Source organism: Mucilaginibacter frigoritolerans, from assembly GCF_007830615.1.
In the GTDB taxonomy this organism is placed as follows: domain Bacteria; phylum Bacteroidota; class Bacteroidia; order Sphingobacteriales; family Sphingobacteriaceae; genus Mucilaginibacter; species Mucilaginibacter frigoritolerans.
The window spans coordinates 288,357-388,843 of record NZ_VLLI01000004.1 but is presented as its reverse complement, the minus strand read 5'-3'; the positions used below and the strand labels follow the sequence as shown (position 1 = coordinate 388,843).

The following is a 100,487-nucleotide window of genomic DNA, read 5'->3' as shown; positions in this document are numbered from 1 at the left end:
AACTGGTAACGCAGGACAGGCAGCGGTGACAAGGTCCCACGCTCTATCTCTTCAAACTGTAGTATCCTGCTGTAATTGCGGCCTTTAAGCAACTGGCTGTTATGGGCTTCCAGGGCCTGCCAGATCGCTGTATTGAGTTCTGTTAAAGAATGGTAGATATGCTTGTTTAAAGGGGCGTATACCTTGGTATAAATGATCTTAACCGCACCTTCTACCAATGCCTTGTCGCGTGGGCGGTACGCCCGCGCCGGTAATATGGTAGTGCCATAATGATCGGCAAAGTCTTCAAATGTTTCGTTCAGGGTAGGTTCATAGCGACTGCTTTTGGTTACCGCCGCCTTCAGGTTATCCGGCACAATGGCGGCAGGAACGCCCCCGATGAAGTGCAGGGTATTCTCACAGGCCGCGATAAAGTCTTCCTTTTGCTGGCTCATAACAGCCTCTACATAGGTGAGCTGGCTGGCACCAAGGATTGCTACAAAGACCTCTACTTCAATGACTTCACCGGTTTCCTTGTCCGTATAGCTCATCTTTTCACCCGCAAAATCGACGTACAGTTTGTCTCCGGCCTTATGATCCATGTGCATGGTCGGATTGACCTTGGTCTTCCACTGGTTGTAATACGTGCAAAACTGAGTATACTTATAGCCCTCGGGGAACTCCTTGATATAGGCTTCCCACAAGATCTGCCGGTTCATACCAGTCTTTTTAAGCTCTTTATCGACGTGGGGGAAGCAGCGCAGCATGGATTGCATACGGCTGCTTGGCTGGTTGTTTTCCCTGGTCTTGCCGAAAAGGTCTTCCAGTTCCTTATCATTCAGGTTATTAACTTCGTCAAAAGTAAAGCCGCTCTTCTTAAGGACGGCCAGGTACTTTCTTACGGTATTCCGGGATGAATCAATCTGGGCAGCTATAAATCGCGTGCTGCGACCCTGGCTGTTCATCCTTAAAATCTTTCTAATCTTACTCATGCTGATTGTCAAATTGGCCATCTTAGAACGGGTCTTTTGCCCTCAAAAGATGGTTGCTTCTACAGAATTTGCTACGCGTTTTGGTGGGTCAGTTTGCCCCGAAATGCCCTGGTCAGTTTGCCCCGAAACAGTGGGTCAGCTTGCGCCGAAATGGTGTGGTCTCATTCATCATAATCTCCACTCATTGTTCTTGTTCTGTGCCAAGTCTTGTGCAACTTCATTGTGCGAATTATTAAGCACTTTTTTAAATGATACTGTTCAAACACCTTTAGTAGAGGTGTTTTTTTTGTAAAAGTTTTTATGAAGGTACATGGAATCGCCCAGTTATTTACAAATTAACAAATGCGTAAAAATACGTTTGCATTATTGTGGACCGTACAATATCTTAGCAAAAAATCCTAATAACTATTTATTAAATCCGTTATCACAAGAAATGAGAATCTTACATACGTTTCCCCACGCTTATTATATTGACTTTCAACTGGTTCTCAAATTTCCACTATGCCTCTAGCAAATAGCATACAGTTACCTGAACTTTTTCAAATAGATTTATGATGCTAACAATTGTCAAATATATTTTGAATAAATAGACATCACCTGAAATCTCTATTGATGGAAATGAAAGCCCAATGTTTTACTCTCTCCTCCTGAAAAAATATAGCTATCAATTGTCATTACTTGGAGAGCATGATGTTAAATCAATCTGAAGAAAAGAATCATAAAAATAACCCCATTTTCTATAACACTAATATCTTATCAACCACTTAAATAAATCATTGTGAAAAAATTACTACTCATCATTACAAGCATTATGGCTTTATTACAGGTTTCTTATGGTCAGAATATCCTACCCGATACGGGATTTGTCGGCCTGGGTACGACATCTCCAGTAAGTTTATTACATATTTCTTCTACAGCAGCCTTCCCTTTAACTATTAGTACCACTGCAACCACCAATCCTACTGTGGGATTTAATTTCATGAATGGAAATTCTATGCCTATGGCAAGCATTAAGGCCTATTATGCTAACGGTGTTGGTAGCGGCAGTAGTTCAAACCAGATCCTTTCATTGGCAGTTCCCTATACCAATGCATCCGTTAACATTGGTAATGGATCCGTGGGGATCAATACGGCGGTACCAATAAGTACCCTAAGTAATATTCCTAATACTTATAGCGGTAGTTTGGGGGATGCAAATGGTCTGGGTATTGGTAATAGCTCTTTTACTTGGTTAAATAACAGCGGAGGCTATGCAGCCATATTTACCAATAGTCAAACCGGCGCGTATACCGGAGGTTTGTTGGTAAAGACCAATTCAATCGATCCAGCATCTTATATCACCAGGTTAGAAAGTGGAGGATTTGCTCGGTTGGCAGTCCGTTCAGATGGTTATGTAGGAATAGGAACTGCTAGCCCTCAGGCCAATTTGCATCTTATGGGTACATTATTGAGTTCGGGCCCTTACGGCAATCTAGATCCGAACAATCCGGCAAATACATTGGCCTTTTTATCCAATAGTGGTCAAATGCTGATCGGATGGAACCGGTCGTCAGGCGTTGGCGAAACTGATTTTATTGCCAATCCGGGAGCCGGCACTACTGGCGGTTTTGCATTTTATAATCATCCTAACACGGGTCCTGAAACACAACTTATGTATATCATGGGCAGTGGCAATGTACTTATTGGTAAAAACACCCAAGGTAATTCTTCTTATTTACTGGATGTTAACGGCACTATAAGAGGTAATGGAGTAGTGGTCAATACCACAGGCGCCGATTTTGTGTTTGAACCTTCGTATCACCTACATTCGTTAACCTACCTCGCAAAATATGTCGGTAAAAATCATCACCTGCCGGAAGTTGAATCTGCCAAACAAATGCAAACAGATGGTTTGAATGTAGGTGAGAATCAAACAAAACTATTACAAAAAGTAGAGGAATTGACGCTATATCTGATAGAAAAAGACAACGAAATAAAAAAAGAGCAGCAGGTTAATCAGGCACAACAAGCGCAAATAAACCAGCTCAGGGAACAGCTAAATGCCATTGCTAAATCATTAAATAAATCGAAGTAGTGCAAAACAAGGCACAATAATCGAGTCATAAAAGTGATTGCATATTATTAATTCACATACATTACACATGGAATTGTACATTCATAAAAGGTATATATACCTATTATTTCTAATACCTTTTTTTACGATACTGGTTGATAAAAGTTTTGCCCAAAATACAACCGACGCGAATGCAAACTATATCGAATTTGATATCAAGAAAACGGTTCCAACCTCACCGGAAGCAGCAATGTTAGGTAGGTTTGGAGATATTCCCATTGGCTACTATACGGGCACTGCTAATATTTCGGTCCCATTGTATACAATCAAAGAAGGTGATTTAACTATTCCAATCAATTTAAGCTACCATGGTTCAGGAATTAAGGTGGAAGATGAGGCGACATGGGTGGGCTTGGGCTGGAGTATGGAACCAGAGGGAGCGATAATAAAAATAATAAATGGTAAGGATGACAATATAACAGCAGATAATTTACCATTTATTGACGCTACCGGCTATCAATACTTATTTTCTAGAAATGATACTACTACTGTTCCTGGAACAATCTATTCGCAGACAATGGAAGTAGGTACTTCCATGTGGGTTTGTGACGGTAGTGGCACAGTATTCTCCGGTCCTAATGATTCGGCTCCAATATTAGGGGCGATAATTGCCGGGCAAGGTCAGCCTGATATTTATCAATATAGTCTCCCTGGTGGTACTTCAGGTAAATTTTACATCAATCCCAAAACCGGGTTGCCTGTTTTGATCGATAAAAAAGATAGTCTAGTTGTTGAAACGCCAGCTTCAACCAACCAGGGCGGATGGATAATAAAAACATTAAATGGCGACAAATATCTATTTGCATCTCAGGAGACATCATATACCGATAATTTTACAAATTATGGTGGAGAGACCTGGAAACTTACCCAAATTACATTAAGTAACGGTAAAATAATCAATTTCTCGTATGCTGTTGGGGGATATTCGTCAATTTCCTATAATGAGACTTATCACGATCCCTATTCATATCAGCCAATAGCAATTAATGATTATGGTGTGGTAAAGCATTTTGCTTTCCCTGAAAACACGACTCAGATATTAACGCAAATTAAAACTGATAATGTAACTGTTAATTTTAACCTTGGTAGCAGACAGGATATCAGTTCAGGGGGTAATCCAGGCGGACCACAATATAGTCAGAAACAAGTAAATTCGGTAGATATTGTCAGTACTGTGACAGGGCAGACGATAAAGTCTTTCGATTTTAACTATAGCTATTTTAACAGTTCTGCTGATACGTCGTACACCTATCTTAATTATTCATCAACTTCGGCATCTCTTCCTGTAACGTCTACAGCACGTTTAAAACTTGACTCGGTTAAAGAAGTCGGGTATACATCGGCAGGTTTACCTGTTTATAATCCCCCCTATGTATTTACTTATAACACATCAGTGGCATTTCCCTCTAAAGCATCCTTTTCAAGAGATTTCTGGGGTTACTATAATGGGGTTATAAATAATAAGCTACTTCCTAATTTAAATTATTTTTATTATTCCAATTTTAACAATTATAAAAGTGTACCTCCTGCAACATTAAACGCTTTTGTGGGGGCAAACCGAACCGTAGATACCAATTTTATGAAGGTCGGTATTTTAACCTCCGTCAAATATCCAACAGGAGGCTATACTACATTCAAGTATCAAGCCAATGATTTCTCAAACTACAGCTATCCTGATGTAAATGCTATAACAAATAATTCAACAACTATCCGGGTTTCAGATCAGAATAACAGCACGGATGTCAAATCCGCAACATTTACGCTGGCTACCAATCAAACAGTACAATTTAATAATTATGTAGAAGGAGGGCCAACACCGACAGCACCTTCATTTTCTGCAATTCAACCCTCAACTATAACGTTATCCAGTACGGTAAATGGTGTAACCAGTATAGTAAAACAGTGGACGGTAACCACAAATGCCAACGAGCAGGCTTATGATGCAGGCAATGACGTAATTTCATGGCTGAATGACCCTGTTAACTTAGTTGCAAATACACCTTATACCATTTCCGTTGAGTTACCAGACGCTTTAGGACCCCAAAACACTGCAAGTGCCCAGGCAGTAGTGTTGTCTACTTTTAGTTATTACTCTCCAGCCACAAACGCTCCGCAATTATCATATGGCGGAGGTTTACGTGTATCGACAATAACGGATTATGATAACACAGGGGCTTTAATAAATAATAAGGTACTTAAATATATTAATACAGATGGGACATCTTCTGGAAAACTTATGTCGAATCTGAATTTTTTATATGCAAGAAATATTTTAAGTTCGCTCCAAACCGGAGATCTGCAAACCGGTGATGGGTCTTCATTCCAAGCTTTTGCTGCCTTGCAAACTGTTTGGTATGTCAGTTCTCAGAGTGCTATTCCTTATTCTAACAGTGCTGGCGGTAACCCTGTAGGATATTCAAGGGTTGAAGAAATTAATACAGGTCCAAACAATACCACCAATGGCAAACATGTTTATTATTATTTTAATACGCCAGATCAAACAAAGGTTAATAATCCCAATGTCCCCGATTTAAGAAATGGTTTAGTTGCCGAAGAGGATATTCTAAAAGCCAACGGTGACACCCTGAAAAAAATAACCAGCTTTTATAGTGATAACAATCTATTAATAAATCCCAAGGGCAATAGTTTTACAGGAGTCAAGATATTTAATAATTTCATTGGTCCGGATCCTTGTTACAAATTTGAAGAACCAATAAATGGGGAATATAATTATGACCCCACTACCATGCCCAATAAATATGAGATTGATTTCTACCCGATCAAATCTTCCTGGAATTTATTAAACAGTAAACAAACCAAAGATTATAATAGCAACGGCATTATCACTACAACAGAAGGCTATGTTTATAATAATATAGGACAACTAGTAAGAGATAGCATAACCAATAGCAGAGGTGAAATTTTAACTACTTACAACAAATTTCCCAATGATGCAGATACCATTAATAATCTTACTAATAAACAGTTGGTTGATTCAAGTTTTTATGATCATATTCTGGAGCAACACAAGCTCAATAATGAGGTCGAAACCTCACAGGTTAAGATTAATTATGCAATTATTAATAATCAATTGGTAAGAAGCGAATTAGATCGTTCTTATAATGGAAATCCATTATTTACTGATGTTATTTTTAATCAATACGGGCCAAATAAGAATATTCAGCAGGTATCTGATCGGGGTATGAAGCCTTCTTCGATTATATGGGATTATACCAATACCTACGTAATAGCAGAAGTGAATAATGCTAATATTGTTGATATTGCCTATAGCAGTTTTGAACCCAACCAGTCTGGAAACTGGCTTATAGATCCATCTGCTAAAGCAAATCCTGTAGGTATTACTGGAAGTTACTCATGTACCTTAGCAGGTGGTACAATAAGCAAATCAGGGCTAACAGCCTCTAAAACCTATGTTGTTTCATATTGGACAAATACTGGCACGCCTTTAACTATCGCGGGAACCGTTTCTGGGTATCCAAAAATGGGCCTCACCTTAAATGGATGGACCTATTATGAATATCTGGTTACCGGGCAAACTACTATTACCTTAAGTGGGGGCGGCACCATTGATGAATTGCGTTTGTATCCTTTGGGAACAGAAATGACATCATATACCTATAATCCACCAATTGGTATAACCAGTATGATTAATGCTAAAAGCCAGATTAATTATTACGAGTACGATAGTTTTTTACGCTTGATGAATATCAAAGATCAATACGGCAATATTATTAAACATACCGATTACCACTACCAGGGACAATAAACATCAACCTTAAAACCTATCATCAATGTTTATTAAAAAAATAAATTTACCAAAGCGGTTAAAGTTTTTAAGTGCATCTTTAATTGTGATAATATATTATGCAGGCAATTTGCAGGCACAGACCCTAGTGACTGCACCTATGACAGGTACGCCAGCAGCAGGGACATATTACAGCGGCAGCAGTATCGTACTAAACCCTAATTTTAGTTTTATCGCTTCCTCAGGTCAGAGTTTAAAATTGTATATACAGACCGGTGGCTGTTTCCCGCTGAATACCAATTTTAGCGCTAACCAAAACTACATTCTCACCACCACACCAAGAGTGAGTGGTTACCTAAATGCCAGCAGCCTTTCGGGCCAGGGTACTTGCCAGCTTATGCAAACTGTTCAATACATCGACGGGCTTGGGCGTCCCATCCAAACCGTACAGGTAAAAGGGTCACCAGCGGGCAACGATATTGTTCAGCCAATTGCTTATGACCAATTTGGCAGAGAGTCTATCAAATATTTGCCCTATGTCTTAACCGGCGCCATGATAAGCGATGGAAGTTATAAAGCGACAGCCTTAACGGATCAACCTTCTTTTTATACCGCTCCGCCAACTGGCGTGAGCACAATTACAACCCCACAGTCGGTGACTGCGTTTGAACCATCTCCATTAAATCGAACAATAGAACAAGGAGCACCTGGTGACGCTTGGCAACTGACAGGCACAGTAGTGACCACGCCGAATACAATTTCCGGCCATACAGAAAAAATTATTTATGCCAGCAATGACAGCATTAATTATTGGGCGAAGCTTTACACAGTGAACATAGATGCCAACGGTAATCGAATCCTGTTATGTCCGGGGTCTTACGGTAAAAATCAATTGTATGTGACCGTGTCTCAGAATGAGAATTGGATGAGTACGCAGACTGCTCCTAATACAATAAACGATCCGCGATTAAATACCACAGAGGAGTATAAAGACAAAGAAGGTCACGTCGTTTTAAAACGGACCTATAACTACGCAGGCAGTATTCAAATCCTAAGTACCTACTACGTCTACGATAATTTGGGCGACCTTGCTTTTGTGCTGCCGCCGGGTGCGAACCCCGATGCGGGTTTAACCAGTGCCGGTAACCAGGCAACGCTGAATAATTTATGCTATCAATATGGTTATGATGGACGAAATAGGTTAATAACCAAACAATTACCTGGAAAGGGTGCGGAGGAAATGGTATATGATCAAATTGACCAATTGTTATATAAGCGAGATGCCAACCAGAAAAATCTTGGTCAATGGGGATTTACAAAGTATGACGGGCAAGGACGGGTAATAATGACAGGTATTACGATAGATACAAGTTCGAGGGTTCCCTTACAGAACTATGTGACCAATATGATCACCCTGACAGATACAGTTAGCCAATGGGAGGTACCCGCTACCACTAATGGTATACAAGGTTATACCGATACGGCATTTCCATGGGGAAACAATCAAATTCCTCTCGTGGTAAACTATTACGACGACTATACTTTTCAGGGACAGCCAACAACTGTTGTAACTCCTGCGGGGGCCAGTACTATGACCAGGGGGTTGTTGACAGCTGCAAAGACAGCAGTACTAAATACAGTAAGCAATCCGGCAAGCCCTCCTGATATGCTGTGGACGGTTCATTATTATGATGACCTGGGGAGGACTACGCAAACCTATGCGCAACATTATCTCGGAGGCGTTTTGAGCCCATATAATTACGATGTTGTTACCAACACGTACGATTTTACCAATGAAGTAGTTGGTACTACCCGGCAGCATAATGCTGTTAACGCCAATAATACAGGCTCAACCATTAATGCCACCATCGTTAACAGCTATGTGTATGACCATATGGGGCGAAAAACGCAAACATTTGAAAGCATCAACGGAGGGACTAATGTATTGCTTTCCCAAATTGACTATAATGAAATAGGTCAGATAATGACCAAGCACCTGCATAGTACGAATAATGGAGCGAGCTTTTTGCAGGCTATTGCTTACACCTATAACGAAAGGGGCTGGCTCATTGGTAACACGGCACCACTATTTTCGATGCAATTGCAGTATAATACGAACCCCAATAATATTTCGGGTTTTACGGCTCAATACAATGGTAATATTGCCAATCAAATTTATACTTCCTATAATCAACCCGCTAAAAGTTTTAACTACTTATATGATAACCTAAACAGGCTGACAAGCGGCACGTCCAGCGATAATTATAACGAGAGCGGGATCAGTTATGACTATGAAGGTAATATTATGAGCCTGCAGCGTACTTATAACAGTACGACGCCGATTGATAATTTGATATATAATTATGTTAATAGCAGCGGAAATACTACCAACCAGATACAGGGTGTCAATGATTTGGCCACGGATAACAGTGCGCACGGTTACAGGCCAGGAAATTATACGGGATATCAATATGACGCGAATGGGAATATGACGGTTATGCCTACTCCGCCTGACGGCACTCCTGCAGCGAATATTAATATTCAGTATAACCTGCTTAACCTGCCGCAAAACATTACAGGCGGCAGAACCATTACCTATACCTATGATGCTGCAGGCAATAAATTGCGAAGGATAAGTGCCAATACCGGAAGTACTGACTATATCAGCGGTATTGAATATGACCAGCCAAGCGGTGCAAGTAGTTCAACCCTTAGCTTTATCCAAACAGAAGTGGGCAAGGCTGTACCTATCAGTTCCGGCGGGTATGATTATTACTACTACATGGGTGACAATCTGGGGAATACTAGGGTAACTTTCGATACCAAAACAGGTACAGCAGCGGTGTTACAGCAGGATGATTATTTACCATTTGGATATGAAATATCAAGAGGTACAGTAACCAGTCCTAAAAATGAATATCTTTACAACAAGAAAGAGTTACAGGAGGAGTTAGGGCAATATGATTATGGCGCGCGGTTCTATGATCCTGTAATCGCACGATGGTCTGTAATTGATCCTTTGGCCGAGAAGGATAGGCGACTTTCCGGTTACAACTATGCATTCGACAATCCAATGCGTTTTACCGACCCTGATGGGATGTGGCCAGATTTCGGTGCAATAAAGAAAAAACTAAAAGACTCATATAATAAGGCGGTTGCAGCCACAGAAAAATATGTAAGTCAACATTCCTTTTCAGTAGAAGGAAAACTAACCCTTGGAGTGCAAATAGGTGTTAAAACACCAATGGTTTCAGCTGACGCTTCCGCGTTATCTGTAAATTTAGTTACATCTAAAGAATCTCTAACAAAAGGGAAATATCAAGGGTCCGCAAAGGTCGGCTCAATGGAATATCAAAGCAAAGATAAAAAGTGGACAAATTCAGGTTTTATGCAGATGGAAAATAAAATAGGTGTTAGCTCGGGACCACTGGCATTGGAGGCGGGAGCAGTTAGTAATGTTACAGCAGGTAGCGAAATTAATGTAACGAGTACTACTGGTTATACAAAATTTGGGGCGACTTTACCGGGCGATGGCACAGCGACTACAACTAGAGAGTATAAAAACGAAAACAGTCCTAATCATACAACTACAGACAAAACCGAATATATCTTTGGTGCGAAATTGTTTCTCGGAATTGAAATTACTGTTAAAGCGCAATAAATGAAAAGGCTTCTTGTTGAATTAATACCGTTAGGTATATTTATTGTAGCAGTACTGTTAAAATTAATAAATATTCCTTATCAATCATGGATAATTTTCTTTGATGGCTTCTTACTGATGATAATGTATATGTTGCTTTCATTTTGGCTTTTCGAAGATTCCGCAATACGGATAATATATAAAGTCTTGATAGGCTTCGTCTATATGTTTACAATTTTGGTCTTTATGTTCTTGTTGTTTAACCTATATGGAGTTTTATTAATCGTAGGGGCAGGTTATACAATTTTATTATGTCATTTACTGAATTGTTTATTTAAAATTAAGACACCATTCTATAAGCAGCATTTCTATAGAAGTATGCTTTTCTTGATAATGCTAACCCTAATTTACATTCGCCATTATTATTATTAAAACTAGTAACCTCCTATGAAATTGACTAATATTTTAGTTCGAGTTAAAGATTATCAATTGTTTTTGATATTCCTTGTTTCTGCTTTGTTAGCGTCCGGTTCAGTCCTAGGGAGAATTGTAGGGTGTTTGTCCTTTTGTGTGTATATAGTTTGGATTTATTCTATTGGAAGCTTGATGAGAGAATTAATTCCAAATAAATTGAGACCGAAAATTACCTATTTTAGGATGAGCTGCCTAGTTCTTATTGTTGGCACTATAGTAATACTGATGATATTTGGCGGATATTCAATTAATCAGGACAACTATAAGAATTATGGAAAGTTGTTTTGGGTGTTTTTATTTATACAGCTATTTTTAATGTGGAGTTTGATCTACATAGTTTATTTTGCTGCAAAAATGTTGATGTCAATAGTGGAAGGAGAAATAGTAGATTTCAATAAAAGTTACAAATTTTTTTTTGCTATTTGGATTTACCCTGTAGGATTATGGATTGTTCAACCTGCAGTTCAAAGGATATTGTCACAATCAGCAGGCCAACGGAAAAAAATGACTATTGCAAACGATAGTGAAGAGGAGCCTAATCCTTTACTTTAACTGGTCAAGGGGTGCAATTATTAGTGCCTGGTAAATAGTAAAGAGAGAAGGAAGCATTTTAAGTTTTCCTGATATTGGTAGTTTTAAGTTGCCACACAAAAAACACCAATGAATAAAAGTACTTTTTTATGGGACAGCCAATATCCGCTTAGTTATTTCGATTTATATGCCTAGCTGGTCAAGGTTTGCAAATCTTAACCTAAAATGCTTAAGGTTGTATTTAACACTATTGTAAAGTCTGGCCCAGCGCCAGACTTTACTTTTTATAAACCAACCTAGTTTTAGGGCCGTATTAAGCCATCAATAGAGTAAAGAATGCCTTCTCTGCTTTTTTTAGGCAATTGTTGAATGCCTAATACCTTTTCAAAGAGTATTGATCCACATTAAGGCCTGACGCTTACCTTTTAGATTTTCCTTGATGCGATTTTATTTTCCAAAATTCCATCTAAAATTAGTTTATTTGGGGATATGGTTTTTAAAAAAGAGCTGCACACACTTTGGAATAAATTAACTTCGGACATCACAGAAATTCCTGAAATTTTAAAACCTTCCTATTTCCCCGGCTTAGATGGGCTAAGTGGATAAAACAGGTGAAAGTGCCCCCGGTTCGCCACCTCAAAAAGGCCCCCTTTGCCGCGTCAAGTAAGTGCATTTTATTTGTTTGTTGTTTTTGTTTTAGCTATATAGCTAATGGACAAGAGCTTAGTGAAAAAAATCGGGCTCTTATTTCAGAGAATATAATTGCTTACCGTTTTAGATATGGACAAAATTGGGAGCTAAAATTACTAAACAAACAAGTTCTGACAAAAAATACCATGTTCTTTAGAGATTTATGGACAAGCGAAAAAACTGCACTGCATATTGAGGTATCAAATGTGAAAATCGATTACCCGAATAATAAATTTCATTTTTTTTACATAGTGTTGCGAAATTTATCTTTTCCTGATGATACCTTAAGAGATCAGTATCATTTCCTTTTTTTATCTGGTCAAGATTACTTAGTTGGTATAAATAATATAACTGATACACCGATTTTCTTAAGTGGTGATTTCTTTTTATCTTCTTATGCTTCTGATTTTCAATTAGACAAAAGTAAACCGAAATCTTTTTATGATTATTTATATATAAGGTATTTTAACATGTCGATAACTAATATTAAATTCTATAAAATAAAAAACAAACACATTTTATTTTATGCGGATTTTAATCTCCAAAACGAAAATCGGAGGATTATTATTTCAGTTAATGAAGATAATTATGACGAGGTAGAATATAAGTTCAAAGATAAGTTTAAGATTACAATGTAGGGATCTAATTATACTTAATCACCAATAGAACACAAGGTTGCAAACTTGATTCTATTGGTGATTAAGCTTATAGTCAACATTGTAGCAGAACTGGGCCCACGGTTAGTTTTTTTGTTGTTCAGATGCCCTTACTTCTTATAAGCCAACCTTGTTTTAGCATGTTGAATGAGGTCATCAATGAGTACAAGATATACTCACGATCAGGAAGTTGTTGAATGCTAACACCTTTTCATTCATAAATTTATTCGCCTTTTTGTTCTTATTTGCATTGGGACTGAATCAATTTTGATTGAAGTCGCGATTTCACATGGTGGTATACAATGAATAGCCCATTTAATGCCAGCGAAGACCGTAATTTAAAAACTGCGGATAGCGGGCATGTCGCAACTATCTTCATTCAAGTGTCGATATTTGAATAAGAGAGAGTGTGTCAATGGTGGTAAAACATTTTGTATTTAGCAGATAAACCAGGTTTTTGCCACTCATCTTTCTATGATATTGTTATAATTCTTTTATTTTTGTCGGCTGTTGCCGGGTACTCTTTAGCCGACCTTATTTAATGAATGACAAAATAAAATTTGTAAAAAGCGCTTTCTACATATCATTATTGCTCTTTATATTGGACTATGGTATCGGAAAAACGTTAAATTATTTATACTTTAGACAAGTAGGAATTGATGATCGCACTACCACATATGTAGCAGATCATTGCAATCAGGATTTACTCATATTTGGCTCATCTCGGGCTTGTCAACACTATATTTCTAATGATATTGCAAAAAAAACCAATTTAAGCTGTTTTAATGCCGGATTAGCGGGATATAATATTTTTTACTCCTATGGACTGTTGAAATGTGTTTTGGCTCGCTACACTCCAAAAGTAGTCATTTTGGATCTCCTTCCAGAGGAATTTGATGTTAATGAAGTTTATCACGACAGGATAGCTGCTCTGTTGCCTTACTATCAAAACCATAAAGAAATAAGGGATGTTATTAAATTAAAGTCGCGATTTGAAAATATAAAATTGTTATCAAAAATTTATCCTTTCAATAACCTTGTTTTGGAAACAATAAGCAAAAACCTTCACAGGTATAGTCCCAATGAAATTACAAAAAGGGATCAAAATGGTTTTGAAGCTAACGATGGAGTCGTTGATGAAAAAGGAGATAAATTCGTTAATACTGATTTTGATAGTTCTCCATTGGACAGTGATGCCGTGAATACCTACAAATCATTTATTAATGACTGTTTAAGCCGCCATATAAAACTTTATATATTTGTTTCCCCTATATTAGTGGATTTTAAACTAAAGCGGCCGTCAACAAAGCTAGCGGCAAAAATTGCGGCCATTAATAAGGTTCCTTTTTTTGATTATTCCGATTCCGTTCGATTTAAAAACAAAAAGTATTTTTATAACCTTGGTCATTTAAATGTAACCGGAGCTAAAATCTACACATCTACAGTCGAAAATATTCTTGTTAAATACTAAATTCCGATGATAATCATTACATCGATGATTTTAAATTCAATTAATTAGGTATAAATGTTTTTATTTGATGACTTTAATCAGCTAAAAAAAAAATTAAAGCGCGACTTTTCCAGCTTTAAAAAGATCAAGGTTGCTTTGTTAGGTGATACAGCAACGCAATTCTTGTCAATGGCCTTACGTGCCACCGGATTTGATTTAAAACTTGATCTAGATATTTGGGAGGCTGATTTTAATCAAATTGAAAGTCAAGTGTTTGACCCATGTTCGGCATTATATGCACATAATCCAGAGGTGGTGATCATCTATAAGTCATCCCATAAGCTACTCGAAAAATATAATAAACTTTCTGTTGAACACTACCAAAACTTGGCCGATGAAGAGCTGGATGTAATTAAGAGTCTGGTTGTGCAACTTAATCACGAAAATAACATTAAAATCGTTTTTTATAATTATGCCGAAATAGACGATGCTGTGTTTGGTAATTATGCCTCAAAGACTCCATCGTCATTTTTATATCAACTAAGAAAACTGAATTATGAATTGATGAAATATGCTTCTAACAATGCAGCATTTCATCTTGTTGATTTATCAACACTTCAAAATCAATACGGTAAAGAGATTTTTTTTAATGCCCAGTTTTATATCAACTCTGAAATGGTTTTGAGCTTTAATATTTTACCCCACGTTGCTGCCCGGACACTTGACTTGCTTAGCGCTTTGGAAGGTAAATTTAAAAAATGCCTGATATTAGATTTGGATAACACACTATGGGGCGGTGTAATAGGCGATGATGGCGTTGAAAATATACAACTTGGGGCCTTAGGAATTGGAAAAGCTTTTACCGCTTTTCAGTATTGGGTTAAAAAGTTAAAAAATAGGGGTGTAATTATTGCGGTTTGCAGTAAAAATACCGAATCTGTAGCCAAAGAGCCGTTTGAAAAACATAGTGATATGGTGCTCCACCTAGAAGATATTGCTGTATTTGTTGCTAATTGGGAAAACAAGGCCGACAATATCCGTTATATTCAAAATGTTTTAAATATTAGTTTTGATTCGATGGTGTTTTTGGATGATAATGCGTTTGAACGAAATATTGTAAAACAAAATATCCCTGAGTTAACTGTTCCTGAATTACCCGAAGATCCAAGTAAATATTTAGAGTATTTGTACTCGCTTAACTTGTTTGAAACCGTGTCTTCCTCTCATGAAGATGTCCAACGTACCAAACTGTACCAAACGGAAGCTAAACGGGCAGCTATTCAGCATCAGTATACTAATATTGATGATTTTTTTAAAAAATTGGAAATGTACTCCCTTGTTGAACCGTTAAATAAATTCAACATTCCCAGGGTTGCACAACTATCGCAACGTTCAAATCAGTTTAACTTACGGACAATTAGATACGACGAATCAGAATTATCCACACTATCCGAATCTGAAGGAATATTTTCCTTTATATTCGGCCTGGAAGATAAATTTGGTGACAACGGATTGATAAGTATCGTTATCCTTAAGAAAGAAACGAACGACACTGTTTTTATCGATACTTGGTTGATGAGTTGTCGGGTATTAAAACGGGGCATGGAAAGTTTTGTGATGAATACCATTGTTGAAGCAGCCAAAAAGAATGGCTTTAAACATATAAAAGGAGAGTACATCCCAACTGCAAAAAACGCAATGGTGAAAAATCATTATGCAGATTTGGGGTTTACGACCAACGGTGATTATTGGATGCTTAGCATTGCGGGGTATCAAAAAAAGAGATGTTTTATCGACAAAAAATAAATTAATGAGCGATGGAAAAAGATGAAATACTAAAAAAGTTAAACGGGATTTTTATAAATATTCTTGATGATGAAGATATTGTTTTAAAAAACGATACCACCGCAAAAGATATAGATGATTGGGACTCACTGAACCATATGCAATTGGTTTATGCTATTGAAAAAAGCTTTAAAATTAACTTTAGCGCGAGCGAAATTTTAAATTGGAAAAATGTGGGAGATATGATTGACAGTATCCATAAAAAGCTTTAATTTTTAAAAGTGACTAGTAAGCTCTCCCTGGTGCTTTTTACTAAACGTAATTTATCATGTTATTTAATTCATTTGACTTCCTGATTTTTTTTCCGGTTGTTACGCTTATCTATTTCTTAATTCCCCATAAAGTGCGGTGGGTTCATCTGCTATTAGCGAGCTGTGTTTTCTACTGTTTCTTTATTCCAGCTTATATTTTAATTCTGTTAGTCACTATTCTGATTGACTACTTCGCAGGGATAAACATCGAAAAAAGTGAAGGAAGGGGCAAAAAGGCTTGGTTGATTTTTAGTATTTTATCTACTTGTTTTGTTCTGTTTATTTTTAAATATTTCAATTTCTTTAGTGGCAATATAACTGAAATTGCGGGTTTCTTTAATTTAACTTATGCGTTGCCGCTGCTTAAAATTATTTTACCGATAGGTTTATCATTCCACACCTTTCAAAGTTTAAGTTATGTAATTGAAGTTTACAGAGGGCATCAAAAAGCTGAAAGACACTTTGGTATTTATAGTTTGTACGTTATGTTTTATCCTCAACTGGTAGCAGGTCCTATTGAACGGCCACAGAATCTGTTGCACCAGTTTTACGAGAAACACGATTTTAATTACGATGATGCGGTTACTGGCATTAAAAAAATGGTGTGTGGGCTGTTTAAAAAAGTTGTTATTGCTGATAGGCTTTCATTGTATGTTAGTGCTGTTTACTCCAACCACGATAAGCACAATGGCACATCGCTACTGGTGGCAACTGTATTTTTTGCATTTCAGATTTATTGCGATTTCTCCGGTTATTCGGACATTGCAATTGGTGCTGCCCGGGTAATGGGTTTTAAGTTGATGACTAATTTTAATGCTCCCTTTTTTAGTAAAAACATTACTGAGTTTTGGCGCAGATGGCACATTTCACTGTCTACCTGGTTTTATGATTACCTGTTTAACCCCATTATTTTCGCTAAACGGAGCTGGGGTCAATACTCTGTTGTTTTTGCCATAATAGTTACATTTACTGTAAGTGGGTTATGGCATGGCGCCAACTGGACTTATATAATATGGGGTGTTTTAAACGCTGTTGGATTGGTTTATGAATTTTTCACCAAAAAAATACGGAAAAAGCTGTCGAAACTAATTCCAAGGGCTATTTACCAACCGGCGAGCATTTTATTGACCTTTTGTTACGCCTGTTTTACCTGGATATTCTTTAGGGCTCCTACTTTAAAAGATGCTGCTGCTATTCTTTATAAAATAATATGGGTGCATGGTCCGCTTTTTATAAGTGACAAACGCGATCTCATTTTATCCAGCTCACTTATAGTAATGTTGGTTATAATCGAGGCAATAAATGAATATAAACTCTTCAATGGATTTACTTTGTTTTATAATCAAAATATTTTTATCAGACGGTTATCTTATGTATTGACAATTTTATTAATACTGATGTTTGGCGTATTTGATAATAGCCAATTTATTTATTTTCAGTTTTAAAGGGTAGTGTATCAATCATGTTGTTAATCAATTAACAACATGATAATCAAGGCAACTAAGATTCCGTACACTAAAAACAATTAAAAAGAATGGTACTAAAATGCCATCCTTTTTAATTTAGGCGATTATTTGGAGCTTAATTGCTAGCAAACTAACAGATGTATCGAAGCTGTTAGTAATTTAAGCGAAGCAAACCGCAATGAGATTATTAAAGCATTTCATAGCTACTTTAAAACAAAAAAGTATTCCTGATATTTGTGCTTTAAAAGAACTATACATTCAGCCTTGGATCAGATACCTGCTCATCAAAATAAGTCTCTCATCGACATTCCCTGAGAAGAATGGAAAGACATCCCCGGTTTTGAAGGATACTACCAGGCTTCAACAAAGGGAAGGATAAAGTCTCTTGACCGTATCATTCCGCATCCACGTTTGTATCAGCAATTCGTTACAGGACGCATATTAAGTCAGAAGGTCAATAAAAACAGGAATGTGAAGACCGGAGAACCCACCATTGACTTAGGGGTAACCCTGACTTTAGAAAACAACAATACTATGCCAATACCCGCAGGCTCATTTATAAAACGTTTATCGACCCGCATCTTGATTACAAGAAAAATGGATTGTATGTAATAAATAGTGACGGTGACGGCTATAACAACAGGCCTGAAAACTTGGCCTTAGTGACTAAAAGTGAAAAGCAATTACGAGCTATTGCACAGGGACGGGTACTGCCATCAATCCTAAAAACGGCTGACCGTTCCAATTGGAAAAAGAATTTTTCCACTAAATATGATCTGCATGGCAACTTTATCAAGCAATATCCAAGCATTAAAGAAGCGTCCCGGCAAAATAAGATTGATGATAAGGCCATTATCCAGGTAGCAAAAGGAATTTACCAACAATGGAATGGCTTCGTGTGGAAGTATTGCAAACGATAAGTTGTGACTATTTCTAATAAGGGATATGCGCAGCAGCAATTACAAAACTGAAGCTTCGAGCTTTTATTATCATTAATCCGTACCTCAGCCTCCCTATTTTGCCGTCTGACAAGAGAATATAATGGATGGAAATAAAGTCCATTAAGTTCTTTTTGTATGCCAGTCAGAAATCGTAGATATGAAAATATCCTGCAACTCATCTTTGGTGCAGGATTATGCGTAGTAATACTCGATGTGCTTTATAAGGCTTTAGTTCGATTGATTGCCCATTTAATCCACTACTTCAAGTAACAAACCCAATACCATTGATAGACCCGATAGTGCATTATTAGATTATAACAAAGCAATTCAATTAGATTCAACAGAGTCGACATATTACCTCAATAGAGGTATGGCTGAATATTTTTAAAAAACTTATAAAAATGCTTGTACTGATTGGAGAAAAGCTGCAAAAATGAACAATCAAGACGCTGCTCAATATTTGGCTAAATATTGTTCGGGCAATTAGACTGGGGTGATTCCTTTTTGACACTTTTTTAGTAGATGAATAACTATTAATAAATTGAGTTTAATAAAACTCAGATGGCTTGTTTATACGTTGGTAATAATTGGCTGTCTAACTAATAAGTCGAAGAGAAATATTGTATTTCTCTTCGACTTATTAATAGTAAAACGGTCAATGTCTAACTAAATATTGAAATATAATTTAAGAATTTAATTGTAGTCATTTTTAGAACCACTTGCCGTAAATAATTACACATGCAATTACCAATAATAAAAGTGCGGCATAGAAATAAGAAACTCTGTGTGCGAAATTAAATGTATACCAAGTAGTTCTACTATCATTTCTGACTCTGCAAATTGCTCTTGGATCATTTGGATTAAAGTAAAATATCCCCCATTTTGTATAGTTCGGGTCATTAATATCAAACTCATTCATGACTGTAAAGATACAATAAATGATTGTATTGAATAAAAAGTGCGGGTTGATATTTGGGGACATTCACCAATCGATTTTGTGCCTCTGAGTACTATTTTGTATAGACACATAGGAAAAACAACAATTATTAATCAATAGATTGATATGGATAAAGTGTTGTAGAATTACATGTTCGTTATTCTGCAATTAGGCAATCAATTGCAGAAAGAGAAATTCATGCAACACTATATTGATCTCTTGAAATGTAATATGCAAAAACAAGGGAGTTAAATTGAAATATAAAAAATACCGCTCAATCTTGGCGGTATTGTGTTTTTTGCGATTTCGAAAGTTCAAGCCACATCTTGTGGATTATTGATTTAATAGCCACTGTTCTTATTGGACGACCAGCTTCATAACGCTTAACGGTATCTATATCAATTCCCAATAGCTGTGCACATTTTGCAATGTTTAACCCAGTACAATACCGAACTTGTCTCAACTTTCCGGCCATGCTTTCTGTCTCGTGCGTAAACGGATAGTATCCAAGAAAAGAAATAATAGCAGGATAATATTGTATCTGAGGAACGAACCTGCCATTTTCCCAATAGGTGATAGTGTCTTCGGATACGTTAATAATTTCTGCAACCTCCTTTTGTAATAAGCCTTTGTCCATCCGAACTTTTTTGATATGTTCACCTAACGTTTGCGGAATAATTGGATAACCCTTTTTGTATGGCTTTAAGACTGTTTTTCGGTATTGGTAAAAAGGCAACGCAGGGATGCCGGTGTGTGGACCATAGGCTACGGATCCATCCGCTATCACGATGGCAAACAAGTAAAACCTGGCGACCAATTAGCTAGCGAAGTACAGGCCGACGCACTTTTCCGCAACACCATGGGTCAATATGAAGATGCCGTAAACCAAGCAGTAAAAGTTCCGCTAACACAAAACCAGTTCGATGCTTTGGTTTCATTCACCTACAATGAAGGTACCGGCGCATTGCAGGGTTCAACTTTATTGGTAAAGCTCAACGAAAAAAATTATACCGAAGCAGCGGCACATTTTTTAGCCTGGGATAAAATCACCGATCCCAAAACCGGCAACAAAATAATTTGCGATACACTGGTTCAACGCCGTCGTGAGGAAAGCCAGTTATTCTTAGCTGCTTAAAGGCAAAGCAGCCGGCTGCAGCTGTATCTTTTCCTTTGTTATTCTTTTTGCAATTTGAATGGAAGGCTTTTCAACAAAATGCCATGATAGCACTGCCAATAAAACAGTTAAAGGCACGGTTAAAAGCAAGCTCTTATAAGGCGATATTTCCGGGATATAATTGGCTACCAATTGTTGTACTAAAAAAGCATAAATATAAATGCCGTAAGAGTAATCACCGGGTAGTTTAATTTTCTTAAAAATAGCAGATGATCCTAAAACAAGCACCGAGTATATCAGCAGGATATATAAAAGGATCAGCTTAAAGAAAACAGCATAAATAACTATCAATGCAATCCAAATGCGGTAATCCACAGGGATATATTTTCTGAACATATAAAACAGACTACCTGCAACAAAAAAAGGAAAAGGAATCTTCAAATAATCACGCATTGAATGGAAATTGATAATATACAATGCAATCACCAGCGAGTAGATCAATATAGTAGCTATTTTACTTTTATAAGCCTGGCTTATCCCTATCAGCAATACCATTAAATAGCATAATATTTCAAGCGGCAATGTCCAGATAGACCCGTTAACAGCAGAGGGGTAATAGTTAGCATCAAATACACCCGGTAGCGTATACTTAACCCGGTAAAGCAAAATATCATGAATCAAATAATTCCAGGTATCTTTTGAGGTAAAGTAGGCGTTTATTGAATATTTTGATACTAGGGGGCCGGCAGCAAAAACGGTAAACACAATACACACAATTAATGCCGGCCAAATTCTGAATATCCGCATTATAACAAATGCATAACTATTTTTCAGGTTGATATAGCTGGAGGTAATAAACATCCCGCTTAAAAAAAAAAATATATAAACGGCCAAACCGCCAATTGAATCGCCTTTTAGCAAAGATGAGCCGTGGTCATAATGGCTGCTATCTTTAAACAAGTAAAAGGTGTGAAAATAAACCACCATTAAAGCAGCAATAAGGCGTATCAGGTCAAAATTATTATTATCTCTTTTTAGTATACCTTCTAATACTTTCATATCGCCTTTAGCTTTTGGATATTGAATACGCTCCATTCTGCATTACCCTTTGCAATAATATAAAAAATAACAGATCAGTCACTGTTAAAATTAACACCAACAACATGACAACTATTGAACACCGGGAACTAAAAGGCATAACGGTAAAAAATCTGGTGGTTACCATTATGAGCACGGCAAGTATTGTAGCATCGGTAATGACAACCTATTTTGGACTGAAAGATGATATACATGCCATCAAGAATAGCCAGGAAACAGAATCAAGGATTAATAATATCCGCATAAAGGTTCTGGAGGATGAAGTATCGCTATTGCAGAAACAAGTAGATGAGATTAAAATCTGTACTGCAAATACATCACCGAACAAAAACCCATCTGCATTAAAAACAACAGGCACTGTACTATTAAGTGCGGTTGCTGCTAAATAATAAAATCTAAATCATAAAATTTAAAAACACAAATGAGTTTAAAAACCTTTATCGAAAAAATATGGGCCGATGTTAAAACCCTATTTGAAAACATCCCAACAGAATTAAAAACCGCCATTCACATTGGTGTGCTGATAACAGAAAATATTAAAGCCTTTGTTGACTCGCCAGCTGCGGATGTGCTTACCGCAATTATCCCCGGCGATATTGACGACGACATAAAAAACTGGCTGAGAGCCAAACTGCCAACTGTATTAACCGAACTTAAACTGGCCGACAGCTGTAGCAGCCTAACAGATCCGCAACAAATTACTGCCTGCGCCATACAGGTATTGCAAGGATTGGATGGTGATGTTAAGAGTGCATTTTTGCACAATCTATCCATATTTATTGCACAGGTTGCCTCAAACGGCAAATTAACCTGGGCCGATGGCGTGTCCATTTTAGAATGGTACTATCAAAATGACTACAAAACTGCTGCTTAATTAAACAAGGAGAGATGTGCCCAGGAGCGGATTCGAACCGCCACATCCTTACGAATGCCACCCCCTCAAGATGGTGCGTCTACCAATTTCGCCACCTGGGCTTTAAAGAGAAGTGAGATATTAGATTTGAGACATGAAATCAATTTAACTTTAATCTCACACCTAATATCTCATTTCCCAAATCTAAAATGGATGTGCCCGAAGAGAGACTCGAACTCTCAAGAGACAATTCTCAACGGCTTCTGAGACCGCAACGTTTACCAATTTCGCCATCCGGGCATTGTTGCACAAATTGTTCTTTAGCAGATTAATTTATAACAAGGTTGCAAATATAATCGTTTCGGGGAAAATGGCGGGCAATAAATTAAATTTCGGTACAGAACTTTGTAAAAATCGATATAAAGGGTAAATTCACAAACCAATTATCTGATTATGTTAAAGAAATTAAGCATCACCCTGCTAATGGCAATATCATTTTGCCTTGCGGCATCGGCACAAAAGGCTGATAATATTTTAGGGAAATGGATCAACCCGAGTGGCGAAGGTCAGGTTTTGATTTACAAAAAGGATAACAAGTTTTATGGCAAACTGGTTTGGCTGAAAATTCCGGACCGCGACGGCAAACCTAAAACAGATATCAAAAACCCTGATAAAGCCTTACAATCGCGCCCGGAACTGGGACTGGAACTTTTGCAGGATTTTACCTTTAACGGGGAGGATGTTTACGAGGATGGTACCATTTACGATCCTAAAAGCGGAAAAACCTATAGTTGTAAAATGACGCTCGAAGGTGAGTCGCTAAAAATACGCGGTTACGTAGGCATCTCGCTATTTGGCCGCACAGAAGTTTGGAAACGTGTAAAATAATGATCAATAAATTAAAAACTACTCTTCTCCTATCAGGCATCTTGCTTGTTGCAAATTTTTTAAGTGCACAAACCATTGTTAATATTCAGCAGGGCAAACAACCGTCCAGCATTCGAGGCATGTCTGTTATTAACGATAGCCTTGCCTGGATAAGCGGCAGTAAAGGCACTGTAGTCATTACCCATAACGGCGGAAAAAGCTGGGATTGGCAGCAGGTAAAAGGCTTTGAAAAAGCTGACTTCAGAGCAATTGAAGCATTTTCAGATAAAGAGGCCATTATAATGAGTTCGGGTACGCCCGCATTGGTATTAAAAACTACTGATGGTGGGGCTAACTGGCAGGTAAAATACAAAAACGCCGATACCAGTTATTTTTTTGATGCGATGGGTTTTGCTGATCACTTACACGGCTACATACTTGGAGATCCTATAGACGGCAAATTCCTTATAATGGAAACTAAAGATGGTGGCGAAACCTGGAACTTATTCAAAAACCGACCGGATGCTTTACCAGGTGAAGCTGCTTTTGCGGCAAGCGGCACATGTTTAAGAGTTAGCAAAGATAAACTGACAATAGCCAGTGGAGGATTTGCAAGTTCCGAATTAACTTTAATAACAAAAGGCAGTTCAGCAGATAGCTGGCAGAAAAAAAAGCTACCTTTTCCACATCAAAAAGCAAGTCAGGGAGCATTTTCTGTTGCGATGAATGGTTCAACTGAAGTTTTTGTTGGTGGTGATTATGCAAACGATAAACGCTCAGACTCAGTGGCTTGTTACACTTTAAATAATAGCAGCAAATTTATTTCCCCTAAGCAAAGCCCGGCTAGTTTTCAATCATGTGTGGAACATGTAGGAGTAGCTATTTTTATCTCGACAGGTACTGCCGGCAGCAATATTACAATGGATGGAGGTAAAACATGGCTAAAAATTGATGATACAAGTTTTAACGTTTGTGGCAAAGCCAAACACGGAAAATTGGTTCTTTTAGCTGGGAATGGCGGAAAAACAGGCATATTAAAACTGTAGTTTACTGGCAATGAAGCGCTTAAAATCCCTTAAAAATAAATTAAAATAAAGTTTGCACACAATACATAATAGTCCTATATTTGCACCACTTTAAACAAAAGGGATAAAGTACGATTCCGTAGCTCAGCTGGTAGAGCATAACACTTTTAATGTTGGGGTCCTGGGTTCGAATCCCAGCGGGATCACAGAGAGGTCACCAAACCATCTCAAAAGAACTAAAGCCACTTGAAAAAGTGGCTTTTTTCGTTTAAATCCACTGTTCAAAACCTAATACAGATCAGTGCAAATATTTATCAATTGAAATAATATTGATACTCAATAAAAAACAAAATATCATTACATTTACGTTAAAGCACTCGCACTAAACAGCTGTTTAAGCGCCTGTTACCATTAAGCACAGGAATAAAATCTAAAAGAGTTTAAATTTATTTACAACAAAAAAAGCAAAGATTATGAACAACACGAAACGTTGGGGAATAGCTGCGGCAGGGGTACTGCTGCAAATTGCACTTGGAGCTGTGTACGCCTGGAGTGTTTTCAGGACTCCGCTCGCCAAACAGTTCCACTGGTCCATTGCACAGGTTACCTTAACTTTTACCATCGCGATACTGGCTTTAGGATTTGCCGCATTTTTTGGCGGGATATGGCTAAAGAAAGTCGGCCCGCGAACAGTTGCCATGACCGGTGGGTTTCTTTATGGCGCGGGCGTGTTCCTGGCAAGTTTTTCGAGTAACGGATTATGGTGGCTTTACATGAGCTATGGGCTTATAGGGGGCATTGGTCTTGGCTTTTCTTATATCGTTCCCATCGCTGTACTGGTAAAATGGTTTCCTGATCACCGCGGGCTGATGACCGGTATAGCGGTTGGCGGTTTCGGAGCCGGGGCCTTGATAACGGCACCTGTGGCTACCCGGCTAATCCAGCAAATCGGCGTACTGCAAACTTTTGCCTATTTGGGAATAGCCTATATGGTTGTTTCGGTTATTGCCGGTTATTTTATGCAAAACCCTCCTGAAGGGTGGTTGCCTGATGGGTGGCTCCCGGTAGATAAAAAACAAACGATAAAAACTGCTGCCGATTTTACCTTGGGCGATGCCTTAAAAACATGGCAGCTTTGGGTATTATGGCTGCTGTTGTTTTTAAATACATCCGCCGGTATTTCAGTTATATCGCAGGAAGCGCCGATGTTTCAGGAATTTGCAGGAATTTCAGCAATAATTGCAGCCGGAATGGTGGGTATCGTCAGCATTGGAAATGCGTTTGGCCGTGTATTCTGGGCCTGGGCATCTGACTTCATTGGCAGAAGGGCGACATTTGCAGCAATGTTTATTGTGCAGATTGTGTTGTTTTGGATACTGCCCAATTTTCATTCCGTAACCGCTATTACAATAATTGCATTCTTTATATTAATGTGTTATGGAGGAGGCTTTGGCACAATGCCGGCATTTGTGGCGGATTATTTTGGCGCTGTTAATGTGGGGTCGATATATGGATTGATACTTACAGCCTGGGGATTTGCCAGTGCTTTTGGTCCGTTATTAATTGCCCATTTGCGCCAGTCGAGCGGAAATTTCAGCAGCGGATTACATATCATCGCGGTGATTATGGCGGTATCTGTGATCGTGCCCTTATTAATCAAAGCCCCGGCGCAACGGTAAAATCTGCTCTTACACGATTTTTTTTCACAAAAGCGGGAATATCATATTGATGATACTCCCGCTTTTATATTGCGAACGGAGAATGAAATTTATTCTCTTAAAATACACTCGCTTTATTTACAGTTCAGTGTTATTTAGCTGCACTAAAAACCATTTTATTGTAAAGCATTTTCATAAAGTAGCCGCCAACAACACTCCTGGCCTGGAAACCGACTTGCTTACCATCCGTAGTTTCATGCCAGTCGCTTAGCGGTACGCGCGATGGTGTTTCAAGGGCATATTTATAAACCGGGTTAATCAGTTTTTCAAAATCATTTTGGTTACCCGCAAGCGTTGCTGTCCACATTATCCAGTCTGATTTGGTGTAGGTTTTGCGGCTATCCAAAGGCAGGCCATATTGATGCTGTTGCGTTAAATAGAATTTAACTTCCTGATCATAAACAGATTTTGGAAACAGGTTTAACCCTAACACTTTATCCCAAACCAGGTTATATTTTTGGCTCCAGGTGCCTTTATTTTCAAAAGTTAATGTGTAATGATCGCCATCTCCTGCCAGCTGCATCCACCTTGGCACCATAGCCTGGGCAATCTTCCTGTATTTAGCGGCAGTTTGGCTGTAGCCAAGTTGCTGGGCAAGCTGTGCATAACAACCTATACCAACAATAGCTTTTACTGATAAGTTAGCATTGCGGGCCAAATGCCCTGCAAAATCATCAGTACATAATTGTGTTTGCGGATCAAAGCCCTCATTAACTAAATAATTGACCCATTTACTGAGTGATTTCCAATGCAGGCGTGCAAAATGCGCATTGCCTTCTGCCTTTGCTATTGCTGCCGTAAGAATGATCATGTTACCAGATTCTTCTACTGGCATACCCTCGCCATAAGTTTGGCCGTTTGCATGTGGATAAGAGCCCAAATCATGCGCCGCAAAATCTTTATTAAATTTGCCGCTTTCACTAAAATAATAAATGCCGTTTAGCATCCCCTCCATTAATTGGGGATTATAGATTAAATACAATGGGGCCGATGGATAGGTTACATCAACCGTATTTATAAAACCGCCGCTAAAATTTTCTTTTGAGAACCAAAGCAGTTCACCTTGCGGGCTTTTTACCAACTGATGTGCAGCAATACTTTGGCGATAGGCCAGCACACACAAATCAGCATAGGTTTGACCACCCGCTTTTACAGCTGTTGCATACATTTGTTTATTAAAGCTTTCGCATTTTTTGATGATAGATGGATATTGTTCGGCCGCCAAAGTGAGCTCGCCTGTTATGCTTTTTTTGCCCGAAGCATTCCACCAGGGTCTTAAGTTTTGGCCAAAGTATTGAATGGCGTAAATATCATCATACCCAATTTCAACAAACTTTGATACTGCCTGTATACCTACCTTACCAAACGGGATAACCGTATTTAATGCCAGGTGCTGGCCCAACATTTTGTTTGAAGTGATTCCACCCGTGCCAAAAGCATTTACAGCATCCTTTTCGCTTGTTATAAACTGGGTGGCATTTGATGATTTAGGGACAGCAACATACATATATCCCCAATCAATCCGCACATCATCACCTGTTTTTTGAAGTACAGGCTGTTCTGTTGTTCCTGCTTTTAAGCATGATAACAGGGGTGTATTATCAGTTTCGGCCATAACTTGCTGCGTTGGTTTGTTAACAGCCAATGCAGATGACGCGCTTAAATATACTTTTACCTTGTGCGTTTTATGATCGGTTGCTTTTACCGTGTAAGTAATGTATGATACCGGCCTCGATAATAAGTTAAGGTCATTAAGCAGCAGCGGGGAGGTAAAAACGAGATTTAAATCAACTTTGTCACAGGTAAAAACATAGCTGGTTTGCGTTGCATTGATATTAACGCTTTGCTGTTTAGCGATGCTTATTGCTAAAGAAGAAGGATTCTCCTCTTCATCAACAAAACCAATATCAAATCTTGCTCCTCCACCAGTGTTTACGGCATGTATAGCTAAAATATTTTCGCCGTTTATTAATTTTTCGGTTATGGGGACCATCCCATAATCATTCACCACGCCGGTCTTGCTGTATACTTTTTTCCCGTTTAAATATACATCGGCGTCATCGTCATGAGATATCTTCAACAAAAGTTGGTGGATATCGACTACATTTTGCACGTTAAAAGTCCGCCTTATCCAAATATCGCGTTGTTTCCATTGGGTTTTATCGTGCCCCTCGTCATTCCCAATTGGGGATATGCCCGATTGCCACCCGGAATCGTTAAAACCAACTGCTTGCCAATCCCCGGCAGGCTCGGTTTCGGTATACTTCACCGGATAGGATGCCTCATCAGAGGCAGGTAAAATTGTTTTATAGCTTTTAGGCTCCTGACCTAAAAACCGGTATATTTTTCCATCAACATTTATTAAACCAATTAATGACTGATCTGCCCCTGTCCAGTGTTTGGTTGTAGATGCAATCAGCTCGTCTGTGTCAGACCAAATGCTAAAATAAGTATCATGTGTAATCAGCGGATATGCGGGTGCCTTGCGCTGTTGGGCAAACAAATTGAGGCTTAAACTTAACAACACAATTAATACACTGCTTTTTTTCATAAAGATGATTATTGGGCTTTTATTGGTCTTATTTTTCATTTGACAAAGAATAAGGCACATCCGATGCTTTAATGCCACGGGTTTTATTCGGTGTGGCAGACATATCCATATTAATAACGGCTCCCTGCATTAATGCAAGGTGGTTAACCCAGTTTAAATCATAAGGCTTGCCGTTATAGGTCATGGTTTTAATATATTTATTTTCGACGCTATTTTTTGGTGAGTTGATTACTATTTTTTTTCCATCCTCTAAGTTAATCGTAATCTTTTTAAATAAAGGCGCGCCTAATACATACTGGCCACTAACCGGGCATACCGGATAAAACCCAATGGCCGAAAACACATACCAGGCCGATGTTTGTCCATTGTCTTCGTCACCGCAATAACCATCGGGAGTTGCGCGGTACATGCGGTTCATTGTTTCACGTGCCCAATATTGCGATTTCCAGGGTTCAGAAGCGTAACCATATAAATAGATCATGTGCTGTATGGGCTGGTTGCCATGCGCATACTGCCCCATGTTGGCAATCTGCATTTCGCGGATCTCGTGAATAGTAAAACCATAATAGCTGTCATCAAATACTGGTGGCAGTGAAAATACCGAATCCAGCTTGGCAACAAAGTTTTGCCTTCCGCCCATCAGTCCAATCAATCCCTGTACATCCTGAAAAACGCCCCAGGTGTAGTGCCAACTATTGCCCTCGGTAAAGGCATCGCCCCATTTAAACGGATTAAAAGGTGTTTCAAATGATCCGTCTTTATTTTTGCCGCGCATTAATCTTGTACCCTGGTCGAACAGGTTTTTGTAGTTCATGGCGCGTTTCTTATAAACATCAATCTCTGCTGCCGGTTTGCCAAGTGCTTTCCCTAAAGTGTAGATCGAAAAGTCGTCATAAGCATATTCCAGGGTGCGGGCAGCATTTTCATGAATGTTTACATCATAAGGCACATAACCCAATTTGTTATAATAATCAACCCCAATACGGCCGGTAGCGTTTGGTCCGGTATTATTGGCGCCATGTATCAAGGCTTGGTACAAAGTTTCAATATCATACCCGCGAAGCCCCTTTACATAAGATTCAGCTACTACGGATGCAGAATTATTCCCAACCATACAATCAGCATAACCCGGGCTGGACCATTCTGGCAGCCAGCCGCCTTCTTTGTAATCGTTTACCAGCCCCATCTGCATTTCTTTATTGATGGATGGATACATCAGATTCAGGAATGGATATAGCGCCCTGAAGGTATCCCAAAAACCCGTGCCTGCAAACAGGTAACCTGGCATAATTTTACCATTGTAAACACTATAGTGTACAATCTGCCCTTTGGCATCAACCTCATACATTTTACTAGGGAAGAACAGCATACGATATAAACACGAGTAAAAAGTGCGCATCTGGTCTATGGTACCGCCTTCAACCTGCACATGGTTAAGGGTTTTATTCCATACCGCTTTGGCTTTTTGCTCGGTAACATCAAAACTATCGGTTCCAAGCTCACGTTTTAAATTCAATTCGGCCTGCTCAATGCTGATGAAAGATGAAGCCACGTGCATGTGCACTTTCTCTCCCGCTGTAGTTTTAAAACTGACAACGGCTCCCGCATGGTTGCCTTTATATTCTAGTGATTGTTTATCTGTTACACTATCATGCCAGGTAGTGGCGGTAAAATCCTTATCAATATAAATAACAAAATAATCTTTAAAGTTTTCTGGTACTGCACCGCTATTCCTGGTGCTGTAACCTATAATTTCATGTTTTTCGGGGATGATCTTTACGTACGATCCTTTATCAAAAGCATCTATCAAAATATGTGAGTTATCGCCCTTCGGAAAGGTAAACCTGAAGTTCGCCGCGCGTTCAGTTGGGGCAATTTCGGTAGTTACATCATAATCAGCCAGGTAAACGCTGTAGTAATAAGGTTTGGATGTTTCTGCTTTGTGCGAGAACCAACTGGCGCGTTTATTCTCGTCGATGATCACTTTCCCTGTTTCCGGAAATACAGAGAACATACCGTAATCGTTCATCCAGGGCGAAGGCTGATGCGTTTGCTTAAATCCGCGTATTTTATCGGCATCATAAGTGTATTGCCAGCCATCACCCATTTTACCGGTTTGTGCGGTCCAAAAGTTCATACCCCAGGGCAACGCTACAGCAGGATACGTATTACCGTTAGACAGAATAGGTTTGGAGGCAGTCCCCATTAGCGGGTTGATGTATTCAACCAAATCTGCTTGTTTGGTGGCTTGTGCAAAGGTGAATAAGGGAAAGAAGGCTAATGCCGTAAGAAATACTTTTTTCATCATTTTTGTTTTGGGTAATTACCCTGGTATATTATATTTATATTATTTGATTGGATAGGCGTTACCGGCATTTAGCCATACGTCCTGAAGCAGCAAACTTCCTTACCCGGATACCAGGTAAAGGAAGTAAAGCTGCGACTGACCAATTGTGATAAGGATTACCATTTGATGTTGACCCTGATACCATCGGGGCTATTGTCAAAGCCCACAAACAAGGTATTGCTGGTGCTGTCCCACGATGTTTTAACATCGCTTATGGTGTTGCCATTATGATCGGTAACAACAGTTTCTTTTGGTTGCAATGGTAATAGCACACGCATGCTGTTCAATGTATTTTGGGGGCTTTTGGCGACAAACGAATAGCTGCCTGGCGCTACTTGCTCATCATATATTCTGGATGCTGATGCCAAAACCTGCGGCTTAGTTTTATCGGCTATACGTTTAATATCGTACAATAAGGATTGCTCACCCGGGTTTACAGTCTTATCGGTTAAAATCGGGAGTTGAGGATCAAATAAATCTATTACAGGACCCTTTACCTGATAAGGTTTACTGTCGGCATTCTCATCCATCACAGAAATGATATCATAAGGCCCTCTTTGCAGGTAGAGGCTGTTTTTATCTTCTATTTTACCCTGATGCGCATCTTTTTCGTAAGCATGCTTAACCAGTTTAACATATTCAGCATCTTTATCGGGCTGTAAAACAAACTCTTTAGGATCTTGTCTTACAACATAAACCTTGCCTTTGCCAACGCGGTAACCGCTTGCATTATTACCCTTACCAATATTCAGTAATTTAAACAAGTGTTGTGATGGGGCAGTAAATTTGGCGCCTTTGGTATTCCACCATTCCATTACGCTTTGGTAAGGATCGTCATCGCGACTGCAGTATATTAAAACACCGCCTTTCCTTACCCAATCTGCCAGTTGCTGATGCACCTGCGGGCTGTTTGGCTTCATATTAGAATAGCTCATCACCAATACTTTTATGTTTTTAAGCGTTTGGTGATAGGCCAGGTTTTCCATATGCACGGTTTGTACCGGGATGCCACGTTTTAACAGCGGAAGTGTTTGTCCGTAAAAATTAGAAAATTGCGGATCCTCAAAGCCATTATGCGTCGGAAAACGTTGGAACATTAATGAATTACTCATGAGCACGCCAATGTTATTTACCCCTGTTATTTTGTTTGGCGATAAGGGCATCTTGTTCAACACGTTGATCATAATTTGCATCTGTGTTGAATAATATTTAGGTATCAATACGCTCGAATCGCTGTGGGCAAGTTTGTAAGGGCGCGTATAGATACGCTCGGGCCAGGGCATTACCTCGTAATTATTAACCATGGGGTAAAGTATCTCTGCCGTAAAAGTTGCTTCGTAGTTTTTGCGGTAATCGGCCCAGTCACGCGGCCAATCCTCAATCGGGTCCGTTAAAAAGAATAACTTTCTGCCTGTTGGCGCAGTCATGGATACCATGGAGCCATATTCCAGAAATGCGTTCTCAAACACCCTTTCCTTACGCTGACCGTTAAAATAAGTTGGCTCGCGCGAGGTACCTGTCCAAACCTGGGCGATGTAACCATCAATACCCGGTAATGATGCCAAACTAGCCTCCGGACTTACAATTTGCCATGAGGAATAGTTTACCAGCGAGTGTGTTGCTATATAAACTTTAATATCCCTGCCTTTAGTTTTGCCATAGGCTTTGGCATAATTTGAAACCTGCTTTATAGCGTTATAAAATAGCTGATATTTTAATTTGCTCGACAAATAAGTATTTTCTGCCGAAGCATCCTGAGGGCGCCATGGAAAACCATAATATTTTTGCCACTCTTCTTTAAAAGGTTGGCTATAGCCTGAGCGGGCCCAAAATTCCGGCTCTTCCAGAAAAATAGTATTTATTCCGGCATCAATCACTCTTTTAACCACAGCAGTTTTCATGTATTCAATAAATGACTGCACCGGCACCACGTAGGGCATGTTTTTGCCGTGAAAAATAGTATCTCCTTTTTGGGTAACCTGCCCTATACCTAAATGGTTTTTACCATCCCATTTACCCAGGAAATAATCATAGTACGATCCCCAGGCAATACCTGTCATAAAAGCGGTTTGGTATCCCCTGTCCCGCCATGATTGTACACGCTGTTCAAACGTCATTTGGCCCTGATCATTAGTTCCATATACAATGGCCAGATCAGACCGGACATCAATTTGTGGGATCCAGGGGCTACTGGTTTGGAAAGCTGTTTTTTGCCTCCCGTTATCCGGATTATTTTGTGCCAAACCGGCAAATGATATAGTTATTAAACTACAAAACAGGATAGTTCTTTTCATGCAGATTGTATATTATTTATATTATAAAAATGGAGGGCTGTTAAGCCCTCCCTAAAAAAATGCTTATCACGGGTAGGTAACAGACATTGGTGTATTGTAATTATATTCGTCAAGTCCGGCGTTGATTCTTGCACCAACACGGAAATAAACATCTTGTTGTGGTAATGCGCCGCCTGTTGTGGTAATGGTTATTACCTGGCCCAGCAATGCAGTACCGTTTGAACCGCTGTATGAAACCAATTTTGAATACCTTGGGTCGTAATTATTATTACCATCGTACTGGGTATTGCTCACATACAAGTTAATATCGGTAATATCCTGCTGGTAATTTGCATTATTGGTACCCCGGGTAATTTTAACCTGCACGGTAACCGTACTATCAGCATTAAATACCGGTTTGCCAACCCACTGCACTCTTAAAAAAGGCTGAACTTTAAAGTTAAGCGTTGCTTTGCTGGTTAACTTAATTGTTTGGCTGGAATCGGCTGTAACCGTGCCTGTATTATCTGTAGTTACCAATGGCACAAACGGGCCTTCAACAGAAACCTTGTAGGTTGCAGCAAAAATTTTATCGTCGTTAAACGTACCATCCTGCATGGACTGAAAATACTCAGGCGTTGGATTTGCGCTATAGCTAATTTCCAGTAGTTTAACCCGGGTGCCACCACCCCCTATTTCTGTTTGTACTGTAGCTCCTGTTCCTTCGTCAATAGTACTGCCGTTTATAGTATCGGAGGGCGCGGGGTAATTATCAATTTTGCTGCATGAATTAAGGGCAATAACTGCCAGAAAGAATGCGGTATAATAAAATAGCTTTTTCATTTTCAATATATTAATAGCCTGGATTTTGAACTAAGTTTGGACTTTTTGATATAGCGCCCTGCGGTATCTGCTCATAATACCATCTTGGGTCGTAGGTATAAACATCATTGCGCTCATCGGTACGGGCATCAAAGAAATATTTGCCTGCCTCCGATGAATAGAATGGCATCAGGATACGGTATATGGTGCCGTTTTGTTCTTTGGAGAATGTCCTCCACCTTTTAAGATCCCAATAAGTTTTATTCTCAAACGCCAGTTCTTTTCTTCTTTCAATGCGTATAGTATCAATGGTCATAGATCCGGAACTAGTTAGCAACGTTGCCCCAGCCCTTAAGCGAATTTGGTTGATAATGTTAAAGGCATCCTGTGTATAATCTGCAGTACCTTTTTGACCGCCGCTGTTCAATTCAAAAGCAGCTTCTGCACGGTTCAATAAAACTTCAGCATAACGCATTTCTATCCAGGTTTGGGTTTCATTATTTTCCAATACTTGCGATGTTGGCAAATTAGGGTTAAGCCATTTACGTACTGAAAAGCCCGAAATTGCACAGGTTTGATCACCAGTAAAAATACCGCTTAAACCGGCGGGGTTCATCAGCGACCCATCGGGTAAAGTATATGACGTTTGTGATGCGGTAGCCGATACTACGAGGTTTGTAAGTGGGTATTGTGATTTTGAACCAGCAGGCAACAAGGGGTTTATACCACCGGTTGCGGGGCCTGTGTAGATCCCACGGCGAATTTCAATGTTTTGCCCTTTAAATGCATCGCCAGGTAAAATAACGGTAGCACGCAACCTTGGCTCAGCGTTTGCAAACAGATCCATAGTATTGTTGAATAAAATGTAGCGCCCGCTCGCATCAAGGGTTTGAATAGTGCCATCTGAATTTTTAGGTATACCACCAAACATCTCCACAAAATTAAGGGTTGGGTTTACTTCGGATGAATAACCATTTGGCCCTATCAGCTGGCGCGGTACGTTATAAGCATCATAACCGTGAACCGAGTTTGGATACTGGTATTCGCGCACAAATATGCTTTCGTTGCTTCCTGCATCAGAGAAAAGGTTAACAAAGTTCTGGTACTGAGCAGTTTTATCTGTGGACGACCATGATTTTAAATACAAGCTATAAATACCATCAAGCATTACAGCAGCATTATAACTTTTCTGAAAATAACCATTCGCTGCACTTACTGGTATACCACAGAGTTGATTTTTTTGACCATCAAATAAAGTGGTGGCATTGTATTTGGCAATGGTACCGGCATAAAGCATGGCACGCGATTCAAATGCAGCCGCAACATATTTGTTTGCACGGCTACCGTCACCATCATCACCATTTATTGCCGGTAAATTCGCAATAGCAAAATCAAAATCGCTGGCTACCTGATCCCAAACTGCTTGTTCTGATGAGCGGGGTATTTTAAGTTCATCGGTACTTGTACCTACTGTATAGTTTAATGTTTTGTTTACGATGGGCACACCTCCAAAGCGTTTTACTAATGCAAAATAAGTCATGCCACGCACAAAATACGCTTCACCCAGCCAGGCATTTACTTGTGCTGTACTGAAGTTACTTGCATAGGAGGGCAGTGTTTGAATAAAATAATCGCAATCACGAATGGTGGTATACGAGCCGCCCCATATGTCCCAGCTCCAGCTTCCAAATGCTTCCTGCATGGAGCTTGTTTGGTCGCGGCTCAATGCCTCGCCTGTTGTTGCAGGTGTTGGGCTGATGATCCAGAAAAAGTTTAACCCGCGCTGAGGTGAGTATCTGAAATCTTCTATAGGCAACTCACTGTAAAGGCGTGCCATGTATGCCTGTATACCAGCCGGAGTAGAAAAAACGTCCGGATCCTGAATGATGTTTTTGGGTGGTATATTGAGCTTGCGGCAAGCCATTAAACTCACCAATAATGTTATTAATAATGTATAATTATATCTTTTCATGATTCTTTCCATTAGAATTTGACATTTAAACCTACGTTGTACAATTTATCAAGCGGGTACAAATAGCCGTACGTACCTGATGGGTGTTCAGGGTCAACATACTTTACATCGGTAATGGTAAACAGGTTGTAACCGTTTACAAAAATCCTTACTCCCCTAACCCCAATCTGCGATAGAAATTTATTAGGCAGGCTATAGCCAATCTCTAAACTTTTAAGCCTTAAATAAGCAGCATTCTGAAAGTTAAATGTTGAGTTAGTGTTGGCAGTAGTACCGGTGTAAGCAAAATGGCCCGGTATCCATACGGTGTTTGGATTGTATGGATCTGCAGTAGGATTAGCGGGATGATAATCGTCCAAAAACTGGGTTAATGCACTACCGCCGCCCCATAACGGAATATTTAATTGCTCGATATAGGAAACGCTGTACTTACCGGTTCCCTGCCATAGCATATTGATATCAAAACCATTATATGAACCACCAAGAGTAAGTCCGTATGTTATTAACGGTGTGGTTGGTGTCCCGTTAGGGTTACCACCATAAGCTATTGGATGTACGTCATTACCATCAATCTGCCCGTCGCCATTCCAATCCTGATAAATATAATCGCCGACCACTGTACCACGGTTTACATAAGTTGGGCTGTTAAGTATCTGGCTATAATTCTGGTATTGCCCTGCCCCGCTGTATCCCCATTGTATACCCTGATTTCTGTTGGTTTGGTTATCTAGCCAATCCAGATAAGAGTTACCATGTTTAGATTCGGCATACTGCGTGTTCATGGTATGAGCGAATGAAAACGTGCCCTTTACGTTATAGTTGAATTTACCAATATGGCTTCTGTGGCTGATCTCAAAATCAAAACCTTTGGTCCTGTCGCCGTTAATATTTTCTTCCGGCAGCGAAGCACCAAGTACATCGGGCACCTGTAAAATGGAGGTTGCCAATAACCCTGTTCTGTCTCGTATAAAATAGTCGAAAGTAATGCCTAGCAAGCCTTTCCACATGTCGAGGTCGGCGCCTGCATCAAAAGTATGCGAGGTTGACCAGGTTACTTTTGGATTTGGCAAACCGGTACTTTGTACAGCATTTACAAAGTTGTTACCAAATACCGCACCGGTAGGCAACTGGTTGTTTGAACCATTTGCAGGGTAATTGTATCCGCTCAGAAACTGGTAAAACAAAGTACCGTCATCACCCAAAACACCATATGATGCACGGAATTTCAAGTTATCAATAAACGATAATGCAGATGAGTTTTTCCAAAATCCCTCCTCAGATACGCGCCATCCTACTGAACCTGAAGGGAAGAAGCCTGAATTCTGGCCCGGCGCAAATTTGGAAGACTGGTCATTTCTGAAACTGAATTCGCCCAGGTATTTGCCACTGTAATCATAAGTAACCCTGCCTACAAGTGAATTGGTTGCATAGTCAGATAATCCGTTAGCAGTTTGCGATGCATTTTGATTAGCTGCATTACCTGCAATGATTTGATCAACCGGTATGGAAAGCTGTCTGTACGCCTCAAAATTATCAGCACTTTGGTCATTGCCTTCGTAAAGCAGCAAGGCGCTTACATTGTGTTTAGAGCCAAAAGTGTGCGCATAATTTAATGAAAGCTGATCCGTATTCTGCGGGTAATCATAATACTGCCTTTGAACAAATGCCGGTGAGTTGTTTAAGTGCGCAGTATACGCCTGTGTAGATGAATCATAAGTATACAGGTTATAAGACTCCTGGTATTGTTTATTGTCCTGAATCTGGTCGTTGTAGCTATACAATGCTCTAATGGTAAGGCCGTCGATAAATGGCAATCTGTAATCAATGCTGATGGCCCCGTTAAAGAATTTATTACTTTGCGTGCTGTAACCATTGATAGCTGAGTTTCCATATGCTAAAGGATTTCCCCCATCAACACTACCCTGCCATAAATACATGGGGTTGTTGTTAGCATAAAAGGGTTCGGTAGGTAGTTCCCTCCATGTTTCCCTGGTTGTATACCAAAAAGATTGAGCCGGAGAATTCTTTTGATCATAGATAGCGCTCATGTTTAAATTAACTGTAATGTTCTTACCAATTTTACTGGTAACATTTGAGCGTACGTTGTAGCGTTTGTAATTCAAATCATTACTGGTTAATATCCCATCCTGATCAGTGAAACCGGTACTCAAAAGGTATTGGGTATTTTCATTGCCGCCTGTTGCAGTTAAGTTATGCTGCTCTTGCATGGCGTTTTTTTTGAAAACCGCATCATACCAGTCGGTACTTTGTTTAGAGCCATTATTATAGGCTTCAAAATCCGCAGGAGTATAAATAATTCTGCCGCCATTAGCCTGATGCTCTGATTGCTGGTTAACCAGGGTCATGTATTGTGTGGCGTTTACCGGTTTCGGTAAACCCGATGGTACCTGCAAACCAAATGTGCCCGAATAAGTAAGTTGCATGGCACCAGCCTTACCTTTTTTAGTGGTAATCAGAATAACACCATTTGCAGCTTTTACACCGTATACCGAAGCTGATGCATCTTTTAACACAGAGACACTTTCGATATCATTTGGGTCAAGCCTTGATAAAATATTGCTCGAGCCTACGCTATTATCACCATTACCGCCCGTAACACTAAAATCGGGCATTTCAACACCATCAACAACTATTAAAGGATTGCCCATTCCCCTTATGGAAATATTGTTGGCAAAATCACCCGGTTCAGCAGTATTTTGCACCACCTGTAAACCGGCAATTTTACCGGTAAGCATATTTTCAACGTTCTCATTTTTGGTGGTAATAATTTCAGACGAATTGATAGATGTTACCGCGCTGGTTAATGATACTTTTTTCTGGGTACCATAACCAACAACAACAACTTCTTCCAGGTTTGAGGATGTTGGGGTCAACTTTACCGTGAGGACTTGCTGGTCGCCAATAACCACTTCTTTTGTTGTATAGCTTACAAAAGAAAAAACAAGTGTAGCACCCTTATTGGCACTAATTGTAAATTTTCCGGAAACATCGGTGGTTGTACCATAATTGGTTCCTTTTAACATAACAGCTACGCCGGGCAGGGTTTCGCCCTTTTCATCTAAAACCGTACCCTGAACCTTGCTGGCACCTTGCGCAAAAATAAATGCGGGAAGCATTAACAAACACACCAGAAGAAACAGGTGCGGAGATCGGATCACTTTTAGCTTTGCCGGAAAAAGGGTTACAAGCCGGCCGTAACTAGTAAAAATTTTCTTCATAATAAATGGTTAATTGGTTAAAAATTGTGAAACCTACCGGGGCCAGGACGGCTATTGTGGAAGGCATTCACCTGGTTTATTGAGCACAATAATAAACCGCACAGTATTAAAAAATGGGTTAATAACTGGGTTAATATGTGAAAAAACATATTAATCGTAATAATAACAGACCATAAACGGATATTATATCGCCGTTAATAAGAGCTATTAACTTTATTGGCAATTCTATAATTTTCTTTACGGAAGAAATATTAATGAGTACTATTCAATGCCGGCAATGAATTACAAAAAGATAAGTAATTATGGTGCTACTGAAGGATCTTATCCAAACTGAAAGGATAATCGACACCTAATGATTTTTTGTATTCGGCTACAAACTGATCATAAATTTTTTTACTGTAGTCAATACCTTTTAACCTCCGATAGCTTTTTAACTGATATTTTAAAGCGGTATCATTAAAAGGATCGGTATTTAATATTGCTTTACTTATTTCTAATACTACTTTATAATTTTCATCAACATATAGCTTTTGAAGTTGGGGCAGCAGGCCGTTCATTAGCAACTCTTCGTAATCAGCTTTAAAATCATCCAGCCAAACATCGGTCATATCACTTAAAAATGCCCCCCGGTTAATCATCTCAAAACAATCCGTAATTAATGCTTCTTTTTCATCGCCGGTTTTTTTAAGCGTGTCTATTACTGCATAGTAGTCGCAGAAAAAAGGGGCATTAATATTAAAGATGTAGTTATCATTTAAAAAACTAAGTTCAATACCATCTATATCACCAATGGCATTACGCAGGTGATTAAATGTAACACCTTTAATATTTTTCGATTTGGAAATATCTTTATCGGGCCATAACAGCTGAGATATTTTTTTGGATACAATACCGTTATTTTTCTTGCTGTTTAGCAAAATGAGTATAAACAGCTGCTTAATTTTAGGACTGAACAAGTGGGTAATATCCCTTTCCTTTTTATCAAAAACCGCAAATTCGCCCAACAAATAAACGGAATTCATTTTTTGCGCTATTGGTTTTTCATCAATCACTAAGTCATTCTCGGCTTCAACTATAACAGTGCTGAGCGGTTGGGGCCTTCTTCTTTTATATAACCATACCAGTGCAACTGCAAGCATCAGCAACAGTAGCCCTGCCAAATATTTTAATTTGGCAGTAGATTGGGCCTGCCATTTTCCGGTGCTCAGGTAGCCAGCATTACTAACCGGAGGATACGCCAGCGAATAGACTTTTATAATAGACTTTTTAGGATCGGTAAACTCCTGCAGGGTACATAGCAATTGGTTGGTTTTACTATTCAGAAAAAGATTAATGTCGCTTTCTATTCTTTCGGATATAACCGGTATGGAAGCACTTACAACCTGGTATGAGCCATCTTTAATAGAGAACCTGTAGAGTTTAATGCTGGTCTTAAATTGTTCATGCGGATAACACATCGCGTAAAAATAATTTCCATCATCAGAGAGTACCAGGTTATTTGCCGGCACAAAGACATCCTTATGCGGGTGTATATCCCAGCATTTTTTGATAGTATGATTTTTTAGGTTGATACAATATAAATCATAATATTGCCTGCCACCTACCACCTGGCTCCCTGATTCATTACCATAACCTCCAAATAAATAAACCTCATCAGCTTTATTTACGTTACTTACTGCCGAAAAGAAACGCGGGGTAATCGTATCTCCCTTAAATGCTACCTTTTCCCATTGGTCGGCAGCGGGGTTGTATTTTAAAAAATTATTGTAATAACTATAAGAACCATATCCACCAAAAATGTATATACTATCCTGATTGGAATTAAAAAAAATATTGTGGTGGTGCCTTTGCCCTTTAAATTCTATCTTCCCAATAGCGTTCCACGTAAGTGAGCGCATATCCAAAGAGGCAACACTAGGTTCTGTTGGATGTTCGTGGTAAACTTCATAGATATAACATTTATCCTCTTTGGTATTAAATATGCTTTTACCCAGCAATAAGGGAACAGGCGATTGTTTTTTAAATGCGGATGAAACGATGCTACCACTTTCGCTATCATAAAAAATGATGGAATCGCGGGTGAAGATAAAAAGCTTGTTATCAACCGGTGTGAAATTAAGGCCCGCAACCTGATTAAATGAATGCTTATATGCCAGTTTCCAGTAATAAGACTCATTGATGAGCCAAACCGGGTTTTCAACCATACCTGTTTCATCACCATCGCTGTTATGCACGATAGTGCCAGCCGACTCCGTTAATGGAAATGAAAAACTTTTTTGATTATTACCAACCACAAGATTTTTGATAGCCATATCAGGCACTTCTGTATAGTATTGATTTTTACCAAAAACTATTTTAGCGGTTACCGTATCTTCCAAACCCAGGTGATCTGCATGATATAGTTTATCGCCTATGTAAATATTGATCTTGTCATCTTTTAAATTGAAATCCACCTTTACCTTCACCCACTTACGTTTATGCAACTGGGAATCTGGTATAGGAATTTTCAGCTTGTTGCTCTTTCTGTCGATATTAAAGTTCAGATAACCTGCGCCATTAAAATATAGATAGCTTAAACTGTAGGAATTATTTTTACTGCTCAGGTTAAAAATATATCCCAGGTTTTTATTGTCCCATAATGAAAGATCAAACTTTATAGATAAGTTATCCCGAAACAGCGGTGGATTAGTATAAAAAACGGAATAAGAAGTACGCTTGTTTAACAGGCTATCATTGGAGTTAAACATTAAGCCCTGGGCCTGCGCACCATTAAGCTTAAAGAATAAAAGTAAGCAAAAAGCAATTCTAAAAAATTTAATGTTGACCAATAAGAAGTTATCAGATTCTGGCATTAAGCGTTTTAAGTTTTAATGTTATTGATGATATACTAAATTTATGATGCTAAATTAGAATTTAAAGAGCGAAAAAACAGTAAATTATATTTGTTCGTCTGGCGTCTATATAAATTACTTGTTTATTTAATGGAGGTGTTTCGGCAATCTATCTATGATCAAATACGCTTATCTTAGGTAATTTCTTTATCTATTGTTCCCAATAAAGATTTTATTGCCATTAAGAGGCTCTCATCTTATTTATTATTCAACCAAAGCAAGTTTAGCCTGCAAAAGATTACTCTTAAGCAGGCTATTGAATAATAATTTAACCGGTATAATTACTTAGCTGTAAACCAGGTTTTATTTGGCGTCGGTCCCATTGTAAATTCCAATGTGCCGCCATTTACTACTTGCTGGTGAGTAACATACAATTTATGATAGGGCTTACCATTCAAGGTAGCACTTTGAATATAAACATTGGCCTTATTATTATTTTTAGCACGGATAGTAAATTTGCCGCCTTTGGTTTTAATAACCGCTTCATTTACAGATGGGCTGCCAAACATATACCTGCCACTGGCCGGATTAACCGGATATAAGCCGGTAATGGTCCAAACGGCCCAGGCACTCATTTGCCCGCAATCTTCATTCCCTGCGTACCCATCTGGCTGATCGTGATATAAAGAATCAACAACCATCCGCACGCGCGACTGGGTTTTCCATGGCATTCCGGCATAATCATACAAGTACGCTACGTGATGACTTGGTTCATTTCCATGTGCATACTGACCAATCATACCACTAATGTCGGGCGACTGATCTTCGCCATGCATAACGGAGGTCACTGAAAACAGGGAATCCAATTTTGTGACAAACTTTTGCTTGCCACCATAAGCGCTGATCAACCCTTCAACATCCTGGGGTACAAAGAAAGTATATTGCCAGGCATCCCCTTCCATAAACATAGCCTTATCAGGGTTATGCTCTGAGTAAAAAGGATCAAAAGGTGTTACCCAGTTGCCATCTGCATTTTTTGCACGCATAAAACCCGTAACAGGGTCGTATAGATTTTTCCAGCTGGCAGAGCGTTTCATAAAATATTTATAATCGTCACTATAACCTAGCTTTTGTGCCACCTGGGCAATACACCAGTCGTCATAACCATATTCAAGGGTATTGGTAACACTTGCACCGTATTTGTCCTACGGCACATAACCATATTGCCGGTAATAGTTGCAGCCTCTTATGTTTTCCATTGCACTTGCCTTCATGGCGGTATAAGCCAACTGATCATCTATGCCTTTTATACCCTTTAAAACAGCATCAGCCAAAACAGGTACGGCATGGTAACCGGTCATGCAATTGGTTTCATTGGTACTCAGGTCCCAAATAGGTAGCAGGCCATTTTCTTTGTAAAAGGCAAGCATGGAGTTTAAAATACCTGCATAACGTTCAGTTTGCGTAAGGGTATATAAAGGATTTAGGGCACGAAAAGTATCCCAAAGTGAATAAGTGGTATAACGTTGTTGCCCGGCCGGCATTTTATGGATCTCTCCTTTTGCATTTTGATAGGTCCCATCAGCATCAGAATATTGCGACGGGGCTATACAGGTATGGTAAAGGCCAGTATAAAAAATGCGTTTAATCCGGATATCGCTAGTATTGATTTGAATTTTTGATAGTTCATGCTCCCATTTTTCGGCAGCCTGTTTCCTGACACCATCAAAATCCCATTTTTTAATTTCTTTAAGGGCCTGAACGGCGTTATCTGAACTCACCGTAGAAAGCGCCACTTTCAGCATAATATGGTTATGCTTTTGTTCATTAAACAGCACTTGAGCAATAACACCGGTGCCATTTGCTTCGGATGATGATATTTGTTTGCCATCTGCAATGATGGATAGTTTGCTGAACGGAACCGATGCACGTAATGCAAAATATACCCTTTGCACTTGCGCCCATCCGGTAGAATAACGATAACCCACTAGGGTTGAATCATTGAGTTGTTTAACGTAGGTTGCTGTAGGTTGATCCCAGTTTTGCTTATACCCCAAATCAAGCTTAATTACCGGGCTTACGTTTGCCGGAAAAATATAATCGTGGAAACCACAATGTTCCGTAACGGTAAAAGCAGCGCTGATACCATTATCCATGGTTACTTTATAAAAGCCCGGGCTTGCAATTTCATTACGATGTTTGAATTTGGCCAGGCCATGATCGGCGGTGTCAGTAATGAGTTTATTTTCGGGCATTACGGATATATCGCACCAATCACCTATACCAGTACCACTCAGGTGCATGTGGCTAAACCCGGCGATAACAGAATCGCTGTAATGGTACCCTCCGCACCAATCCCAGCCGTTGCGGCCATTATCGAGGCTAAGCTGAATCATCCCGAATGGAACTGCGGCCCCGGGAAAAGTGTGCCCATGCCCGCCTGTACCTATAAATGGGTCTACATATTTTGTTAATTTTTCCTGAGAGAAACCCTTTAAGGAAATTACCAGGAGTAATAAGAATAGCTGATACTTTAATTTTTTTAACATATGCGATTATACAATAAAGGCCAGCCCTTGCAAAGACCGACCTTTATTTATTTAATTTATTGAATTTTTACTGACTTTACTTGTATACTGTTGCCTGACCATATAAAGCCTTTGATACGCTGGACAGATAAGTATGAACGTCTGTATTAGGCAAGTTGTAAGTAAGATAGATACCATAACCACCACTTACTGTTTGAGTTGCCAGGGAAGCAGCCGTACTTGCACTTGTATTTTGAATATCAATTGCCGCAGGGCCCAAATTGCTTTTGCTTAAGCCGGGCACATTTGGAACTGAGTATGTACCATAAATGGCATTCCAGCTGTAATTAACTTTTGAACCAACCGTTACACCATTGTATGATAACTCAGATGCAGCGGGGCCATAATCATAAAAAGAAATAATTTTAGTCGGCATCAATTGACGTAAAGCGGTTACCAAATAAACAAAAGAATAAGCATTTGGCTGACCGGTTCCATTAGTTCCATAGTCAGCATATTCATCATCAAAATCAATCCCGTCAAGGCCGTATTTGGTAACAGCAGCGCTTAGCTGTTTTGCAAAAGCGGTGGCAGCTGCCTGTGTTTGGAAATTACAGATCCCTGCACCTTCGTGGTTGCCCAGTATAGATAGGAGCACTTTTATTCCCTTGGCCTGCAATGGCTTAATATAGGTGGCGGCGCCGCTCAAAACAGTAGTTACCTGCGAATTAAAATAAAGCTGCGCAGTATCGGCAGTAGTATCATAATTAATATTGGCGGCAAAAATAATACCTATGCTAAATAATTGCTTACCGTTGGCCAGTTGGTAATTACCAACATTAAGTAAATTTTCAGTGTTCACCTCAACATAACACACCGTCTGCGGGGCAGTAGCGCTCGCCGCTAAATTACTTTGACCCTTTAAAGAACTTGCAGGAGCTGTTTGGGGCGATGCGTTACTGGCATCCTTTTTACATGCAGAAAAAAATAAAAGTGTTAGTACCATACCAAAGGAAGCTGCCTTTGTCAGGAATAATTTGTTAAATGTTCTCATGATTTTTTTGATTTTGATTTGGTGTATAAAAAAGATTAATTGATTTTATTCATAGGCATCACTAACAGCAGGTTGTAAGTTTTACTGTTTAGGGTATTAGGTTTTATTTCTTATACGTTTATGTATATCTCGATAGTTACTAAAATTAACCTATCGATTAAAAGGGCCCCTTTGCGGGGGGCCCTCCCGGATGAAAACAATTCATTTTCATCCACTTATAAATCAACTAAAAATTAGCTTTATTCACATCCCACCATAAGCGAGTACCGCCATTGTCGGCTCCGCCCAATAGTTTTACGGCATTATTTACCGCAGTAGTATTGGTAGTATACTCACTTGATGGATACGGCAACCTGCGAACCTGCACGTCAGTACTAATAGTACCGCCGCTAAAGTTATTGGCAACCGGGAACAGTTTAGGATAACCGGTACGTCTGTAGTCGGCCCATGCTTCCTGTCCGTCAGGGAATATAGCCAGCCATTTTTGTGTAATGATGCGCTCCAGTTTTTGCTCCTGGGTAGCGCTATCATCCCATTGAATGGTGATGGTTGATAATGCGGTGGCATTATTAGTGGCGTTAAGCGGGTCGGTAAAATTTGCTTCGGTGCTTGTAGCATCGCTCAAATACGAACCTATGCTGGCGCCCCATTGATTCATGGAAGCGGCAATACCTGCTTCATAATTGCTTTGTACGCTTGCTGCGGTCCATCCGCGTAAAGCAGCTTCGGCCTTAAGAAACCAAACTTCAGCAGCAGTCATAATTAACTGTGGGGTTGAGAACTGAAAAGTTTGGGTAGTATTGAGGTTTGCAAAATTGGAATAGGTACTTTGGTTTGAGCCGATTAATGAGCCTGCACGTATCCCTACAAACTGACCGGCGTAGGCACCGGCACCTGCTTGTGCAGGCTGGAAATAGATAGAAAGGCGTGGATCATTATAACCCACCATATACGACTCAATTGCTGCACTCATATTGGTGTTATTCCAATCGCCAGAGATTTGGTGCAAATCGTTTTCGCGGCCACCTGTTTGGGCAATTGCGGCATCGTCAGTTGGTGTTAATAATGTACCACCTGAATCATTTAAAGCTTCTACTGCCTGTGTCTGCGCAGTAGCCGGATCAACCTTCACAATACGCATAGCCAGGCGCAAACGCAGTGAATTAGCAAATTTCAGCCATTCGGTGTAATTACCTGCGTAGATATAATCATTTGTACCTAAGCTTGTTTTACCCGGATTATCTGCTATATAGGCTTTCAGATTGGTTACCGCAGTATCAATCTGTTTAAAAAATGTTTGGTAAACTGTTTGCTGGTCGTCATAAGGTGCAGTAGTTAACGATGTGCCTACCCTGGTATAAGGTATAGGGCCAAACCTGTCGGTCACTCTATCCATAGCTTCCACCTGGATTAGCAAAGCAACGGCCCACATTTCAGGATTTGTTGTTTTAATGGTGGTGGTAGTAGCAATTGCATGAACCGGCGACATCACCAGCGTATACTGATCATTGAAACCTGTTGTGTTCCAGCCATCATTCATCGCATAAGTTAAATTGTTGCGATCGCCGCCAAACGCAATACCGGGTTGCATATAACCACTGTAACCATCGGCACTCAAATTCTGAGCACGCTGATAGTTGGAGTATATGGCTTGTTCCATAGGGCCAAATGCAGTAGATGCTATAGATGCACTTTGGCTTTTGCTTAAGGAATTGGGATTAGTATTGTATTTTTCAAAATTTTTGGTGCATGCTGTTAATGCCAAAGCCATAACAGAAACCAGTACAAAGCCTAGTTTGTTCCCGGTAATATGCTTCGAATATTTATAATGTCTTTTCATTATTGTGTTTTTTTTAATAATTAACTTAGAAGGAAACATTCAGGTCTAAACCCACATTGCGGGTTGCCGGTTGGTTAAAGAGATCAACACCTGACAAACCATTACCAGTAGAAGTAGCAACTTCAGGATCAAAAGGTGCTTTCTTATAAAAATAAAACAGGTTCCTGCCAATTAATGAAAGTTTAACATTTTTTACTACACTATTAGCAACCGGCCAGGTATAACCCAATGCGGCCTGGCGCAATCTTACAACCGTAGCACTGTATATGTATTGGTCTGTTAAGGCATTGCGGCCGCCAATAGTTTGATACCATGTTTGGGCATTAACCGTAGTTACCGGGGTACCGGCCTGGTTAACAGCATTTACAGTAACACCTCCATTGGCACGTGCAGTTCCCGAAACCTGTGAAACACCATAACTATCCAACATAGCCTGCGTTAAAGACAGTACCTGGCCACCAAATTTTCCATCAACAAGGAAATCAAAGTTAAGAGGACCAAAATTAAAGCTATTACTCCAACCTAACTGGAATTTAGGATTAGGGTTGCCTACGAAACTCATTGTACTATTTTTTTGCGGAGCATAATTGCTTGCATTTGTGCCTGATAATACCATCTGGCCAGCTGAATTACGTACGGTAGTGTAACCATAAATATCGCCAAAAGAACCGCCTTTTGCTATAACTGATTCATAACCAAAGCCACCACCATCATTACCGGTCAAAATAGCCTGGTTCAGGTTATCGGCAGGATCCAGTGAAATGATCTTATTTTTATTGGCAGAAGCTGTTATTGAGCTATTCCATTTAAAATTATTGCTGCGTACAATATCAGCGCCAATTAATACTTCAAACCCTGTATTTTGTATATCGCCGGCATTTACATAACCTGTAGAAATTAATGTAGCAGCTGGAGGGGTTAAAGCAAAATACTGGTTGTAGGTATGTGTATTATAGTAAGTAAAGCTAAAATTGATGCGGTTCCCAAGGAATTTCCAGTCGGTACCGAACTCGTAAGAGTGCGTATCTTCAGGCTTTAAGGTATGCAATGGCGCAGTAGTGTTAAAGATCAATGCACCTGAAGAAGATTGCGTATTTTGTGCAATAGTTGTAAAGGCAGGTAATCCATTAGCTACACCGGCATAACTTGCGCGGATCTTTGCATAAGATATAGCCTGAGGCAAAGAAAACATCTGTGATAAAATTGCAGTTAAACCAACAGATGGATAATTGTAATCGAGCTTATTAGTAAAAGCCAGGGTTGAGTTCCAATCGGTTCGGTTGGTTAATGCCAGGTACAAATAATCTTTATACGACAGGTTGGCCGCCTCAAATATAGATTGGATTTGGGTATGGCTGCTAAAAGCAATAGGAGCGCTATGGCCTGCTATGATGTTATAAGGTGTGAAAAAATCAGGGGTAGAAAGATCGCCGCTGGCGCCAAGACCACTTAGCTGTGAATCGTTTATAGCGGCACCAACTAATCCGTCAAATTTAAAAGCACCAAATTTAGCAGGGGTAAAATTCGCAATCGCATCCGCATATTTCTGTTCGGTTACCTGGTTGCTGTAAGAATAATGTCCATTACCATTACTGTTAAACGTGGCTATCGTACCTGAATAAAGATCCTGGTTATAGCTATCATTAGTGCGGTCAAGGCTTCCCCTTATCTGTACATTAAACCATTTGGTAAAATCGTATTTAGCACTTCCGTTAAAAATAATACGGTTACGCTGCAGGTTATTAGTATTCATGTTGGTTACCCACCATGGATTTTGCTCCTGACTGTCGTCATTAGGTGTTACCCAGTTCTGACGTGCAGTACCTGTATTGTTGGGAAGTAAATACTGATTTTTATAAGGCAATATATTTAAACCCCGCGGAAAAAGATATAAACCTACTAAAGGGTTAATGTATAAACCCAATCCCGGGCTGTTTTTTATATCCTGATCAATGTAATTAACGTTCCCGTCAACAGTCAGTTTATTATTCAGGAAATGACCGGTTTCGCGTAAATCAAAGTTATTCCTTCTTAGCTCATTGCCTGGTTCAATGCCATTGGCAGATGTATTAGCATAAGAGGCGTAGGTTTGGCCAATATCAGTACCAGTAGAAAGATTAATAGCATTTGTCCAGTTAGTACCTGTTCTGAAAAAATCTTTCAAATTATTTTCAGAAGTTGATATTGCCGGGCCCCAGCTTGTTGCAGAACCAGCGGCTGTCTGTCCATATTGATTCTGGAACTTTGGTTCCGACACCGCATTTGATGCCTGGAAACTGGATGAATAATGAATTTCCGTTTTGCCAGCCTTACCTTTTTTGGTGGTAATAACGATAACGCCGTTAGCTGCCTGGCTTCCGTACAGGGCTGCAGCAGAGGCGCCTTCCAGTACGGTTACACTTTCAATATCGTCTGGGTTTAAGTTGGATATACCATCGCCGCCATCAGGGCTGCCTCCAAAGTTGTCGCCCGGCTGGCCGCCGTTTGTGGTAGTGGTTCCGCTATAGTTAACCGGGTTAGCCATTGGCACCCCATCAATAACATACAAGGGTTGATTGTTACCGGCAAAAGAACGTGATCCACGTAAAAGCACCTTGGCCGAACCACCAACACCCGAAGCACTGGGTTCAATAGCTAAACCGGCAACTTTACCATTAAGCGAATTCATTAAATTGTCTGTTTTAACATCATTTAACTCGCTTCCGCTAATCTGTTGTTGTGCATAGGTAAGTGACTTTTGAGATCTTTTGATACCTAACGCAGTTACTACTACCTGGTCAAGCTGGCTAGCATTAGACACAAGCGTTACAGAAATTATCGCATTGGCACCTATTGTAACCTCTTTGGTATTATAACCTATATAGCTAAAAACCAGTATATCGCCCTGGTTCGCGGTTAAAGTAAACCCGCCGTTAACATCTGTCTGCGTTCCCTTAGTAGTGCCCTTTACCACAACAGACACACCTGGCAACGATACTCCTGATTCATCCTTTACGGTGCCTTTAATTGTCTGATCGGCCTTTACCTGCAGTGATTGTGCATGTTTAGCTAATAAATGCCTGCTGCTTGCTGACGCCATAGCGCTGCCGGCAACAAATGCCCCCGCCGAACTGCAAACAATAAAGCATGTAAGTAATTTTTTTTTCATACTCATGTTTAGAAATTGATAAACTGTTAATAAATTGGTTATGAGGCTTTAATCCGGCATAAAGCACGGGCCTCGTTTGCTTCGGGCTAGTGAATGCCCCCGGCTATAAGGTTATATTCCCTTTTTCGGGAAAATTGCCTACAAGAATTTTTTTTTTTTTTTTGAAAGGCTTACAGGGCTGAGATTATTCCTTGCTTGCGACTACCTTTTTAACCTAAAGAAAAGAAAATACCCTAATGGTTATTAATTTAAAACATGTTAAAAATTATTTGCCGAAAAACATCAGGCATTTGCTACATTGCCATGCGTTGATATAAAATCAATTACCATTTTTAAATACGATTGAGGCCCGATTTAACTGAACTTTGGGGAAAAATTTGCCTGGATGATGATGCGCAAGCATTTGAACGGCTTTACTATGCCTTGTTCAACAAGCTTATCAAATTCAGTGTTTATTATGTTCATCAGCGCGAAGTTGCTGAAGAAATAGTTTCGGAAGTATTTGTAAAGTGCTGGAATAACCGCAAATCATTAAGCCATATTGATTACCCCGAGAGTTATTTATTTATAGCAGTAAAAAATCAATCGTTAAAATACCGTAAAAAATATTCGAACATACATTTGGTTGAGTTGGAAGATAATGAATTCCAACTGGTTGATCTTTCTGACCCGTCAAAAAAACTGGAAAGAAAAGAATTACATCATCGCCTTGACCAGGCCATAGAAATGTTGCCTATGCAGGCCAGAATTGTTTTCAGACTGATAAAGGAAAATGGCCTGAAATATAAAGAGGTTGCTGAGATTCTCAGTATCTCTCCCCGAACCGTTCAAACGCAACTGTTCAGGGCTATTGATAAATTAAGGCAAACCCTGAAATCATTGCCTGAAAATTCAAAAAGCAGAGAAAAAGACGGCAAAATTTTGAATATTTTAATCATATTATTTTATTTTTTCAATCGCTTGTAGGCATTTTTTTTAAAAGCAGGATTATAATTATAATATTGTACAATATACACTAATGGAAGAAGAGCTATTTACCGAATTACTTTCAAAAATGCTATCAGGAGATATTACTCCTGATGAAGTTATTGAGTTTAACCGGCTTGTAGCAGATAATACTTCTTTTCGAAAAGATTACGATGCGATAAAATCATATTGGGCACAAGACGATGAACCGTATGAAAACATTGTGGCCATATTTGAAGACATAAAGAAACGGGCCGGTATAGAGGCTAAGATACCCGAAAAAGATAACATCAGGGAAATAAGCAAAGCCCGTTACACCTTCCCTTGGTTACGTACCATTGCCGCTGCTGCGGCTATTATGATAGTTGCGGTTGGTTTATACCTGTTTAAAACAAAGTCTGTTGAGGAAACCAGCCTGGTACAGTTACAAACCAAACAGGGCGCATTAGCGCAGGTTAAACTGCCTGACGGCACAATGGTAACACTCAATTCTTTATCGGTTTTAAAATATCCAAATCATTTTAATGGCCAAACAAGAGAGGTTTATTTAAGCGGCGAGGGATATTTTGATGTAGCCAGTGATCATAGCCACCCTTTTATTGTCCATACTGAAAAAGCTGCTATCAAAGTATTGGGAACGGCATTTAACCTGAAAAGTTATGCCAACGATGCGCAGTTTGAAGCCACGCTTTTCAGAGGGAGTATACAGGCTACTTTAAATAATGAGCCTACAGTGACCGTATTGTTAAAACCCGACGATAAATTGATTGTTAACGATTCGGGCCATCAATTAACCAAAGAAACTTATGCCGAAACTGCGTGGATGAAGCATAAACTCATTTTTAAGAATGAGCCATTTAACCTGCTGGCTAATAGTTTAGTGAGGAAATACGGGCAAAACATTATATTTAAAGATAAGACATTAAAATCCATCAGGCTATCTGGTGAATTTGAAAACGAAAATATACAACAGGTTTTACTATCATTGCAGGTAGTTACAAAGTTTAACTACAAAGTAGCGGGTAACACCATTTATATTTTTTAACCAATTATAATTATAGCTCTTTTTTAAAGGATAAGTTCTGAAGATATTTTTTCGGGGCCTATGCTAATGTGCTGTATCGTTTTATAGATTAATTAATGAAGTTAATCAGGCTGTTTATTTTAATTTTAGTTTTCCTCGCATCAAAAAGAGCCTGCGGTCAAACAAAAGTTACCTTTAACTACCAGCAAGTACATTTTGAAGAAATTATAACCGCTATACAGCATCAAACCATTTACCGTTTTGTTTACCGGGCAGATCAATTACCGAACCAGCTGATTACCCTATCGGTAAAAGACGCAGAAGTACTTCCCTTGCTTGACAATTTGCTTAAAGGCACCCGCTATTATTATAGGTTAACCTCTAATAACCTGATTGCCATTGGAACAGAAAAAGATTCGATTAAGAGCGTAGCAGTTAGCGGCATTGTAACTAACGAAGAAGGCGAGCCCATCAGCGGAGCATCTGTCAGGATAAAAAACAGCAACTATGGTACTGAAACTGATAAGCAAGGCCGATTTGTAATTACTAGCATAAAAGGGGCAACAATTGAAGTTTCAAATATTGGTTATAACACGCAACAGGCGATAATTACAGCAACCGATCAACCCCTGAAAATAACCCTTCAAAACGCTTACCATAGTTTGGATGAAGTAGTGGTTACCGCCTTAAACATCAAAAAAGAAAATTGGAAAGTGGGTTACTCCGTTGCCTCTATACCAGGAGCCGACTTAACAACGGCCCGGGAGGCTAATGTTGCCATGTCACTGGAGGGCCAGGTGGCCGGTTTGAACGTAAGTGGCACTTACGGAGGGCCAGCATCGTCTTCCAGGTTATTGCTCCGGGGCGCTGCCAGTATGAATGCAGGTTCGCCACTGCTTGTTTTAGATGGCGTTCCGATTGATAATACACAGCGTGGCAGTGCAAATGAATATGGGGGCGCCGATTATGGCGATGGGTTCAGCAATATCAACCCTGATGATATTGAGAGCATTACTGTATTGAAAGGTTCGGCAGCTTCGGCACTTTATGGGGCAAGGGCAGCAAATGGTGTGATCCTGATCAACACAAAAACAGGAGAAAAAAACTCCGCCACGCTGGTAGAATACAATTTAAATCTTTCCTTCGATCATGCCGTAAATAATACTGACTTTCAATATGTATATGGGCAGGGTTCACAAAACGAGCGCCCACAAAATGTACAGAGTGCCATAGCATCGGGCATGTTAAGCTGGGGCGAAAAACTTGATGGAAAGCCTACCATACAATCGGATGGCAATTATTATCCCTATTCGGCAGTAAAAAACAATATTGATGAGTTTTACCGCAATGCACCCGCCTTAACCAATACCATTTCGGTTAGCGGCGGTAACTCAAAGGCTGCATTCAGGGCTTCGGCCTCCAATCTTAACTACGAATCCATCGTTCCAAACAGCGGCCTTAACAGGAAAACTTTTAACCTTAATACTTCTTATGATATCACCGATAAATTAAAACTTAGTTTTAACGGAAGTTATATTTACGAAATGGCTAAAACCAGGTCGTATTTAAGCGACGGGCCCATGAACGCCAATTATGGCATTGAGTTTTTGGCTACCAGCGCCAATCAACTCAGTTTAAAACCGGGCTACAACCCGGTAACGGGCAACGAATCGCAATGGAACAGCAATGTTTATATTACAAATCCCTATTTTGTTATTAATAAACAGGTTGATAATTCAACACGCAACCGCTTTATAACGGCAACCGTTTTAAAATACAATTTCTCTGATAATGTTTATTTGCAGGGGAGGCTTGGCTATGACATCAGTAATGATGGCTTGCTAAATGTTTTGCCGACGGGCACTGCATTTACGGTTAATGAACAGGGCGGCTTAAACGGGCTCAGCAAATCGCAAACGGGTGAGCTGAATGCTGACCTGCTTTTTCTGGCAAATAAAAAACTAGCGCGTGATCTTACGTTAAATTTTTCTGCAGGAGGAAACTTTCGACGGCGGCAGTACAATCTTACCGAAATTACCGGCTCGCAATTTATCATACCTTATTTGTATACACCATCTAACCTGGTGAGCAGTAGCTCCAATTATGATATATCGGAAATTGTAACTGAATCTGCTTATTATTCGGCCGACTTCGATTTTAAAAACCTGCTCGATATTACGGCAACGGGCAGATATGATATTTTTTCAACGCTGCCCCCGGTTAGCCGCGGCATTTTTGTGCCGGGAGTTTCCGGGAGTTTTTTATTTTCAAACTTGCTGGCAATCCCCTGGTTAAGTTCCGGAAAATTCAGGATCAGCTACGCAAAAACAAGCGGCGAGCCTTCGCAACCCTATACTACGCAGCTGTATTTTACCTCAAACAATACGGTAAACGGTATCCCGTTAGGAAGTTTTTCGGCCGAGTTACCCAACTATAACTTAAAACCATTTACGCTAACCGAATTTGAAACAGGGGTAAACTTATCTTTTTTTCAAAACAGGCTTACGCTGGATGCCACTTATTTTAACCGGATAACGCACAATGAAATTACCAATGCACAGCAATCTGTAGCCACCGGCTTTACTTCGGCATATGTTAATGTAGGGAAAACCCAAAATACGGGCCTGGAGCTTATGCTGTCGGGCGGGCTGATCCGCACAACAAGTTTTTCATGGAACGCCAGTATTAATTTTAGCCAGGTACATAATGTGCTGTTATCTATTGATGGCTCAAGTCAATATTTATTAACCGGCACCTACAGGCCACTAAACGCAAACACGGCGTTGGTGGTTGGCAAATCTATTACCCAGGTTATGGCTTATGATTATAAAAGGGATAGTGCGGGAAACATCATTATCGGCAGCGATGGCATACCCGAGCGTGGTCCGTTAAAGGCAATGGGCGGCACCTTGCCCACTTTTTACGGCGGTTTTACCAACTCTTTCAAGTACAAAAAATTCAATCTTTCATTTTTGATAGATTACAAGTTTGGCAACAAGGTGCTTTCTGCTACCGAGGATTATTCATACGTGTATGGGCTTAACAAAGCAACCCTGGTTGGGCGCGAAACCGGGATAGTGGCAAAAGGTGTAAATGATAATGGGCAGACCAATACCATAAACGTACCGGCTTACAATTACTATCCGCAACTTGCAACCAATATTTCAACCCTGTCTGTATTAAACGGCAGCTTTATTAAGTTCAGGCAGCTTATACTCGGATACGAAATTATGCCATCATTTTTGGGGAATTTGTTCCGTACTGTTACAGTGAGCCTGGTAGGCCGTAATATTTTCACCATATTAAAGTATACCAAAAATATTGATCCTGAATCGGAGTTTTCGCCAGATCTTACTTATGCTGGCATAGAAGGTGAATCATTACCGGCTACACGAACTTTTGGATTTAACCTGAATTTTAAATTTAAGTGATGTGAGATGAAACTAACTTTTTTTACCATACTTACGGGGATTATTTTTTTAACCAGCTGCACTAAATCGCAGTTAAATAACATCAACACAGATCCATCAAAATCAACATCTGCCAATTTCGATCCTAACAACCTGCTCTCAACGGCACAGTTAAATTATGCAAATACCGGTTACTATCAATTAGTTTATGAAAGTACCATGATGCAGGTATTGGCATCAACTTATTATTATTACAACAACGGCGATAAATATATTAACGAAGGAAATTTTACCGATTATCAGGGGGCGATATTCAGGGAAGGTTATACGGAAGCAGGCAACATAAGGGAAATGCAGCAGCTTTGTATTCAAAAAGATTCGGCAGCATACTCCAACCTTATCAATATCGGCAACATTATGTTTGTATTCATTTTACAACGAACTACTGATATGTATGGCGACTGCCCTTATTCGCAGGCTGATATGGCCCAACAAGGTATTAAATATCCGGTTTATGATACCCAGCAAAGCATTTACAATGAGATGTTAACCGATCTTGACAACGCCATTTCGAAACTGGATGTTAACCGGCCAAAACCAACTGCCGACCTCTTCTATAATGGGGACATAACACGCTGGAAAAAATTCGGTTATTCGTTAATGCTGCGGATAGCCATGCGGCTTACCAAGGTTGATCCTGCTACAGCCCAAAAATGGGCAGAAAAAGCAGCGACAGGCGGTACTTTTAATGATGTAAGCGACAATGCCATTGTACAAACCGATGCAACAAATTCAGCCAGCCAGAACGGTACCTCAATAGCCATGAGGACACTTACTGACTATGAACAGGTACGATGGAGCAAAACGCTGATTGATTATTTAAGACAAACGCAGGACCCCAGGCTTAGCGTAATTGGAGAAATACCGGCACCCGGTTTAGCCAATAACGGCGATGAAACACTTTCTGGCAATCCGGATTCCTCATTACAACGAGGCATGCCAAATGGATATGACCTTTTAGGCGGAGCCACAGATATCAGCAAATCTCCGGGCTACCCAGGAGGAACCGGAACAGGGGCCGATTTTGCGGCATTAGGTAATTACTCCAGACCCCGCACCAATGTATATCTTAAATTAGGCGAATCTATCCTGGTGTTTACTTATGCAGAAACGGAGCTATTACTAGCCGAAGCAAAAGTACGCGGATGGAATATCGAGGGCTCTGCCCAACAACATTATGCAAACGGGGTAACCGGCGCTTTCCAGTCGCTCACCCAGTTGGATGCCCAAACCAGTGTAAGTGCTGCTTCCATTACTAACTACCTGAACTCAAATCCGTTGGATATGTCGACGATGAACAATTCATTGCAAATGATCAATACCCAATACTGGATAGCTACAGGAACAAATTTTAACTTTATTGAGAACTGGTTTAACTGGAAAAGGTCAGGATATCCGGCGCTTACTGCCATAAATTATTCCGGAAATGTAACAATGGGAACCATACCCCGAAGAATGATTTACCTATCGACAGAAATATTAACTAACCCAACTAACTATAAAGCTGCTGTTGCCCGCCTGCCCGGTGGTGACGTTTTAACCTCAAGGGTTTGGTGGGATAAATAATCATCCATTTGCAGGATGGTCACCTATCTGTCATAAATAAAAAAAACCACTTTTTAAGTGGCTTTTTCGTTATCGTTATTGATGTAATGACCTTTTTCGTAAGTAATTTAAAAGCTCTTTTGGCCTGTCTGTTTGTATCATGGTTGCGCCGTGAGCAATCAGCCAGTCCCAACTGTCCTTGGTATTGGATTCATCTACAGCCAAATCATCATTATGACCGCCGTTTAAACTTGGCCACAGTGAATTTATCCAGATCTTGGCCCCATGCTTTTTTATGAAAGCATTGTCTGACAAAACACCCGAAGTGTCTTTATGAAATATAAGCTCGAATGCAACCGGCTTTATCTCTTTTTGATATTCGTTAATTATCTGTTTGGCGGTTGGCTTATCCAGGTAAACTACAGGCATAAAAGTAATACTATCTAATATAACCGGATATTTTACACGAACATCCTGATATGGAAGATCTGTTTTGAAGATAGCCTGCTGCAATGTCCCCGTTTTTTTTAGTACCTGGTAGGCTTCATTATAGTAAGGAAGGCTTTTATCAAGATTAACCAAAACTTTCCCCTTAGCCAGTTCCATCACTTCTTCCAGTGTAGGAATGGTATGTTTAGTAATAACACCTATGCCATTTCTGAGGTGAAACTTTTTAAGCTGTGCAAGCGTGTAGTCTGATGGTTTTCCTTTACCATCGGTTGTACGGTCAATCGTTTCATCGTGCATTATCACAATTACTCCATCGCTGGTTTTATTCAGGTCCACCTCTATTACATCAACTCCCATTTCAATGGCGAGCTTATAAGCCTGCAATGAATTTTCGGGAGCATTGCGCCAGTCGCCCCGGTGGGCAGTTACCATAATTCCATTATCATTCGGGTTATGCAGATGCTTTAAAATATTTTCAACCTGTCCGTAAGAACTCAAACTAAAAAGCATTGCTGCGGATAAAGCCAGATTTTTAAAAAAGTTTTTCATAATAGTATGCTAATTAAGAGAGCATCCTAATAGATGCTCTCTTATAATTTTTATTAATAACCCGGATTTTGAGTAAAGCCAGATTTGTTAGTTGATATATTAAGCTCGGTTTGCGGTATCGGGTAAAGATACTGGTAAGCTTGAATAGTAATTGGTGTAAGGCCTGAATTTTTGAGTGCCGCAATAGCGGTGTTGGTACGGATCAGGTCAAACCACCTACTCAGTTCAAGCGGTAATTCCAGTCTTCGTTCCTGCAATACTGCTGTTCTGAAGCTTGCCTGATCTGGTAAGTCCGTTTGTGAAAAAGTGGTAGCTCCGGCCCTTGCCCGTACAGCATTCAGGTAGGTAAAATCATCGGCAGAATAAGCAATTTCGTTTTCCGCTTCAGCATACATTAATAAAACGTCAGCATATCTCAATACAATAAAATCATTACCCAATGTTTTGGTATTAGGATCAAAAGTATCGTAATATTTTTTTACCGGCTTGTCATTCGCATCAAGGGTAATGGTATTTAGCAGATCGGCCCTGGCATCTGTTGGTCCGTATGCACTGATCAGTTTTGGATCCAGGCCCGGCTGATTAAAATAAGGAGGAAGGCTATGCCCCTGATTGGCAATAGTTTTATTAAAGCGCACTGCAAAAATAATCTCGGCATTCATTTTATTATTAACATCAAATACAGAGGCCACATTTGGCAGCAATGTATAGCCATAAGCATTGGTTGAGCCGATCAGATCCTTTAAAATACTAACTGCTTGCGGATATTTTGCTTCCGTAAGATATACTTTCCCTAACAAAGCTTTTGCCGCGCCCTGTGTTGCCCGGCCCAAATCTGCGGCACTGGTATAGGATACGGGTAAAACTGATATTGCCCGGGTAAGGTCACTTTCAATAGCCGCGTAAACATCCTGTACCGAACTTCTGTTGATCTTTGCAGCATCGGCCGCAGTTATAGGGCTTAAAACCAAAGGTGCAGCACCCCACATCCTTACAATGTTAAAATAATGAAGCGCCCGTAAAAACTTCAGCTCGCCTTCATACTGGTTTTTCAGCGTGGGTGATGTTACTACATCCAGATGAATAAGGGTATTATTGCACCTGGAGATGCCATTATAGATATTGCCCCAGGTATTTTGTACATCTGTATTATCGGCTTTTGCCAAAAATTGATCAATGTTGTATTCCGTTCCGGCATTTGCGCCCGGATTCAGGTTTTCAACATTATCGCCGCGGGCTTCCATCATATCTATGAATGTTCCGTAATACATGCCCTGAAGTGGTGCATAGGAGGCATTTACTGCGTTGGTAATATCTGCCGTAGTTTTATAAAATGCAGCAGACGTTGCCTGCGATTGCGGCAGCAGCGTTAAAAAGCTTTTTTTACATGATAGCAATGTAAAGCAGCATATAATGATCAATGATAATGATTTTTTCATTTTTAAACTTTTTTAGCGGTTAAAATTTAAGGTTTGCACCGATGAGGAAAGTTTTGGAAACAGGGTAGCTACCATAATCTATTCCGGGTGTTAGGGGGTTACTTTCTACACTTACTTCCGGGTTATAACCATTGTATTTGGTGAAAGTAAATGGGTTTTCGGCAGTTACATATAACCTGGCACTTGCAAAGCCAATTGACCTCGCCATTTTTTGCGGAAGGGTTGCACCTAAGGTTAAATCCCTGATACGTAAATAAGAGCCTGATGATAAATGATAAGTGGAGATCTGTGCATTTAAACCAGTTTCGCTTCTGTCAGCAATAGCTACTTTTCCATTACCCGGATCAGACGGTGAAACATACCTATTCAGCGCATCAGTAGTATTATTGCCATAGCTTTCTGTTGAATTATAATGCCGTTGAGCAATATTGGCTATAGTATTGCCGTAAACACCTTGTGCGGCTACGTTTAAATCAAAAATGCCGTATTGCAGTTGACCCGAATATCCATAAGTAAATTTGGGCTGATAGTTACCGGTTATTGTTTTATCATTACCATCAATAACTCCATCCCCATTTACATCTTTAAATTTAAAATCACCCGGCTGCGCGCCAGGAACTTTAGCGGGCGTGTTGGCAATATCGGCAGCATCTTTATACACGCCTGTTTGTACCAGGGTATAATAATTGCCTATTGGTTTACCTACTTCCGTAATAAAATAAATTACGTTGTCGGCTTCGGTAATAATGGATTGCTGGCCGCCAAGACTCAGTACTTTGTTTCTGTTGGCCGAATAATTTACACTATTTGTCCATTTGAATTTACCCAATTGGCTGGTGTTAGAAAGTGTTAACTCAAGGCCCCGGTTATTTACTTTTCCAATATTAACCAGTTCAGTGCTATAACCTGTAGACAGGGAAACCGGAACATTCAGCAGTAAATTGCTGGTATTGTTTGAATACACATCAATGGTAGCATTCAATACATTTTTAAACAGACTAATGTCAGCACCTAAGTTAATGGCCGATGTTTTTTCCCATCCTAAATTGGGGTTGCCCTGTGTTGATTGATATAATCCTGGCTCAAGGTTGCCGCTTGAAGCACCTAAAATATAGTTAGATGGTGACAGGGTTGATAAATAAGCATAGTTACCTATCTGAAAATTACCGGTTACACCATAGCTGGCTCTTAATTTAAGGGCGCTGATAAAGTCTATCCTTTTCATAAAGTCTTCATCGCTTAATATCCAGCCTGCCGAAGCCGAAGGGAAATAACCATATTTAGTACTTGGCCCGAAGCGTGATGAACCGTCTGCTCGGATAGCAGCAGATAGCAGGTACCTGTCTTTATAACTATACTGAAGTCTGGCCAATCCGGATAAAAGCGACCACTCATTAATACCGTTGCCTGTAGTAGGAATGGTTAACGTAGTTGCGCCGTTAATGGTTTTTACCAGGTCATTAGGGAAGCCTGTAGCAGCAATATTGGTAGCATTGGCCATTTCCTTTTGCAGAGTATACCCTCCAAGTGCCTGTAAAGAGTTGTCACCCCATCGCTTTTTGTAAGTTAAGGTACTTTCGGTTACCCAATTGGTGATTTGATTGGTAATATAATCTGCCGTTGGCACCGATGGCGTGGTGAGGGTAAGAGGATTTGGCAGTGTAGAAGGATTGAACTCGCTTCTGTTAAAGTCGCTGATGTCTGTACCAAAAGAAATCTTAAATTTCAGGTCTTTTATAATTTCGTACTCAGCATAAACATTGGTCAATAATTTTTTCTCATTCGTAACATCTGTTCTTAGCATGGCCAACGCAACCGGGTTAATACCATTTGATTGCGAGTATTGCCAGGCATACTGACTGTAATTATAGGTGCCATCAGGATTTTTTACAGGAAAAAACGGCGATGCAACCAATGCACCTTCAATAATATTATTGTTACCATTATTAAATGCGCCTTCAGTATTATCGTATTTTATAATGCCATAGTTATAGTTGATGCTTGCACCCAGCTTTAAATGATTATAATGAGCATCGAGGTTTACGCGGCCCGCATATCTTTTATAACCCGAATTTATGACGATACCATCCTGGTCCAAATAGTTGCCGGAAATGTAATATTGCACATTGTCAGATCCTCCTGAAACAGCTAACGTTTGGCTTTGCATAGGCGCCTGCTGGAAAATAGCATTTTGCCAGTTGGTATTGGTTAATCCTTTTTGCCCATCCAGGTAAGGGAAAATTTCGGGAGGCAACAGATAGGCCAAACTGGTATTGGTAGGCGAAGCGCCTAATTTGCTTAAACGCGTTGCATTATCGTCAGTAGCGCTGCCTGTTAATCCTTTTGCTGCCAGCTGATTAAAATAGGTGTTATTATGAGCATCATAAATTAACTGGGCATATTGCGTAGCATTCAGCATCGGGATTTCTTTGGTTACCGACTGTATACCATAATAACTATTGAGGCTAATATCAACTTTATCCTTTTTCCCTCTTTTAGTAGTGATAATAACTACTCCGTTTGATCCTCTCGATCCGTAAATAGCAGCTGCGGATGCATCTTTCAATACATCAACACTTTCAATATCGTTAACGTTGATAGCATCCAGGGGATTAACCTTAAAACCCGGTCCGTTAATGTCATTATCTGACAATGGCACACCATCAACAACATATAGGGGATCACTTCCGGCGGTAATGGTACCTGTTCCACGAACATGGATAGAGATACCGGCACCAGGCGCACCATCTGGCTGTAAAACCTGTACGCCCGCCAGTTTCCCGGTCATGGCTTTATCTACACCTGTGGAAGGAAAATCATTTACATCACTTGCACTTAATGATGATACCGCAGTGGTTACATCTTTACGGGTTTGCGTACCATAACCAATAACCACCACTTCCTTCATTTGACCAAGGCTTGGCTTGAGCGATACATTGATACTGATTTTACCATTTACAGGCTGATCAAGCTGCTGGTAACCTATAAAAGTGAATATCAAAACATCATTTTCATCGGCACTGATATGATAATTTCCAGCATTATCGGTTACTGTTGACTTTGGGCTATTTTTTACCCTTACCGTTACTCCCGGTAATGGTAAACCTGATTCATCAAGTACCTTTCCACTGATATTAATCTGTGAAGCCATTACTTTATCACCGGCATTTTTCTTGCCCGCATCGATGAGCACATTATCACCAATTTGCCGGTATATTAAGCCAAATGGTTGTAACAGCAGGTCCAACGTTTTGGTAACGCTGGTATTTTCCACCGTAAATAGGCCCACCTGAAGATTATCAATCTTTGAACTTGGATATACAAAATGCAGGTTTGTAGAACGCTCCATTCGCTTCAGTACGCTGCTGAGAGATTCGTTCTTTACCGTAAGGCTTACTTTTATTTGATCGAGCGCCTGTGCTTTTCCCGGAGCAGCTTGTAAAACAAGCGAGCTCATGCCAGTCAGGAAAATGATTACCGCCGAGATTCTCATGATTTGTTTAATGTTTATTTTAATGTGTTGGGGAGACGTTCCGCCCCCGGCCGGGCAAAACAAAGCCGGTTTCTTTTTTTTCAAAAGAAATTTCATAAATTCGTTGGATTTTAAGTGTTAATTGCTAATGGTTAAAGTCATACTTAAAACCGTTTTGTCTTGACCACAAAGCGGTTTTGTTTTTGTGCCAATCAGGTAGTTTTTCTCTTCATTTTTTGATTATTGTTTTAAGTTGATTATTCATTACATCCTGCTCCTAAGAAAGTAACGGTTTTGGCAGCATCATCAATTTTGTAATTAACAAGGCTGATGGCTTTCATTATTCTTAATAAATTATTAAGTGGAATTTTGTTATTGAAGCTGGCTGTGTAACGGCAGTTTTCAATATTGCGATGCTCAAACTTAAAGGAGTAGCCATACCACCGGCCAAGCCTTGCCGCAATATTTTGCATATCCTGGTTTTCAAATTGCAGCTTGCCATCTTTCCATGACATTTGCGAGGAGGCATCAACATCAGTTAAATAACTTTTGCCGCTTTTTATGTTGTATTCAATCTGCTTATTGGGTGTAAGAAAACCCAATGTATTGTGGTCATGTGCCACTGCCACCTTTCCCCGGTTAACTGTCACAAGTTGAATAGATGTATTTTTATAGGCGGTTACCGAGAAAGCAGTACCCAAAACCGTAGTTATTAAATGATTGGTGTGTACAATAAAGGGCCTAGAGGCATCATGAATCACATCAAAATAAGCTTCGCCATCCAGATATACCTCTCTTTTACGATTGAGGAAATGTTCAGGATAGGTTATTTTACTGCCTGCGTTTAACCAGATCGCTGTACCATCATCCAATTTAATTTCCTTTAACATGCCGTTTTCGGTAACAGCGGATAATAGTACTTCCTTCTTTTCAGCTGACGAACCAGCATATTTCCAAAAGGCCACCGCACCTATTATCATCAGGAAAATAGCAGCTGCTGAGAACCACTGTATTAAATTTCTTTGCTTAGCTACTTTCTCTGGGGCCACATTAGTAAACCCGGCCTCCATAATGCGGTTTAAAAGCCTTTCCCTTACTTGTAATTCATGGGTGGGGTCTTTGAATACCAGCAGGTCCTGCTGGTTTAAGTCGAATGAATTGTACCATTCATCCAACAGTTGCTGTTCAGACGGTGTTAGCGAGCCCAGCTGCTCTTTTTCTAATAATTGTTTTAGTTCTGTATTGTTTAATGCTGCCATCAACAACATAACCAATTAACAAAAGGCAATGTACTATGCGCTTGTAAAACTTAATATTTGAATAGGTATTTGTTAATGATTAATTAACACAAGGGCGCCAATTGTTATGGCAATGTGAAGCATTTCGGGAGAAAGTGAAAGTTCTGAATGGTTATAGTGACTAACCGCCACCCGTATACGTTTAATGGCAGAACTGATCTGATTTCGTACCGTTTGATTGGACAAATTTAATTGGGTAGCGATTTCTTCGGTAGTTTTCAGTTCGTTTCTGCTGAGCAAAAATATAGCTTTCATTTTTTCAGGCATACGATCAATTTCCTGCTGTACCAGCGTCTCAAGTTCCCGGGTCATCAAACGGGTTTCACTATCTGTGTCTGATAGTTCTGTTTTTAAAGATTCGTTTTCTTTATAAGTAAGATGAACCAGCTGCTTGCGGTAAAAATTGATGATCCTGCTTTTAAGACGCTGGTGCAGAAAAGCACGGATCGATTCATCATTATTAAGTTTTACGTCCCCGGTAAGCAAAGAAAGAAAAATATCCTGTAAAATATCCTCTACATCCTCTTCTGAGCGCAAACGGCGAAAAGCAATAACATAAAGCTCTTTCCAGAACTTGTCATATATTTTTTCAACCAATTGCTTTTTTTCTTCCTGCATTGCCCTGCCCTGGTAATCTACGCTGTAAAATTCCGATTTTAATATTACCATTATATTAAGACTGCTTAAACAACAAGCTTATTAAATAGCTTAAGTTTAGTGTAAATCAGTTATTTGGGCAATAGCGCTTGCCCTTCAAACACCACACCCGGCCAACCATGAGCCATAAATTGCCTGATATTTTGGTGATCTGTTCCATCAGGATTATCTAACACCGAGCGGTAATGTTCAGCAAACAGGTAAAGCGTATCTTCTTTATTCAGGTTATTTATTTGGGCAAAAGCAAACACCTTCGCGCTGCCTTGATTTTGAGTGGCCTCATTAAATGCATCTCCGTTTTTAAAGGCTGTAGCCTGGTGTTGGTAGTAAGTTTCTATAAACTCAATTACACTTTTAAATTCAATTGCGTTTTCTTTCAGGCTTTTAATTAAAGCAGGTAACTGTTGTATCATTCAGAATATTTTTTTGACAAAGCTATATAAAAGTTTATACCGTATTGCCCAATATCTTCACCAAACTTGTTTGGCGAAATAATAGAATGGGTGGGTTTGCAATGCTGATTAAACATAATTATCTATTTGAGTATGTCCAAAAAGATAACTATGTTTATAAAAATAATCCTGTTGTCTGGTAACAGGTAATCAATCCAATATAAAACCTTTTATCCAATTATAATAAGCAATGTCAAAAACGCCTGCGTATTTGCAAACAAAAAGTCACTATGAAATCCTTGACGGATTGCGTGGCGTAGCTTCCATTTTAGTAGTTGTTTTTCACGTTTTTGAAACATACTCTGGCGACAGGTTCCACCAGATTATTAATCATGGTTACCTGGCGGTAGATTTCTTTTTTGTTTTATCGGGCTTTGTTGTGGCTTACGCGTATGACGACCGTTGGGAAAAGATGACCCAGTGGGACTTTTATAAACGCCGACTTATTCGTTTGCAGCCGATGGTTATTATGGGCAGTATAATTGGCGCGGCACTTTTTTATTTTCAAAGTTGCGGAGAATTTCCGCTGATAGCCACTACACCAGTTTGGAAAATGCTGCTGGTGATGCTGGTTAGTTGTACACTTATTCCTTTACCGACCTCTCTGGATATCCGCGGCTGGCAGGAGATGCACCCTCTAAATGGACCCGGTTGGTCGCTCTTTTTTGAGTATATTGCTAATATTCTTTATGCAGTGGTTATTCGCAGGTTCTCCAAAACACTGCTTACTATATTTGTAATCATATTTGCTCTTTTACTGATCAACTTGTTAGTATTGGGCCCGCAAGGCGATGTTATTGGCGGCTGGAGCCTGAATGCAACCCAGCTTAACATTGGTTTTACGCGTTTGCTTTATCCTTTTTTTGCGGGTATTTTGCTTTGGCGCATGGGCAAGCTGATCCACATTAAAAGCGCCTTTGCTTTTTGCAGCTTACTGATAATTATTGTTTTATTTATCCCCAGAATTGGTGGACCGGATCATCTTTGGATGAATGGTTTATACGAAGCCCTTTGTATCATTATCATTTTCCCGTTAATTGTATCCATAGGCGCTGGTGGCAACCTCACCGGTAAATATTCTATCAAAATCTGCAGATTTTTAGGAGCTATTTCCTATCCGCTTTATATCACTCATTACCCGCTTATTTATATGCATATTGCCTGGGTAAGCAACAATAAGGTACCGATGCAACAAGGCCTCTGGGTCGGATTGTTGCTGTTAATTGTAAGTGTAGCCATTGCATACGCATCATTAAAACTTTATGACGAACCCGTTCGCGAATGGTTAAAAAAACGTTTTCTGGTGAAAAAGGGAGCTTAAATATTTTGCAGTAAAACAAACCCTAACGCATTACTAAGTTTTGATTAACGTTATATAAAGCCATTTCTAAACTGTTATCCAGGTTATAGATATCTTTAAAGAAGATCAGGGCACCCTCCTTTACTGTACAGGTGAGATAGGTAACTTTTATGGGCATTTGTTTATTAAGCATAAAGGTTTCCCGTTTATAGTTAGTTACTGCTTCGTGCAGTGTGCCCAAATCTTTTCCTTTGCCATCATTTTTCAATAGCAAGCCTGCTAATTTCTCGGCATTATCAACCCAAATACATCCGCTACTGATGGCCCTGTCCTGTTGGTTAAAAAAGCCTTGTGCGGGCATATCATGCAAGTCCAATTCAAACGGGTTGGCAAAATGGAATACCAGGTTGCCCTGTGCCAAACTACAACCGGAAGCATGCCTTGCATAATAGGCATTGGGATGCTTTGCTATTTGTGCCAGATTATCTTTATTAACCACTATAAACTGGTTCTTTTTGTTATACACGGCCAGGTGATTGTTTTTGAGATAATTGGAGTCGTTTATCATATTCTGCAGTATTTCATCCACGAATACGCTTTGCAGCATCTTAACGTCAGGAGCTGTGGTAAAATAGCTGATAGTACTGTTAAACGTTGGGGTAGGGCTGGATATCTTACCAACGGCTACACGGAATTGATAAACAGTATCTCCTTTAAAAAACTGCAAACTATAAGATGGAATATTAATCTGTATAAAGCTGCTATCATCCATGTTTGCCCATCTTAAACGTTCCAGGTTAATGGCCATTTTCCTGATATCACTTTCCGGAATATCATAGCAATCACCGGTACGTAAACCGGTTAGCACTTTCATATGATATTGCAGATTACGGTATTCTTTTGATTTTGGCTGAACATTTTCTATAGCTGCTAAAAATTCATGTCCTCTTTTTAGCTGCAATGCTGTAAGTAAACTTACCTCAGCACGAAATCCGCCTTCAATTTCTGAATCAACCCTTACTGCAGAAAATTCAGGGTTCAATTTGCCGTAATGAAGGTTGTTTATTAGTGTAATCATGGCATCGGTAAGTATAATATCAAACCTTGCCTGCGCACTGATACTTAGTTTGCCTGGTGCATCTAAAATATTATATAAGTTATTATCTGATAATTCTTTGGGATGATAATCATTATGTGAAAGCCCATACTGTAATACACAATCGAGCAGAAGGATTGCCTGCCAGGTTTGCCCTTCTCCATTTTGTGGTTTGATCCAGGCTGGTTGAAAATTGATATGGTTATAAAACCGCTTTACACTTGCAGGATAATACAAGGACGCTGTTGTTGCATTAGCGTTTAACTGATGATGAATTTCGATTACCAGCGTACTATCTGAATGGGTAACTGATGCTGCATACGTAGCGGTAGTTGCTACCAGGATAATCAAAAGCATTATAAGCTTTAAGATTGGTATTGCACTGATGAGCTTTTTCATAACGTTTACTTTGATTATCTCAAAGTTGCGTTAAAACCGGTAGCTATATAATGACATCCGTCACGCAAGGCCCTGATTTACGACACAATAAAAATTTACCTACAAAAAGAATCCGGTGCCTGAGTTACCTAAAATGCACTTACAAGCCCATCATACCAGCTAAACCTTTTAGCTATTATGACGGGAGATTTAGCGATGGATATTTGAGCCTTTTTGAGTTTATGGCTTTTTTATAAAACCACCGTTTAGCCAATTCTGCACTGACTATGTAAGTTGCAACTATCAGCAGCATCAAGCCATAATAACTAAAAGGTACTCTTGTAAAAGCGAACCAGCGGGCCAGCGAGGTTACCGGAAATATCAGCACCAACAACAAAACCACAGCGGTAGCAATAGAAAGGTATTTACCGGGTAAGCTTTTAAAAAACGGTAACCGGGTGCGCACAACCAACACAATTAATGTGGCAGATATTACAGATTCTATAAACCAGCCGGTTTGAAAAACTTTTTCATTCGCTTTAAACACATAAAGTAAAACGCCAAAGGTAAGATAATCAAACACAGAGCTTAACAAGCCAAAAATGATCATAAACCGTTTTATAAAATTAAGGTCCCACCGTTGTGGCGACTGAATATTTATGTCATCAACCCGGTCAGTGGCTATGGCCATTTCGGGAAAATCAGTCAGCAGATTGGTTAGCAATATTTGCTTGGGCAATAGCGGCAAAAACGAAAGAAATAGCGAAGCCCCCGCCATGCTGAACATATTGCCGAAATTAGCGCTGGTAGCCATAAAAATATATTTCATGGTATTAGCAAAGGTTTTGCGGCCCTCAATAATTCCATCGGTTAACACACCCAGGTCCTGACTCAGTAAAACAATATCGGCAGCTTCTTTGGCCACATCTACGGCGGTATCTACAGATATGCCTACATCTGCCGTATGCAAAGCAGGTGCATCATTAATACCATCGCCCATAAAACCAACCACATTGCCTGCTTTTTTCAGGATGGAAATAATCCGTTCTTTCTGGTTGGGTTCAACTTCTGCAAAAATATCGGTTAAAGGTGCCTGGTGAATGAGCGCGGCATTGCTCATTTTTAACAATTTTGCTCCGGTGAGGATCTGCGGATTTTTAATACCTATCTGCAATGCAAGGCTTTTTGCCACCAGTGCATTGTCGCCGGTTATCAGCTTCAGCTTAACACCTAAATTGCCCATCTTAATAATAATGGCTTCAACACCAGCCTTAGGCGGATCAAAAAGGGTTACAAAACCTAAAAAGATCATATCCTTTTCGTCGTCCCTTGTAAAGTTTTGCGAGGCATCAGCAGGTTTATAAGCAACACCCAAAGTTCGGTAACCGGCTTCGCTCAATTCCTCATATTTTTTAAGGATGTTCTTTTTACAAGACTCCATATCGGTTACCGTCCCATCTTCCTTTTCAACACGGTTACATATGGATAAAATAACATTTAATGCTCCTTTGGTAATGGCCCGGTTTTCTGTTTCGTTTTTTACCTGGATAGTAAGGCGCTTACGGATAAAATCATAAGGAATTTCAGTTTGTACCGTATAAGTATTTTGGGCTCCCTTATAACCGGCACATATAGCTTCATCAATAGGATTATGAAACCCCTGCTGCAGGGAAGCATTGAGCCAGGCGTATTGTAATACCTTTTCACTATGCGCCCCACTAATGTTTAAAGTATCTTTAAGATTTACTTTGCCTACGGTTATTGTTCCTGTTTTATCCGAACAAAGGATATTCATGCTGCCGAAATTTTCGATAGAAGACAATCGCTTAACAATTACTTTTTGTTTGGCCATGCGCCTTGCTCCGGTAGCAAGGTTTACACTAATTATGGCAGGCAGTAATTGCGGCGTTAAACCCACGGCAAGTGCCAGTGAAAACAATAAAGAATCGAGCACGGGCTTATGCAGCAATACATTGATGGCAAAAATTATGATTACCAAAAGCAAGGTAATTTCCATCAGCATATAGCCAAACTTGCGTATCCCCCTTTCAAAATCTGTTTCGGGTGCTTTTGCTTGTAAACCGGCTGATATTTTACCAAATTCAGTTTGTATACCTGTTTTAACAACCAAAGCAGTTGCTTTACCGCTAATAACGTGCGAACCCATAAACAAGGTATTGACCCTTTTGGCCAGTGGCGTATCAACAGGCATTACGCAGGCACTTTTTTCTACCGGATAAGTTTCTCCGGTAAATGCTGCTTCATCCGTAAAAAGCTCCTGCGATGCAATAACAAGGCAGTCACCAGGAATAATATCACCAGCTGAAAGGATAACAATATCTCCCGGTACTACTTCTTCCATCGGTATTTCTGCTTTTTGACCGCCCCTTAAAACATCACAATGCAACTGCACTAACTTTAACAACTCCTTTACTGCATTAGCCGCACCCTTTTCCTGCCAAAAACCCAGAAAACCACTTATTAATACAATAATAAAAATTATGGATGTGTCTGCCACATCACCTAATGATGCCGAAAGCACAGCAGCAATTATCAGCAGTAAAGTAACCGGACTTTTAAATTGTGCCAGAAACAAAATAAAGGCCGACTTATTAGAATCAGCCTTTATTTTATTGGGACCATATTCCTTTATCCGGTTAACAGCATCCTGGTTGCTAAGTCCCTGCTCACTGGCAGATAATTGTTTAAATGCTTCCGCTTTGTCTAAATGCCAGAAACTGTTATTCAGATCAGCTTTAATTTCTAACATAAGCCAAAGTTTTATTAAGAGTAAGCGGGCCCTCCTGCATTATTTTGTTTCATCATTTAACTTACTCTCCCATTTCCAGTTCAGTATTTCGGGCATATCCTTGCCGTTGGCATTGATATAATGTTTGTGTTCTGTCAGTTTATCCAAGAGTTGCTGTTTAAGGTAAATTCCTTTGCTGCCACACTCAGGCAAACGGTCTATCACATCAATCACCAGGTGGAACCTGTCCATTTCGTTCAACACTGTCATATCAAAAGAAGTAGTAATTGTTCCTTCTTCTTTATAACCACGTACATGTATATTTTTGTTATTGGTACGGTTATAGGTTAAGCGGTGTACCAGCCAAGGATACCCATGAAAAGCAAAAATTACCGGTTTACTTGTAGTAAATAAAGCATCAAAATCCTTGTCGCTTAAACCATGAGTATGTTCTGTATTTTTTTCGAGTTTAAACAGATCAACCACATTAATTACCCTGATTTTTAGTTCGGGCAAATGTTCGCGCAGTAAGGTTACAGCTGCCAGTGTTTCCAGCGTTGGCACATCACCACTACAGGCCATAACTACATCAGGCTCGCAATCCTGATCGTTGCTGGCCCAGTCCCAAATGCCTATTCCACGGGTACAATGTGCAACCGCTTCATCCATTGAAAGCCATTGCGGAGCAGGATGTTTCCCGGCAACAATAACGTTAACGTAGTGATAACTGCGCAGGCAATGATCGGTAACTGATAACAGGCAATTGGCATCGGGTGGAAGATAAACCCGTACTATGCCGGCTTTTTTATTCACCACATGATCTATAAATCCAGGGTCCTGGTGAGTAAAGCCATTGTGGTCCTGCCGCCAAACGGTAGAGGTAAGTAAAATATTTAAAGAGGCGATATTACGGCGCCATGGTAGTTCGCGGCTTGCCTTTAACCATTTGGCATGCTGGTTAAACATGGAGTCCACAATATGAATAAAAGCTTCGTAACAGTTAAACAAGCCGTGCCTGCCTGTAAGCAGGTAACCTTCCAGCCAGCCTTCACATTGGTGTTCGCTCAGCATTTCCATAACACTGCCGTCGGTAGCAAGAAATTCATCATGCGGATCAACCGGGGCGTCCCATTGACGGTTTGTTGCTTCAAAAATAATATCCAACCGGTTTGACACCGTTTCATCTGGTCCGAAGATCCTGAAATTACGTTTTTGTTGATTTTCTTTGATCACATCCCGCAGGAGCCGGCCTGATACATAAGTATCTCCCTCGCCCCCGGCACCACGAAAAGGAACAGATACTGCATAGTTCCTAAAATCGGGTATACGCAAGTCACGTAATAGTTGACCACCATTGGCATGCGGATTTGCACCCATGCGGTGTTCTCCTTTGGGTGCCAGTTCGGCCAGTTCGGCTTTTAGTTTTCCATTTTCATCAAAAAGCTCCTCAGGTTTGTAGCTTTTCATCCAGTTCTCCAGTATTTGCAAATGTTCAGGAGGAGTTGACGCTGATACAGCCAGTGGGATTTGATGTGACCTGAAGTTTCCTTCTATTTTGTAACCATCAACCTCTTTTGGCCCGGTCCAGCCTTTTGGCGATCTTAATACAATCATTGGCCAGCGCGGGCGGTCATTATTTTCTTTGTCAAATGCGGCATTCTTTATCTCGCGGATTTGCTCAATAGCTTTATCCAGCGTAGCGGCCATAGCCTTGTGCATCAATTCGGGTTCATCGCCTTCTACAAAATAAGGTGTCCAGCCATAACCGAGAAATAGTTGTTCCAGTTCCTCATGAGATATTCTGGCCAAAACAGTTGGGTTTGATATCTTATACCCATTTAAATGCAGAATAGGCAATACCACACCATCAGTAGCCGGATTCAGAAACTTATTAGAATGCCAGGCGGTAGCTAAAGGGCCGGTTTCGGCCTCGCCATCTCCTACCACACAGGCTACAATCAGGTCGGGATTATCCAGCACTGCACCAAATGAGTGACTCAATGAATAACCAAGCTCGCCACCTTCATGAATAGACCCAGGCGTTTGCGGTGAAGCATGGCTGGAAATACCACCCGGATAAGAAAACTGGGTAAACAACTTCTTAAGCCCTTCTTCATCTTGCGTAATATTGGGGTAAACTTCGGTATAGGTGCCTTCCAGGTATGTGCTGCCAACAACCGCAGGCCCGCCATGCCCTGGACCGGAAACATAGATCATGTTCAAATCATATTTATTAATCACCCTGTTTAAATGGGTATAAATAAAATTTTGCCCCGGTGTAGTTCCCCAATGCCCAAGCAGCATATTTTTAACATGCTGCAGTTTTAAGGGTTCTTTAAGTAATGGGTTATCGCGTAAATAAAGCTGCCCCACCGACAAATAATTTGCCGCACGCCAATAGGCATCCATTTTTTTTATCAGGTCAGAAGATATCGTTGCGGTGTCAGTTTTAATCAATGCTGTTTCCATAGTAGTTTAATATTTAGCGTTGCATTATACTTGTATTCAATTTAGAGAACCCTGTACAAAATTAAAGCTGCAGGCAGGGGCTGAAAATGATAAGGCAATGGATAAAAAAATGACAAAAATCATTAATGCAGGTGCATTATGACCGATATGCATTTAAATATCCCCGGTTATTTAAAAAGACAAGAATTTAATGGTGAAATTGTTTTCACGACGATAAGGAAAAGAAATTAAACATTGTTAAAAACCTGAACAATGAGGATCAATGGCATAGCATTTCATAAGCGCATGGCTTCAAAAACTATAAACCTATTGTAAATTAAAGGGAAAGGGATAATACTAATTTATTTTATGGTCTTACTTTCTTCCATCCAGCAAAAGCCTGTATAGTTGATGCTTTATCAAACGGAATTCATTGGTTAGGTTGGTCATAAAACATTCCAATTTTACCTGGGTAGCCGTAATAGACTCAGCATCTTCAGCAATGATATCATCAGCCATTAGCTCCAATTGCCAAATCTGCTCAGAAAGCAGGCTTCTGGTTTCCCCATCGTCAAGCTTCAGTAAGTCTGCTTTTATTGCAGTTAATTGTTGCTGATGTTCCATATCCAGCAAATGCTGCTTATAATTATCAATTAAACGGTGCAGATAAGCAGCTTCTATTTTAAAAAATTCAAGATCAGACAACCATCGTTTTGCTAAAACATAGTATTGCAATGATCGGGCAGGCATTTTTATTGCTGTAGGCATATTAACTCGAGAATCCGTTTTTATTTTAATAATTGCTGTTGAGATTAAACCGTTGCCGATATTTCCATCCTTTAAAAACAAACCATCGGATACAATTACATTTATTGCAAGACTAATTAATGTGTAAAGCAGAAAAAATGACCATGATCACATTTATACGTGAAAACAATTATTTTTTATGCGATATTGAATGCTGATAATTGTGACGATTATCAATTGCAGATAGAACCTGTTTATGGAAAACACCGCACTTTTAAAAGCTATAATTGATAATGCTATTGATGGCATCATTACCATTGATGAACATGGCATTGTGGAATCTATAAACCCTTCTGCCTGTAAGCTTTTTTTATGTACACCTGATGCGGTTATCGGAAAAAACATATCGGTTTTAATGCCTCCGCCAGACAGGCAACAGCACGATGAATACATTCATCGCTATCAGCGAACAGGCGTTCCTCATATTATCGGTATGGGGCGCGAAGTAACAGGACTCAGAACAGACGGCACCACTTTTCCTTTCCGCCTTGGGGTAAGTCAGGTATCTTTCGCCAACAGGAAAATTTATACCGGTTTTATCCATGACTTGTCAAGAGAAAAGGAAGCAGAAGAACAGTTACGGGAATACGCTGCTCATCTGGAAGAATTAGTTGAAAAGCGTACACATTCACTTAAAGAAACGATACAGGCCTTGCGGCTTGCAAAAGAAGAAGTCAGTTTTTCGCTGGAGAAAGAAAAGGAACTGGGTCATTTAAAAAGCAGGTTCGTTTCTATGGCTTCGCACGAGTTTCGTACGCCTTTAAGCGCCATTCAGCTATCTTCTTCGTTAATAGAGAAATATGCATTACCGTATGATAACGACCATATCCGCAAGCATGTGGCCAAGATAAAAAACTCCGTTGGCAACCTTACAGCAATCTTAAATGATTTCCTTTCGCTGGAAAAACTGGAAGCGGGGAAGGTGGAAGTAAACTGTACCCCGTTTGACCTCGTGAAGCTAGCAGAAGAGATTACAGAAGAATTGCAGATGGTAGCCAAACAAAATCAAAGTATCCTGTATCAGCATACCGGTATCAGCAGTATTGTTAACCTTGATCAGAACCTGCTGAAAAACTGCGTAATTAACCTTATCACCAATGCCATTAAATATTCGGGAGAGGATACCTTTATTGAATTTTTAACAGAGATAACCAACAAGGATTGTATCATTACCATTAAAGATAATGGCATAGGCATTCCGGATACCGACCAGAAACATTTATTTGAAGCATTTTTCAGGGCACATAATACCGGCAATATTCCGGGTACTGGTTTAGGGTTAAATATTGTAGCCAGATATGCCCGTTTAATGAATGGACAGATTAAATTTAAAAGTAATATTAACCAGGGAACTATATTTACCATTACATTTCCAATATCATGAATAAAAAAGTATTGATCATTGAAGATAATAATGACATCCGCGAAAACGTGGTTGAAATTCTTGAGCTTGCCGGCTACCAGGTATTTGAAGCCAATAATGGAAAAACCGGCGTTGAACTTGCCACCAAAAACCTGCCCGACATTGTTTTATGTGATATTATGATGCCTGAGCTGGATGGCTACGGTGTTTTATACATGCTGAATAAAAATCCGGAAACCGCTGCCACGCCTTTTATATTTTTAACCGCAAAAGCAGAACGTGTGGATTTGAGAAAAGGCATGGAAATGGGTGCCGATGATTACCTGACCAAGCCTTTTGACGATATGGACCTGCTCAATGCCATTGAAAGCAGGTTAAAGAAAAAAGAGCTACAGCAAAATTTCTATAGTAAAGCGCTTGACAGGTTAAATAACCTGATAAGTAAAAACAATGGCCTTGCCGAATTGAAAAAAATTGTTCTTGAACGCAAAGGACGGCAGTTTAAAAAGAACCAGGTTATTTATTACGATGGTGACAAAGGAACCGGGCTTTATCTTATCATCAGCGGAAAAGTTAAATCCATCAGACTGGCTGAAGATGGCCGCGAGCTGATGACCGGTATTTATACTGAAGATGAATACCTGGGCATTAATGCCTTACTTGCTAACGAGCCTTATTCTGACACTGCCACCGCTCTGGAAGACTGTGTACTATGTCATATACCCAAAGACCAACTGGAGCAAATGATTAACCTTTATCCTGAAATTGCAAGGGAGTTTATTAAACTACTGGCTAATAACATCAAGGAAAAAGAGGACCAACTGATGCAACTGGCCTATTATTCTGTAAGAAAAAGAATGGCAGAGGCTATGGTACGTTTATCGCGCCAGCAAACCAATGAAAGTTTTAAAATAACCCGTGAGGACCTGGCAGCAATGGCAGGCATGGCCACCGAAACAGTTAGCCGCACCTTATCAGATTTTAAAGATGAGGGCCTGATTGACAAAAAAGGCAGCACCATTACCATTCTGGACCTCACACGCCTTTCTAAAATGAAAAACTGATTCAAATCATTTTTCTAACTGACCCTGCTCATTACCAGCCCCATTCATTAGCTATATTTTTGTTGAATAAATATATAGCTAATGAAAGCGGTAGCCTACAATATAAACCCTTTTGAGAGGGAATTCCTGGCAAAAGCCAATCAAAAAAAACATGACATCACACTGATTGCCAATCAATTAAGCTATGATACAATTAACTACGCTGATGGAAAAGACGCGGTTATTGTTTATGAAAATGGTGATATGACTACTGCTATTATTGAAAAACTGGCCAGTCTGGGTGTAAAATACATGGTAACCTGTTCCGCCCAAATGGATACAGCCAAAGGAGAAGCCAAAATAATTAATGGAATTAAGATTGCACATATTTCAGCAGACCTGTTACAGACGCGAACCCTTGATGCTTTACAGGAAATTGCTGTCCAAACTATCAGTAACCTTGATTTTTGGCAGCAAAATAAATGCTTAGGCGAAGATTGTGCCTGCGCAAAAGACTGCAAAACCATATTATCACGAAAAAACTAAACCTTATAAAATGCGCCCTGATTATTTAACAACCAAATATAATGTAGCGGTGCCCCGCTATACCAGTTATCCAACCATGCCCTATTGGGATACGGCATCGTTTGACACTGATCAATGGACAAAATCGGTGAAGCTGGCCTTTAAGGAAAGCAATGACAAAGAAGGGATAAGTTTATATATACACCTGCCATTTTGCGAAAACCTTTGTACCTACTGCGGTTGTAATACCCGGATCACCAAAAACCACCGGGTAGAAGAACCTTATATTGCAGCAGTACTAAAAGAATGGCAGCAATACCGCAACATTTTTGAAGACAGGCCGGTTATCCGCGAAATACATTTGGGGGGTGGCACACCAACGTTTTTTAGTGCAAATAACCTCCATAAACTGATAAATGGATTACTGGAAGGCGTGCACATTCACGAACATGCGGAATTTAGTTTTGAGGCTCACCCCGCCAACACTACTGTAGATCATTTGCAGGTTTTGTTTGACCTGGGTTTTAGGAGGCTGAGTCTTGGCATACAGGATTTTGATCCCAAGGTGCAATTCATCATCAACCGGCATCAAACCTTTGATCAGGTGCAGACTGTTACCTTGCAAGCCCGCAGAATTGGTTATACCTCCGTAAATTATGACCTGATTTACGGACTACCGCTGCAAACCCTTGATGGCCTTATTAATACCATGAAAATTGTAAGTGGCTTAAGACCAGATAGGATTGCCTTTTACAGCTATGCCCATGTGCCCTGGTTAAAGCCCGGACAACGCAGGTTTACAGAAGATGATCTTCCCGATCCGGAAATGAAGGGAAGGCTGCATGAGATAGGCAGGAGCCTGCTTACCACTTATGGCTACCAGGAAATAGGTATGGATCATTTTGCCCTGCCGGGCGATGTGCTGCTGGAAGCAGAACAGTCAGGAAACCTGCACCGTAATTTTATGGGTTATACCCAACAACATACCCAACTGATGATTGGCCTTGGTGTTTCCTCTATCAGTGATTCATGGTATGGCTTTGCACAAAATGTAAAAACGGTAGAAGAATATTTAGCACTGACCAGTGCGGGTGAGTTACCGGTAATGAAGGGGCACCTGCTGAGTGAAGAGGACCTTATTTTGCGCAGGCATATACTGGATATTATGTGCAAGGGGCATACTTTATGGCGTAGCACAGAAGGGCATCTAGAAGCCCTGTTTGACGGATTGATAAGGTTGCAGGAACTGGAGAATGACGGATTGATTGAGCTTAGTACGGAAGGCGTGCAAGTTAAGCCAGACGGCAAACGTTTTCTCAGAAATATATGCCTGTGCCTTGACGCACGTTTATGGGCCGATAAACCAACCACACAATTATTCAGTATGGCCATATAAAAAATACCAAGTAAATTTTATCAATAACGTGTTAAACCGCTAAAGTATATTTAAGATGCTTTAGCGGTTTATTATTTTCAATGGGTACTGATAAACTGAGCGCTTGCTTACAGCATAATCATTTAACAATCAGACATTTTTTGATTTTCGCGAATAAAAATTAAATCACCATCATCATTAATACAAGATTTTAAAACAGATTTGGTAATGTCCAAAAATTGATGGAAATTGCTCAAAAGATTGTGCATAAAGAAACATTTAGCATCAATATAATACACAAATCCTTTTCCATTTTTATATCAATTTTTAATCATACAACACTTTCAAACATGAAAAAAGTAACGGGCCTGGGCGGCGTATTTTTTAAATGCGATAATCCGAAAAGCATGAACGAATGGTACACCAAAAACCTTGGATTGCCAACCGGTGAATACGGCGTAACGTTTGAGTGGCGGGAGGACGAGAATCCGTCTATAAAAGGATCCACATCCTGGTGCACGTTTCCGCAGGATACCAAATATTTCAACCCATCGACTAAACCATTTATGATTAATTACCGGGTGGAGAATCTCCTGGCACTGGTAGAAGAACTAAAAAAGGACAACGTGACCATTGTTGATGAGATTGCAGAGTATGACTATGGAAAATTCGTTCATATACTGGATCCGGAAGGGAACATTATCGAGCTTTGGGAGCCAGCAGATGAATCGGATCAGGAGAATGCGGCAGGATAAACTATAATTCAATTATTGGATATAGCAATGGGTTCTGAAACTCATTACTATATCCGATATGATGGAATATATTTTCCGTGTTGGTTTTTAATCATCCAACACGGCATATTAATAAATGTTAAGGCTTTAAAATAAGGTTTAAAGCGCAAAAATGGCAAGCATCAACAAGTTTACTGCAACGCCTGCAGCAAACAGATATATGATAGTTTTTACGCCTGCATTACTCATACCGGCAATAATATTGGCAAAAAACAAACCCAGTGTAAAAATCAAAATATAGGCCGGTGCATTAAAACTGTATATAAGCACTGCGGGCATAGGCAGGAAAAACACTCCCTGAACCATCATAGAAATTAAGAACCAGGCAGTTGTATTTTTTTCCTGGCTATTAATAAATGTAGTCAGTTTATTTTCAGGCTGATCAGCTTTTAATTGTGCTTTAGTCTTTTCGATCCAATTGATTTGAGCGTTTAATGTAGTCTCCATGATTGATAAATTTTTATTATCAAAAATGCCACTAATACGCTAAGCCATCCATGATCTTATACCTTCAAAAAAGTGATTTAAGGCATTCTGTGGCTAAGTATCCTGTAATAATGCTGTATCCTGATACGGAAGATGTCGCCTAAAAGGGCAAAAATTAATAAAACAACGGGGATAAAAAACGAGTAAAAATTAAGATACCTAAACATGTATGCACCAGCTAATGCCCCTGTCATAAAGAAAAATATAATGGTTGAGCGCAGTTTTATTTTGGAGTACAATATGCGCTTGTCCTGGTTTTTTTGAAAAATTTGTCCAAGTTCAATACCCAAATCAGTAAAAGTACCGGTAAGGTGAGTTGTTCGTACTACTGAGCCTGATATCATTGACACCAGCGAGTTTTGTAAACCCATGGCAAACAACAAACTGCCAGCAAATACCTCTTTAGCTACAAGCGAACCATTGTACTTATAGCCAAAACCAGCTACAGAAGTTAATATGGCAATTTCGATTAAGATGGGAATAACGTATGAAAATCGTTGATTTTTACCGATTCTTGAAATAATAAGACTTGAAACAAATGCGCCCGCTAAAAACAGACACATCCATAGCGCCACTACGCGGGCTGTTTTCCAATCCTGCTGGGCAATTCTTTCGGCAAACAGGGCGGCATGGCCCGTAACGTTTGTTGTAAGTACCGAAAAAGCTAAAAAACCTGCAGCATTTACAAAACCAGCGGTTAAACCGAGCAACGAAGCCAGTTTTATGTTATGCTTGTTGGTTCGTTTAGTACCAAGATGTCTGAGCATTTTAGCGGCAGTTACTTATTCCTGATGTTTGTTTAGCAGGACTAAGATACGGGATATTTAAATTTAATCCCCGTAGTATAAACCAAAAGCCCAGGCAAACCATAAGGTAAGGCATTACCCTATTTATACGCCGCCTGAATACCGGACCGGCAAAGCCCGAGCTAACCGTAGCCAATAACATAAGCGGAAAAGTACCTAAGCCAAAAAACAGCATATATTGTGCTGCGCTTATGGGGTTTGGGGTATTAATGGCTCCTGCCATTGCCAGGTAAACAAAACCGCAGGGTAAAAGACCGTTTATTAGTCCTATAACAAAATGGCCCCCACGATGTGTCAGTGCATAGCTTAATAGTTTATTTACCGGGGCAAATATTGCCGGGAACATTTTTGCCCGGGATAATTTTATCTTAAAAAGCCTTGAAAAGCCTGCCATAATAATAAATAGGCCACTGGCCACGCTTATACCTTGCTGAAAACCATAAACCCACAGCTGCCTACCAATGAGTCCAATCAATAACCCTAACAAAGAATAGGTAATAATGCGGCCAAAATTGTAGAGCGTTTTATCAATTAATATAAGCCACCATTTATTTTCAAAAACAGGAACAGCAAATGCGAGCGGACCGCACATGCCTATGCAATGAATACTGCCAAACAGCCCTATAAAAAATGCAATTGTGTTACTGTTCATCTTACATAAACCTCTTTCTGGTACAAATAATCCTTATTACCGCTTTTCCAATTGAATACTAACTGCCATTTACCCCTGGCCATGTTTTTGGTAATAATTTCAATAGCCTTACCGCCCTTGTTATCAAGCGGAAATAAAGCGTCTTTAGCATCGCTTGAGGGCCGCATGAAATTCACCTGCCCTTTTATTATCTGTGGAAATATAAATCTGATACAGCAGGTATCCATTACTATTGACGGTTCTGCATGGTCTCTGGTTACTTGCATTTCGCGACTGTAATCATGGTCAAAATTAAGGCCGTCCTCATAATACTGATGATCATAATCATCCGCAGGGGCCTTGAACATAAAATACCCCATACCACAAATAAATAATACAAATACTAATAAGATAGCTACTGTTGCTTTTCCCCAATTCATGATTTTAATTGTTTACTGGTCCTACAAACGTTGTAGTTACGGTTTGGATAATTTTGTTGCCTGATATAAGCTGCAAGCGCACATCAGTCTTTAACGACTGTAGCTTATTGGCCGGGATAAAAACAAAGAACACTGTTTTTACGTCACTGCCCTTAGCCACTACCCCCGGCGCCTGTATGTATTTTATTTTCACATCCGGATCTTCCGGCTTTAAAGTAACCGATCTGCTGCTGTTGGCTTTATTGGTTATATCAGCATTATAAATGTTACTGATGTAACCATTCGGCTGCTCCTGGTATAACATACCAGCACCGCGCATCACTGTTATATCCATATCCTTCCGGCTAAAAATAAAATAGGATAATACTACCAGCAGTATAAGTATAACCCCACTATATCCAGCCATCCTTATATTAAAAGTTGGTTTCTTTTTGGCGCGGATCATATCTTCCGAAAAATAGCCAATCAGGTTACGCGGCTTATTAATTTTGTCCATTACTTCATCGCAGGCATCAATGCAGGCTGTGCAGTTGGTGCATTCCATCTGTGTGCCCTTTCTAATGTCGATACCTGTTGGGCAAACGGCCACGCACAAACTACAATCAACACAATCGCCCTTTTGCAACAAGCCGGTTTTATCCAGCTTACCGCGAGGCTCGCCCCGTACATCGTTATAGGCAACAACTAGTGTATGCTCATCTGTTAACACGCCCTGCAGCCTGCCATAGGGGCAAATTACGGTGCAAACCAGCTCACGCACCTGGCTGTAAACCAGGTAAAACACAATGGTAAAAACCCAGATACTGAAGAAACCTACCCAATGCAGGTTTACCGGCTCAACTATTATTTTTACTAAACTTTCGCTACCAATAATGTAGGCCAAAAAAGTATTGGCTATTAAAAAAGATATAATGATGAATAAAAAATGCTTGAGCACTTTTTTCCATATCTTATTGTTGTCCCAGGGGCCAGCATCCAGTTTTTTACGTTGATTGGCATTACCTTCAATCCATATTTCTATTTTACGGAAAACCATTTCCATAAATATGGTTTGAGGGCATATCAAGCCACAAAATATACGGCCAAAGGCAATGGTAAAAAGCACTATGCATACTACAAATACCAGCGAGGCTATCATGAATATGAAAATATCCTGTGGCCAAAACACCTGTCCAAGCAATACAAACTGTCTGTCAATTACATTCAGCATCAGCATTGGCTGGCCGTTTATGCGGATAAATGGCCCACTAAAAAACAACACCAGGTAAACGTAGCTCAGCCAGCTTCGCCACTTATAGTAAACACCTTTACGGATTGAAGGATACATCCATTTCCGTTCACCATTCTCTTTCGCCGCTAATAATCCATTCATTTTTTTTAAGCCAATTAGCTATTACTATTGGCCTTTTTTACCGTTGATGATACATTGCTGTCTATTTCTTTTTCCCCTTGCGGTGCTTTAGGGTTAGGCGGATTTGACCCATGTAATGATTTTACATAGTTTACTACATCTGATATTTGTTTGGGAGATAAAACCTTTTCCCAGGTTGGCATACCTTTACTTAATACACCGTATTTAACTGTTTTAAACAAGTCGTTAACTTTACCACCATGCAGCCAGTAGTCGTCTGTGAGGTTAGGGCCTACTACGCCTTGGGCATGATCGCCGTGGCAGGCCACACAGTTTTGTTTGAATATAGCCGCTCCAGAAGCAATAACTGCTGGATCATGCGCCAATTTAACTGTGTTTTCATCTACCTGATTAGCTGCTTTACTTAGATATAACTTTTTAGCGATATCTGCCTGAGCCATTTCGGTTTTATATTCGTCATATTGCAGCTGCCCGATATGAAACACATGGTAATTAAGCAAATAACAAACCCCGAAAACTATAGTTGCATAAAACAGGTACATAAACCAACCTGGTATGGGGTTATCCAATTCCTGTATCCCGTCATAATCATGCTGAATCAGAATCTCATTTTCTTCTGATAGCGGCCTTAAATCGAGTAGTTTATTCCAAACCTCGCCTTTGGGCTTAGCCTCTTTTTTACTTTAACTGGGTTCATTTCGGCAGCAATCTGGGCATTGGTATAACCTTCTGATTTTAATACCAGCCTGGTTAATACCCTGAAAGTACTCAGCAAAACCAGCATCACCACAATAAACAGTATCAGCATGGCCACAACGGCGCCAAAACCGATATAGTTTTCTAAAGTGGGAGACAGCAGGTTGTGATCATCAACTTCGGCAAATGCTGGAGTAATTCCCATGCATAAGCTAATTAATACTATCGCACGTAAATATTTCATAGCTGTAAGGTTTGTGTTGAATCTATTGTGCTATCCTCTAAAGGCAATGCACTCATATGATCCAAGTGTTTCTTTTTAGTGATAAATAACAGGAAGGATACTACTACGAAGAATACCAGGAATATCCATAGCGAGAAAATCAGATACATCTCTTTTCCCGAAACATCTTTTACAAATTGATCAAACATGTGCTTAATTATTAGAGGTTGTTTTATCTGCTTTAATATCCTGACCCAATCTTTGCAGGTAAGCTGTAATGGCTATGATTTCCTTACGGCTCGAAACCTTTATATGGCTTTGTGCCAGATCCACTGCTATACTTTTTGCCTGTACATCCAGATCGTGGTTGGCCTTGTATTCATAACCAGCCGGATATGGAACACCAATTTTGCGCATAGCATTTATCTTAGCTATGGTAGTGGTGGTATCCAGGTTCTGGGTTATCAGCCAATCATAATCAGGCATAATACTTCCCGGCGACATTAAGCGCGGATCCATCAGGTGGTTATAGTGCCATGCATTAGGATATTTACCACCTACACGAGCCAAATCAGGTCCTTTTCGTTCTGATCCCCAAAGAAATGGGTGGTCATAAACAAATTCGCCAGCTTTACTGTATTGTCCATAACGCTCCGTTTCAGACCGGAACGGTCGTACTGTTTGCGAGTGGCAACCCAAGCAGCCTTCTCTTATAAAAAGGTCTCTTCCCTGTAATTCAAGCGGGGTATAAGGTTTTACACTGGCAATTGTTGGAATGTTTGATGATATGGTTAATGTAGGCATCAACTCAACAAATGATCCTATTAAGATAACTACCAATGCTACCATCATAAATTGTATAGGCCTGCGTTCCAACCTGCGGTGCCAGCTGTTTTCTCTAACAATAGTACTCACCGGCTCTAACGGCATTGCCTGTGCAGCTTCGTTTGCCACCAATTTACCTTGTAATGCTGTGCGGGTAAGGTTATAAGCCATTACTATTACACCTGTTAAATACAAGGTTCCACCTAATGACCGTGTTACCCACATCGGTACAATGCGCAATACGGTTTCTAAAAAGTTATATTTTAATATGCCTTCGGGAGTAAATTCCTTCAACATCAATCCCTGAGTAAAACCTGCCCAGTAAAGAGGTATCACATAGAATAAGATACCAAGTGTGCCAATCCAGAAATGGAACGATGCCAGTTTTTTGGAGTATAGCTGCGTATTGTAAATACGTGGTATTAACCAGTATAATATGGCAAAGGTTAAGAAACCGTTCCAGCCTAAAGCACCCATGTGTACATGTGCTATAATCCAATCAGTAAAGTGCGCTATGGCGTTAACCTGTTTTAATGCCAGCATTGGCCCCTCAAAGGTGGCCATACCATAGGCCGTTAAGCCAACCACCATAAATTTAAGCGTAACATCATCACGCACCTTATCCCATGCACCACGGAGCGTTAACAAACCGTTGATCATACCACCCCAGCTTGGAGCAATCAGCATGATAGAGAAAGCAACACCCAATGATTGTGCCCAACCTGGTAATGTGGTATATAATAAATGGTGCGGGCCAGCCCATATATAAATAAATATAAGCGCCCAAAAGTGTAGTATACTTAGTTTGTACGAATAGATTGGCCGATTTGCCATTTTCGGCAAAAAGTAATACATCATACCCAAATAAGGCGTAGTAAGGAAAAATGCTACTGCATTGTGCCCGTACCACCACTGCACCAGGGCATCCTGTACACCGGCATAAACCATGTAGCTTTTCCAGAAAGTAACCGGTATTTCAACAGAGTTTACAATGTGCAGCACTGCAATGGTTACAAATGTGGCAATGTAAAACCATATAGCTACATAAAGGTGCCTTTCGCGGCGTTTAAATATGGTGCCAAACATGTTCCAGCCAAACACTACCCATATAACGGTAATGGCAATATCAATTGGCCATTCCAGTTCGGCATATTCGTGCGAGGTGGTAATACCCAGTGGCAAAGTAATAAGGGCACTCACTATTATAAGCTGCCAGCCCCAAAAGTGTATGGCGCTTAGGGTATCGCTGTACATACGTGCTTTTAGTAACCTTTGCAACGAATAATAAACGCCCATAAAAATGGCGTTACCAACAAATGCAAATATTACCGCATTGGTATGTAAGGGTCTGATCCTTCCAAATGTAGTATACTGGTTGTGCAAATTAGCACCCGGATAATACAATTGTATAGCTATCAAAAGACCTATAGTCATCCCTGCTATCCCCCAAATAACGGTAGCTATACCGAAATTCCGGACGATCTTGTTGTCATAGTAAAATTTTTCAGGCTGCATAAATTGTTCTTTGTTTATCGATGTAAAATTATTGAGGGTATTTGAATGACAGAATGATGACAGTTGTCATCAAAAGTGATTTAGATCATTTTTCATCCACTTCCGACTCTTTATCATCCAACAGGATTCGTATGGAGGGTGTGTATAAATCATCGTTCTGTCCACTTTGCTGGGCCCAAAAAAATGCGCCCAAAAAGATCAGCGCCAGCAGCACGCTGCAACCAATCAGAAAATAGATTATACTCATATTAATTTTCGCTTTCTGGCTGCCAAATGAGTTGCCAGCGTGGTGAATGAAATAATAGTAACTGTACTTAAAGGCATTAAAATAGCCGCTATCAATGGCGATAACTTACCGCTAACCGCATAGCTTAAACCGATCAGATTATATGTTAAAGAGATAGCAAATGAACAGTGGATTATATTTACCGTATCCTTAGAGAAACGCAGAAAACATGGTAGTTTTTTAAACGACTTGCCATCCATAATGGCATCGCTTCCCGGCGAAAAATTATTTACGTTATCTGTAACGGCTATTCCAAGGTCACTTTGCTTTAACGCACCCGAATCATTAAGTCCATCGCCAATCATCATTACCCTGTTACCTTTCTGTTGCAGGGATTGTATGAAATCTAATTTATCCTGCGGGGACTGGCTGAAATACATTTGATTGTCTGATTTAAAAAACCGTACCAAATCATTTTTTTCATAATCATGATCGCCTGACAGCAGATAAAGCTGATATATTGAATCAAGGGCGGCTACGTCCTGCATTCCGTCCCTGTAATGGTGCTTAATAGAAAAGTACCCCAGGTATTTTTCGTCAATTAAAATATGTACGGCAGTGGTTTTAAATTCCTTATTAACATCGTTAAAAACAAATTCCCTGCTGCCAATAAGTATTTGATGATCTTCTATCCTTGCTACAATGCCTTTACCGGGTATCTCTTCATATTTTTTTACCGGAAGTTTTGATAATGGCCCCAAATACTCACATATCATCCGAGATAAAGGGTGCATAGAATTTATGCAGGCGCCATACACCAATTGCCGCTGAAAGCGGGTTAACTCACCTTTTTGTTCAATGGAATTAGCATCTCCGTTTGTTATGGTTCCGGTTTTATCCATTACTATGGTATCAACACTTGCCATATGTTCAACCACCCCGGCGTTTTTTAAATAAAATAGGTTTCTGTCGAAAATGCTTAGCGCAGCAGCCATAGTAAAGGGAGTACTTAATGCCAGCGCACAAGGGCAGGCAACTATTAATACCGCAGTAAACGCAGCCAATCCGCGCCCCACATTAAAGGGCAGCCAGAAGAGCAGCGAACCAAAGGCAATAGCCAGCAATACAATAATGAAATATTTACTTACCCTTTCGTTAAACGTTTTGGCGCCGGTGTCCTTTTGCCTCGTAAAAGCTTCATTGTTCCATAGCTGGGTAAGATAGCTTTGAGATACAGATTTTACCACTTCCAGTTCAATGGCCTCACCGGTTTGTCGGCCGCCAGCGTAAATTACTTCTCCTAATGTTTTGTTAACCGGGATCGACTCACCTGTTACAAAACTAAAATCGACCATTGCCTGGCCCTTTAATAAAATAGCATCGGCTGGTATAATTTCATTATTGCGGATGATGATTCTTTGACCAGTTTGAAGTTGAGATAAGGGAACTGGCTTTTCAATATCGTTAACTAATACGTTTACAGCCACCGGAAAAAAAGAGCGGTAGTCTCGTTCAAAGGAAATATGATGATAGGTTTTTTGCTGAACAAACTTGCCTATTAGCAGAAAAAACACCAGGCCACAAAGTGTATCTGCAAAGCCTGCTCCGGTATGGGTAAATATCTCAACCACGGTACGCAGAAAAAGTACTGCAATGCCCAGTGCCAGCGGAAAATCAATATTAAGAACGCGTTTTCTTAAATTATTCCATGCAGAAACAAAGTATTCGCGCCCGCTGAAAAACACCACCGGCAAGGAAAACACTACATTAAGATAGCCGAAAAAATGTTTGAAATTCTGTTCGTACGACGAGAGCCCGAAATATTCAGGAAAGCTCAATAGCATTACATTACCAAAGCAAAATCCGGCAACAGCAATCCGTTGTACGATGTTGCCTTTTTCGGCTTTATTTTGTTCTTTAATAACATCCTGCAAGCTAATCAGCGGCTCATATCCTATATCGTAAAGCTGCTCAACCAATTGCTGTAAACTCATCTGGTTTTGGTCAAACCTTACTACCAGTTGTTTTTTAAGAAAGTCGACTCTGGAATAATGAACAGCCGGATTAAAGCGATTTAACTGTTCCAGCAACCAAAGGCATGAACTGCAATGAATATGCGGAATATAAAAACTAACAATGGAGATGCGATCATCAGCATAATCTAACAGCGCGTTTATAATAGTTGGATCACTCAGGTAATCAAACCTTTTATCAACCCTAACGCGGTTTGCACCGGGATGATCATTATAGCTATAGTAATTGCATAGGCCAGAATCGGCTAAAATATGATAAACGCTTTCGCAGCCACTACAGCAAAATTGTTTATCATCAATGCTGAATGAATTGGTCAGACATTCGTCGCCACAATGATAGCAGGTAGTTTTTATCAGCGCTGTTCCTTCTGTCATTTCTTAAAAATTTAATTTGTTCAAAAATGACAGTTAAAGTTTTGCTGTAGAATGATTTTAATTTGTTAAAAAAGTGACCCACATCATTTTTTAACAAATTAAGCAGCCTTATCCTCCACACAAACAGCCCTGATGTGGGCCAAATGCGTTTATTGGCGTATTATCATTAAAATATTTATCGGCATGCCCATTTATAAGTAACCCATTATCTATAAACCTTTCTATTATAATAATTAGCATAAGCTCAATAAGTGATTTTCATCATTTATTGGGACTCCCCCCGTACTTAGCTTTGCCGGCAAATACTTTAAATGGAAGAACCAGATAGTGAAGAAACGATTGGCGAAATAGTTGCCCGGGATTATAGTAAAGCCACGGTTTTTAAAACCCTGGGAATTGATTTCAGTTGCGGTGGTAAATTAACTATTGCAGATGCCTGCAAACAGCATGGACTGGTTGAAGAAGAAGTATTACAGCAACTTAATAACGTAATTGCCCTGTCAGGTATGCCTGACATGGATTTCCAAAGCTGGGACATTGGCTTTATGTGTAAGTATATGATACAACTGCATCATCTATATTTAAAAAATAACACGCCCTTTATTCAGGAGCTTTCACACAAAATATGTAAAACCTATGCTGAAAAACACAGGGAGATTATCCGGATAACTGAAGTTTTTGAGTACACCAGTAACCTGCTGATGCAGAACATGGTTAAAGAAGAACAAAGCGTATTTCCGTACATCATTGCATTAAATAATGCTTATAAAAATGGCTCTATAATTAAAGAAGCCAGTCCTGTTTCTATCCTGATTTACCTTATGGAGGCTGAACATGAAAAGGTTGCTGAAAACTTCAGGGAGCTTCGTAGCCTGACAAATAATTACCAGTTGCCCCAGTATGTTCCACATAGTTATGGCATACTCTATAAAATGCTGCAAGAGTATGAAGATGACGTTTACTTACACCTGCATCTTGAAAACAACATCCTGTACCCCAAAGTTATTCAAATGGAAAATGAAATGATGAAGAAAAAGAATATTGAATAAAACTGAACCCCTCAATTAATTATATCAAAACTATCAATTAAAACATACCATGAGTCATACTTTTCATATCCCGGTTTTGGGCTTGGGCTATTCTATTGATACACCGCTAAAAGTTGCCAGATATGGCATTTCGTCCGTAATGTCTGTTGTTGATGATGAACTTATAGAAAGGATGCGTGAATATCATGCCCAACTAAACCATGAGGACTATATACCAATATTAAAGAATGAGCCAGATTTCCGGGCAAAACGCATCACAGCTTACCTTAACATGGTTGCCAGGTTAGTTGACCAACAGTTTCAGCAATTAAAACAACTGCCTTTTGAAGCAGGGAATGACCTTTGCCGATATTTTGAGTTGCTGCCTGAAAATACAAGACTGAAACAAGGTTACGATTTGATGATGGATTATCCCGATGATAGCCAAAAACAGTTATTTCAGGACCTGCTTAAGAGCGAAATGACCAAAGGCTCCATTGATGTTAACATCATGGCTAAAGTAGATAAGATGAACTATGACGCTGAAGGGCTATCCATTGGTGATCAATATACCGATGCGTTGGCGGCATTGCGCGGATTTGCAGAAAGCAAACTTGAATCGGCAGTTATTTTATCTGCCGGCATGAACCCCAGACTTTACAGCTACCTGGAATCATTTAATGATTTCTTTCCCGACAGGAAGGGGCATATCAGGAAAAGAATTATTTTAAAAGTAAGTGATTTCCGTTCTGCTTATATCCAGGCTAAGTTTCTGGCAAAAAAAGGACTTTGGGTATCCGAGTTCCGGGTAGAATCAGGGCTGAATTGCGGTGGGCACGCCTTTGCCACGGAAGGTTTCCTTTTAGGGCCGATACTGGAAGAATTTAAACAAAAGCGCAATGAAATGCGCGATGAACTTTTTCAGAGCGTACAACTAGTATTACAGGAAAAGGGAATTGTTTGCGATTTGGCACCAAAGCAAAACCTGAGCGTACAGGGCGGAATAGGTACCGCCGCAGAAAACGAGTTTTTGCTGCAGCACTACCAGGTTGATGCTACCGGCTGGGGCAGCCCTTTTTTGCTGGTACCCGAGGTTACCAATGTTGATAAGAGCACGCTTTTACAATTGGAAAATGCCAGAGAAGATGACTTTTACCTGAGCGGCTCTTCGCCATTGGGTATCCTTTTTAATAACTTTAAAAATAGCACAGCGGAGGCCCAGCGTTTAAAACGATTGGAACATAATCGGCCCGGCAGCCCCTGTACCAAGAAGTACCTGTGCACCAATACAGAATTTACGGAACAGCCCATCTGTATCGCTTCGCGCGAATACCAGCATTTAAAAATCAAGCAATTACAAACACTTGATCTTCCCGAACCGGATTATCAAACCCAGTACCAGGAAATAACAGAAAAAATATGCCTGTGCGAGGGTCTTTGTGCATCAGCCTACCTGAAATATGATTTGCTGAAACCCAGGGAAAATAAAGCAGTAGCCATTTGCCCCGGTCCTAACCTGGCCTATTTTTCCAGGAGCTATTCATTAGATGAAATGGTGAAGCATATTTATGGAACAACCGACTTGCTTGACAAGATAAAACGGCCCCATATGTTTATAAAGGAGCTTAACCTGTATATCAATTATTTGCAGACAGATCTGCAAGCGCAGTTGAGGGATTTGAATGAGAAAAAGAAAAAACAACTATCAAAATTTAAAATACAATTACAGGAAGGCATTAACTATTACAAGGCCTTATTTACCGCACCAACTGATACCACCACCCAGATTTTGCAAAACTGGATACAGGAATTAACTAATTCTGAAATACAGCTAAGCGGTATACAGGTTTAAAAAAGTTTAAGCGCAAAATTTAATTAAAAGCAGCTGTTTAACACGGCTGCTTTTTTTATGGTATATAAGATAAAATATGTGAAAAAAAAATTGCGTAGTTAAATAACTACATTTATATTTGTAGTCAAATAACTACATAATGAATTTAAGACGAGACGTATTTCAAGCCTTAGCCGACCCTACCCGAAGGGCCATATTGCTATTGGTGGCTTCGCAATCTCTTACAGCAGGAGCAATAGCCTCAAACTTTGATACCGCCCGACCGACAGTTTCCAAACATCTGCAAATACTTACCGAGTGCGAATTATTGGAACAAAAACAAAACGGCAGAGAAATTCACTACCATATTAATGCAAAAAAGATGAAAGAAGTAGCCGACTTTATTGAACCCTTTCGCAATATGTGGGATGACCGCTTTAATAAACTGGAAAGCATCATGAAAGAATATCAAACCAGGAAATAAAATTATGGAACGAAAAACAAAGGTTACTGCCGAAGATGGCAAACACGATATATTGATTATCCGGGAGTTTGATTTGCCGCTGGACTTACTTTTTAAAGCATATGCCGAACCAGAACTTGTTGAGCAATGGATGGGCACAAAAGTACTGAAACTGGAGAGTAAAAAACATGGCAGCTGGGAGTTTGAAACAACCGATGCAAAAGGAAATGTTGCAATGCGAGCCAGCGGAGTGATCCATGAGTTTATTCCTAACCAGAAGATAATCCGCACATTTGAAATGGCCAATACTCCTTTTGGTGTTCAGCTGGAGATAACGGAGTTTGAAAAGCTAAGTGATGACACCAGCAAAATTAATATGCACGTGATATATGAGTCGGTTGCACAAAGGGACCAGTTGCTGAAACTGCCATTTGCCTATGGCATAAACATGGCGCATAACCGGATGGAAGAACTATTAAAAACCTTAAAATAATTATAAAATGGAAAAAAGAAAGCTAATTTGGTATTGGATAATTACCGCAATATTATCCTTTTGCATTTTTTCGGGTGGCTTGGCGCAGGCCTTGCAGGTAAAGGGAGTGGTGCAGGGTTTTAAACCCCTGGGGTACCCAACTTACTTTATCTCTATCATCGGCGTTTGGAAGGTATTGGGCATCATTGCGATATTGATACCAAAGTTTAAATTGCTTAAAGAATGGGCTTATGCAGGCATATTTTTCACCATGACCGGTGCGGTAATTTCGCATATTGCCAGTAATGATATTTCTGTACAGATAATAGCCCCAGTTGTGCTGGCCATTTTTACCGTATTATCATGGTATTTAAGGCCCGCGGATAGAAAAATCAGCACCGTCAATGAATAAAAATTATTAGCGGCGTTAAACAAAAGTCAAAAAAAACCAATTATAAAAACAACATAACCATGGCAAGCGTATCAATTTATTTAAACTTTAATGGTAATGCCGAGGAAGCATTTAACCATTACAAAAAAACTTTTGGAACAGCGTTTTCCAATCCGATAATGCGGTTCAAGGATGCACCGCGACAGCCCGGCGCACCGGAGCTACCAGAAGCTGATCAAAACAAAGTAGCGCATGTGGCATTGCCTATACTTAGCGGCATCCAAATAATGGGAACGGATATGCTGGAAAGTATGGGCCAAAAACTGGTAGAAGGCAACAATTTCACTATCAATTTGAGTCCCGATACCAAAGAAGAGGCCGACAGCTTGTACAACAAGCTATCGGAAGGCGGAGCGGACAGTGTGGCACCACACGACGAATTCTGGGGATACTGGGGTACTTGTAAAGACCGCTTTGGCATCCGCTGGATGTTCAATATTGTTAAACAGGAGTGGTAGTTGAAATTTAACTATATCATGTAAAAAGTAAATTCGTGGCTTGCCGGAGATCGCTGAAGCAAGCCACGAATATTTTATAAATTACGGTTGTGTAAACAACAAGCTATTACAAAGAACACCATGAATCCAAAGGTTAATTTCTTTTTTGATAAAGCCAAACAATGGCAGGAAGAGTATGAGAAATTGCGAATGATAGCTCTCGACTGCGGCCTTACAGAAGAACTAAAATGGGGTTGCCCATGTTATGTATTGAACAAGCAAAACATTGTTTTAATACACGGCTTTAAAGAGTATTGCGCATTCCTGTTTTTTAAAGGCGCTTTGTTAAGTGATATACATGGCATCCTGATTCAGCAAACCGAAAATGTGCAGTCGGCCCGGCAGATCCGGTTCGCCAACCTCCGGGAAATAATGGATTTGGAGTCCACATTGAAAGCTTATATTTATGAGGCCATTGAAGTAGAAAAAGCAGGCTTAAAAGTGGAACTTAAAAAGACCGAAGATTTTTCGGTTCCCGCCGAATTTCAATATAAACTGGATCATATCCCCGCACTTAAAACCGCTTTTGAAGCATTAACGCCGGGCAGGCAGCGCGGATATTTGTTTCATTTTTCTCAACCAAAACAATCCAAAACCCGCGAAGCAAGAGTTGAAAAATATATTCCGCAAATTTTGGGTGGAAAAGGATTGGATGATTAGTGCAGTTCTGGATTTTTATTGGCAACTATTTGATTTGATACATAATTTAAAAAGAATATGCTTATTAACATCAATCCCAAATTACCCATGCGTGATAAAGCACTTACCAAAGAATTTTATCTGAACAAATTGGGATTTCAGCAATTCGGCAACGACTATGACGGATACCTGATGGTTCAAAAAGACAATATTCAAATTCATTTTTTTGAGTTTAAAGAACTCAATCCAAAAGAGAACTATGGGCAAGTTTATATTCGTACAAATGATATTGATGAATTATACCAATCCATATCGAACAAAAATATAACCATACATCCAGCAGGGCATTTGCAAACCAAACCATGGGGACAAAGAGAGTTTGCTTTGCTTGACCCAGACAGTAATTTGCTGACCTTTGGACAAAGTGTTTAAAAGAATACCGTGAATCCTAAGGTTGATGAATTTTTAAGCAATGCCGAAAAGTGGCAGGCCGAACTGGATAAGTTGAGAAGGATCTGTCTCGATTGCGGACTAACAGAAGAATTAAAGTGGGCGGCTCCTGTTTATACTTTTCGGCAAAGCAATATTGTTGGTATAAATGGATTAAAAGAAAGTTGCGCAATTAGCTTTTTTAAAGGGGCCCTGTTAGAAGATGCCTATAGTATTTTGATTAAGCCCGGCGAGCATACACAGGCAGGACGCTGGATTAAGTTTACCTCTGTGAAAGAAATAACAACATTGGAGCCTATCCTGAAAGCCTATATTTATGAAGCCATTGAAGTTGAAAAAGCCGGTGTAAAATTGGAATTAAAAAAAGAAATTATTATTCCTGAAGAATTTCAAAGTAAACTAAATGCCATTCCAACCTTGAAAGCCGCTTTTGAGGCATTAACACCAGGAAGACAACGGGGATACTTACTTCATTTTTCTCAACCCAAGCAATCCAAAACCCGCGAAGCCAGGATTGAAAAATATATTCCGCAAATTCTGGGTGGAAAAGGGTTGGATGATTAGTGCAGTTCTGGATTTGTTGTGACAACTCCGCCCGTTCAAGGGTCTACACTTGAATGCACATAATAGCGAGCGTCCGCGCTCACGAAAACAAATTTGTGAAATAAGCATTCCTCATATCTGGTTAACATAAAAATTACAGATAAACAACAATATTTATTCCATTATAATCTTAATCTTTGGCGACCGTTAAATACAACAACAGTTACTTGAAACAATACATCATACACAATGGAATACACTAAAACTTATACAGTAAAAAACGAACACATAGACGTGCAGGAAATAATGGATGGCTTATACTATCCTTTTTATATGGAATACTGCCGGCACGATTATATCCGCGAAGTGCTGAGTTTTGACTTTGAGATTGAAGCTAAAAATGGTGTTTATATGGTATTATCCAATTATAGCATCAGCTTTTTAAGATCGTTAAAAAGAGGGGATGAATTTTCGGTTACCTGTACTTTATATAAAGATAAAGCAGGTTTACCTAAGCTGCATTTTAAGCAGTCTATCATTTTCAACAATAAGGTAATGACCAAAGCCGTATTTACCGGAACCTGCGTGCCTGCAACCGGAGGACGGCCCTATCTGCCAACATCTGTACTGGATAAAATTAAAGACGCACCAGTACTTGAAGAAAATTAAATCATTTAATAAAAGGTTTAAGGCTTCCGCATATTAAAAGATGAGCTTCGAATTCCCTAAGGAAGCCGAAGCTCATTTTTATAACCAATTGTACAAGGTTTAAAGAGTAAACCAACAGTCTATTTTCCCACTCTTGATTTATTTTGTGTATCAAAGATCACTATGCTGGTGATGTTATCATCCAGCTTTATAAACCTGGCAGATTGTGATAAAAAGGATGATCCGAAATAAAACTCCTGCTTTTCGGTTTTGCCATTTTTGTATTTAATTATGGCGTAAGCATCAGTTGGTTTAACAGCAATTGTTTTGGCGTGGATGTTAAGCCTAAAAACTTTTAATGAATCTTTATGCTGGCTGGCCGCTAACATAATGTTGCCCCTGGTATCCCGTAGCTGCACCAATGCTTTCCCGTCGCCGGGTATGTAAATACCGCTTTGTAAAATACTTAAGGGCTTAAAGCCGCCTTTGCCGTCGCCTTTTAGCATCAAGCCATTTAGTGCATCATAGCGCCCTATGGATACATCAGTGCCATAATCATTTCCGTTAATAACAACATCTAAGTTTCCATCGCCATCAAAATCACCGGCTTGCATACCGTTCAGGGTCGAAAACTGTGCCTCAATGGGCAATGGGATAAGGGTAAATTTGCCATTTCCATCGTTCCTCAAAAAACATGATTTCAGCATATTGGCTTTAAGCCGTAATGCTCCTTTGCGCTGCTCGGGCGATAATATATCATCCATAGTAGCTACGGCAAATGATTTGTAATTGGTAAATTTCTTTTTAAGGCTGATCATCTGCTTAAACACATCATCTCTTCCATGCACAGGAAACTCCTGTTTTTCGCCATTTTTATCCTTCAAATACAGCGATGGTATAGCATCGTATGCGCCATTATGATCAAAATCGCCGGCAGTAATATAAACCGGGTATTGATCATTGGCTTGGAACAAACTATTCTGCCCAACGTTACCCACAATATAATCCATACGCCCGGTATGCCTGAAATCGCCCGCAACGATAGAATTCCACCAACCCAATTTATCACCAATACCAGATTGAGGTGTTATATTCACAAACTTACCATGTTCGTTTTTAAAGAAGGTTACAGGCATCCATTCTCCCGCCATAATAAGATCAGGCCAGCCATCATTATCAAAATCGGTGAAAATGGCGTCGCATACCAGGCCTATATTTTTTAATCCCGGTGCCACTTCTTTGGTAACATCGGTAAATTTAACGTGACCGTTTTTGCTATCATTTCTGAGAATAATGCTTGAAACAGGTTTTGGGTAACTCCATGGATCAACCCTGCCCGATATAAACAAGTCAAGCTTGCCATCTTTATTATAATCGCATGCCCTTACACACAGCTTGCTGGTATAATTTACGGGCAAAGCATCTGCTGCAAGCGTAAAGTTTCCTTTACCATCATTTAAATATAACCTATCCTGGTATGGCAGGGTATTGGGTTCGTCTTTATAACCACCACTGGCTATATAAAGATCCAACTTACCATCGCCATTGGCATCAAAAAGCAACAGCCCTTCATCAGTAAAGTGTTTGTACGGATCAACTTTGCCCGGTAAAAAGTCACGTTGTTTGAACTTACCGTTTGGCAGTTGCAGAAACACCTGTGTAGGGTAATAATTATCGCCCCCAATTATCAAATCATCTAAGCCATTGCCATCTATATCACCAACGGCCAAAGCAGGGCTATATTCTGATAGCTTATGGGGCAATAACTTTTGAATGTTAAAATCTACAAAATCAATCTTCTTGTTTAAATAATGAAGGCCAAGTGAGTCGGTTACTTCTTTAAAGTAAGCCTTAAAATCAATTTCGGGCTGGCTTAATGTGTAGTTGATGTTAGCATCATCAATACTTACCTTAATTTTCTGATCGGCCTTTATATTTAACAGTTTTTGTTTTTTACCGCCTGGCCATTTAATAACGGCAGAATCAACCAGGCTCACTTTTCCTAATCCAAAGTGGGCCATGGCTTGTACGGTTGACAAATACCCCCTGTAAGGATCATTTTCATATACCTGGTGCTTGCCATGGTTATAATAAATATCAACTATTGCACCCAGGCCATTTATATTTTGCTTGCCGCCTTTAAAGCTGATTTGCAGAAAATGCGCATTATTAACCGTTTTCTTATCATCCCTGGAGGTGTTCCTGTAAATTAAAGCCTCATCATCAATATTGTTAATAATCATGTCCATGGCGCCGTCATTATCCAAATCGGCATACACCGCACCGTTAGAAAACGTTGGAAGATCAAGCCCCCAGTTATCGCTTACATCTTTAAAGGTGAGATCGCCCTTATTTTCAAAGGCATAATTTTTCAATTTAACTTCCGGAATTTGTTCAAGCACCTTCTTTTTAGGAGTGAGCGCATAGGCATCCTGCCGGTAAACCATAAAATCGTGATCAGAATAGTCTTTTCTAAAGCCGTTGGTTATTACAATATCCCTAAAGCCATCGTTATTAAAATCAACCACCAAGGGCGTCCAGCTCCAATCTGTTTGGGCCATGCCTGCCAAAAAGCCAATCTCGCTAAATGCCGGACTACCGATACGCCCCTGCTGCCCCACCCGGGGGCCCTGATTAAGTTGCAGGGTATTACGGATGTACTGATACTGATAGCCAAAAAGATCAAAGCTTTGATAGGTTTGATAGCTATTGGCATTAAGCATCATTTTTTTCCGATAATTGTCGGGAGCGTTCATATCCAGCTCCACCACATCGGGCAGACCGTCGTTGTTAATATCAACCACATCCTGCCCCATTGCATTTAATGAGGTATGCTTAAAATATTCTTTTGAGCGATTGGTAAAAGTACCGTCGTGGTTATTGATGTAGAGAATATTGTCGGAAATAAAATCATCAGATACATAAATATCTTTCCATCCATCGCCATTAAAATCAACCGTTGTGGCGGCATGTCCATATCCCCCCTGATTGATCCCTGCCTTTTGTGAAACATCATGAAATACCGGATGATGCAGAGTGCTATCCCAATCGTTGCGGTACAGCCGCCCGGTATTTATTATTGTACCATGGGTATTAGCCGGACCAAAAACACTGGGATTATATTTTGCGCTGGCGTTGTTAACCGTAAGGTACATGTCCAGGTCGCCATCGTTATCGTAATCAAAAAAACTGGCCATTGTTGATTCGGCAACTATGTCCAAACCATACTCTTTGGCCATATCCTTAAAATGAGGAATACCATCTTTATCCACGCCCTGGTTTACGTAAAGAATATTACGCCTTCTAAGCGAATCTTTATAAATGGTGTTACAGATGTAAATATCAGGCAGACCGTCATTATTAATATCAACTATGGCTACGCCCCGTCCCCATCTGCCCATACCTTCAACGCCTGCTTTTTCGGTAATATCCTCGAACTCAAAATTGCCTTTGTTTAAATACAAGCGGTTAGAAACCATATTACCGGTAAAATAAATATCCGGCAGGCCATCATTATTAAAATCGCCTATGCCAACGCCGCCGCCATTGTAAATATTTACTACATCTAAGGGATTGATGGAGTCGGATTCGGTTATTTTATTATTGAAGTGTATACCCGAATGCGA

General features: G+C 39.8%; 73 protein-coding genes, 3 tRNA genes and 1 pseudogene (1 of these 77 only partly in view). 39 read left to right on the top strand and 38 right to left on the bottom strand.

Annotated features, from left to right (window positions below; translation table 11 throughout):
• Positions 1-971, bottom strand: a 971-nt coding sequence (istA, locus tag JN11_RS09190; protein ID WP_144911868.1) for an IS21 family transposase, incomplete at its 3' end; no start/stop codon positions are given.
• Positions 972-1,749: 778 nt separating this feature from the next.
• Here istA and JN11_RS09185 point away from each other — a divergent pair.
• The 12 genes from JN11_RS09185 (at position 1,750) to JN11_RS09130 (ending at position 18,773) form a co-directional block, all read left to right on the top strand.
• Positions 1,750-3,045 carry an autotransporter outer membrane beta-barrel domain-containing protein gene (locus JN11_RS09185; RefSeq protein WP_144911866.1) on the top strand — a complete coding sequence of 432 codons (1,296 nt, stop codon included), beginning with the start codon at positions 1,750-1,752 and terminating at the stop codon, positions 3,043-3,045.
• Positions 3,046-3,112: 67 nt separating this feature from the next.
• A complete protein-coding gene (locus tag JN11_RS09180) occupies positions 3,113-6,871 on the top strand; it encodes a hypothetical protein (protein ID WP_144911864.1) in 3,759 nt (1,252 codons plus the stop codon).
• A 25-nt stretch (positions 6,872-6,896) separates the two neighbouring features.
• A complete protein-coding gene (locus JN11_RS09175) occupies positions 6,897-10,511 on the top strand; it encodes a DUF6443 domain-containing protein (protein ID WP_144911862.1) in 3,615 nt (1,204 codons plus the stop codon).
• A 426-nt stretch (positions 10,512-10,937) separates the two neighbouring features.
• Positions 10,938-11,516 carry a hypothetical protein gene (locus JN11_RS09170; RefSeq protein WP_144911860.1) on the top strand — a complete coding sequence of 193 codons (579 nt, stop codon included), beginning with the start codon at positions 10,938-10,940 and terminating at the stop codon, positions 11,514-11,516.
• 590 nt (positions 11,517-12,106) lie between these two features.
• The gene (locus tag JN11_RS09165; RefSeq protein ID WP_144911859.1) at positions 12,107-12,823 is read left to right on the top strand and encodes a hypothetical protein; all 717 of its coding nucleotides are present in this window, start codon (positions 12,107-12,109) and stop codon (positions 12,821-12,823) included.
• A 559-nt stretch (positions 12,824-13,382) separates the two neighbouring features.
• On the top strand, positions 13,383-14,312 hold the full coding sequence (locus JN11_RS09160) for a hypothetical protein (protein ID WP_144911857.1): 930 nt from the start codon (positions 13,383-13,385) through the stop codon (positions 14,310-14,312).
• Between the two features lie 54 nt (positions 14,313-14,366).
• Positions 14,367-16,097 (top strand): HAD-IIIC family phosphatase, encoded by a 1,731-nt coding sequence (locus JN11_RS09155; RefSeq protein ID WP_144911855.1) that lies wholly within the window; start codon positions 14,367-14,369, stop codon positions 16,095-16,097.
• A gap of 11 nt (positions 16,098-16,108) precedes the next feature.
• Entirely contained in the window at positions 16,109-16,348 is a 240-nt protein-coding gene (locus JN11_RS09150; RefSeq protein ID WP_144911853.1) for an acyl carrier protein, read from the top strand.
• 392 nt (positions 16,349-16,740) lie between these two features.
• A complete protein-coding gene (locus JN11_RS09145) occupies positions 16,741-17,832 on the top strand; it encodes an MBOAT family O-acyltransferase (RefSeq protein WP_246138971.1) in 1,092 nt (363 codons plus the stop codon).
• A 199-nt stretch (positions 17,833-18,031) separates the two neighbouring features.
• Complete coding sequence (locus tag JN11_RS09140; RefSeq protein ID WP_144911849.1) at positions 18,032-18,232, top strand: hypothetical protein; 201 nt, start codon at positions 18,032-18,034, stop codon at positions 18,230-18,232.
• Positions 18,184-18,465, top strand: coding sequence for an NUMOD4 domain-containing protein (locus tag JN11_RS24960; protein WP_144911888.1), 282 nt, complete (start codon positions 18,184-18,186; stop codon positions 18,463-18,465). The genes JN11_RS09140 and JN11_RS24960 overlap by 49 nt, the downstream gene beginning before the upstream one ends.
• Positions 18,466-18,515: 50 nt before the next feature.
• Positions 18,516-18,773 (top strand): hypothetical protein, encoded by a 258-nt coding sequence (locus JN11_RS09130; protein WP_144911847.1) that lies wholly within the window; start codon positions 18,516-18,518, stop codon positions 18,771-18,773.
• Positions 18,774-20,005: 1,232 nt separating this feature from the next.
• Here JN11_RS09130 and JN11_RS09125 read toward each other — a convergent pair.
• Complete coding sequence (locus tag JN11_RS09125) at positions 20,006-20,518, bottom strand: helix-turn-helix domain-containing protein (RefSeq protein WP_394348824.1); 513 nt, start codon at positions 20,516-20,518, stop codon at positions 20,006-20,008.
• Between JN11_RS09125 and JN11_RS09120 the strand changes: the two genes are divergently transcribed.
• Positions 20,453-20,866: a lysozyme gene (locus JN11_RS09120; protein WP_144911844.1), complete on the top strand. Its 414-nt coding sequence runs from the start codon at positions 20,453-20,455 to the stop codon at positions 20,864-20,866. The two genes, JN11_RS09125 and JN11_RS09120, sit on opposite strands and share 66 nt — an antisense overlap.
• On the opposite strand, the gene JN11_RS09115 is transcribed toward JN11_RS09120, so the two are convergent.
• Entirely contained in the window at positions 20,855-21,940 is a 1,086-nt protein-coding gene (locus JN11_RS09115; RefSeq protein WP_144911842.1) for an acyltransferase family protein, read from the bottom strand. The genes JN11_RS09120 and JN11_RS09115 overlap by 12 nt on opposite strands.
• A 68-nt stretch (positions 21,941-22,008) precedes the next feature.
• Between JN11_RS09115 and JN11_RS09110 the strand changes: the two genes are divergently transcribed.
• Both JN11_RS09110 and JN11_RS09105 read left to right on the top strand, forming a co-directional pair.
• Entirely contained in the window at positions 22,009-22,332 is a 324-nt protein-coding gene (locus tag JN11_RS09110) for a hypothetical protein (RefSeq protein ID WP_144911840.1), read from the top strand.
• Between the two features lie 32 nt (positions 22,333-22,364).
• Entirely contained in the window at positions 22,365-22,817 is a 453-nt protein-coding gene (locus JN11_RS09105; RefSeq protein WP_144911838.1) for a hypothetical protein, read from the top strand.
• Between the two features lie 17 nt (positions 22,818-22,834).
• On the opposite strand, the gene JN11_RS09100 is transcribed toward JN11_RS09105, so the two are convergent.
• Positions 22,835-22,918 (bottom strand) — tRNA-Leu (locus tag JN11_RS09100).
• Between the two features lie 94 nt (positions 22,919-23,012).
• Positions 23,013-23,096 (bottom strand) — tRNA-Leu (locus JN11_RS09095).
• 153 nt (positions 23,097-23,249) lie between these two features.
• Here JN11_RS09095 and JN11_RS09090 point away from each other — a divergent pair.
• The 4 genes from JN11_RS09090 (at position 23,250) to JN11_RS09075 (ending at position 26,367) form a co-directional block, all read left to right on the top strand.
• Positions 23,250-23,684, top strand: a complete 435-nt coding sequence (locus tag JN11_RS09090) for a DUF2147 domain-containing protein (protein ID WP_144911836.1) — start codon at positions 23,250-23,252, stop codon at positions 23,682-23,684.
• Positions 23,684-24,709 carry a WD40/YVTN/BNR-like repeat-containing protein gene (locus tag JN11_RS09085; RefSeq protein WP_144911834.1) on the top strand — a complete coding sequence of 342 codons (1,026 nt, stop codon included), beginning with the start codon at positions 23,684-23,686 and terminating at the stop codon, positions 24,707-24,709. The genes JN11_RS09090 and JN11_RS09085 overlap by 1 nt, the downstream gene beginning before the upstream one ends.
• A gap of 112 nt (positions 24,710-24,821) precedes the next feature.
• Positions 24,822-24,894: transfer RNA gene (locus JN11_RS09080), tRNA-Lys, on the top strand.
• Between the two features lie 267 nt (positions 24,895-25,161).
• Positions 25,162-26,367 carry an L-lactate MFS transporter gene (locus tag JN11_RS09075; RefSeq protein ID WP_144911832.1) on the top strand — a complete coding sequence of 402 codons (1,206 nt, stop codon included), beginning with the start codon at positions 25,162-25,164 and terminating at the stop codon, positions 26,365-26,367.
• Positions 26,368-26,497: 130 nt separating this feature from the next.
• Here JN11_RS09075 and JN11_RS09070 read toward each other — a convergent pair whose 3' ends face one another.
• From JN11_RS09070 to JN11_RS09020, 11 genes and pseudogenes are all read right to left on the bottom strand, one after another.
• Positions 26,498-28,957, bottom strand: a complete 2,460-nt coding sequence (locus JN11_RS09070) for a glutaminase family protein (RefSeq protein ID WP_144911831.1) — start codon at positions 28,955-28,957, stop codon at positions 26,498-26,500.
• A gap of 28 nt (positions 28,958-28,985) precedes the next feature.
• On the bottom strand, positions 28,986-31,262 hold the full coding sequence (locus tag JN11_RS09065) for a GH92 family glycosyl hydrolase (RefSeq protein ID WP_144911887.1): 2,277 nt from the start codon (positions 31,260-31,262) through the stop codon (positions 28,986-28,988).
• Positions 31,263-31,420: 158 nt separating this feature from the next.
• Complete coding sequence (locus JN11_RS09060) at positions 31,421-33,598, bottom strand: hypothetical protein (RefSeq protein WP_144911829.1); 2,178 nt, start codon at positions 33,596-33,598, stop codon at positions 31,421-31,423.
• A 66-nt stretch (positions 33,599-33,664) separates the two neighbouring features.
• Complete coding sequence (locus JN11_RS09055; RefSeq protein ID WP_144911827.1) at positions 33,665-34,420, bottom strand: DUF3823 domain-containing protein; 756 nt, start codon at positions 34,418-34,420, stop codon at positions 33,665-33,667.
• Positions 34,421-34,430: 10 nt separating this feature from the next.
• Positions 34,431-36,371, bottom strand: a complete 1,941-nt coding sequence (locus JN11_RS09050; protein WP_144911825.1) for a RagB/SusD family nutrient uptake outer membrane protein — start codon at positions 36,369-36,371, stop codon at positions 34,431-34,433.
• 11 nt (positions 36,372-36,382) lie between these two features.
• Entirely contained in the window at positions 36,383-39,610 is a 3,228-nt protein-coding gene (locus tag JN11_RS09045; protein ID WP_144911823.1) for a SusC/RagA family TonB-linked outer membrane protein, read from the bottom strand.
• Between the two features lie 308 nt (positions 39,611-39,918).
• On the bottom strand, positions 39,919-42,462 hold the full coding sequence (locus JN11_RS09040; RefSeq protein WP_144911822.1) for a Kelch repeat-containing protein: 2,544 nt from the start codon (positions 42,460-42,462) through the stop codon (positions 39,919-39,921).
• Positions 42,463-42,782: 320 nt separating this feature from the next.
• Positions 42,783-44,990, bottom strand: a pseudogene (locus JN11_RS09035) (GH92 family glycosyl hydrolase).
• Between the two features lie 76 nt (positions 44,991-45,066).
• On the bottom strand, positions 45,067-46,023 hold the full coding sequence (locus JN11_RS09030; RefSeq protein WP_144911820.1) for an endo-beta-N-acetylglucosaminidase H: 957 nt from the start codon (positions 46,021-46,023) through the stop codon (positions 45,067-45,069).
• A gap of 226 nt (positions 46,024-46,249) precedes the next feature.
• Positions 46,250-47,863 (bottom strand): SusD/RagB family nutrient-binding outer membrane lipoprotein, encoded by a 1,614-nt coding sequence (locus JN11_RS09025; RefSeq protein ID WP_170227726.1) that lies wholly within the window; start codon positions 47,861-47,863, stop codon positions 46,250-46,252.
• 25 nt (positions 47,864-47,888) lie between these two features.
• Positions 47,889-51,011: a SusC/RagA family TonB-linked outer membrane protein gene (locus JN11_RS09020; protein WP_144911817.1), complete on the bottom strand. Its 3,123-nt coding sequence runs from the start codon at positions 51,009-51,011 to the stop codon at positions 47,889-47,891.
• Positions 51,012-51,353: 342 nt separating this feature from the next.
• On the opposite strand from JN11_RS09020, the gene JN11_RS09015 reads away from it, so the two are divergent.
• The 4 genes from JN11_RS09015 to JN11_RS09000 all read left to right on the top strand — a co-directional run bounded on the left by JN11_RS09015 (position 51,354) and on the right by JN11_RS09000 (position 58,037).
• Positions 51,354-51,977, top strand: a complete 624-nt coding sequence (locus JN11_RS09015) for an RNA polymerase sigma-70 factor (RefSeq protein ID WP_170227725.1) — start codon at positions 51,354-51,356, stop codon at positions 51,975-51,977.
• A gap of 52 nt (positions 51,978-52,029) precedes the next feature.
• On the top strand, positions 52,030-53,022 hold the full coding sequence (locus JN11_RS09010; protein ID WP_144911813.1) for a FecR family protein: 993 nt from the start codon (positions 52,030-52,032) through the stop codon (positions 53,020-53,022).
• A gap of 95 nt (positions 53,023-53,117) precedes the next feature.
• Positions 53,118-56,432, top strand: a complete 3,315-nt coding sequence (locus JN11_RS09005; RefSeq protein ID WP_144911811.1) for a SusC/RagA family TonB-linked outer membrane protein — start codon at positions 53,118-53,120, stop codon at positions 56,430-56,432.
• A gap of 6 nt (positions 56,433-56,438) precedes the next feature.
• Positions 56,439-58,037, top strand: coding sequence for a SusD/RagB family nutrient-binding outer membrane lipoprotein (locus JN11_RS09000; RefSeq protein ID WP_144911809.1), 1,599 nt, complete (start codon positions 56,439-56,441; stop codon positions 58,035-58,037).
• Positions 58,038-58,112: 75 nt separating this feature from the next.
• Here the strand turns inward: JN11_RS09000 and JN11_RS08995 are convergent, their stop codons facing one another.
• The 6 genes from JN11_RS08995 to JN11_RS08970 all read right to left on the bottom strand — a co-directional run bounded on the left by JN11_RS08995 (position 58,113) and on the right by JN11_RS08970 (position 66,294).
• Positions 58,113-59,015, bottom strand: a complete 903-nt coding sequence (locus JN11_RS08995; protein WP_144911807.1) for a glycerophosphodiester phosphodiesterase family protein — start codon at positions 59,013-59,015, stop codon at positions 58,113-58,115.
• Between the two features lie 53 nt (positions 59,016-59,068).
• The gene (locus JN11_RS08990) at positions 59,069-60,454 is read right to left on the bottom strand and encodes a RagB/SusD family nutrient uptake outer membrane protein (protein WP_144911805.1); all 1,386 of its coding nucleotides are present in this window, start codon (positions 60,452-60,454) and stop codon (positions 59,069-59,071) included.
• A 19-nt stretch (positions 60,455-60,473) separates the two neighbouring features.
• Positions 60,474-63,947, bottom strand: coding sequence for a SusC/RagA family TonB-linked outer membrane protein (locus tag JN11_RS08985; protein WP_170227724.1), 3,474 nt, complete (start codon positions 63,945-63,947; stop codon positions 60,474-60,476).
• Between the two features lie 236 nt (positions 63,948-64,183).
• Positions 64,184-65,185: a FecR family protein gene (locus JN11_RS08980; protein WP_170227723.1), complete on the bottom strand. Its 1,002-nt coding sequence runs from the start codon at positions 65,183-65,185 to the stop codon at positions 64,184-64,186.
• Between the two features lie 72 nt (positions 65,186-65,257).
• Entirely contained in the window at positions 65,258-65,893 is a 636-nt protein-coding gene (locus JN11_RS08975) for a sigma-70 family RNA polymerase sigma factor (RefSeq protein ID WP_144911799.1), read from the bottom strand.
• A 59-nt stretch (positions 65,894-65,952) separates the two neighbouring features.
• Complete coding sequence (locus JN11_RS08970; protein WP_144911798.1) at positions 65,953-66,294, bottom strand: HopJ type III effector protein; 342 nt, start codon at positions 66,292-66,294, stop codon at positions 65,953-65,955.
• A gap of 229 nt (positions 66,295-66,523) precedes the next feature.
• On the opposite strand from JN11_RS08970, the gene JN11_RS08965 reads away from it, so the two are divergent.
• A complete protein-coding gene (locus tag JN11_RS08965; protein WP_144911796.1) occupies positions 66,524-67,654 on the top strand; it encodes an acyltransferase family protein in 1,131 nt (376 codons plus the stop codon).
• A gap of 22 nt (positions 67,655-67,676) precedes the next feature.
• On the opposite strand, the gene JN11_RS08960 is transcribed toward JN11_RS08965, so the two are convergent.
• From JN11_RS08960 to JN11_RS08945, 4 genes are all read right to left on the bottom strand, one after another.
• Positions 67,677-69,128, bottom strand: coding sequence for a L,D-transpeptidase scaffold domain-containing protein (locus tag JN11_RS08960; RefSeq protein ID WP_144911794.1), 1,452 nt, complete (start codon positions 69,126-69,128; stop codon positions 67,677-67,679).
• Positions 69,129-69,303: 175 nt separating this feature from the next.
• Positions 69,304-71,877 (bottom strand): magnesium-translocating P-type ATPase, encoded by a 2,574-nt coding sequence (gene mgtA, locus JN11_RS08955; RefSeq protein ID WP_144911792.1) that lies wholly within the window; start codon positions 71,875-71,877, stop codon positions 69,304-69,306.
• 39 nt (positions 71,878-71,916) lie between these two features.
• Positions 71,917-74,325: a phosphoketolase family protein gene (locus JN11_RS08950; RefSeq protein ID WP_144911791.1), complete on the bottom strand. Its 2,409-nt coding sequence runs from the start codon at positions 74,323-74,325 to the stop codon at positions 71,917-71,919.
• 354 nt (positions 74,326-74,679) lie between these two features.
• A complete protein-coding gene (locus tag JN11_RS08945; protein ID WP_144911789.1) occupies positions 74,680-75,072 on the bottom strand; it encodes a hypothetical protein in 393 nt (130 codons plus the stop codon).
• Between the two features lie 235 nt (positions 75,073-75,307).
• Between JN11_RS08945 and JN11_RS08940 the strand changes: the two genes are divergently transcribed.
• From JN11_RS08940 to JN11_RS08920, 5 genes are all read left to right on the top strand, one after another.
• On the top strand, positions 75,308-76,495 hold the full coding sequence (locus JN11_RS08940; RefSeq protein WP_144911787.1) for a PAS domain-containing sensor histidine kinase: 1,188 nt from the start codon (positions 75,308-75,310) through the stop codon (positions 76,493-76,495).
• Positions 76,492-77,538, top strand: coding sequence for a response regulator (locus JN11_RS08935; protein WP_144911785.1), 1,047 nt, complete (start codon positions 76,492-76,494; stop codon positions 77,536-77,538). Before JN11_RS08940 ends, JN11_RS08935 begins: the two co-directional genes overlap by 4 nt.
• A gap of 81 nt (positions 77,539-77,619) precedes the next feature.
• Entirely contained in the window at positions 77,620-78,063 is a 444-nt protein-coding gene (locus JN11_RS08930; protein WP_144911783.1) for a Rossmann-fold NAD(P)-binding domain-containing protein, read from the top strand.
• Between the two features lie 10 nt (positions 78,064-78,073).
• Positions 78,074-79,438 (top strand): oxygen-independent coproporphyrinogen III oxidase, encoded by a 1,365-nt coding sequence (gene hemN / locus JN11_RS08925; protein WP_144911781.1) that lies wholly within the window; start codon positions 78,074-78,076, stop codon positions 79,436-79,438.
• Positions 79,439-79,767: 329 nt separating this feature from the next.
• Positions 79,768-80,172: a VOC family protein gene (locus JN11_RS08920; RefSeq protein ID WP_144911780.1), complete on the top strand. Its 405-nt coding sequence runs from the start codon at positions 79,768-79,770 to the stop codon at positions 80,170-80,172.
• Between the two features lie 138 nt (positions 80,173-80,310).
• Here the strand turns inward: JN11_RS08920 and JN11_RS08915 are convergent, their stop codons facing one another.
• The 11 genes from JN11_RS08915 to JN11_RS08865 all read right to left on the bottom strand — a co-directional run bounded on the left by JN11_RS08915 (position 80,311) and on the right by JN11_RS08865 (position 89,839).
• Positions 80,311-80,658 (bottom strand): hypothetical protein, encoded by a 348-nt coding sequence (locus JN11_RS08915; protein ID WP_144911778.1) that lies wholly within the window; start codon positions 80,656-80,658, stop codon positions 80,311-80,313.
• 77 nt (positions 80,659-80,735) lie between these two features.
• Positions 80,736-81,464 carry a YoaK family protein gene (locus tag JN11_RS08910; protein WP_144911776.1) on the bottom strand — a complete coding sequence of 243 codons (729 nt, stop codon included), beginning with the start codon at positions 81,462-81,464 and terminating at the stop codon, positions 80,736-80,738.
• A gap of 1 nt (position 81,465) precedes the next feature.
• Complete coding sequence (locus JN11_RS08905) at positions 81,466-82,155, bottom strand: sulfite exporter TauE/SafE family protein (protein ID WP_144911774.1); 690 nt, start codon at positions 82,153-82,155, stop codon at positions 81,466-81,468.
• Positions 82,152-82,574 (bottom strand): FixH family protein, encoded by a 423-nt coding sequence (locus JN11_RS08900; RefSeq protein WP_144911772.1) that lies wholly within the window; start codon positions 82,572-82,574, stop codon positions 82,152-82,154. Before JN11_RS08900 ends, JN11_RS08905 begins: the two co-directional genes overlap by 4 nt.
• Before the next feature lie 4 nt (positions 82,575-82,578).
• Positions 82,579-83,946 (bottom strand): cytochrome c oxidase accessory protein CcoG, encoded by a 1,368-nt coding sequence (ccoG, locus tag JN11_RS08895; RefSeq protein ID WP_144911770.1) that lies wholly within the window; start codon positions 83,944-83,946, stop codon positions 82,579-82,581.
• Between the two features lie 14 nt (positions 83,947-83,960).
• Positions 83,961-84,515, bottom strand: coding sequence for a c-type cytochrome (locus tag JN11_RS08890; protein ID WP_246138970.1), 555 nt, complete (start codon positions 84,513-84,515; stop codon positions 83,961-83,963).
• A gap of 59 nt (positions 84,516-84,574) precedes the next feature.
• Positions 84,575-84,886 (bottom strand): hypothetical protein, encoded by a 312-nt coding sequence (locus JN11_RS08885; RefSeq protein ID WP_144911766.1) that lies wholly within the window; start codon positions 84,884-84,886, stop codon positions 84,575-84,577.
• Positions 84,883-85,074: a hypothetical protein gene (locus tag JN11_RS08880; RefSeq protein ID WP_144911764.1), complete on the bottom strand. Its 192-nt coding sequence runs from the start codon at positions 85,072-85,074 to the stop codon at positions 84,883-84,885. The genes JN11_RS08885 and JN11_RS08880 overlap by 4 nt, the downstream gene beginning before the upstream one ends.
• Positions 85,075-85,078: 4 nt before the next feature.
• Positions 85,079-87,205 carry a cytochrome-c oxidase, cbb3-type subunit I gene (ccoN, locus tag JN11_RS08875; RefSeq protein WP_144911762.1) on the bottom strand — a complete coding sequence of 709 codons (2,127 nt, stop codon included), beginning with the start codon at positions 87,203-87,205 and terminating at the stop codon, positions 85,079-85,081.
• A gap of 85 nt (positions 87,206-87,290) precedes the next feature.
• Entirely contained in the window at positions 87,291-87,452 is a 162-nt protein-coding gene (gene ccoS / locus JN11_RS08870) for a cbb3-type cytochrome oxidase assembly protein CcoS (RefSeq protein ID WP_144911760.1), read from the bottom strand.
• A complete protein-coding gene (locus tag JN11_RS08865) occupies positions 87,449-89,839 on the bottom strand; it encodes a heavy metal translocating P-type ATPase (RefSeq protein ID WP_144911759.1) in 2,391 nt (796 codons plus the stop codon). The genes ccoS and JN11_RS08865 overlap by 4 nt, the downstream gene beginning before the upstream one ends.
• Before the next feature lie 311 nt (positions 89,840-90,150).
• On the opposite strand from JN11_RS08865, the gene JN11_RS08860 reads away from it, so the two are divergent.
• From JN11_RS08860 to JN11_RS08820, 10 genes are all read left to right on the top strand, one after another.
• The gene (locus JN11_RS08860; RefSeq protein WP_144911757.1) at positions 90,151-90,888 is read left to right on the top strand and encodes a DUF542 domain-containing protein; all 738 of its coding nucleotides are present in this window, start codon (positions 90,151-90,153) and stop codon (positions 90,886-90,888) included.
• Between the two features lie 49 nt (positions 90,889-90,937).
• Entirely contained in the window at positions 90,938-92,719 is a 1,782-nt protein-coding gene (locus JN11_RS08855) for a hypothetical protein (protein ID WP_144911756.1), read from the top strand.
• 139 nt (positions 92,720-92,858) lie between these two features.
• A complete protein-coding gene (locus tag JN11_RS08850) occupies positions 92,859-93,182 on the top strand; it encodes an ArsR/SmtB family transcription factor (RefSeq protein ID WP_144911754.1) in 324 nt (107 codons plus the stop codon).
• A 4-nt stretch (positions 93,183-93,186) separates the two neighbouring features.
• Complete coding sequence (locus tag JN11_RS08845; protein WP_144911753.1) at positions 93,187-93,654, top strand: SRPBCC domain-containing protein; 468 nt, start codon at positions 93,187-93,189, stop codon at positions 93,652-93,654.
• A 7-nt stretch (positions 93,655-93,661) separates the two neighbouring features.
• The gene (locus JN11_RS08840; protein WP_144911751.1) at positions 93,662-94,045 is read left to right on the top strand and encodes a DoxX family protein; all 384 of its coding nucleotides are present in this window, start codon (positions 93,662-93,664) and stop codon (positions 94,043-94,045) included.
• 59 nt (positions 94,046-94,104) lie between these two features.
• The gene (locus JN11_RS08835; protein WP_144911749.1) at positions 94,105-94,542 is read left to right on the top strand and encodes a VOC family protein; all 438 of its coding nucleotides are present in this window, start codon (positions 94,105-94,107) and stop codon (positions 94,540-94,542) included.
• 120 nt (positions 94,543-94,662) lie between these two features.
• Positions 94,663-95,241 carry a YdeI/OmpD-associated family protein gene (locus tag JN11_RS08830; protein WP_211360704.1) on the top strand — a complete coding sequence of 193 codons (579 nt, stop codon included), beginning with the start codon at positions 94,663-94,665 and terminating at the stop codon, positions 95,239-95,241.
• A gap of 57 nt (positions 95,242-95,298) precedes the next feature.
• Positions 95,299-95,652, top strand: a complete 354-nt coding sequence (locus JN11_RS24640; RefSeq protein WP_211360703.1) for a bleomycin resistance protein — start codon at positions 95,299-95,301, stop codon at positions 95,650-95,652.
• Positions 95,653-95,661: 9 nt separating this feature from the next.
• Positions 95,662-96,234, top strand: coding sequence for a YdeI/OmpD-associated family protein (locus tag JN11_RS24635; RefSeq protein ID WP_211360702.1), 573 nt, complete (start codon positions 95,662-95,664; stop codon positions 96,232-96,234).
• A gap of 228 nt (positions 96,235-96,462) precedes the next feature.
• Positions 96,463-96,882, top strand: coding sequence for an acyl-CoA thioesterase (locus tag JN11_RS08820; RefSeq protein ID WP_144911747.1), 420 nt, complete (start codon positions 96,463-96,465; stop codon positions 96,880-96,882).
• A 119-nt stretch (positions 96,883-97,001) separates the two neighbouring features.
• Here the strand turns inward: JN11_RS08820 and JN11_RS08815 are convergent, their stop codons facing one another.
• Positions 97,002-100,487, bottom strand: partial view of a VCBS repeat-containing protein gene (locus JN11_RS08815; protein ID WP_144911746.1) — the 3' portion only. It continues 90 nt past the right edge of the window; 3,486 of the gene's 3,576 nt are visible here — the last part of the coding sequence; its start codon lies beyond the right edge, outside the window; its stop codon occupies positions 97,002-97,004.

What these genes read in the sequence shown, in the direction of transcription:
- JN11_RS09180 (WP_144911864.1), top strand. Translation starts at nt 3,113, where the DNA reads ATGGAATTGTACATTCATAAAAGGTATATATACCTATTATTTCTAATA.
- JN11_RS09175 (WP_144911862.1), top strand. Translation starts at nt 6,897, where the DNA reads ATGTTTATTAAAAAAATAAATTTACCAAAGCGGTTAAAGTTTTTAAGT.
- JN11_RS09170 (WP_144911860.1), top strand. Translation starts at nt 10,938, where the DNA reads ATGAAATTGACTAATATTTTAGTTCGAGTTAAAGATTATCAATTGTTT.
- JN11_RS09160 (WP_144911857.1), top strand. Translation starts at nt 13,383, where the DNA reads ATGAATGACAAAATAAAATTTGTAAAAAGCGCTTTCTACATATCATTA.
- JN11_RS09155 (WP_144911855.1), top strand. Translation starts at nt 14,367, where the DNA reads ATGTTTTTATTTGATGACTTTAATCAGCTAAAAAAAAAATTAAAGCGC.
- JN11_RS09150 (WP_144911853.1), top strand. Translation starts at nt 16,109, where the DNA reads ATGGAAAAAGATGAAATACTAAAAAAGTTAAACGGGATTTTTATAAAT.
- JN11_RS09140 (WP_144911849.1), top strand. Translation starts at nt 18,032, where the DNA reads ATGAGATTATTAAAGCATTTCATAGCTACTTTAAAACAAAAAAGTATT.
- JN11_RS09115 (WP_144911842.1), bottom strand. Translation starts at nt 21,940, where the DNA reads ATGGAGCGTATTCAATATCCAAAAGCTAAAGGCGATATGAAAGTATTA.
- JN11_RS09110 (WP_144911840.1), top strand. Translation starts at nt 22,009, where the DNA reads ATGACAACTATTGAACACCGGGAACTAAAAGGCATAACGGTAAAAAAT.
- JN11_RS09105 (WP_144911838.1), top strand. Translation starts at nt 22,365, where the DNA reads ATGAGTTTAAAAACCTTTATCGAAAAAATATGGGCCGATGTTAAAACC.
- JN11_RS09090 (WP_144911836.1), top strand. Translation starts at nt 23,250, where the DNA reads ATGTTAAAGAAATTAAGCATCACCCTGCTAATGGCAATATCATTTTGC.
- JN11_RS09085 (WP_144911834.1), top strand. Translation starts at nt 23,684, where the DNA reads ATGATCAATAAATTAAAAACTACTCTTCTCCTATCAGGCATCTTGCTT.
- JN11_RS09075 (WP_144911832.1), top strand. Translation starts at nt 25,162, where the DNA reads ATGAACAACACGAAACGTTGGGGAATAGCTGCGGCAGGGGTACTGCTG.
- JN11_RS09070 (WP_144911831.1), bottom strand. Translation starts at nt 28,957, where the DNA reads ATGAAAAAAAGCAGTGTATTAATTGTGTTGTTAAGTTTAAGCCTCAAT.
- JN11_RS09065 (WP_144911887.1), bottom strand. Translation starts at nt 31,262, where the DNA reads ATGAAAAAAGTATTTCTTACGGCATTAGCCTTCTTTCCCTTATTCACC.
- JN11_RS09060 (WP_144911829.1), bottom strand. Translation starts at nt 33,598, where the DNA reads ATGAAAAGAACTATCCTGTTTTGTAGTTTAATAACTATATCATTTGCC.
- JN11_RS09055 (WP_144911827.1), bottom strand. Translation starts at nt 34,420, where the DNA reads ATGAAAAAGCTATTTTATTATACCGCATTCTTTCTGGCAGTTATTGCC.
- JN11_RS09050 (WP_144911825.1), bottom strand. Translation starts at nt 36,371, where the DNA reads ATGAAAAGATATAATTATACATTATTAATAACATTATTGGTGAGTTTA.
- JN11_RS09045 (WP_144911823.1), bottom strand. Translation starts at nt 39,610, where the DNA reads ATGAAGAAAATTTTTACTAGTTACGGCCGGCTTGTAACCCTTTTTCCG.
- JN11_RS09040 (WP_144911822.1), bottom strand. Translation starts at nt 42,462, where the DNA reads ATGCCAGAATCTGATAACTTCTTATTGGTCAACATTAAATTTTTTAGA.
- JN11_RS09030 (WP_144911820.1), bottom strand. Translation starts at nt 46,023, where the DNA reads ATGAGAACATTTAACAAATTATTCCTGACAAAGGCAGCTTCCTTTGGT.
- JN11_RS09025 (WP_170227726.1), bottom strand. Translation starts at nt 47,863, where the DNA reads ATGAAAAGACATTATAAATATTCGAAGCATATTACCGGGAACAAACTA.
- JN11_RS09020 (WP_144911817.1), bottom strand. Translation starts at nt 51,011, where the DNA reads ATGAAAAAAAAATTACTTACATGCTTTATTGTTTGCAGTTCGGCGGGG.
- JN11_RS09010 (WP_144911813.1), top strand. Translation starts at nt 52,030, where the DNA reads ATGGAAGAAGAGCTATTTACCGAATTACTTTCAAAAATGCTATCAGGA.
- JN11_RS09005 (WP_144911811.1), top strand. Translation starts at nt 53,118, where the DNA reads ATGAAGTTAATCAGGCTGTTTATTTTAATTTTAGTTTTCCTCGCATCA.
- JN11_RS09000 (WP_144911809.1), top strand. Translation starts at nt 56,439, where the DNA reads ATGAAACTAACTTTTTTTACCATACTTACGGGGATTATTTTTTTAACC.
- JN11_RS08995 (WP_144911807.1), bottom strand. Translation starts at nt 59,015, where the DNA reads ATGAAAAACTTTTTTAAAAATCTGGCTTTATCCGCAGCAATGCTTTTT.
- JN11_RS08990 (WP_144911805.1), bottom strand. Translation starts at nt 60,454, where the DNA reads ATGAAAAAATCATTATCATTGATCATTATATGCTGCTTTACATTGCTA.
- JN11_RS08985 (WP_170227724.1), bottom strand. Translation starts at nt 63,947, where the DNA reads ATGAGAATCTCGGCGGTAATCATTTTCCTGACTGGCATGAGCTCGCTT.
- JN11_RS08980 (WP_170227723.1), bottom strand. Translation starts at nt 65,185, where the DNA reads ATGGCAGCATTAAACAATACAGAACTAAAACAATTATTAGAAAAAGAG.
- JN11_RS08975 (WP_144911799.1), bottom strand. Translation starts at nt 65,893, where the DNA reads ATGGTAATATTAAAATCGGAATTTTACAGCGTAGATTACCAGGGCAGG.
- JN11_RS08970 (WP_144911798.1), bottom strand. Translation starts at nt 66,294, where the DNA reads ATGATACAACAGTTACCTGCTTTAATTAAAAGCCTGAAAGAAAACGCA.
- JN11_RS08965 (WP_144911796.1), top strand. Translation starts at nt 66,524, where the DNA reads ATGTCAAAAACGCCTGCGTATTTGCAAACAAAAAGTCACTATGAAATC.
- JN11_RS08960 (WP_144911794.1), bottom strand. Translation starts at nt 69,128, where the DNA reads ATGAAAAAGCTCATCAGTGCAATACCAATCTTAAAGCTTATAATGCTT.
- mgtA (WP_144911792.1), bottom strand. Translation starts at nt 71,877, where the DNA reads ATGTTAGAAATTAAAGCTGATCTGAATAACAGTTTCTGGCATTTAGAC.
- JN11_RS08950 (WP_144911791.1), bottom strand. Translation starts at nt 74,325, where the DNA reads ATGGAAACAGCATTGATTAAAACTGACACCGCAACGATATCTTCTGAC.
- JN11_RS08945 (WP_144911789.1), bottom strand. Translation starts at nt 75,072, where the DNA reads ATGCCTACAGCAATAAAAATGCCTGCCCGATCATTGCAATACTATGTT.
- JN11_RS08940 (WP_144911787.1), top strand. Translation starts at nt 75,308, where the DNA reads ATGGAAAACACCGCACTTTTAAAAGCTATAATTGATAATGCTATTGAT.
- JN11_RS08935 (WP_144911785.1), top strand. Translation starts at nt 76,492, where the DNA reads ATGAATAAAAAAGTATTGATCATTGAAGATAATAATGACATCCGCGAA.
- JN11_RS08930 (WP_144911783.1), top strand. Translation starts at nt 77,620, where the DNA reads ATGAAAGCGGTAGCCTACAATATAAACCCTTTTGAGAGGGAATTCCTG.
- hemN (WP_144911781.1), top strand. Translation starts at nt 78,074, where the DNA reads ATGCGCCCTGATTATTTAACAACCAAATATAATGTAGCGGTGCCCCGC.
- JN11_RS08920 (WP_144911780.1), top strand. Translation starts at nt 79,768, where the DNA reads ATGAAAAAAGTAACGGGCCTGGGCGGCGTATTTTTTAAATGCGATAAT.
- JN11_RS08915 (WP_144911778.1), bottom strand. Translation starts at nt 80,658, where the DNA reads ATGGAGACTACATTAAACGCTCAAATCAATTGGATCGAAAAGACTAAA.
- JN11_RS08910 (WP_144911776.1), bottom strand. Translation starts at nt 81,464, where the DNA reads ATGCTCAGACATCTTGGTACTAAACGAACCAACAAGCATAACATAAAA.
- JN11_RS08905 (WP_144911774.1), bottom strand. Translation starts at nt 82,155, where the DNA reads ATGAACAGTAACACAATTGCATTTTTTATAGGGCTGTTTGGCAGTATT.
- JN11_RS08900 (WP_144911772.1), bottom strand. Translation starts at nt 82,574, where the DNA reads ATGAATTGGGGAAAAGCAACAGTAGCTATCTTATTAGTATTTGTATTA.
- ccoG (WP_144911770.1), bottom strand. Translation starts at nt 83,946, where the DNA reads ATGAATGGATTATTAGCGGCGAAAGAGAATGGTGAACGGAAATGGATG.
- JN11_RS08885 (WP_144911766.1), bottom strand. Translation starts at nt 84,886, where the DNA reads ATGAAATATTTACGTGCGATAGTATTAATTAGCTTATGCATGGGAATT.
- JN11_RS08880 (WP_144911764.1), bottom strand. Translation starts at nt 85,074, where the DNA reads ATGTTTGATCAATTTGTAAAAGATGTTTCGGGAAAAGAGATGTATCTG.
- ccoN (WP_144911762.1), bottom strand. Translation starts at nt 87,205, where the DNA reads ATGCAGCCTGAAAAATTTTACTATGACAACAAGATCGTCCGGAATTTC.
- ccoS (WP_144911760.1), bottom strand. Translation starts at nt 87,452, where the DNA reads ATGAGTATAATCTATTTTCTGATTGGTTGCAGCGTGCTGCTGGCGCTG.
- JN11_RS08865 (WP_144911759.1), bottom strand. Translation starts at nt 89,839, where the DNA reads ATGACAGAAGGAACAGCGCTGATAAAAACTACCTGCTATCATTGTGGC.
- JN11_RS08860 (WP_144911757.1), top strand. Translation starts at nt 90,151, where the DNA reads ATGGAAGAACCAGATAGTGAAGAAACGATTGGCGAAATAGTTGCCCGG.
- JN11_RS08855 (WP_144911756.1), top strand. Translation starts at nt 90,938, where the DNA reads ATGAGTCATACTTTTCATATCCCGGTTTTGGGCTTGGGCTATTCTATT.
- JN11_RS08850 (WP_144911754.1), top strand. Translation starts at nt 92,859, where the DNA reads ATGAATTTAAGACGAGACGTATTTCAAGCCTTAGCCGACCCTACCCGA.
- JN11_RS08845 (WP_144911753.1), top strand. Translation starts at nt 93,187, where the DNA reads ATGGAACGAAAAACAAAGGTTACTGCCGAAGATGGCAAACACGATATA.
- JN11_RS08840 (WP_144911751.1), top strand. Translation starts at nt 93,662, where the DNA reads ATGGAAAAAAGAAAGCTAATTTGGTATTGGATAATTACCGCAATATTA.
- JN11_RS08835 (WP_144911749.1), top strand. Translation starts at nt 94,105, where the DNA reads ATGGCAAGCGTATCAATTTATTTAAACTTTAATGGTAATGCCGAGGAA.
- JN11_RS08830 (WP_211360704.1), top strand. Translation starts at nt 94,663, where the DNA reads ATGAATCCAAAGGTTAATTTCTTTTTTGATAAAGCCAAACAATGGCAG.
- JN11_RS24640 (WP_211360703.1), top strand. Translation starts at nt 95,299, where the DNA reads ATGCTTATTAACATCAATCCCAAATTACCCATGCGTGATAAAGCACTT.
- JN11_RS08820 (WP_144911747.1), top strand. Translation starts at nt 96,463, where the DNA reads ATGGAATACACTAAAACTTATACAGTAAAAAACGAACACATAGACGTG.